We start from the raw sequence: 114,981 nt of genomic DNA on the forward strand, positions 1-114,981 counted from the left end.
CATGAAACCAAGGACACGGAGATGACCGGGATCACAACGAATCCTCCGGTCTAGCCGTGAGGGGCGGCCCCCAGGGACGGGGACCACCCCTCACGGTCAGTCAGGCAGTCGAACGGGCCGGAATTACTTCTTGGCCAGCTCGGCGGCGTTGCGCTCGAGGTCCTCGATGCCACCGCACATGAAGAACGCCTGCTCCGGCGTCGCGTCGTACTTGCCGTCCGCGATCGCGTTGAAGGCCTCGATGGTCTCCGACAGCGGCACGGTCGAACCGTCGACACCGGTGAACTGCTTCGCCACGTAGGTGTTCTGCGAGAGGAAGCGCTCGATCCGACGTGCGCGGTGCACGGTGATCTTGTCGTCCTCGGACAGCTCGTCGATACCGAGGATCGCGATGATGTCCTGGAGGTCCTTGTACTTCTGCAGGATCCCCTTGACGCGGATGGCCGTGTCGTAGTGGTCCTGCGCGATGTAGCGCGGGTCCAGGATGCGGGACGTGGAGTCCAGCGGGTCGACGGCCGGGTAGATGCCCTTCTCGGAGATCGGACGGGAGAGAACCGTCGTCGCGTCGAGGTGGGCGAAGGTGGTGGCCGGCGCCGGGTCGGTCAGGTCGTCCGCGGGGACGTAGATCGCCTGCATCGAGGTGATCGAGTGACCGCGGGTCGAGGTGATGCGCTCCTGCAGGAGGCCCATCTCGTCGGCCAGGTTCGGCTGGTAACCCACCGCGGAGGGCATCCGGCCGAGCAGGGTCGACACCTCGGAACCGGCCTGGGTGAACCGGAAGATGTTGTCGATGAAGAGGAGCACGTCCTGCTTCTCGACGTCACGGAAGTACTCCGCCATGGTCAGCGCGGAGAGCGCGACCCGCAGACGGGTGCCCGGCGGCTCGTCCATCTGGCCGAAGACCAGCGCGGTCTTGTCCAGAACGCCCGAGTCGACCATCTCGTGGATGAGGTCGTTGCCCTCACGGGTGCGCTCGCCGACACCGGCGAAGACCGACACACCACCGAAGTTCTCGGCGACGCGGTAGATCATCTCCTGGATGAGGACGGTCTTACCGACACCGGCACCACCGAACAGACCGATCTTGCCACCGGTCACGTACGGGGTGAGCAGGTCGATGACCTTGATGCCGGTCTCGAACATCTCGGTCTTCGACTCGAGCTCGGAGAAGTTCGGGGCCTTGCGGTGGATGGGCCACCGGACCTCGACCTGCTTCTCGAACTCGGCCTTGTCGACGTTCAGCACCTCACCGAGGGCGTTGAAGACCTTGCCCTTGGTGATCTGGCCGACCGGGACGGAGATCGCCGAACCGGTGTCGGTGACGGTCGCGCCACGGACCAGGCCATCGGTCGGCTGCATCGAGATGCCGCGGATCAGGCCGTCGCCGAGGTGCTGCGCAACCTCGAGGGTCAGGGTCTTGATGCCGGTGCCGTCGGGGTTGTCCACCTCGACGTGCAGGGCGTTGTACATGCCGGGAATCGCGTCGACGGGGAACTCCACGTCGACGACCGGGCCGATGACCCGCGCGACGCGGCCCGTCGCCGTGGTCGGCTCAACTGTGGTGGTCATTCTCATTCGCTCCCGCGGCTAGCGTCGGCGAGCGCGTTGGCACCGCCGACGATCTCGCTGATTTCCTGGGTGATCTCGGCCTGACGGGCCGAGTTGGCAAGCCGCGTGAGCGACTTGATGAGCTCTCCCGCATTGTCGGTCGCGGACTTCATCGCGCGCCGGCGAGCGGCGTGCTCCGAAGCGGCCGACTGCAGCAGCGCGTTGTAGATCCGGCTCTCGACGTACCGCGGCAGCAGGGCGTCGAGGACGCCCTCGGCCGACGGCTCGAAGTCGTACAGCGGGAAGATCTCGGCCTTCGCCGGCTTGTCGTCGCTGAGCTGGACCTCGTCCAGCTTCAGCGGCAGCAGCCGGACGTCCACGGCGGTCTGAGTCAGCATCGACTCGAACTTGGTGGACACCAGGTGGAGCTCGTCCACCCCACCGGTCTCGGCGGTGAACGCCTCGATCAGATCGGCCGCGACCCGCTTGGCGTCCCCGTAGGTCGGCTTGTCGGAGAAGCCCGTCCACGATCCCGCGACCTCAAGGTTGCGGAAGTTGTAGTACGAGACGCTCTTCCGACCGACCAGGTAGGTCACCACGTCCTTGCCCTCGGCACGGAGCTTGGCGCTGAGCGCCACGCCCTGCTTGATGGCGTTGGTCGAGTAACCACCGGCGAGACCACGGTCCGCCGCGATCACCAGCACCGCGGCGCGCGAGGCGTCGGGGTTCTCGGTGGTCAGCGGGTGCTTGGCGTTGGACCGGGTGGCCACCGCCGTCACCGCGCGGGTGAGCTCATCGGCGTACGGAGTGGAGGCGGCCACCGCGCGCTGCGCCTTGACGATGCGCGACGCGGAGATCATCTCCATCGCCTTGGTGATCTTCTTCGTCGCGGTGACAGAGCGGATCCGGCGCTTGTAGACCCGAAGCTGTGCTCCCATGGGTCGTTACGTCCTTTCCCTCGCTACCGGACTCAGGCCTGCTCGCCGAGGAGCTTGCCGTCGGCGGTGGTGAAACCGAGCTTGAACGCCGCGATCGCCTCGGTGAGCGCGTCGATCGTGCCGTCCTCGAGCTTGCTGGTCTCGACGATGCCCGCGAGCAGGTCCTTCTTCGAGGTCCGCAGGTGGTCGAGGAACTCGCGCTCGAAGCGGCGGATGTCGGCGACCGGGACGTCGTCCAGCTTGCCCGTGGTGCCGGCCCAGATCGAGACGACCTGCTCCTCGACCGGGAACGGCTGGTACTGACCCTGCTTCAGCAGCTCGATCATGCGCGCACCGCGCTCCAGCTGGGCCTTGGAGGCCGGGTCCAGGTCGGAACCGAAGGCGGCGAACGCCTCCAGCTCGCGGTACTGGGCCAGGTCCAGACGCAGACGGCCGGCGACCGACTTCATCGCCTTGATCTGGGCCGAGCCACCGACGCGGGAGACCGAGATACCGACGTTCACGGCCGGGCGGATGCCGGCGTTGAACAGGTCGGACTCCAGGAAGATCTGGCCGTCGGTGATCGAGATGACGTTGGTCGGGATGTACGCCGACACGTCGTTGGCCTTGGTCTCGATGATCGGCAGACCGGTCATCGAGCCCGCGCCCAGCGCGTCGCCGAGCTTCGCGCAACGCTCCAGCAGACGGGAGTGCAGGTAGAAGACGTCACCCGGGTAGGCCTCGCGGCCCGGCGGACGACGGAGCAGCAGCGACACGGAGCGGTACGCCTCGGCCTGCTTCGACAGGTCGTCGAAGATGATGAGGACGTGCTTGCCGTCGTACATCCACTCCTGGCCGATGGCCGAACCGGTGTACGGGGCGAGGTACTTGAAGCCGGCCGGGTCCGAGGCGGGAGCAGCCACGATGGTGGTGTACTCCAGCGCGCCGGCCTCCTCCAGGGCGCCACGGACGGACGCGATGGTGGAGCCCTTCTGGCCCACGGCGACGTAGATGCAGCGGACCTGCTTCTTCGGGTCGCCCGAGTTCCAGTTGTCACGCTGGTTGATGATCGTGTCGATCGCCACCGCGGTCTTGCCGGTCTGGCGGTCGCCGATGATCAGCTGGCGCTGGCCGCGGCCGATCGGGGTCATCGCGTCGATGGCCTTGATGCCGGTCTGCATCGGCTCGTGCACCGACTTGCGGACCATGACACCCGGAGCCTGCAGCTCCAGCGCACGACGGCCGGAGGAGGCGATGTCGCCCAGGCCGTCGATCGGGTTGCCCAGCGGGTCCACGACACGGCCGAGGTAGCCCTCGCCGACCGGAACGGAGAGGACCTCGCCGGTGCGGTGCACCGTCTGACCCTCTTCGATGCCGCTGAACTCGCCGAGGACGACGACACCGATCTCGCGGGTGTCGAGGTTCAGCGCGAGGCCGAGGGTGCCGTCCTCGAACTTCAGCAGCTCGTTGGCCATGACCGAGGGAAGGCCCTCGACCTTGGCAATACCGTCCATGGCCTCGGTGACCGTACCGACCTCTTCACGCGAGGCGGCGTCCGGCTGGTACGACTGGACAAAGTCGGCCAGCGCGTCCCGGATCTCCTCCGGACGGATCGTAAGCTCCGCCATCAGGCTTCCCTGCTCTCCTAGTTTGCGATCCTCGGCCCGCCATTGAGGGCCGCAAGTATTCGACTCTCGGCCGGGTCATCCGAACCGGCCGTACGATTTGCCGGCTCCTGGGAGCCGGTTGTGCCAACTCCCGGCAGAGCCGGTGCCCGACCGAGGGTCGGATGGTGCTGGTGGGTCGTCAGCCTTCGAGGGCCTGGCGAGCGCCTTCGAGGCGGCTCGACACGGTGCCGTCGATGATCTCGTCACCGATCTGCACCCGGACACCACCCTGGACCGTGGGGTCCACGTCGATGTTCAGGTGCACCTGGCGGCCGTAGAGCCGGCCCAGCGCACTGCCCAGGCGGTCCTTCTGACCGTCCGACAGCGGAACGGCGGAGGTGACCAGGGCCACCACGCGGCCGCGCCGGGCAGCGGCGAGCTTGGAGTAGGACTCCAGGCCGTGCTCCAGGCTACGTCCACGCGGGTTGGTGACCAGGGTGCTGACCAGGCGGACGGTGCCCGCGTTGGCGCGGCCACCGAGCAGCTTCTTGATCAGCTCCGCCTTGGCGGCGGGGCCGGCCTTCGGCTCGGTGAGAGCGCTGCGCAGCTCGTTCGAGCCGCTGACGATCCGTCCGAAACGGAACAGCTCGTCCTCGACGTCGTCCAGCTGACCGGCCTTCTCGGCCGCGATGATCTCGGCGTACGCGGCGAGTTCCTCGACCGAGTCCGCGAAGTCACGGCCACCCGACCAGCGGGACCGGACCAGGCCGGAGACCAGGTCCACCGTCTCGCCGGAGACCTGACCGGCCAGCAGCGTGCCGACGAACGTGGCCTTGTCCTGACCGGACCGCGAGGGGTCGGTCAGCACCCGGCGCAGCGAGACCTCGCGGTCCAGCAGCGCCGTCACGGCGGTGAGTTCCCGGGCGAGCTTGGCGACGTCCACCGAGGTGTTGTCGGTCAGGCTCTCGAGGTTCTCCCGGCCGGCGGCCAGGGCCTCACGGCTGGCGCCGATCACTTGGACGCACCCTGGGCCGCAGAGGCCTTGGCCTCCAGGTCGTCCAGGAAGCGGTCGATCACGCCGCTCTGCCGGGCGGAGTCCTCGAGGGACTCGCCGACAATGCGGGAGGCGAGCTGCGAGGCGAGCGAACCGACGTCCTGACGCAGGACGGCAGTCGCCTGCTTCTTGTCGGCCTCGATCTGCGCGTGACCGGCGGCGACGATGGCCTCGCGCTGACGCTGGCCCTCCTCGCGCATCTCGGCGATCAGGGCAGCGCCCTGCTCACGAGCCTGCTCGTTGATACGAGCGGCCTCGTGACGCGCCTCGGAGAGCTCGGCACGGTACTGCTCAAGCAGGGCCTGGGCCTCGGCCTGAGCGGCTTCCGCACGCTCCATGCCGCCCTCGATCGCGTCCCGGCGTTCCGCCAGCACGTTCTCGATGCTGGGCAGGAGCTTCTTGCCGAGGATGCCGAAGACGATGAAGAAGCAGAGCAGGCCGATGACGATCTCGGGCCACGCGGGCAGAAGGGGGTTCATCTTCTCCCCCTCCTCCGCGAGGAGGAGAGCCACGGAGGCGCTCATATCTGAACCTTTCGTCGAAAGGGGCTACGACAGGTAATTGCGGTGAATTACTTGCCGGTGCCGAAGACGAACGGCATGACGATGCCGATGAGGGCGAGCGCCTCAGTCAGCGCGAAGCCGATGAACATGTTGGAACGGATCAGGCCGGCAGCCTCGGGCTGGCGGGCCATGGCCTGGACACCGTTGCCGAAGATGAGACCAACACCGATGCCGGGGCCGATCGCGGCGAGACCGTAACCGACGGAGGCGATGGAACCGACGACCTCAGCGAGCTGTGCCATTTCAGCTTGTCCTTTTCAGGGGTGTGAACCGGCGGTGGTTGGCCACCGGGAGTACTGGGGGATCTGGCGGGTACTACAGCGGGTCAGTGCGCTTCTTCGAGCGCACCGGCGATGTAGCTGCTGGCCAGCATCACGAAGATGTAGGCCTGCAGGAACTGGACCAGCAGCTCGAAGGCGGTCAGGCCGAGGGTCACCACGAAGGAGACCGAGCCGTACAGCGCGCCGATGCTCGGGCTGAGCAGGTACCAGGAAGCGATGGAGAACATCACGATCAGCAGGTGGCCCGCGAACATGTTCGCGAAGGCTCGGACCGCGAGCGTGAACGGGCGCACGAAGATGTTCGAGAAGAACTCGATCGGCACCAGGATGAACATGACCCAGCCGGGGATGCCCGACGGCCAGCAGAGGTTCTTCAGACCACCGACGAAGCCGTGGTTCTTGAAGGTCAGGAACATGTAGGTGAACCAGACCACTGCCGCGAGGCCGGCCGGGAACGCGATCGCCGCCATCACAGGGAACTGTGCGAACGGAATGATCGACATGATGTTCATGATCCAGATGAAGAAGAACATCGAGACCAGCATCGGGACGTACTTCTCGCCCTTTTTGCCGATCGTCTCCAGCACGATGGACCGCTTGACGAAGTCGTAGCCGATCTCACCGACCAGCTGCAGCTTGCCGGGAAGCAGCTTCGGCTTCGAGAAGGCCGCCCAGAAGAAGGCCACCACCAGGAAGGCGCAGAGGAACGCCAGCAGCATCGGCTTGTTGAACTCGATGCTGCCGATGGTGAAGATCGGCTTGAACTCGAACTCGTTCAGGCCAGGGGCGGGGAAGCCGCAGCCGGAGGGGGACAGGTGGCACCCGGCCTCAGAGGCGAGCTGCGTTACGTCAGCACCCACCACAGACTCCTTCGTCATGACGCATGGTTACGGCAACCTCGGTGTGTCGGCGCGGCCTGCGGCCACGGTGCGGCACTGGAACTTGTTGGGTATCTCGCCGACCCTGCGCGGCGTCGTCCGACGCCGCGGGATCCTTGAAGACTCGGTGAGTGCGGGGGGCGATCCGTCCGCCGTGCGGAGAGACCTGGCCACGTCCCGTACTCGTTCGTCGCGACGGACGATAGCAGTCCGTCAGGACGGCATAAACACCGCCCCCCTCGTGCGAGGGACAGCCGGCGCCGGTCACGGCTTGCTGTCCTTCTGGTCCGAGGAGTCGTTCTGCACGTAGTACAGCTTGGCCTTCATGCCCGCGCGGACCTGGAATCCGGTCCAGATCAGAACGCAGCCGAGCAGCGTGAAGGCGAACGCCTTGGTGTTGAAGAGTGAGGTGTCCTTGAACACCGCGAGCACGATGCCCACCAGCAGGATCTGGGTGGTGTAGACCAGCAGTGCGCCGGCCATCAGCATGTGCGGGTTGTTCCTGGTCAGCCGGTCGAGCGCGATCTGACCGAAGATGAAGAAGGCCAGCACCAGCAGCGTCGCAGCGAGAGCACCGATCAGGCCCTTCGTCCCCACGACGGCGGTGGAGATCGCAGTGGCGACAACTCCGGCGACCGCAGTGGAGATTGCGGCGCCGCGGAACGGGATCCGGGCGTCGTGGGACGGCATGTCGGCAGCTCCGGCGGCATGTCGAGAAACGGGGGGACGGCGCTTGGGACGCGGTGATGGCACCGCACCGAGGACGTCCGCCGTGGGCAGGCCACTCGACGGCGAGCCCGTCGAGGGAGACCGACCGGGGACGGAAGTCCTCCACCTGTCAGGTCTTTCGGCGTGTTCTCGGTACTCGTGAACGGTATCACAAACTATTTGATTAGAGCTTTACCATCCAGGTGTGGCACCTGTCACACCGACGGCCCAACCGTGCCGCCGTACGGGTGAAGGGAGTTGACGGCCAGTCAGCCGCGCTGCTCGCCCCGGCCGCCGACCGCAGTGGCCCCGGTGCCGAGCCGGCCGAGCAGCTCCTTGTCGTCGGCCGAGAGCTCCGCCATCGCCGGTGCCCCGGCGGTCACCTCGACCGGAGCTGCGGTCTCCTTGCGGTAGCGCGGCGGCACGAAGGCCTGCACCGCACGGGGGGCGCGCGGGCGGAACCGCGGCATCATCAGCACCACGATGCCGAGCAGGCAGAGCCCGGCCAGGCCGAGCACCAGCGCCCGGCCCCGGCCCGGCACCGAGAAGGCCACCGTGCCGAAGGCGATCAGCGCGGCCCAGAAGTACATGATCAGCACGGCCCGGCTGTGCGAGTGCCCGACCTCCAACAGCCGGTGGTGCAGGTGCTGCTTGTCCGCCGCGAACGGCGACTTGCCCGCCCAGGTCCGGCGGACCACCGCGAGCAGCAGGTCGGCCAGCGGCAGCGCGATCACGGTCAGCGGCAGCAGCAGCGGGATGTAGATCGGCACCAACTCGTGCACGGTGGCGGTCTGCGACAGGGTCTGAGCGGTGATCAGGTCCGGGTCCACCCGGCCGGTGATCGAGATCGCGGAGACCGCGAGCATCAGACCGAGCATCATCGAGCCCGAGTCGCCCATGAAGATCCGGGCCGGGTGCAGGTTGTGCGGCAGGAAGCCCAGGCACATCCCGATCAGCACCGCGCTGAACAGCACGGCGGGGGCCGCGTCGTTGATGCCGTAGCCGTACCAGAGCCGGTACGAGTACAGGAAGAACGCCATCGCGGCGATGCAGACCATGCCGCCGGCCAGCCCGTCCAGGCCGTCGATGAAGTTCACCGCGTTGACCATGACGACCACCAGGGTGACCGAGATGACCATGCCCATGGTCGGGGTGACCGAGACCGGGCCGACGCCGGGCACCGGGATCGAGATCACCGTGACGCCCTGCCAGACCATCACACCGGCGGCGATCATCTGCCCGCCGAGTTTCACCAGGGCGTCCACGCCCCACTTGTCGTCCAGCACGCCGAGCAGCCACATGATCCCGGCCCCGGCCAGCAGGGCCCGGATGTCCGCGCTCTGGATGAACAGGTTGCCCAGGTGGGTCAGCTGCGAGGCGACCATCAGACCGGCGCACAGACCGCCGAACATCGCGATCCCACCCAGCCGGGGCGTCGGCTCCCGGTGCACGTCCCGGGCCCGGACCGGCGGCATCGCGCCGGCCACGATCGCGAACTTCCGGACCGGCCCGGTCAACAGGTAGGTGACCGCCGCCGTCACGAACAGGACCAGCAGATACTCACGCACCACTGACCTCCTGCGTGACGGTCCGACGGATGGGTACCGAAGGTACCCCCGTGATTGCCCGGGATTCGAGGTGCGTCGCCACGGAGCACACCTTATTGAGTCGGACGCGCCGCGTGTGCATCGCGGTTCGCCTTCCCGGGTGTTCCGGACCGTCAGTTTTCGCCGAGCGCGGCCGCCAGCTCCCTGACCCGGGCCCCGATCTCGGCCCCCGGACCCCCTCTGAGCAGGCGTCCGATCAGTTCACCGAGCTCCGCCATCCCCTCGACGGCCATCCCCTGGGCCGCCACCGCACCTGTGCCCAAACGGATACCCGAGGTCTCGGCGGGCGGGGCCGGATCGTACGGGAGTGCGCACTTGCCGAGCATCAGTCCGGCCGCCGCGCAGCGACGCTCGGCCTCGAGCCCGGTCAGCCCGAGCGCCCCGACGTCCGCCGTCACCAGTTGGGTGTCGGTGCCGCCGGTCAGCGGGGGCGCGCCCGCCCCGTCGAGCGCCCCGGCCAGGGAGCGTGCACCGTCCACCGCGCGCTGGAGGTACGCGCCGAACTCCGGCGTACCCGCCTGCGCGAACGCCACCGCCTTCCCCGCCACCTCGTTCATCGCCGCCCCGCCCTGGCTGAACGGGAACACCGCCCGGTCCACCCGCCCCGCCAGCTGCTCCGAACAGAGCAGCAGCCCGCCCCGCGGCCCGCGCAGCAGCTTGTGGGTGGCCGCCACCGTGACGTCCGCGTACGGCACCGGGCTCGGCGCCAGGCCCGCCGCGACCAGCCCGGTGGTCTGCGCCGTGTCCGCGATCAGATAGGCGTCCACCTCGTCGGCGATCTCCCGGAAGGCGGCCCAGTCCAGGTGCCTGGGGTAGGAGATCCCGCCCGCGACGATCGCCTTCGGCCGGTGCAGCCTGGCCAGTTCGCGGACCTGGTCGTAGTCGAGCAGGTGGTCCTGCTCGCGCACCCCGTAGCCGATGAAGTCGAACCACCGGCCGGAGAAGTTCGCCCGCGAGCCGCAGCTCAGGTGACCGCCGTGCTCCAGCGACATCGCCAGCACCAGGTCACCCGGCCGCAGCAGCGCCGCGTACGCCGCCAGCATCGCCGAAGTCCCGGACCGGGGCTGGACGTTGGCGTGTTCGGCGGCGAACAACCGCTTCGCCCGGTCGACCGCGAGCAGCTCGGCGGCATCCGCCAGGGCGCAGCCGCTGTGGTGCCGGTGCCCCGGGTAGCCCTCGGCGTACTTGTCCACCAGCGGGCCGCTCAGCGCGGCCAGCACCGCCGGGCTGGTGACGTTCTCCCCCGCCAGCAGCTGGAGGCTCTCGGCGCGGCGGCCGGCCTCGGCGGAGAGCAGGTCGGCGAGTTGCGGATCCGCCTCCCGCAGCACGGCGGGGGCGGTCCAGGAGAGCTGCACATCATGGGTGACGGTCATGGCAAAGCTCCCGGGCAGCGGACATTTCGGGCGGCATCACCCAGCGTAGGCCGCACCCTGCCCGACGGCCCGTCAACGCACACCACGTTGCCCCATCAGGGGGCTCGGGGCTCTAGTTACCGCCGCGCACACCCGTCAGGGCCGTCACCACGGGGTCGAGGGCGTCGAATATCTCCTCGCCGCAGTTGCGGAACATGCCGATCGGGGCGCCGTACGGGTCGTCCACCTCGTCGGACTCCGGGGTCGCGGCGAGCAGCCAGCCGCGCAGCGCGGCGGCCGCCCGGACCAGCGCGCGGGCCCGCTCGGTGACCTCGGCGCCGCCCCGCGGGTCGGGCAGGGTGGAGGGGTCGATCCGCCGGACCAGCCGGGTGAACTCCTTGAGCGTGAAGGTCCGCAGGCCGGCCGCGTGGCCCATCGAGATGACCTGCGCCCGGTGGTCGAGCGTCGCGGTGAGCACCAGGTCGGCGTCGATCACGTGCTCGTCGAGCAGCTCGCGCCCGGCGAAGCCGTCCGCGCCGACGCCGTACTCACCGAGCACGGTGGCCGCGTGCGCCTCCATCGGGGCGCCCTCGTGGCCCCAGGTGCCGGCGCTCTCCACCACGATCCGGCCGGCGAAGTCCGCCAGCCGGGTGTCCAGCTCGTGCCGGGTCAGCCGCTCCGCGATCGGCGACCGGCAGACGTTGCCGGTGCAGACGAAGAGGATGCGGAACGAGTCGAGCGGCCGGGGCGAGACCGTGACGTACCCAGGTATGCCGAGGCCGGAGGAGGCGCCGTGCAGCGAGGCCGCTGTCAACTGCCGGCCTCCAGGTCCGGTACGACCTCCCTCAGCTGCTCGGCGCTGATCGCGCCGGCCCGCAGCAGGACCGGGACCTTGCCCGTGACGTCGACGATGGACGAGGCCATCCCGAAGTCGGCGTTGCCGCCGTCCAGGTAGACCGAGACCGAGTCGCCGAGCTGGGAGAAGGCGTCGTCGCAGGTGGACGGCGAGGGCCCGCCGGTGCGGTTGGCGCTGGAGACCGCCATCGGGCCGACGTTGTTGAGCAGTTCGAGCGCGACGGGGTGCAGCGGCATCCGGACCGCGACGGTGCCCCGAGTGTCGCCGAGGTCCCAGCGCAGCGACGGCTGGTGCTTGGCGACCAGGGTCAGCCCGCCCGGCCAGAACGCGTCCACCAGCTCCCAGGCCTGCTCGGAGAAGTCGGTGACCAGCCCGTGCAGCGTGGTGGGCGAGCCGACCAGCACCGGGGAGGGCATGTTGCGGCCACGGCCCTTGGCGTCCAGCAGGGCGCCGACCGCCTCGGGGCTGAACGCGTCCGCACCGATCCCGTACAGGGTGTCGGTCGGCAGTACGACCAGCTCGCCCCGGCGGATCGCCGAGGCGGCCTCGCGCAGCCCGGTCTCACGGTCGCCTGCGTCGGCGCAGTCGTAGCGGCGGCTCATCGGTGCGGTCCCCTCTCGCAAAACTGACTGGTCATCACGGACGCGTTCACAGCGAAGCCTTCCGCGCGGTGGTGCTGTGCTTGACGTTCACAACGACGCCCTTCGGGCTGTTGTGAAGCGCGGCCGGTTGTTCAGGTCCCGGTGGTCGGCGGCGTCCGTCCAGCCGCTCTCCTCGCGGAACACCCACGGCACCTGCCCGCCCTGGGTGTCGGCGTGCTCGATCACGACCACTCCCCCGGGCCGGAGCAGCCGGGCGGCGACCCGCTCGATGCCGCGGATCGCGTCCAGGCCGTCCTCGCCGGAGAACAGCGACATCTGCGGGTCGTGGTCGCGGGCCTCGGGTGCGACGTACTCCCACTCGGTGAGCGGGATGTACGGCGGGTTGCTGATCACCAGGTCGAAGCGGCCGTCCCAGGAGCGGTCGTCCTCGAAGGCCCGGGTGGCGTCGCCCGCGTGCAGGGTGACCCGGGCCCGGTCGGTGCTGGCGGCGATGTTGCGCCGGGTGTACTTCATCGCGCCCTCGTCCAGCTCGAAGGCGTGCACGGTGGACCGCGGCAGCTCCTGGGCCAGCGCCAGCGCGATCGCGCCGGAGCCGGTGCACAGGTCGACCACCAGCGGCTCGGCGACGTCCATGTCCCGGACGGCGTCTATGGCCCACTCGACCACCGACTCGGTCTCCGGGCGGGGCACGAAGACGCCCGGGCCGACCTCCAGCTCCAGATAGCGGAAGAAGGCCCGGCCGGTGATGTGCTGCAGTGGCTCGCGCGCCTCGCGCCGGGAGATGGCCTCCCAGTACCGGGCGTCGAAGTCGCTGTCCTTCACCGTGTGCAGCTGGCTGCGCTTGACGTTGTGGACGTGTGCGGCGAGTTCCTCCGCGTCGAAGCGCGGCGACGGCACCCCGGCCGCGGCCAACCGCTGGGTGGCCTGGGCCACCTCGGCGAGCAGCAGGTTCATCCGTACACCCCTTGTCCGGGTCAGTTCTCCTGGGCGGCGGCGGCCAGCTTGGCCGCCGCGTCGGCGTCCACGCAGGACTGGATCACCGCGTTGAGCTCGCCGTCCAGCACCTGGTCCAGGTTGTACGACTTGAACCCGGTGCGGTGGTCCGAGATGCGGTTCTCCGGGAAGTTGTACGTCCGGATGCGCTCGGAGCGGTCCACGGTGCGGACCTGGCTGCGCCGGGCGTCCGAGGCCTCCAGGTCGGCCGCCTCCTGCGCGGCGGCGAGCAGCCGCGAACGCAGGATGCGCATCGCCTGCTCCTTGTTCTGGAGCTGGCTCTTCTCGTTCTGGCAGGACGCCACGATACCGGTCGGCAGGTGGGTGATCCGGACCGCCGAGTCGGTGGTGTTGACGGACTGCCCGCCCGGGCCCGAGGAGCGGTAGACGTCGATCCGCAGCTCGTTGGCGACGATCTCGACCTCGACCTCCTCGGCCTCCGGCGTGACCAGCACGCCGGCCGCCGAGGTGTGGATCCGGCCCTGCGACTCGGTCGCCGGGACGCGCTGCACGCGGTGCACGCCGCCCTCGTACTTGAGCCGGGCCCAGACGCCGAGGCCGGGCTCGGGGGTGCCCTTGGTCTTCACGGCGACCGAGACGTCCTTGTAGCCGCCGAGGTCGGACTCGTTGGCGTCGATGATCTCGGTCTTCCAGCCCACCCGCTCGGCGAAGCGCAGGTACATCCGGAGCAGGTCACCGGCGAACAGGGCCGACTCCTCGCCGCCCTCACCCGCCTTGACCTCCAGGATGACGTCCTTCTCGTCGTTGGGGTCACGCGGCACCAGCAGGATCCGCAGCTCCTCGGTCAGCTCGTCGCGACGGGCCTCCGAGGACTTCATCTCGGCGATGAAGTCCGAGTCCTCGAGCGCGAGTTCACGAGCCGCCTCGATGTCCTCACCGGCCTGCTTCCAGGCCCGGTAGGTACGGGTGATCGGGGTCAGCTCGGCATAGCGCTTGGAGAGCTTGCGAGCGTTCGCCTGGTCGGCGTGGACCGAGGGGTCGGCCAGCCTCGTCTCGAGGGCGGCGTGCTCGGTGAGGAGCTCTTCGACTGCCTCGAACATCGGGTGGGCCTACTTCCGCTGAGAAGAACTGAGTGGGGGGAGACGCGAACGGCGCCGGTCCGTACGCACCCACGAGTACATGGGTACGCCCGAACCGGCGCCGTACGGACGCTAGTCCTGCTTCGCGGAGAGCTTCTTGCCGAAGCGGGCCTCGAAGCGGGCGACGCGGCCACCGGTGTCCAGGATCTTCTGCTTGCCGGTGTAGAACGGGTGGCACTGCGAGCAGACCTCGGCGCGAATGACGCCACTGGTCTCGGTCGAGCGAGTCTGGAACTCGGCGCCGCAGGTGCAGGTCACGTTGGTGACCACGTACTCGGGGTGAACGTTGGGCTTCAAGGGGTTCTCCTAGTGATCGGGAGGGCACCGGGTCGGCAGCTGACAGCCGCACGTGAACCGGGACCGACGGACCAGTCTGCCAGGACTGACCGCTTCTTCCCAAACCGAGCGCGACCCCCAGGTATTCCGGCTACCGGTGGGTGGCCCCCGCCGCCCCGCTCCTGGTGGATCCCGCCTTCGCCGACGGCGTCGCCTCGGCCGGATTGGCGGGCTGGCTGCTGAGCACCGACTCGGGCACCGCCCGGTCGGCGGCCAGCGCCTGCCACAGCTCGGCGGCCCGGGGTTCGGCCGGGATCACCCGGTTCGGGTCGCTCGGGGCGGTGACCACCGGCAGGGTGACCATGTCGAGGTTCTCCGGGCCGATCGGCTTGAGGGTGTCGGCGAGCCCGGCCAGGGCGCTCACCGAGGCCAGCTCGGAGTCGGTGGTGACGCTCTTGGTCAGCTTGTCCGCCACCGACCAGAGCTTGGCCGGGTTGGAGGTCAGCCCCATGCCCTTGATCTGCGTCAGGATCGACTTGACCATCTGCTTCTGCAGCTCGATCCGGCCCAGGTCGCTGCCGTCGCCGACGCCGTGCCTGGTCCGGACGAAGGCCAGCGCCTGGTCGCCGTTCAACTGGTGCGTGCCGGCTGCCAGGTGGAGCCCGCTGTCCTTGTCGTCGATGGCCACCGTGGTGGTCACGGTGACCCCGCCGATGGAGTTCACCAGGTCCGCGAAGCCGGCGAAGTCGATCTCGACGTAGTGGTCCATCCGCAGCCCGGTGAGCTGCTCGGTGGTCTTCACCGCACAGGCCGGGCCGCCGACCTCGTACGCGGTGTTGAACATCACGCTCTTCGCGGCGGGCACCGCCTTGCCGGTGCCTACGGCGCTGCAGGCGGGCCGGGCGACCAGGGTGTCCCGGGGTATCGAGACCACGTCGGCCCGGGTGTGGGCCTGGTTGACGTGCACCACCATCGCGGTGTCCGAGCGGGCCGTGCCGTCGGTCTCGCCGCCCGCCAGGTCGCCGTTCTTGCCGTTGCGCGAGTCCGAGCCGAGCACCAGCACGTTGAACGAGCCGTTGGTCGAGGCGGGCGGCCTGGCGGTGCCCAGCTGGGCGTTGATGTCGACGCTCTTGATGTTCCCGTTGAGCTTCCAGTACGCGTACCCGGCCGCGCCGCCGCCGATCACCAGCAGCCCGGCCACCGTGCACGCGATGGTCCTGCGCAGGCGGACCCGCCGGCTCAGGGTCTTGCGTCGGTGTTCGGCCATAGCGTCTCGTCCTCAGCTCTCTGGGGGCTTGGTCGGTATGACCTTCATTCTGAGCATAAGGGAATCAGATACCGATAAGTCCGTTTCTTAAGTCGTGCTTGGAAGACGCGAAAGCCCCGGACCGCGGTTGCGGTCCGGGGCTTCGAGTCCTGCCGGGAGGTCAGTCCTGGCCGGGGGTGTTCTTGGCGATCACCATCAGGAACTCGGCGTTGCTCTTGGTCTGCTTCATCTTGTCCAGCAGCAGCTCGATCGCCTGCTGCGAGTCGAGCGCGTGCAGCACCCGGCGGAGCTTCCAGGTGATGGCCAACTCCTCGCTGCCCAGCAGGATCTCCTCCTTGCGGGTGCTCGAGGCGTCGACGTCGACGGCCGGGAAGATCCGCTTGTCGGAGAGCTTGCGGTCGAGCTTGAGCTCCATGTTGCCGGTGCCCTTGAACTCCTCGAAGACCACCTCGTCGGCCCGCGAGCCGGTCTCCACCAGCGCGGTGGCGAGGATGGTCAGCGAGCCGCCGTTCTCGATGTTGCGCGCGGCGCCGAAGAACTTCTTCGGCGGGTAGAGCGCGGTCGAGTCGACACCACCGGACAGGATGCGGCCGGAGGCCGGCGCCGCCAGGTTGTAGGCGCGGCCCAGGCGGGTGATCGAGTCCAGCAGGATGACCACGTCGTGGCCCAGCTCGACCAGGCGCTTGGCGCGCTCGATGGCCAGCTCGGCGACGACCGTGTGGTCCTCGGCCGGGCGGTCGAAGGTCGAGGAGATGACCTCGCCCTTGACCGACCGCTGCATGTCGGTGACCTCTTCCGGACGCTCGTCGACCAGGACGACCATCAGGTGGCACTCGGGGTTGTTGTGGGTGATCGCGTTGGCGATCGCCTGCATGATCATCGTCTTGCCGGTCTTCGGCGGGGCGACGATCAGACCACGCTGACCCTTACCGATCGGCGACACCAGGTCGATGATGCGGGTGGTCAGGATGCCCGGGTCGGTCTCGAGCCGCAGACGCTCCTGCGGGTAGAGCGGGGTCAGCTTGCCGAACTCGGGGCGGTTGCGGCCGCTCTCCGGGTCCATGCCGTTGACGGAGTCCAGCCGCACCATGGCGTTGAACTTCTCGCGGCGCTCGCCGTCCTTGGGCTGGCGCACCGCACCGGTGATCGCGTCACCCTTGCGCAGGCCGTTCTTGCGGACCTGGGCCAGCGAGACGTAGACGTCGTTCGAACCCGGCAGGTAGCCGGAGGTCCGGACGAAGGCGTAGTTGTCGAGGATGTCCAGGATGCCCGCGACCGGGATCAGCACATCGTCGTCGTTGACCTGCACCTCGGCGGGGCCGGCCTCGAAGCGCTCGCCCCGGGTGCCACGGCCCCGGCGGTCGCGGTAGCGACCCCGACGGCCACGGCGGCCGTCGCCGAACTCGTCGTCGTCGTAGCCGCCGACCGGCTGCTGCTGCTGGCCGCCGCTCTGCTGACGGTTCTGCTGCGGGGCGCTCTCCTGCTGGGTCTGCTGACCCTGCTGGCGCTCGCCGCGCTCCGGACGGTCGGTGCGGTCGCGGCGGTTGCGACGGTCCCGGCGGGACTCGCGGCTGTCGCCGTCCTGCCCGGCCTGGCTCTCGGTGGTCTCGGTGCGCTCGCCGCCCTCGCGGCGGTCGCGCCGGTCCCGGCGGTCCCGGCGGGTCTCGGTCCGGCCGTCGGCGTCCAGCGTGCGGGCGTCGGCACGGGCCTCGGCGACCACGGTGCCGGTCGACTCGGCGGCGGCCGCGGCAGCGGCCTCGGCGGTCGGCGCACCGGCGGCCGAGGTGGCCCGCCGGCGGGTGCGCTCGGCACGGGCCGGGGCGGCGGTCTCGGCGGCGGCCTGGACCGGGATCTCGATCTGGGCCTGCGGCTCGGCGGCCGGGGCGGCCGCGGTGGCGGCGGCCTTGGTCCGGCGGGCAGCCCGCGGCGGAGCCGCATCGTGTCCCTGCTCTTCGGCCACGGGAGCCGCGGGGGCCTCGGCGGCGGCCGGAGCCGCGGCCTTGGTGGCCCGCTTGGCGGGAGCGGCCGGGGCGGCGGCGCCGGCCAGCAGCGGGTCACCGCCGCTCTTCTCCTTGATGGCGTCAATCAGCTGGCTCTTGCGAAGGCGTCCGGTACCGCTGATCCCGAGGGTCGAGGCGAGCTTCTGCAGCTCGGCCAGGACCAGGCCGTCGAGGCCGGCGGCAGCGGTACGGCGGCGCTTGGCCGGAGCCGCCGGGGCGGCGGTGTCTGACGCGTCGGCGTCGGGGCGCGCGCCCATCAGATCGGTGGAGTCGCTCACTAAGGGTCCTTCCCTGGAGCGGACGTCGGCCTGTCTGGCTCGGCGACCGGTTGTGCTGTCCTGACCAACGCTTGACTGCGTCGGTCCGAGGCGGTGATCCCCCGAATGGCGCTGCCAGTCGGGGAAGAGCTGCGATGTGCACGGTGGTGCGATGTGGCGCGGATCGGTCTCGTGCCGACCCCGCTGCCTGCGATACCCGGGCCCCCGTCGCGTGACGGTGACCGGGCCCCATCCGGGCGTGCCTCTATGTGGGAGGCCGCGGGAGGGAGTCAGGTGCCGTCACGGCTTCGGGAAACGGCCGCCTTTGCGCAGGCAGGCTGCGTACGCGCTGCGGAGGGCTCCCGGAGAATCGTGGTCCCGTTCGTCCACGGCTCCACTCGTGCGGACTCGCCGCAACAGTGGAGGCTCGGGATCGGGACGTGGCGCACCGCACCCCGGAGGGCACCTGGTGCAGCAATGAGGTTAACACTACCGACCCCCTGAGACATTCCCCGGCCCCGTTCTCGTCAATCGTGTCCGTGCGACCGCTTTGGTCAGCCGTCCAGCGGCAGCACCGAGGCCCCGGTGCCGTCGAGCCGGAGCCGGTGCGCGGCGAAGCCCTGACCTGCGAAGGTGAGCAGCTTCTCGGCGTTCGCCTCGTCCGCGAGGGCCAGCACGGTGGGGCCCGCGCCGGAGATGACGGCCGGGATGCCCTCGGCCCGCAGGGCGCCCACCAGACCGGCGCTCTCGGGCATCGCGGAGGCGCGGTAGTCCTGGTGCAGTCGGTCCTCGGTGGCGGCCAGCAGCAGTTCGGGGCGGTTGGTCAGGGCCTCCACCAGCAGGGCGGCCCGACCGGCGTTGACGGCGGCGTCGGAGAGCGGCACGGTCTTCGGCAGCAGGCCGCGGGCGGTCTCGGTGAGCACCTCGGTGGACGGGATGAACACCACCGGGACGACCTGCTCGGACGGCTCGAGCCGGACCGCCTTGGCGGAGTCCTCGTCCGTCCAGGCGATGGTGAACCCGCCGCGCAGACAGGCGGCGACGTTGTCGGGGTGGCCCTCCAGCTCGGAGGCGAGGGCCAGCAGGGCGGCGTCGTCCAGCGCGCTCGGGCCGCCGATGGTGACGGCGCGGGCGGCGACGATGCCGGCGCAGATCGCGGCGGAGGAGGAGCCCAGGCCCCGGCCGTGCGGTATCCGGTTGGCGCAGACCACCTCCAGGCCGCGCGGCTGACCGCCGAGGCGGTCGAAGGCGGCCCGCATCGAACGGATCATCAGATGCCGTTCGTCGCGCGGCAGGGTGGCCGCCCCCTCGCCGGCGATGTCCACCGACAGACCGGAGTCGGCGACCCGGACCACCACGTCGTCGTACAGGCCCAGGGCGAGTCCGAAGGCGTCGAAGCCGGGGCCGAGGTTGGCACTGGTCGCGGGGACCCGGACCCGGACGGCGGCAGCACGGAACGCGGGACCAGCCATGGTGGTGGGACTCTCCTGGGAGGTGACGGCCCGGTTGGGGTCGGGCCTGCGGTGGTACGTGTGCGGGGTTTTCGCGACAGCTCCCCGGCGGGGTGGGTGCGGCGCACGGCGCGGCCCACTGCGGTCCAGACTATCGAAGAGAGGTTCCACAGCGGTACACCCCGCACCCCTCCGATCTGCCGTGTTGCCGATTCTGGCCGGAAATTGCGCGGAAGCGGGCACGGAATCCGCCCGGAAGTCGGCGCGGACGGGCAGAAATGAGTGCCCTCGCAAACAAGTCGGGCCGACCCCCGAAAGAGTCGGCCCGCTTGTTGACAGCTCGTCAGTCCGGCGGCTTCGTCAGTCCAGCAGCCCGAGGCGGCGGGCGGCCGCCTCCGGGTCGATCGGCACGATCTGCGGCTGCGGCGCACCGGCCACCGCCCAGTCCGGGTCCTTGAGGCCGTTGCCGGTCACGGTGCAGACGATCCGCTGGCCCGGGTCGACCAGACCGGCCTCCGCCTTGGCCAGCAGGCCGGCCACCGAGGCGGCCGAGGCGGGCTCCACGAAGACGCCCTCCTGCGCGGCCAGCAGGCGGTAGGCGGACAGGATCTGACGGTCCGTCACCTTGTCGATGAGGCCGCCCGACTCGTCCCGCGCGGCGATCGCGTAGTCCCAGGAGGCCGGGTTGCCGATCCGGATCGCGGTGGCGATGGTCTGCGGCTTGAGCACCGGGGCGCCGTCCACGATCGGGGCCGATCCGGAGGCCTGGAAGCCCCACATCCGCGGGGTGCGGTCGGCCAGACCGTCCTTCGCGTACTCGGTGTAGCCCTTCCAGTAGGCGGTGATGTTGCCCGCGTTGCCGACCGGGAGGACGTGGATGTCGGGGGCGTCGCCGAGCATGTCGACGATCTCGAAGGCGGCGGTCTTCTGGCCCTCGATCCGGACCGGGTTCACCGAGTTGACCAGCGCCACCGGGTACTTCTCGGAGAGTTCACGCGCAAGGGTGAGGCAGTCGTCGAAGTTCCCGTCCACCTGGAGGATCTTCGCGCCGTGCACCAGCGCCTGGCCCATCTTGCCGAGCGCGATCTTGCCCTGCGGGACCAGCACGGCGGAGACCATCCCGGCCCGCACCGCGTACGCCGCGGCGGAGGCCGAGGTGTTGCCGGTGGAGGCGCAGATGACGGCCTGGGCGCCGTCCTCCTTGGCCTTGGAGATCGCCATCGTCATACCGCGGTCCTTGAAGGACCCGGTCGGGTTGGCGCCCTCGACCTTGAGGTAGACCTCGCAGCCGAGCCGCTCGGAGAGCACCTGGGCCGGGACGAGCGGCGTGCCGCCCTCGAGCAGGGTGACCACGGGGGTGGAGGCGGAGACCGGCAGACGGTCGCGGTACTCCTCGATGAGGCCGCGCCACTGGTGGGTACGACCGCTCTGGGTAACGGCGTTCATGGTGCTTCCTACTCCCCTTCAACCCGCATGATGCTGGCCACGTCCCGCACGCTGTCCAGCGCACGGAGCTTGTCGACCGTCGCCGACAGCGCGGCGTCGGTGGCGCGGTGGGTGACCACGACGAGCGAGGCGTCGCCGTCGCGGCCCTGCTGGCGCACGGTGTCGATGGACACGCCGTGCTCGGCGAAGACGGAGGCCACCTGGGCCAGCACGCCCGCGCGGTCGTCCACGTCCAGGCTGACGTGGTACCGGGTGATCACCTGGTCCATCGGCTTGGCCGGGAGCTGGGTGTACACCGAATCGCCGGGCCCGGTGGTGCCGTTGACCTTGTTGCGGCAGACCGCGACCAGGTCGCCGAGCACCGCGGAGGCGGTCGGCGCGCCACCGGCGCCGGGGCCGTAGAACATCAGCCGGCCGGCTGCCTCGGCCTCCACGAAGACCGCGTTGTACGCCTCGCGGACCGAGGCCAGCGGGTGGGTCAGCGGCAGCATCGCGGGGTGCACCCGGGCGGTGACCGACTCGCCGTCGGCCGCGCGCTCGCAGATCGCCAGCAGCTTGACCACGCAGCCCATCTCCTTGGCGGAGGCGATGTCGGCGGCGGTCACCTCGGTGATGCCCTCGCGGTAGACGTCCGCGGCGGTGACCTTGGTGTGGAAGGCGATGCCGGCCAGGATGGCGGCCTTGGCGGCGGCGTCGAAGCCCTCCACGTCGGCGGTCGGGTCGGCCTCGGCGTAGCCCAGCGCGGTGGCCTCCTCCAGTGCCTCGGAGTACCCGGCACCGGTGGAGTCCATCTTGTCCATGATGAAGTTGGTGGTGCCGTTGACGATGCCGAGCACCCGGTTCACCTTGTCGCCCGCGAGCGACTCGCGAAGCGGGCGGAGCAGCGGGATGGCACCGGCGACGGCGGCCTCGTAGTAGAGGTCCACGCCCGCCTTGGCGGCGGCGGCGTGCAGCTCGGCACCGTCCTTGGCCAGCAGCGCCTTGTTGGCGGAGACCACCGAGGCGCCGTTCGCGAAGGCGCTCAGGATGAGGTGCTTGGACGGCTCGATGCCGCCGACGACCTCGATCACCACGTCGATGTCGCCGCGGTTCACCAGCGCCTCGGCGTCGGTGGTGATCAGGTGCTCGGGCACTCCGGCGCGGGCCCGGCCGGCCCGGCGGACCGCGACGCCGACGAGCTCGACCGGAGCGCCGATCCGCGCGGCGAGGTCGGCGGCGTCCGTCGTCATGATGCGCGCCACCTCGGAGCCCACCACACCACAGCCCAGCAACGCCACCTTCAGCGGGCGCGTACGCATCATCCGACTCCGCTCTGCTTTCTCGGGTTTTCCGGCGGGCTATTGGTTGGCGGTATTCGCCGCCCGCAGGGTATTCGGTCCGTACCAGTCTCCGGGACCAGCCGCGTGAATCTACGGCTGGTCCATCATCTGAGACGAGAATTTCCTCATCCGATATCGAGCCGCAGGAGATCCTCCTCCGTCTCGCGGCGGACGATCACCCGGGCCGCACCGTCCAGGACGGCGAGCACGGGGGGCTTGAGGGCGTGGTTGTAGTTGCTCGCCATCGAGCGGCAGTACGCCCCGGTCGCGGGGACCGCGATCAGGTCGCCCGGCGTCAGGTCGGCGGGCAGGAACGCGTCCCGGACCACGATGTCGCCAGACTCGCAGTGCTTGCCGACCACCCGGACCAGCATCGGCTCGGCCTCGCTGGTGCGCGAGACGAGGGCGACTGAGTACTCGGCGTCGTAGAGCGCGGTGCGGATGTTGTCCGACATACCGCCGTCCACGCTGACATAGGTGCGCAGTCCGTCGAGTGGCTTGATCGTACCGACCTCGTACAGCGTGAACGCGGTCGGGCCGACGATCGCCCGGCCCGGCTCGACGCTCAGGCGCGGCGCGTTCAGGCTGGCGGCGGCGCACTCCCGGCGGACGATCTCGGCCAGCGAGGCGGCGATCTCGGCGGGGGTGCGCGGGTCGTCCTCGCTGGTGTACGCGATGCCCAGACCGCCGCCGAGGTCGATCTCCGGCAGCTCGACCCCGTGCTCGTCCCTGACCTGCACCAGCAGGTTCACCACCCGGCGGGCGGCCACCTCGAAGCCGGCCGTGTCGAAGATCTGCGAGCCGATGTGCGAGTGGATGCCGCGCAGCTCCAGGCTCGGGTGGGCCAGCGTGCGGCGGACCGCCTCGGCCGCCCGGCCGCCGCTCAGCGACAGGCCGAACTTCTGGTCCTCGTGCGCCGTCGCGATGAACTCGTGGGTGTGCGCCTCGACGCCCACCGTCACCCGGATCAGGACCGGCTGCCTGACCCCCTGGGCCGCCGCGATCGCGGCCAGCCGGTCGATCTCCTGGTACGAGTCGACCACGATGTGCCCGACGCCCGCCTTGACCGCCTGCTCCAGCTCGTCCGGCGACTTGTTGTTGCCGTGCAGCGCGATCCGCTCCCCCGGCATCCCGGCCGCCAGCGCGACCCCCAACTCGCCCGCGCTGCACACGTCGAGGTTCAGCCCCTCCTCGTGCAGCCAGCGGACGATCGCCTTGGAGAGGAACGCCTTGCCCGCGTAGTAGACGTCGGCACCCTCGCCGAACGCGTCCCGCCAGGCCCGGGCGCGGGCCCGGAAGTCGGCCTCGTCCATGACGTACGCCGGGGTGCCGAACTCGGCGGCCAGCGCCTTGACGTCGATGCCGCCGACGGTGGCGACGCCCTCGGCGTCGCGGGCGACGGTGCTCGACCAGACCTTGGGATCGAGCGCGTTCAGGTCGCTCGGCGGGGCCAGGTAGTGGCCCTCGGGCAGCACGTCACCGTGGCGGGGGCCTGCGGGGTGGGCGGAGCGGCTCATCGTGGTGTCCTTACGAGTAGGGGCGGTGACGTGTCCTGACGGACCGTCACCGCCCCCGGGGCGCTTGGGGGTTGGCGACTACATCCGCTCGGGCGTGGATACGCCCAGGAGCGTGAGCCCGTTGGCGATGACCGTGCGCGTGGCGTCGGCCAGCCAGAGGCGGGCGTGCGTCAGGTCGGTGACGGGCTCGTCGCCCTTGGGCAGGATCTGGCACTTGTCGTAGAACTGGTGGTACTTGCGTGCCACCCGCTCCAGGTAGTGCGCGACGTGGTGCGGCTCGCGGTGCTCGCCGGCCTTCGCCAGGACCCGGGGGAACTCGCCCAGCTCGCCGAGCAGCGCGGACTCCCACTCGGTGCTCAGCAGCTCCGGCTTGAAGTCCTCGGACTTGGTGATGCCCAGCTCGGCCGCCTTGCGCTGCACGCCGCACATCCGGGTGTGCGCGTACTGCACGTAGAAGACCGGGTTCTCGTTGGTCTGGCTGGTCAGCACGTTGATGTCGAGCGTGATGGTGGAGTCGGTCGAGGACCGGGCCAGGGTGTACCGGGCCGCGTCCACGCCGATCCAGTCGACCACGTCGTCGATCGTGATGATGTTGCCGGCCCGCTTCGACAGCCGGACCTCCTCGCCGTCGCGAAGCATCTTCACGAACTGGCCGATCTTGACCTCGATATTGCGGTCCATGTCGTCGCCCGCGCAGGCCGCAATGGCCTTCAGCCGGTTGACGTAACCGTGGTGGTCCGCGCCGAGCATGTAGACCGAGACCTCGCTGCCCCGGTCCCGCTTGCTCAGGTAGTACGCGGCGTCGGCGGCGAAGTAGGTGGTCTCGCCGTCGGCCTTGATCAGGACGCGGTCCTTGTCGTCACCGAAGTCGGTGGTGCGCAGCCAGATCGCACCGTCCTGGTCGAAGACGTGGCCCTGCTCGCGCAGCCGCTCGATCGCCTTCTCGACGGCGCCCGAGTCGTGCAGCGTCTTCTCCGAGAACCAGACGTCGAAGTGGGTGCCGAACTCGTCCATCGACCGCTGGATCTCGGCGACCATCAGCTTGAGGCCCTCGGTGCGGAACACCTGGAGCTGCTCGTCCTCGGGCAGGTCGAGCACGCCGGGGACGCCGGCCACCAGCGCCTTGGCGATGTCGACGATGTACTCGCCCACGTAACCGTCGGCAGGCGCGGGCCGGCCGTTCGCGGCGGCCTGCAGCGAGGCGGCGAACTTGCCGATCTGCACGCCGGCGTCGTTCAGGTAGTACTCGGTGGTGACCTCGGCGCCCGAGGCCCGGAGCACCCGGGCGAGCGAGTCGCCGACGGCCGCCCAGCGGACGCCGCCGATGTGGATCGGTCCGGTCGGGTTGGCCGAGACGAACTCGAGGTTGATCCTCAGATCCTTGAGTTCCTCGTTCCGGCCGTACGCCTGGCCGGCCTTCACGATGGCGCGGGCCAGCTCACCCTGAGCTGCCGTGTCCAGCGTGATGTTGAGGAAGCCCGGACCGGCGATGTCCACCTTCGACACTCCGGCGATCTCTCGCAGGCGCGCGGCCAGGCTCTCCGCGACGGCTCGCGGCGGCTTGCCGGCCGCCTTCGCGAGCTGGAGGGCCACGTTGGTGGCGTAGTCGCCGTGGTCCCTGTTCTTGGGCCGCTCGATCGTCACGTGCTCGGGCACGGCGACGGTCAGCTCGCCCGCCTCTACGGCGGCGCTCACTGCGGCCTGGACTGCCTGGGAAAGCTCTGCGGGTGTCACGGGCCCAAGCCTAGGCGAGAGGCGGTACGCGGCCGCACCTGGTTTACCCGTTGAGACGGGCGTGCCGCGGCTTTCCGGTGGCAATGTTCGCTCTGGGCGAACGTCAGCCGCTCTCCCCCAGCTCCGAACCCAGCCCCTTGCCGTACCCGGAGCCGTACCCGCTGCCGTACCCACCGCCGCCGAAGCCGTAGACGAAACGCTGCCGCGGGGCGTCCCGCTCGCCGAGCAGCATCAGCCGCCGGACCAGCGCCACCAGATCCGCCGGGTCGAAGGGCTTCCCGAGGTAACCGTCCACGCCCACCGACTCGCCCTGCCGCAGCTCGGCCGGCGCGCACGCGCTCACGATCGCGATCGGCAGCCGCCTGGTCGCCGGGGCCGCCCGCAGCCGGGCCGCCGTCCGCAGCCCGTCCAGCCGGGGCATCCGCACGTCCAGCGTCACCACGTCGGGTGCCACCCGGCGGACCACCTCCAGGCACTCCGCGCCATCGGCAGCCGTCACCACCTCGAAGCCCTCGAGCTCCAGGTTGACTCTGATCAGCTGGCGGATCACCTCGCTGTCGTCCACCACGAGGACCCGCCCGGGCGCTCCGGACACCTCACCGAGGGTAGCCGCGCACCCACCCACCCGTCCGGCCTTTCCCGACTTCCGTCCGCACCGCCCCGAACCACCCCCGAAACCCGTGCACGGACCACTCCCCCGGCCTGGTAATGTTCTCCACGTCGCCGCCACGGGACACCACGCAGGCCCCCGTAGCTCAGGGGATAGAGCACCGCCCTCCGGAGGCGGGTGCGCAGGTTCGAATCCTGCCGGGGGCACTTCGCAAGAAGTGCCGCAAAGGCCCAAGTTGACCACTGGTCAGCTTGGGCCTTCGTCATGTCCGGCCCGGGGCCGGGGTGTTCAGCCGGTGGTCACGTCCGCGAAGAGGGCGGCGAGGGTGTCGTCGAGGTGGGCGGCGTACGAGATGTCCTCGGTGTCGCCGCCTTCCTCGAAGCCGCCGATCACGCCGATCAGGCTGCCGGTGGTGGTGTCGATGAAGGGGCCGCCGCTGGTGCCGCCCGGGTAGCCGGGGCAGTCGATCCGGCGTTGGGTCGGGGACTGGGCGGTGGTGGCGTTGGTGCAGAGCAGGGGGGCGTCGGTGCGGCTGGGGTAGCCGTACAGGCGGGCGGTGGCGGTGAGGGAGGCGTCGTAGGCGATCGGGGTGCCGCCGACCACGGACTGGACGGTGCGGCCGGCGGCGTCGGGGGCGGTCTCCAGCAGGGCGTAGTCCTCGTCCTGGTCCCGGTCGTCCTGCCAGGCCTCCGTGGTGTGGACTGCGGTGACCTTCCAACTTCCGTATGGGGAAGCCCCGTTGCGGTAGCCGGGGACGAAGGTGACCCCGTCGGCCGAGGACAGGCAGTGGGCGGCGGTGAGCAGCAGGGTGCCGCCGGGGCTGTCGACCACGCTCGCGCTGCAGAAGTGGTCACCGCCGGAGAAGAGCGCGCCGACCCGGGCCGACTCCTCGGTGACCGGGGCGGTGGCGGTGGTGCCGAGACCGGTCGGCGGCGGAGCCGTCCGGGCGGCGGCCGGGGTGATCGCGACCAGGATGCTGAGCAGGGCGCCCAACAGGATGCGGTGCCAGGTCGTCAAGGGTTCGGCTCCTGCTCACAGAGGGGGACGGAGGTGATTCCGACTATGAGCGGACGATCTGGGGATCAGGTGACCATCGCCTGGGAAGCCGCTGAGAATCCCTCCTCCGGCGGCGTCCCGGCGATCGGCGGGGGCATGGTAGCCGGGCCCGACCGGTCCCGGGGGCGCTTCCGGGAAAGACTTGTTCGAGCTGACGGAGGCACTGAGAGTGGGGTCAGTCGAGTATCTGTACGGATGCAGGAGGACCCCGGACCATGGGGCTGTGGGAGGCGTGCCTGTGCGGCACGGGCGGTGCGGCGCTGGTGGAAGCGGCCGGCCTGTACCTGGCGATCCACCGGGTCGGTGGGTATCCGTGGCAGGAGAACGGGCAGCTCCGGATCGGCCCCTACCTGCTGGCGGTGGCGATCCGCCTGGGGCTCGGCTGCGGTCTGGCCCTGCTGTTGACCACCACGGGGGCCGGGACACCGCTGCGGGCGGCCGTCGCCGGCATGGCATCGCCGGTCGCGGTCATCGCCCTCGCGCGGCGGGGGTCGGCCCTTCCCGAGGTGGCCGGGCCGACCAGGGCGGCCGGGGTGGGCCCGGAGTCCGCCCTGCCGCCGGCCGAATGGCGGTCCTCCGAGGTGGCCCGCCCGGGCGAGGAGGCCGGTGGCGATGTTCTCTGAGCTCGTGTCAGGACTGTTCGGGACCGGCGAAGGTGACAGCTCGGTACGGCCGACCGGGCGCGACGGGTCCGGGCTCGGCTTCCTGGGCTGGCTGCGGCTCGGGCTGGCGCTCCAGCCGGCCGTCTTCGTGCGGCACGCGCAGGATCTGGCGGGCGCCCGGTTGGCCGGGACCGACCTGCGGAACCACCATCTCGCCGACGCCGACCTGACCGAGGCGGACCTCGCGAACGCCGACCTGACCCGCTCCGACCTACGGGGGGCCGATCTGGTCCGGGCCGTGCTGTGCGCGTCCAACCTGCGCGGGACGGACCTGCGCGGCGCGGACCTGCGCGGCGCGGACCTCGCGGACGCGTTCCTGCGCGACGCCGACCTCACCGGGGCCGACCTGACCGAGGCCGACCTGACCGGGGCTCATCTGACCGGCGCCCGGCTGACCAGGGCGCGCCTGGGTCGCGCCCGGTTCGCCGGTGCCCACCTCGACGCCTCCGACCTGGCCGGAGCGGATCTGACCCGCGCCGTGCTGGTCGGCACCCAACTGCGCGGTGCCGACCTCAAGGGCGCGACGCTGGCGCACGCCGACCTGGCGCACGCCGACCTGCGGTACGCCGATCTGACCGGCGTCGACCTGCGGCACGCCCAACTCGGCTCCGCCCGGCTGACCGAGGCCCGGCTGAGCGGGGCCCACTGGTCGGTCGGGACCGCCTGGCCGGACGACCTGGCGGTGCAGATCCTGGTCCGTTCCGAGGAGGTCCTCCCCGGGATCTTCCTCGTCCAGGAGCGGCAGGAACTGCAGTACTGCTGACCGTCCGTCAGTCCACGATCTGCCCGTCGTGCAGCGAGACGACCCGGTCGGCCTGGGCCATCAGAGTCGGGTCGTGGGTGGCGACCAGGGCGGTGACGCCCTGCGAGTGGACCACGGCGCGGAGCAGTTCCATCACGGCGAGGCCGGTCTCGGAGTCGAGCTGGCCGGTGGGTTCGTCCGCGATGATCAGGGCGGGGTCGTTGGCCAGGGCGCGGGCGATCGCGACCCGCTGCTGCTGGCCGCCGGAGAGTTCGGCGGGCCGCTGGTCGGCGTGCTCGGCCAGGCCGACCAGGGCGAGCAGGGTGCGGACCCGCTCCTCGCGTTCGGCGGCGGGGAGCTTGCGCAGCCGCATCGGGACGCCGACGTTCTCGGCGGCGGTGAGCACCGGCAGCAGGCCGAAGGACTGGAAGACGAAGCCGATCCGGTCCCGGCGCAGGGCGAGCCGCCCGTCCTCGTCGAGCTCGGAGAGGTCGGTGCCGTCGAGCGAGATCCGGCCGCTGGTGGGTGCGTCGAGGCCGCCGACCAGGTTGAGCAGGGTGGTCTTGCCGGAGCCGGACCGGCCCTTGAGGGCGGTGAGTTCACCCCGGGCCGCCGTGAAGGAGACGCCGCGCAGGGCGTGCACCACGCGCGGTTCGGTGCCGAAGCTGCGCCGGAGATCCTCGACCACGACCATGGGCGAAGGTGTTTCGGTCATCAGGCTGTCCCCCGTGAACTGTCCGTTGAAGATGCTCGATTCTGCGCAGCTCGGACATGGTTCGCGCAAGGCCCTTCCACTTCCTGTTCGAATCTGACAGAGTCGTCCGCTATCCGGTACAGGGCGGCCGGAACGGGGGGAAATTCACATGCTCGGCTTTGTCCTGCGACGACTGCGCGGCCGGCTGCCACTGGCGGCTGCGGTGCTGTTCACCGTGCTGATCACCACCACCGTGCTGACCACCCTGGTGGCCTTCAACCGCACCGTGGCCGAGGCCGGGCTACGGCGAAATCTGGACGGCGGCAGCCGAGTCGACCTCCTGCTGAGCGCCGACCACGCGCTGGACACCCGGGCCGCGGACGACGCCGGGGTCACCGCCCTCGGCGCGCAGCTGTTCGCCGGACTGCCGGTCACCACGCAGAGTCTCGCCCGCAGCCGCTCGTACGGTCTGCCGGGTGCGCCGGGCCCCACCCGCGAGGTGGACCTGACCGTACTGGCCGCGCTGGACCGGAGCCGGCTGAAGCTGACGGCCGGTCAGTGGCCGGTCGCCGACGGGACGGTCCAGACCGCCGTACCGGCGAGCGCGCTGGCCCGGCTCGGCCTGACCGAGAACGCGCTGCCCGCCCAGGTCACCCTCTCCGACCGGTACGGCGGCCGCCCGCTCACCGTCCGGGTCACCGGTGTCTACCGGGCCGCCGACCGGGACGCGCCCTACTGGCGGCTGGACCCGCTCGGTGGCCGCGAGATCCAGGTCAGGGGCTTCACCACGTACGGGCCGATGCTGGTGGACGACGGCGTCTTCACCTCCGGCCTGCTGCCGCAGGGCAGTCGGGGCTCGCTGCTGACCGCCGACTTCGGCGCCGCCGATCCGGAACGGGTCGAGCAGCTCAGGGCCCGGACCGCCCAGTTGCCCGAACTGGTCAAGCAGCACCTCCCCGGCACCCAGTTGCAGACCGAACTGCCCGCCCTGCTGGCCGAGTTGCACTCGGCGACGCTGGTCACCAAGTCCACCCTGCTGATCGGGGCGCTCCAGCTGGCGGTGCTGGCCGGGGCCGCCCTGCTGCTGGTGGTGCACCTGGTGGCGGAGCGTCAGACCCGGGAGAACGCCCTGCTCACCGCCCGGGGCGCGACCCGGCGGAGGCTGTCGGCCTGGACGGCCGTCGAGGCGCTGCTGCTCGCGCTGCCGGCCGCCCTGCTCGCCCCGCTGCTGACCGGGCCGCTGCTGCGACTGCTGACCAGCTACGGCCCGCTGACCGGGATGGCTCTGGAGCACGCCGACACCGCCATCCGGTGGCCGGTGGCCGGGGCCTGCGCGCTGGCCTGTGTCGCGCTCACCGCGCTGCCCGCGATGCTCCGGGGCGACGGCGGCCGGGTGGTGTCCCGCCGACAGGCCGTGGTCAGCACCGTCGCCCGCTCCGGCGCCGACCTGGCGCTGGTCGCCCTGGCCGTGGTCGCGTACCAGCAGCTCGGCGCCCGCACCGGCGGCCTGTCGGTGGCCGCCGACGGGGAGTTGGGCATCGACCCGGTGCTGGTCGCGGCGCCCACCCTGGCGCTCTGTGCCGGGACCCTGCTGGTGCTCCGGCTGCTGCCGTTCGCGGCCCGGCTCGGGGCCCGGCTGGCCGCCCGGGGCCGTGGCCTCGGCCCGGCGTTGGGTGGCTGGCAGCTGGCCCGCCGCCCGGGCCGGGCGAACGGTCCGGTGCTGCTGCTGGTGCTCGCGGTCGCCACCGGCGTACTGGCCCTCGGCCAGCACGCCGCCTGGCGCGACTCGCAGCACGACCAGGCCGACTTCGCCACGGCGGGCGGTCTGCGGATCTGGGGCTCGGCGCTGCCCACGCTGGGCCAGGGCGGCCGGTACGCGGCGTTGCCCGGCGGCGACCGGCTGCTGCCGGTGGCCCGGATCGACCAGTCCCTGCCGGGCGACCTGCCCGGCCGGGTGCTGCTGACCGACACCGCCCGCGCGGCCACCGGACTGACCGTCAGGCCCGACCTGCTCGACGGCCGGTCGGCCGGGGAGCTGTTCGCGCCGCTGTCCGAACCGCAGCCGGCCGGACTCCGGCTGCCCGGGCGGCCGGCCCGGATCGACCTGACCGTGGCGGTCCACGTCGCCGACCACGCCGGCTTGGACTGGAACCGGTTCTTCCCCGACGCGCCGCCGGAGCCGTTGCAGGCGCCCGACCTCTGGCTCCGGCTGCGGGACGGCTTCGGGGCGTCCCACCGCATCCTGGTTTCGCAGCTGCCGCCGCGGAGCGAGCTGACCGTCTCGGTGGACCTGGGCGCGCTGACCGCCGCGCCGCTCGGCTCGGTCGCCGCGCCGCTCACCCTGACCGGCTTCGAGCTGACCCACCCCACCGGTTCACGGGAGGGCGGCGGCGAGCTGACGGTCCGTCGCCTCGCCGTCTCCGACACCGCGACCGGACCTGCCACCACCGTCCCGGCGCCCGTCGGCACCTGGACCGCGACGACCGAGGCCGGCACCCCGGCGGACGTGCGGAGCGGCGCCGCGGCGGACTCGATGCTGACCATCGCTTACCTCCAGTCCACCAGCCACCGCAGCACGGTGCTCGCTCCCGGCAGCACCCAGTCGGGCCCGGACGTCAACGGCCTGGCCACCCGCGCCTATCTGACGGCCGTCGGCGCCAAGGTCGGCGACCTGATCAGGGTTCAGGTCGGCAGCGCCAACCTGCCGGTCCGGATCACCGGCGCGGTCGAGGCGCTGCCGGTGTACGGCACCACCGCCCTGCTGCTCGACCTGCCCCGCGCCGACCGGTGGCTGAGCGACCGGGGCGCCGACACCCCGGCCGTCAACGAGTGGTGGCTGCCCGCCGCCGGCCCCGGTGACCGGACCCCGGCCGAGGCTGCCGCCGCCCTGCGGGCCGGGCCGACCGCCCAGCAGCTGACGCTCCGTGAGGAGGACGCCGCCGCCCGGATCGGTGACCCGCTGAGCGCCGCCCCGCAGAGTGCGCTGGCCGCGCTGGCGCTGGCCGCCGCCGTGCTGGCCGCCATCGGCTTCACCGCCGCCTCGGCCGCCTCGGCGAGCGAGCGGGCCGGCGAGTCGGCCGTACTGCTCGCGCTCGGCGCGTCCCGACGGCTGCTGAACCGGACCGCCGCCGCCGAGCAGGTGGTGCTGGTCACGATCGGCACCGCGGTCGGGCTGCTGCTCGGAGCCGTACTGGTCCACCTGGTGGTGCCCCTGCTGGTGCTCACCCCGGCGGCCCGTCCGCCGGTTCCCGAGGTCCTGGTCGGGCTGCCGCTCGGTCAGGTGCTGGCCCTGGCGGCCGGGACCGCCGCCCTGCCGTTGCTGTCCGCCTTCCTGGTCGGCGGCCGCCGCCGGGACGTGGCCGCCCGGCTCCGGTTCGTGGAGGAGAAATGAGCACCCCGGCCCCCTGGGTCCGTACCCGGCTGCGCACCGCGCCGCTGGCCGCCCTGCTCACCGCCGCCCTGGCCCTGGCCATGGTCTTCCTGGCCGCCGCCCTGCCCCGGGCGCTGGACCGGGGTGCGAACGACGCGCTGCACAGCTTCCTGGGCTCGTACGGTCCGCTCGCCACCAGCGTGCGGGCCGCCTCGAGCACGACCTCGGGCGGCGACCCGGCGGAGCAGCTGGACGCCACCCTGGCCGAACTCACCGGCGGCGTCAGCGCGGTGCTCCCGCTCGACCCGAGCGGTCCGGTGTACGGACGGCGGGCCAGCAGGCCGCGGGTACTGCCGGATCCCAAACTGGACCGCCCGGAGGGCATCCCGCCCGAGCTCGCCCTGCTGTACCTGCACGGGGCGCGGGACCACGTCCGGCTGACGGCCGGTCAGTGGCCGGGCGACGCCGCGGCCGGGGAGCCGGTCCAGATCGCGCTGGCGGCGGGCGCCGCCGAGGCGATCGGGATCAAGGTCGGCTCGGTGCTCGACGGCACCGCCCTGGGCGTGGGCCCGCAGCGGGCCCGGGTGGCCGGCCTGTACACGGCCGGAGACCCGTCCGACCCGTTCTGGGCCGGCGAGGGGTGCGCCCTCAAGGCCTGCAAGAACCAGAAGTTCATGGGCCCGTGGGAGCCCCCGCTGGCGTACTGGTACACCATCGCGCTGACCGGCCCCGAGGCGATGACCCGGATGGCCGAATGGGGCAACGGGGCCGAGGACTTCTGGCGGCTGCCGGTGCAGGTGGACGCGCTGCGGGCGGACCGGCTCAAGGAGACCTCCTTCGACCTCGCGGCGGTCACCGCGGGACCGATCGCCGCCCGGGTGACCACCGGAACCGGCCGGATCGGCCTGCGGATCAACTCCGACCTGCGGAACCTGATCGACACCGCCCGGATGAGGCAGTCCGCGATCAACTCGCTGACCGCGGTCGGCCCGGCCGGCGCCGCCGGGGTGGCCGCCGTGGTGCTCTGCCTGGCGGCGGCGCTGACCGCCGAACGGCGGACGGCGGAGCTGCGGCTGCTCCGGGCCCGTGGTGCCGGCAGCGCCGGGATCTGCCGACGGCTGCTCGGCGAGGGGGCGTTGACCGTGCTGCCCGCCGCCGGGCTCGGCGCGCTGCTCGCCTTCACCCTGCTGCCCACCGCGCGCTGGCTGACCGCCGCCGTCGCGGCAGGCTCGGTCACCCTGCTCGCCCTGCTGGCCTTCCCGGTCCGGACCGCCCTGCTGCTCCGCGACCCGGCCGGCGGAGCCCGGGCCGGACGCCGCCGCCTGATGGCCGAACTCGCCGTCCTGGCCGCCACGGTGACGGCCGCCACCCAGGTGGTCCGACGCGGGGTGGCCCCGCTCGGCGAAGGGGTGGACCCGCTGCTGGTCGCCGCCCCGCTGCTGCTCGCGCTGACCGGCGCGCTGCTGCTGGCCCGGCTCCAGCCCGCCCTGATCGGGCTGCTGGCCCGCTGGGCCAGGCCCCGGCCCGGCGCGATCGCCTTCCTCGGCCTGGCCAGGGCCGCCCGGGGCAGCGGCCCGCGCTCGCGGCCCTCGGTGCTGCCGCTGCTCGCCCTGGTGCTCGCGGTGACCTGCGGCGCGGTCGGCGCCACCGTGCTGAGCTCGGTCGCCGCCAACCGGACCGCGGTGGCCAGGTACACCATCGGCGGCGACGCCATGGTCAACGCCCAGCTGAACGGCTCGCTGCCGGAGGGCTTCGTCACGGCCGCCGGCCGGCTGCCCGGGGTGGAGACCGCACTGCCGGTCTGGATCGAGGAGGACGTCACCATGACGACCGGCACCGGCGGTTCGGTCCGGGTCAACGTGGTGCTGGCCGACCCGGTCGGGTACGCCAGGCTGGCCGAGGTCGCCGGGCGGGGCCGGTTCGACCCGGCCCTGCTCACCGCGGTACCGGGCCGGCCGCTGCCCGCGCTGGTCAGCAGTGACCTGCCGGAGGGCGAGTACAGCCTCCGGCTGGCGGGCGGCGAGGCGGTCCCGATCCGAAGCGTCGCCGTCGTCGACGGCACCCCCGCCCTGCACGGGACGGCCGCCACCAACGTGGTGCTGCCGATCGGCCCGGCCACCGAACTGCTGCCTCGACTCGGCGGCCCGGACCGGTGGCTGGCCGACGGGCGCCTCGACGACGCCGAACTACGCGCGCTGGCCGAGAAGTTCCTCGGACCCCCGACCGCCGGCGAGCGGCCGGGCCACCTGGTGCGGACCAGCTCCGGGGCGGTCGCGGAGCTCGGCAGGGACCCGCTGCAGAACTCGGCCGAGCGGCTGTTCTGGGTCACGGTCGGCGCCACCGCGCTGTTCGCCCTGCTCTCCGTCCTGCTGACGCTGCTCCGGGCCGGGCCCGAGCGGGCCGCGATGCTGGCCCGGCTGCGCACCATGGGCCTGCGGCCCCGGCAGGGGCTGGCGCTGATCCTGGCCGAGGCACTGCCGCAGGCGCTGTTCGCCGCCCTCGGCGGGGCGCTGACGGCGGTCGGCTGCGTCCTGCTGCTCGGCCCCGCCGTCGACCTCTCCCCCCTGGTCGGCGCCGAGGTCCCCACCGGGCTTCGGCTCACCGCCGCACCGATCGTCGAACAGACCGTCGGGCTGGCGCTGCTGGCCTGCCTCGCGGTGTTGGCCGAGGCTGCCGTCACCGCCCGTCGGCAGATCACCACCGAGCTACGAGCGGGAGACACCCGATGAGCACTCCGCCCCCGAGCCTGGCCGAGCTCCAGCGCAAGGCGCTGGCCGCCGCCGCACCCCGGACCGTCCGGGCCGACGTGGCGATCAGCTGTGAACGGCTGGTCCGGATCTTCAGTACGGACGGGATCGAGGTCCAGGCGCTCCAGGGGCTCGACCTGACGGTGGACCAGGGCGACCTGGTGGCCCTGGTCGGCGCCTCCGGCAGCGGCAAGTCCACCCTGCTGAACGTGCTGGCCGGGCTGGACACCCCGACCGCGGGCACCGCCACCGTGGCGGGCTGCGACCTGCTGGCCATGACCGCCAAGGACCGGCTGCGCTACCGGCGCGAGGTGGTCGGCTTCATCTGGCAGCAGACCGCGCGCAACCTGCTGCCGTTCCTGACGGCCGCTCAGAACGTCGCGCTGCCGATGCAGCTGCGCTCGGGCCACCGGGCCGCCACCCGGCAGCGCGCCCGGGTGACCGAGCTCCTGGAGGCCCTGGACATCGGCGAGTTGGGCCACCGCCGCCCCGCCGAGCTGTCCGGCGGCCAGCAGCAGCGGGTGGCGATCGCGGTCGCGCTGGCCAACGACCCGGCGGTGCTGCTGGCCGACGAACCCACCGGCGAGCTGGACTCGGAGACCGCCACCGGCATCTTCGAAGCCTTCCGCACCGTCAACCGCGAGCTCGGCACCACCGTGGTGGTGGTCACCCACGACCCGATGGTGGCCGGCGAGGTCCGCCGTACGGTGGCGATCCGGGACGGCCGCACCAGCAGCGAGGTGCTCCGCCGCACCGTGACCGACGAGCACGGCCAGGAGACGGTCAGCGAGCGCGAGTACGTGATGCTGGACCGCACCGGCCGGGTCCAGCTGCCCGCCAAGTTCCTGGCCGCGCTGGGCATGCAGCACCGGGTGGCGGCCGATCTGGCGGCCGATCACATCGCGCTGCACCCGGACGACACCGACTGATCAGCCCAGGGCGGCGGCCAGCTGCTCCCGGGAGACGAAGTCGGTGTGGGTGCCCGCCGAGGTGCAGGCGTACGCCCCGGCGACCGCCCCGGCCCGGGCGCAGTCCAGCGCGGGCCGCCCGGCCAGCCGGCCGTACAGGAAGCCGGTCACGTAGGCGTCGCCCGCGCCGTTGGTGTCCACGACCGGCCGCCCCGGGTCCACCGCCGGCAGGTGGTGGACGGTGTCGGGCCGGTCCCGGGTGAGCAGGTAGCTGCCGTTGGCACCGTCGGTGGCGGAGACCAGGGCGGCCCGGCCCTCGGCGAGGATCTGCCGCATCACCTGCTCGTGCCGGCCCCGGCAGCCCGCCACCGACAGGAAGACCAGGTCGGAGTTGACCGCGTAGTGCCGGTGGTGCGGGTTGACGCCGTCCCAGTCGTGCAGGTCGGTGGAGCTGGTCAGGCCGAGCCGCCGGATGTCGGCGTACATGTCCCGGTTCACGCCGGTGATGGAGAGGTGCACGTGGCGGCTGCGCTCCAGGTACGGCAGGTAGCTCGCGGCGGGCAGCCGGAGCTCGGCCGGGTGGCGGCCGTCGTAGAAGGAGAACCGGCGGCCCTGCGCGTCCACCAGGTTGACCGAGCGCGGGGTGCCGGCCGGTGAGACCAGGTGGCTGAACGGCAGGCCCCGGCGCCGGTACTCGGCCAGGATCAGCTCGGCCTGCGGGTCCTCGCCGAGGAAGTCCAGGAAGTGGGTGCGCAGCCCGAGCAGGTGCGCGCCGAGCGCCACCCCGTTGCCGGTGTGCGCCACGTAGTCGCGGATCGGCGGGACGGACTGGGAGTCGGCGTCCGGCAGTTCGATGCGGTCCAGCCGGACGATGGTGTCCACGCCGGCGCCGCCGACCACCAGCAGGTCATAGTCGGTCATGGGCCGGAGTCAATCAGGGTGCCGGAACATGGGCAATCCCTTGCGGAAAGATTCCGCAAGGGATTGCAGTCCGATTCAGGCCAGCGCGTGCGCCGTCGACTCGCTGGACTCCGCCTCCCCCGGCTTCGGCTTGTGATCGATCATCAGGAAGGCGATCACCGCCGCCGCCAGCAGAATGCCCATCGCCACCACGGTCGCCACCACGTAGCCGTGCACCGCCCCGACCGACTGGACCGCCGGGCTGCCGGCGTCCCGGGTCACCAGGTAGCTGGCCGTGGCGCTGGCCGCGATGGTGTTCAGCAGCGCGGTACCGATCGAACCACCCACCTGCTGCGCGGTGTTGATGATGGCGGAGGCCGCGCCGGTCTCGTACGGCGGCACCCCGAGGGTGGCCAGGCTCATGGTCGGCATGAAGACCAGGCCCATGCCGAGGCCGAGCAGGATCTCACTGGGCAGCACCACGGTCGCGTAGGAGCTGTCCACCTTCATCTGGATCAGCCAGGCCATCCCGCCGGCCGCCAGCAGCAGGCCGGGAACCACCAGGTTGCGGGACGGCAGCCTGGTCATCAGCCGGGCCGCGATGCCGGTCGCGCTGAAGATGATCGCGGCCGTCATCGGCAGGAAGGCGATGCCCGCCATCACCGGTGAGTAGCCCTTGATCGCCTGCAGGTAGTAGGTGAGGAACAGGAACAGGCCGTACATCCCGATCATCGCCATGCCGACCGCGATCGCGGCGCCGCCCCGGTTCCGGTCGCCGACGATGTGCATCGGCAGCAGCGGGTGGGTGGTCCGGCGCTCGAACAGGGCGAAGGCCGCCAGCAGGGCCACCCCGAGCAGCAGACAGCCGATCACCAGCCAGTCGCCCCAGCCCCGGCCGGTCGCCTGCGAGGTGCCGTACACGATGGCGAGCAGGCCGCCGCAGCCGAGCAGCGCACCCGGCAGGTCCAGCCTGACCCGGTGGCCCTTCTCGATGTGGTCGCGCTTGAGCAGGTAGAACGCGCCGGTCGCGGCGCCGAGGGCGATCGGGATGTTGACGAACAGGCACCAGCGCCAGTTCAGGTACTCGGTGAGCAGCCCGCCGGAGATCAGCCCGATCGCGGCACCGCCGCCCGCGATGGCGCCGAAGATGCCGAAGGCGGTGGCCCGCTCCTTGGCGTCGGTGAAGGTGTTGGAGAGCAGCGACAGGGCCGAGGGGGCGAGCACCGCGCCGAACGCGCCCTGGAGCGCGCGGGCCGCGAACAGCATCCAGCCCTCGGTGGCGAACCCGCCGATCGCGGAGGCGACCGCGAAGCCGAGCAGGCCGACGGTGAAGGTGCGCTTGCGGCCGAACAGGTCGCCGATCCGGCCGCCGAGCAGCAGCAGGCCGCCGAAGGCCAGCAGGTAGGCGGTGATCACCCACTGCCGGTTGGCGTCCGAGATCCCCAGGTCCTTCTGGGCGGACGGGAGGGCGATGTTCACGATGGTGGCGTCCAGCACGATCATCAGCTGGGCGATGGCGATCACGGCCAGCGCCCACCAACGCCGTGGATCCACCGTCTGGTCTGCGGGAACAGCTTGCTGGGACACCGTTTTGCCGCCTTCCGAGAGATCTCCGGGAGAGCCGTTTGGGGCAACACTCTCTCCAGGAGATCCCTCGGAAGGGCGACAAGCAAGACGATTTAAGGGTTTATGTCCAGATTTGGACGAATCAGAGCGCGGCCAGCACCTCGACCAGGTCGTCCAGGCCCAGCGACCCCTGCGAGAGCGCCGCCATGTGCCACGCCTTCTGGTCGAACGCCTCGCCCCTGGCCTCGGCTGCCGCCCGGGCCGCCGCCCGGCCGCGCAGCCAGGCCCGCTCGCCGAGCTTGTAGCCGATCGCCTGGCCGGGCAGCCCGAGGTAGCGGATCAGCTCGCTGTCCAGGAAGTCGACCGAGAGCCCGCAGTACCGGCCGAAGAACTCCCGGGCGTCGTCCGGCCGCATCGCCTCGCCGGGCTTGTACGGGGAGTCGGCCGGGAACTCCAGGCCGACGTGCATGCCGATGTCCACGATCACCCGCAGCGCCCGCATCATCTGGGCGTTCAGGTAGCCGAGCCGGTGCCCGGGGTCGGTCAGGTAGCCCAGCTCGTCCATCAGGCGCTCGGCGTACAGCGCCCAGCCCTCCAGGTTGGCGCTGACCCCGCCGAGGGTGACCTGGTAGGTGGAGAGCTTGTCCGCCACGTACGTCCACTGCGCCAGCTGGAGGTGGTGGCCGGGGACGCCCTCGTGGTACCAGGTGGAGACCAGGTCCCAGACCGGGAAGCTGTCCCGGCCGAGCAGCGGCAGCCAGGTCCGGCCCGGGCGGGAGAAGTCCAGCGAGGGGGCGGTGTAGTAGGGGGCCGCGGCGCTGCCGCTCGGGGCGATCCTGGACTCCACCCGGAGCAGCGGCTCGGCCAGGTCGAAGTGCACGCCCTGCAGGTCGGCCATCGCGGTGTCCATCAGGCCCTGCAGATAGGTGCGGACGTTCTCCTCACCCTTGATCGCCGGGCCGTCGCTCTCCAGCCAGGCCATCGCCGCCATCGGCGTGCTGCCCGGGAGCACCTTCTCGGCCTCGGCCCGCATCTGCGCGTCCAGCTCGTGGAACTGCTCCCACGCCCACCCGTACGCCTCGTCCAGGTCCAGGTCGGAGCCGGTCCAGTAGCGCACCCAGCGGGCGTACCGCTCCCGGCCGGTGGTGTCGGGGCGGCCGGCGGCGGCCGCCCCGTAGACGTCCCGCAGCCAGTCCCGCAGCTCGGCGAAGGACTCGGCCGCCGTGACCGCGATCGCGGTCAGCTCGGCGCGCTGCTCCACCGGCGCGTCCTGGACGAACTCGCCGAACCAGCCCCCCGGCTGATCGCCCGTCAGCCACTCCTCGATCTGGCCGACCACGGTGACCACCTGGCGCGGGCCCGAGAGCAGGCCGCGCTCGACGCCCTCGGTGAGCAGCTCGCGGTACTGGGCCACCGCGACCGGCAGCCGGCCCATCCGGCGGCCGATCAGGGCCCAGTGCTCCGGCGTCTCGGTGGGCAGCATGGTGAAGACCTCGCGCACACCGTGCAGCGGCGAGCCGAGGTTGCGGACCGCCCGGAAGTTCTCGCCCGCGTCGTGCACGGCGAGTTCGGCGGTCAGCCGCTCGCGGAGCAGCCGGGCGCAGCGGCGCTCGGCGTCGTCCGTCACGCCCCCGGCGGCCTCCACCGCGTCCAGCTCCGCCAGGGTGCGGCGGGCCAGCTCGGCCACCGCCTCCTGGCCGGCCGGCGAGAGGTCGGGCAGGCGGTCGTCGTCCTCGGGACCGAGGCCCAGGTAGACCGCGGTCAGCGGGTCGAGCTCGGCCAGCGAGTGGACGTACGCGTCGGCGATACGGCGGGGGGTGGTGCCGTCGGCAGGGGAGTTGATCAGTGCTTCAACCATTCGGCCATCCTTCCGCAGGTGGCCGGGTTTGCAAGCCCCTTTGCCTAGGCTTGTGCCGATGTACCGTCAGCCGACGCGCTCAGCCGGCGCACTCAGCCGGCGCGCCGCCACGGCCTGCTCCGCCAGGCGGCCAGCGGGTCCCAGGTCGGACGCCCCCGGGCGAAGCGGTAGAAGCTCAGGCCGATCAGCACCGAGCAGAAGTGCCCGAGGTCGGTGAAGGTGTGCGAGGTGATCAGCGGCAGCAGGTAGAAGAACAGCAGCCCGCCGCCGTAGAGCCAGCGCCAGCGCCCGGCGAACCGGTAGGTCAGCACCCCCTCGACCCCGGCCAGCGCGTAGCTGACGCCGACGTCCACGGTGTTCGCCAGGTTCTCCGGCAGCCGCCCCGCGTCCACTCCCCAGGCGACGATGCCCTCGCTGACGAAGGTGGCCAGCACGTGGGCGGTGAGCGCGACCGTGAGCCAGCGCCAGGTGCCCAGCCAGCGTTCGACCGGGACGTGGAAGATGTTGAAGATCACGAAGTAGAACAGGAACGCCGACTGCTCGGTCCAGATCGCGCTGGCCAGCAGCGCGTGCACGGGGTGCTCCCGGAGCTGGTCGATGTTGGTGCTGCGCTTGGCCAGGAACCAGTCCAGGTTGGCCGGGTCGATCCTGGCCACCACGAAGCTGGTGAAGGCCAGCAACAGCAGCCAGCAGTACGTGCCCGGCGCCGCCCGTACGTAGTCCCGGACCGCGCGCCACGCCCTGACCGCCGGGCTCGGGCCGGCCGGCTCCTGCACGGTCTCCTGCATCTGCGCTCCCGGGTGCCTGCTGACATCTGGTCACATGATGGTCCGATATGTCCGTTTCAATGGGCGGACCCGCCGAGCACGGCGGCAATCGGCGACCGGACGGCTACCCTGGCCGCCATGGCAGTCAGCGCAACGACCTCGTCCGAACCGGCCGCCCGGCGCCCCGGCTACCGGCGGCTTCCGGTGCAACAGCGGCGCGAGCAGCTGATCGCCGTCGCCCTGGAGCTATTCGCCTCCCGCCCGCCGGAGGAGGTGAGCCTGGACGACGTGGCCGAGGCGGCCGGCGCCTCCCGCCCGCTGGTCTACCGCTACTTCGCCGGCAAGCAGCAGCTGTACGAGGCCGCCCTGCGCAGCGCCGCCGAGGAGCTCGCCGGCCGGTTCACCGTCCCGCCGGACGGCACCCCCACCGAACAGCTCTCGGCCGTCCTGGACCGCTACTTCGACTTCGTCTCCGAGCACCACACCGGCTACGGCGCACTGCTCCGCGGCGGCTCGGTGGTCGAGACCGCCCGGACCGGCGCGATCGTGGACGAGGTCCGGCGGGCCGCGCTCCGCCGGACGGTCCGTCACCTCGGCGTCCGGGAGGCCGCCGGGCCCCGACTGACGCTGCTGGTCCGGTCCTGGATCTCGGTGGTCGAGGCCTCCGCCCTCAGCTGGCTCGACGAGGGCCGGCAGATCCCGCCCGAGTCGCTGCGCGACTGGCTGCTCGACGAGTTCGTGGTGATGACCGCCGCCACCGCCCTGCACGACCCCCAGACGGCGGAGGTCCTCACCCGCCTGCTCCGGCAGGAGGGGCCCGACGGGCGGGCCGCCGCGCTGGCGGCGCGGCTCCAGGGACTGCTGACGCAGTAGCGGAAGCACCACCAGGGGCTCGGGGAACGGCGACGGTTCGTGGCTGGCGGGTATCACTGCGAAAGTGCCTGACCAGCTACGTACGGATCATCTTTTACGAGGTCGGCGTCGCCGTTCCCCGAGCCCCTGGTGACTGATGCCCGGAGGTGAGGTCAGGCCTTGCCGAGGACCTGCCGCTGGCGGCCGAGCCCCTCGACCTCGAGTTCGACCACGTCGTTGGGTCGCAGGAAGGGGGTGCCCGGGCGGCCGAGGGTGACGCCGGCGGGGGTGCCGGTGACGATCACGTCGCCCGGTTCGAGGACCATGAACTGGCTGAGGTAGCGGACCACTTCGTACACCGGGAAGATCATCTCCGCGGTGTGCCCGTCCTGCCGGAGTTCGCCGTTGACCCAGAGCCGGAGCTCCAGCCGCTGCGGGTCGCCCGCCTCGTCCGGGGTCACCAGCCAGGGCCCGAGCGGGGTGAAGGTCTCCGCGGACTTGCCCTTGTCCCACTGCCCGCCGCGCTCGAACTGGAACGCCCGCTCGGTCACGTCGTTGACCGTGGCGTACCCGGCGATCACCGCCACCGCCTCGGCCTCGCTCTCCAGGTAGCGGGCGGTCCGCCCGATCACGATGGCCAGCTCGACCTCGTAGTCGGTCTTCTCACCGCCGCGCGGGATCAGCACCTCGTCGTACGGGCCGACCACGGTGTTGCTCGGCTTCAGGAAGACCACCGGCTCGGCCGGGATCGCGGCGCCCGCCTCCTCGGCGTGGTCCCGGTAGTTGAGACCGATCCCGACCACCTTGCCCGGTCGCACCACCGGCGCGCCGATCCGCTCCCCGGCGATGTCGGTCACCGGGAGTTCACCGGCCGCCACCGCCCGGGCCAGCTCGGCCGGGTCGAGCCCGGCCAGGAAGGCCCCGTCGATGTCCGGGGTCCGGCCGGAGAGGTCGAAAGCGGTGCCGTCCTGACCCAGCACCACGGGGCGTTCGGCGCCCTGAGGGCCGACACGGAGGAGCTTCACTGCCCATCACCACCTGGTTCGTCGCATGCCATCGAGGAGGCCGCACACCTCTCCCGTCCTATGCATCCGAGGTATATCAACGGCTCGGGCCTGCCAACCAGGGGTTACCGCTCGGCCAGTTCCTATCAATTCATCCAAGTCACCGGAGGCCCGAATCAGCGTCCCGCACTGTTGACACCCCGGCTGTCAGCTGTTGTCGGGTCGGACTGATAGACAGATCGCCATGGCGATCAGCGAGCACATCGAGGAATTCCACGGTCTTCCCGTCTTCGACTTCCCGGGCGCGGAGGGCACCGAGCTGCCCGCGCCGGAGTCGGTGGCCTGGCGGGTGCAGGTCGAGTACGACGGCGGCAGCGACTTCGCCGCAGTCTGGGCGTCGTTCCTGGCGGCCGTGCCGGTCGAGCGGGTCCGGGCGCTGGTGATCGGGCCGTGGTGGGAGGACGAGTACGAGCTGGTCGAGCCCGTCATCGCCGCGCTGACCGGCAGTGCCGACCGGCTCGGCGGGCTGCGGGCGCTGTTCCTCGGTGAGGTCACCTTCGAGGAGTGCGAGATCTCCTGGCTCCAGCTCGCCGACGTGACCCCCTTGCTGGAGTCCTTCCCCGCGCTGGAGGAGCTGGTGGTGCGCGGTGCCTCCGCCGACTACGACGGCAAGGGCGGGCTCGCCCTGCGGGCCCTGCGCCACGAGAACCTGCGCGCACTGCGGTTCGAGGCCGGCGGCCTGCCGGTCGCGGTGGTCCGGGCCGTCGGCGAGTCCGACTTCCCGGCGCTGGAGAGCCTGGAGCTGTGGCTCGGCGTGGACGAGTACGGCGGCGACGCCGGGGTGGCCGACCTGGCGCCTGTACTGAGCGGCGAGCGGCTGCCCGCGCTGCGCCGGCTCGGCCTGGAGAACAGCGCGCTGCAGGACGAGCTGGCCGCCGCGGTGGCCGGATCAGCCGTGGTCAGGCAGCTGGAGAGCGTCAGCCTGGCCCTCGGCACCCTCACCGACACCGGGGCGGAGGCCCTGCTCGGCCTGACCCACCTGCGCCGACTCGACCTGCACCACCACTACCTCACCGAGGGGATGCAGCAGCGCCTGCGCGACACCCTGGGCGCGGCCGGGGTCGAGCTGGACCTCTCGGACCAGGAGAAGCCCGACGACGACTGGCGTTACGTGGCGAACGGCGAGTGATCGCCGTCGTCGGCCACCCGGGCCACCGCCGGGTCGAGCTGTTCGCGGCGGCGGTCCGGTCGTTCGGGCTGCCGTCGCCCGCCGTACTGCCCTGGGTGGACGTCCTGCGCGGCGAGGTCACCGTCCCGGCCGGTGCCCTGGTCCGGGTGGACTCCCCCGGCGAGGACCCGGCCGTGGACGCGATGCTGCGCGGGCCCGGCTGCCTGCCGACCCGGGTGGAGGGCTCGGCCGCCTGGTACGCCGGGCTGCTCGGCGGGCTGGCCACCCTGACGGCGGCGGCCGAACGGGCCCCCGGCGCCCGGCTGTTGGCCGATCCGGCGGAGACCGCGGTGCTGTTCGACAAACGCCGGACCCACGCCCGGCTGGCCGCCGCCGGTCTCCCCGTACCGCGGGCGCTCGGCCAACCGGTGGGCGACTGGGCGGAGTTGCGGGCACAGCTGGCCGGGGCCGGGCTCCGGCGGGTGTTCGTGAAGCCCGCCCACGCCTCCTCCGCCGCCGGGGTGCTGGCGCTGGAGTTCGGCCCGGGCGGCAGGCTCAGGGCGACCACGTCGGTCGAGCTGACCCCCACCGGCCTGCACAACTCGCTCCGGGTCCGCAGCTACACCACCGAGCCGGAGATCGCCGCCGTCGTGGACGCGCTGGCCCCCGACGGGCTGCACGTCGAGCAGTGGATACCGAAGGCGTCCCAGCGCGGCCGGTCGGCCGACCTGCGGGTGGTCGCGGTGCACGGCCGGGTCACCCACGCGGTGGTCCGGACCAGCGCCGGGCCGCTGACCAATCTTCACCTCGGAGGCGCCAGAGGCGAGTTGGCCCTGGTCAGGGCGGCGGCCGGCCCGCACTGGGCCGGGCTGCTGGAGCTGGGCGAGCGGGTCGCCGCCTGCTTCCCCGGCTCCCCGATGGTGGGCATCGACGTGCTGCCCGGTGCCAACTGGCGCCGCTGGTACGTGGGCGAGGTGAACGCCTTCGGCGACCTGCTCCCCAACCTCCCCGGCCTGCCCGAGGGCCCGGCCGCCGGCCTGGACACCTACGGCGCACAGGTCCAAGCCCTGCTCGGAACGGAACGATGACCGCGATCCCCGACATGCGTCAGATAGTCGGCAGCCACGACCTGCTGCTGGTCACCCTGGACACCCTCCGCTTCGACGTGGCCGAGGAGTTGGCGGCAGCCGGGCGGCTGCCCAACCTCGCCGCCGTCCTGCCGGGCGGCCGATGGGAGCGCCGGCACTCCCCCGGCAGCTTCACGTACGCCGCTCACCAGGCGATCCTGGCCGGGTTCCTGCCCACCCCGGCCACGCCGGACGGGCCGCACCCGAGGCTGTTCGCGGCCCGGTTCGGCGGCTCGGAGACCACCGAGGCGCGGACCTGGGTCTTCGACACCCCCGATCTGCCCTCCGCCCTGGCGGCGGCCGGGTACCGGACGGTCTGCGTCGGCGGGGTGGGGTTCTTCAACAAGCAGGGCCCGCTCGGCTCGGTGCTGCCCGGGATGTTCCAGCAGAGCTACTGGGAGCCGGAGTTCGGCGTCCCCTCGCCGACCTCCTTCGAGGCGCAGGTGGCCTGCGTCGAGCAGGTGACGGCCGAACAGCCGCCCGGGCAGCCGCTGTTCCTGCTGCTGAACGTCTCCGCGCTGCACCAGCCGAACTGGTTCCACCTGCCGGGCGCCACCCGGGCCGACGGGGACACCCGGGCCAGTCACGCCGCCGCGCTGGAGTACGTGGACGCGCACATCGGGCGGCTGTTCGCGGCGATGAGCCGCCGTCGGCCCTGCTTCGCGATCGTCTGCTCCGACCACGGCACCGCCTACGGCGAGGACGGCTACACCGGGCACCGGATCGGCCACGAGGTGGTCTGGACGGTCCCGTACGCGCACTTCACCCTGCCGACCGGCAGCCACCAGAGCCATCGGAGCCCCGCATGAGGCCCTATCAGTCCTACGTCTACGCCTACCCGCACAAGACCGCGTACCGGCCGCTGGCACCCCGGCCGCCGCTGCGCGAGCTCTGGGCGGGCGAGCCGCAGGACGCGCTCTCGCTCTATCTGCACATCCCGTTCTGCGAGGTGCGCTGCGGTTTCTGCAACCTGTTCACCCGGATCGGCAGCCCGGACGGGCTGACCACCGCCTACCTGGACGCGCTGGAGCGGCAGGCCGTCGCCGTCCGGGCGGCGCTGGACGAGGGGGCCAGGTTCGCGGTGGCGGCGTTCGGCGGTGGCACGCCGACCTATCTGACGGCGCGGGAGCTGGAGCGGCTCTGCGATCTGACGGAGCAGCGGATGGGGGTGGACCTGCGGGCCGTGCCGCTCTCGGTCGAGGCCTCCCCGGACACCGCCACCGCCGACCGGCTCGAGGTGCTGGCGGACCGGGGCACCACCCGGCTCAGCCTCGGGGTGCAGTCCTTCCTGGACGAGGAGGCCAAGTCGGCTGTCCGCCCGCAGAAGCGGGGGGCGGTGGAGGCGGCGCTCGGCCGGATCAGGGCGGCCGGGTTCCCGGTGCTGAACATCGACCTGATCTACGGCATCGACGGGCAGACCGGGGTCAGCTGGCTGCGCTCGCTCGACGCGGCGCTCGCCTGGCGGCCCGAGGAGCTCTACCTCTACCCGCTCTACGTCCGGCCGTTGACCGGGCTGGCCCGCCGGTCCACACCCCAGGACTGGGACGCCCAGCGGCTGGCGCTGTACCGCTCGGGTCGGGACCACCTGCTGGCGAACGGGTACCGGCAGGTGTCGATGCGGATGTTCCGCCGGGCCGACGCGACCGCCGAGGTGGCGGGCGAGTACAGCTGCCAGACCGACGGCATGGTCGGCCTGGGCTGCGGCGCCCGCTCGTACACCGCCGGGCTGCACTACTCCTTCGACTACGCGGTGAACGCCACCGAGGTGCGCGGCATCATCGACGACTACGTGGCCACCACCGACTTCGGGCATGCCGAGCGGGGCTGGCCGATGGACCGGGACGAGGCCCGCCGACGGCACCTGCTGCAGTCCCTGCTCCAGGCCGACGGGCTCGAACTCGCCGACTACCGGCGCCGGTTCGACTCCACTCCGGCCGAGGACTTCCCCGCCGAGCTGACCGGCTTCGCCGAGCGCGGCTGGCTGGCCGACGACCCCGGCAGGCTGGCGCTGTCGGCCGAGGGGCTGGCGTGGTCGGACGCGGTCGGCCCGGCACTGTTCTCCGCCGCCGTGCGGGACCGGATGGCCGGACACCAGGCCCGATGAGCACCTTCCTCGGCCTCCCCGGCGCCGGAGCCCCGGAGTTGACCGTCCTCTACCGGGGTCCGCTGGCCTCCTGCGACTACGACTGCCCGTACTGCCCGTTCGCCAAGCGCCGGGACAGCCCGGCCACCCTGCGGGAGGACCGCGCCGCGCTGGAGCGGTTCTGCGACTGGGTGGCCGAACAGCCCGCCGTCTCGGTGCTGTTCACGCCCTGGGGCGAGGGGCTGGTGCGGTCCTGGTACCGCCGGGCGATGGTGCGCCTCAGCCTGCTGCCGAACGTCCGCCGGGTGGCGATCCAGACCAACCTGAGCTGCCGCACCGGCTGGCTGGCCGAGGGCGACCCGGCGAGCCTGGCGCTCTGGGTGACCTACCACCCGGGCCAGGTCGCCCAGGACCGGCTGCTGACCAAGTGCCGGGAGCTGGACGCGCTCGGCGTCCGGTACAGCGTCGGCGTGGTCGGGCAGCCCGAACACCTGGCGGCGGCACGGGAGTTCCGCGCCGCGCTGCGCCCCGAGGTCTACCTCTGGATCAACGCCGCCGAGGGCCGCAGCTACACCGACGCCGAGGCCGCCGACTGGACGGCGCTGGACCCGCTGTTCGGCTGGAGCCGCGAGCCGCACCCGAGCGAGGGCCGCCGCTGCCGGACGGGCTCCTCGGTGATCTCGGTCTTCGGCGACGGCTCGGTCCAGCGCTGCCACTTCGTCCGGGCCCCGCTCGGCAACATCTACGACGGCTCCTACCGAGCCGGGCTGGCCGAGCGGCCCTGTCCGCTGCCGGTCTGCGACTGCCACATCGGGTACGTGCACCTGGAGACGCTGCCGCTGTACGAGGTCTTCACGGACGGCGTGCTGGAGCGCATCCCGTACGGACTGGACGGCATCAGCCGACCAGCAGCGCCAGCTGGCCGGTGACCGGGGCGGTCCTGGGCGGCAGCTGCGCGGTCAGCCGGGCCAGGTCACGGGCGGCGTCCTCGGCCTGCCGGCCGCCGAGGCCGGTGGCGAGCAGCTCACCGAGCAGGCCGACCGCCTCGGGCACCCGTCCGTCGGCGGCGAACCAGAGCGCCAGGTCGTGGCAGGTCCGCAGGGTGCGCGGGTCGTCGGGGCCGCACTCGCGGGCGAACTCGCCGATCAGCGACCAGAGTCGGCGGGCCGCCTCGGCGGGTGAGCCGGCCGCGCCGAGGGCCCAGGCGTTGTCGGCCAGGGCCCGGAGTTCGGCGGCCCGGCCGGGCCGGACCTCGGCCAGCCGACGGGCCACCTCGAGCCCGTCGGCGGGGCGGTCGGCCGGGTCCTTGGCGAGCAGGTCGAGGATCAGCCGCTCCAGCAGCAGCGGCAGCTCCGGGGCGAGCTGACGGGGTCTCGGGGGTTCGACGTCGACGTGCTGGCGCATCAGGCCGACCACCGTCCCGGCGTTGAACGGCCGCTGCCCGACGGCCAGTTCGTACAGCATGCAGCCGACCGCGTACAGGTCGACCCGGCCGTCCAGCGGCCCGTCCGCCCAGCGCTCGGGTGCCAGGTAGATCGGGCTGCCGATCACCGTCCCGATGGTGGTCAGGCCGCCCGGGCGGCCGTCCAGCCGGGCGATGCCGAAGTCCAGCACCTTGGCGCTGCCGGTGTCGGTGATCATGATGTTCTCGGGCTTGATGTCCCGGTGCACCACGTCGGCCCGGTGGGCGGCGGCCAGCGCCACGCAGACCTGGCCCATCCAGTCCAGCACCTGCGGCAGTCCGGGCCTGGCCTGCTTGACCACGGCCGCCAGCGAGCGGCCCTGCACCAGCTCCATCACCAGGTACGGGCTGCCGGTCGCGGTCTCGCCGATGTCGTGCAGGGTGACGATGTGCGGGTGGTTCAGCTTGGCCACCGCGCGCGCCTCGTGTCTGAACCGGGCGATGTCCCCGGCGCCGAGCTCGGCCGAGTCGGAGATCACCTTGACCGCGATCTCCCGGCCGAGCCGGGTGTCGACGGATCGCCAGACCACCCCGAAGCCACCCCGGCCGATCTCCGCGACCAACTCGTACTTGCCGTCCAGTATGTCCCCGGCCCGCATCCGCCCCGCTCCCCCCAAGTCGCCCCGTGTCGGTGAGAGTTCACCACACGGCGGCGACCTGGAGGGGAACGGCGGGCTACGCCTTGGGCTTCGGCAGGCCGGGCGGGTTCAGCTCGGAGGTCTGGACGGCCTCGTTCTCCAGCCCCCAGCGCTTGAGCACCTGACCGTACGTCCCGTTCTTGACGATCGTGTTGAGCGCCTCGTTCAGCGCCTTGACCAGGCCGTTGTCCTTCTTGGTGGTGGCCGCGATCTTGCCGAGCACCTCCGCGCCGGCGCCCGAGTAGGTGCCGATGATCTCGGTCTCGCCGGTCTGCGCGGCGTGGAAGGCGGCGGTCGGGTTGGGGCCGAGGTGGGCGTCGATCCGGCCCGAGCCGAGCGCCAGGTAGTAGTCCGAGGAGTTCTGGAAGTACTTGATGTCGACCGGCTTCAGACCGTTCTTCAGGTTCTCCTCGTTCCAGGCGATCAGCAGCTTCTCCTGGTTGGTGCCGGAGGCGACCGAGATGGTGTGCCCGGCCACGTCCTTGGGTCCGGCGACCTTCCAGCTGCCGCCCTTCTTCGCCTCGAAGCCGAGGATGTCCAGCCGGTAGGTGGCGAAGTCGTACTTCTCCTTGCGGGCCTCGGTCACGGTGATGTTGGAGAACCCCACGTCGTACTTGCCGGCGTCGAGACCGACGAAGATGTTCTCCCAGGAGACCGGGTTGAGCTCGACCTTGAGGCCGAGCACGTCGCCGACCAGGTAGGCGATGTCCGGCTCGGCGCCGATGATCGTCCTGTTGTCGTCGGCGTAGAAGTCCAGCGGCGGGACGGTGCCGAGCGAGTCGACCACCCGCAGCGTGCCGCGCTTGCGGACCTCCTCCGGGACCAGGGCGGCGAGCGCGTCCACCTTGGCGGTGGTCACCCGCTTCTGATCGGGCGTCAGGTTCACCTTGGTCCCGTCCGGCGCGGTGTTGCCCTTCCCCGCGCTCAGGTCGGCGGCGGCCTCCCCGCCGCAGGCGGTGAGCAGCAGGGTGGCGGTCAGACCGGCAGCGGCGGCGACCAGGGCACGACGGGGTAGGGACATGGCGTTGCTCCAGTGGTGAGGAGGGTCAGAGAACTTTGGAGAGGAAGGCGCGGGTGCGCTCGTGCCGCGGCGCGTCCAGCACGGCGTTCGGCGGCCCCTGTTCGACCACCACGCCGTCGTCCATGAAGACCACCGTGTCGGCCACCTCGCGGGCGAAGCCGATCTCGTGGGTGACCACGATCATCGTGGTGCCGGAGCGGGCCAGGTCCTTGATGACGTCCAGGACCTCGCCGACCAGCTCCGGGTCGAGCGCCGAGGTCGGCTCGTCGAACAGCAGCACCTTGGGCTCCAGCGCCAGCGCCCGGGCGATCGCCACCCGCTGCTGCTGGCCGCCGGAGAGCTGCCTCGGGTAGACCTCCGCCTTGTCCGCCAGGCCGACCCTGGCCAGCAGGTCCAGTGCCTGCGCCCTGGCCTGCGCCTTCGGGCGGCGCAGGGCGCTGATCGGCGCCTCGGTGACGTTCTCCAGCACGGTCAGGTGCGGGAACAGGTTGAAGTTCTGGAAGACGAAGCCGATGTGGGTGCGCTGGCGCAGCACCTCACGCTCCTTCAGCTCGTACAGCTTGCCGCCGGAGCGGCGGTAGCCGATCAGCTCGCCGTCGATCGAGACGTAGCCCCGGTCGAGCTTCTCCAGGTGGTTGATGGCCCGCAGCAGGGTGGACTTGCCGGAGCCGGACGGGCCGAGCACCACCGTCACCGAGCCGGCGGCGACTTGGAGGTCCACTCCGCGCAGCACCTCCAGCTTGCCGAAGCTCTTGTGCAGACCCCGGACGTCCACCATCGTCGTGCCGGTCAACTGGTGCCTCCTGTGGGCGCGGTGAGTCGGGTGTCCTGGATCTGCCGGACGAAGGCGCGGGCCCGCTGCAACGGGGTCGGCGGCGGGGTGCGCTGCGAGCCGCGGGCGAAGTACCGCTCCAGGTAGTACTGGCCGAACGAGAGCAGCGTGGTCAGCACCACGTACCAGACGGTGGCCACCATGAGCAGCGGCACCACCCGGCCGGTCCGGCCGTAGATCACTTGGACCTGGTAGAAGAGTTCGCCGATCGCCATCACGTAGACGATCGAGGAGCCCTTGAACAGCGAGATCACCTCGTTGCCCGCGTTCGGCAGGATCGAGCGCATCGCCTGCGGCAGCACGATCCGGCGGATCTGCCGCAGCCGGGGGATGCCGAGCGCGGCGGCGGCCTCCAGCTGACCGGCGTCCACCGAGATCACCCCGGCCCGGATGATCTCGGCGGCGTACGCGGCCTGGTGCAGCGCCAGCCCGATCACGGCGGCGCCGAGCGCGCCGAGCAGGTCCATGGTCTCGAAGCTCAGCACCGTCGGACCGAACGGGATGCCGATGCCGAAGCGCTTGTAGAGGTAGGACAGGTTGAACCAGAAGACCAGCTGGACGATCAGCGGGATCGACCGGAAGGCCCAGACGTAGACCCAGGCGATGGTCTGCAGGATCGGGCTCCTGGAGAGCCGCAGGAAGGCCACCACCGCACCGACCGCGAAGCCCAGCACCGTTCCGTACAGCGTGAGTTGGAGGGTGACCCCGACCGAGCGCAGGATGGTCTCGGTGGTCAGGAAGGCCCGGAAGGTGGCCCAGTCCCAGCCCGGGTTGGTGGCCAGCCCGTGCACGAACTGGGCGACCACCACGACCGCGGCCGCCCCGGCCAGCCAGCGCCAGGGGTGCCGGGCCGGGACCACCGGCAGCGTGGACGGGTCCGGCTCGGTGACTGTGGGTCTCTCGGTGGCGAGGGTAGTCATGGCGGACCTCACGGACGCTCGGGCGGGCTGATCTCGGAGGTGCTGATGGCGGACTGCTCGGTGCCCCACTTCTGCAGGATCTTCCGGTAAGTGCCGTCCTGGATCAGCTGGTTGACCGCCGCCTGGAACGCCGGGGCGAGCGGTGAGCCCTTCTTGAACGCGAAGCCCACGTCGAGCCGGCGGAACTCGCTCAGGAAGCGGGTGCCGGAGGCCGGCTGGGACTCCTGGTACCGCAGGCCGTTGATGGTGGACATCACCAGGTCGACCTTGCCCTGCTGAAGGCTGGTCAGGGTGGCACCGGTGTCGGAGAAGGCCCGCACCTCGTACGCCTTCTTCCCGGCGTCGGTGCAGACGTTCTTCTTGGAGTTCAGGGTGGTCTCGAAGGTGGTGCCGACGCCGGTGCCGATGGTCAGGCCGCAGAGCTGGCCGATCTCCTTGACCGGCTGCTGGGCGGTGTTGTCCTTCTTCACCGAGAAGCCCTGGCCGTCGTTGATGTAGGTGACGAAGTCGATGGTCTTCAACCGGGCCGTGGTGACGCCGAAGTTGCCGGTGCCGAGGTCGTACTTCCCACTGCCCAGCGCGGGCAGGATGGTCTCGAAGGCGGCCTCCTCGCGCTCGATGGTGAGGCCGAGCACCTTGGCCACCGCGTCGGTGAAGTCCACGTCGATCCCGGCCGCCTTCTTCACCGCCGGGTCCGGGTAGAACGCGGACGGCGGGGTGCCGGAGGAGCCGCCGAGCTTGAGCTTGCCGGCCTTCCGGGTCTCCTCGGGCAGCAGCGCGGCCGCCTTCTCCGACTTCGGCACGGTCGAGACCACGTCCTGGGCCGCCGCCGCGAGCGCGGAACTCCCGGCGGGGGCAGGAGACTTGCCGACGCCGGAGCCGCATGCGGCGAGCAGCAGCAGGGCAGCGGCGGCGGTCAGCGTTGCGGGTGCGCGTCTCACGGGGTCGGGGCCTTTCGGGGGAGCTGACGGAGCGGGAGGTGCTTCTCGAACGGAAGGGGCGCGAAGACCGTCGGGTCACGGTCCAGGTCGAACAGCGGGGTGTAGCCGGTCGCCAGGTAGAGGCCCTTCGCCTCGGGCTGGCGCGGTCCGGTGGTGAGGAAGATCCGCCGGTAGCCGGCCGCCTCGGCGGCGAGCTCCAGCTCGGCCAGCACCCGGCGGGCCAGGCCGCGCCGACGGTGGGCCGAGTGCGTCCACATCCGCTTGAGCTCGGCGGTCCGCTCGTCGTAGCGGCGGTACGCACCGCCCGCCACCGGTTCGCCGTCCGCCAGCAGGAGCAGCAGCACCCCGTCGGGAGCCTCGAACTCGCTGTCCGGGAACCGGCTCATCTCCTGGTGGCCGCCCGGGCCGTAGCGGGTGACGTACTCGTGCGTGAGCTCCCGGACCAGCGGCCCGGTGAGCGGGTCGGCCAGGGTGACCCGGCGGACCTCCAGCAGCGCGCTCATGCCTGGAGCGCGATGAGCTGGTGCCGGTCCCGCTCCCGGGCGGCGGCCTTGGCGGCGTCCCGCTTGGCGACCTCCTCGCGGACGATCGGGATCACGTAGCGCCCGAAGTCGATGGCGTCGTCCAGCAGGTGGTAGCCCCGGGCGGAGAGGATGTCCACGCCGAGGTCGTAGTAGTCCAGCAGTGCCTGGGCCACCGTCTCCGGCGTCCCGACCAGCGCGTTGGAGTTTCCCGCGCCGCCGGTCGCGGCGGCGGTCGGGGTCCACAGCGCGCGGTCGTAGCGCTCACCGGCGGCGGCGATCTCCAGCAGCCGCTGCGAGCCGGTGTTCTGCGGCGCCCAGCCGCCGTCCGCGCCCTTCGCCCGGGGCAGCAGCTCGCCGCCCCCGATCCGGGCCTTGATCAGGTCGACGGTGCGGTGCGCCTTCTCCCAGGCCAGCTCCTCGGTCGGCGCGATGATCGGCCGGAACGCCACCTGGATCCGCGGGGTGTCGGTCCGCCCGGCGTCCTTGGCCGCCTGCCGGACCCGCTCGATCTGCTCGGCGGTCCTGGCCAGCGGCTCGCCCCAGAGGCAGTAGATGTCCGCCTCGGCCCCGCCGGCCGCGTAGGCGGCGTCCGAGGAGCCGCCGAACGAGACGTCGGGGCGCGGCTGCTGGACCGGGAAGACGTCCGAGACGAAGTCCTGGAAGCGGTAGTACTCGCCCTCGTGGTCGAACCGCTCCCGCGTCGTCCAGATCTTCTTCACCAGCGCGATGTACTCCCGGGTACGGGCGTAGCGCTGGTCCTTGGTCAGGAAGTCGCCCTCCCGGCCCTGCTCCTGGTCGCTGCCGCCGGTGATGAAGTGCACGGTCAGCCGGCCGTCGCTGATCTGGTCCAGGGTGGCGAAGGTCTTGGCGGCGAAGGTCGGGTAGGACACGTTCGGCCGGTGCGCCAGCAGGATCTGCAGCGTGTCGAGCTTGCTCGCGAGGAAGGCGGCGGCGGGGGCCGGGTCGGGCGAGCCGGAGCCGTACGCGAACAGCACCCGGTCCCAGCCGTGTTCCTCGTGGGCGCGGGCCAGCCGCAGGGTGTAGTCGCGGTCGAAGGCGGCGGTGGTCCGGGGGCTGGTCTCCGAGCCGTCACCGGTGGCGGCGATACCGAGGAACTCGACGGGCATGGCGAAGGTCCTTCTCTCGTGCGGATGTGCAGGGGGTGGCGGCACCCGGGCACGCCGGGGTACGGCGGCGGGGCGCAGGGGTGAAGGGTGTGCGCGAGGGGCGCTGGGCGCGTGACGGCGCGAAGGGGGAGGAACAGCAGGACGGGGGCCGGTCGAACGGCCGCGACTACCGGGTCAGGCGCAACACGCCGCCGACCACACCCGACCGAAGTCGATGTGGCCGCGCGTCACCAGGCGCTGCTGCTCGGGGTCCATGGAGGAAGTTGAACAGTGGATCAGACGGGACGTCAACCTTCCCGGGATTCCTTCATGTTCTGTTATCAGTAGGAACGGACCGCCCTTGACAGGCCCTGTTCGTCCACGCCTACGATCGGGGGCCGGGTGCGTTGAGGGGCGCCGCCCGGCGTGACGGCCCAGCCATGTCTGGAGCCCGGCCGATGGCCACTGCCCTGTCCGCCCCCGTACTCCCCCAGGCCGACGAAGCACCGATCGTGGCCCGCCGCCGGCCCGGCCGGGTGGTCGCCTCGGTGCTCGCCCTGCTGGTCCTGGCGCTGGTGTTCAACTCCGTCCTGCGCAACCGGGCCTTCGAGTGGGACGTGGTCGCCCAGTACTTCACCACCACCGCGATCGTGCAGGGCCTGCTGCTCACGCTCTGGCTGACCGCCGCCGTGATGGTGCTCGGCTTCGCGCTCGGCACGGCCTTCGCGGTGTGCCGGCTCTCCGACAACCCGGTGCTGCGGAGCATCAGTTGGGGTTTCGTCTGGATCTTCCGGTCCACCCCGCTGCTGGTCCAGCTGCTGTTCTGGTTCAACATCGGCGCGCTCTACCCGACCCTCGGTCTGGGCCTCCCGTTCGGCCCGGAGTTCCTCACCGTCAAGACGGTCGACCTGTTCGGGCCGACCCTGACCGCCGTGATCGGCCTCACCCTGCACGAGGCCGCGTACGCCGCCGAGGTGGTGCGCGGCGGCATCCTCTCGGTGGACCACGGCCAGCTGGAGGCGGCCCAGTCGCTCGGCCTCGGCCGGGCCAGGGTGCTGCGCCGGATCGTGGTCCCGCAGGCGATGCGCTCGATCGTGCCGACCGCCGGGAACATGCTGATCGGCACCCTCAAGGGCACCAGCATCGTCAGCGTGCTGGCCGTCCAGGACCTGCTCTACTCGGCCCAGTTGATCTACAACCAGACCTACCAGGTGATCCCGCTGCTGCTGGTCGCCACCGTCTGGTACATCGCGGTGACCAGCGTGCTCTCGGTCGGCCAGTACTACCTGGAGCGGCACTACGCCCGCGGCACCACCCGGGGCGATCTGCCGCCCACCCCGCTGCAGCGCGCCCGGGCCTTCTTCTCCCGGACGGAGGTGGCGAGTTGAGCACCCTGGCGATCATCGGAGCGGGGCCGCGCGGCACCGGACTGCTGGAGCGGATCGCCGCCAACGCGGCCGAACTGCTTCCCCCCGACCGACCCTTGGAGATCCACCTGGTCGACCCGTACCCGCCCGGCGCCGGCCGGATCTGGCGGCACGACCAGTCACCCCTGCTGCGGATGAACTCGATGGCGGAGGACGTGACGATGTTCACCGACGCCTCCAGCACCATCGAGGGCCCGGTCCGCCCCGGCCCCTCACTCGCCGAATGGGCCGCCCGGGCCGAGGAGTTCGCCCCGTACCAGCCGGTCGCCGATCCCGCCGTCCGGGCCGAGCTGCGCTCGCTGGCGCCGACCGACTTCCCCACCCGCCGGGCCCAGAGCGCCTACCTGGACTGGGTGTTCCGCCGAGCGGTGGCCGAGCTGCCGCCGCACGTCACGGTCACCGTGCACCGGGACACCGCCCAGTCGGTCGGCGGCCCGCCGGACGGGGCGCAGCTGGTCCAGCTCTCCGACGGCGTGCTGATCGCCGATCAGGTGGTGCTGACCCTCGGTCACCTCGGCTCCTCCCCCGACCCCGGGCAGCGCGAACTGGCCGGCTTCGCCGCCCGGCACGGCCGGTTCCACCTACCGCCCGCCTTCTCCTCGGACGCCGATCTCTCCGGCGTCGCCCCGGGGGAACACCTGATCCTGCGCGGCTTCGGGCTGGCCTTCGTCGACCTGCTCGCGATGCTCACCGAGGGGCGGGGCGGCCGGTTCGTCCCGGCACCGGACGGGCTCGCCTACCTGCCGTCCGGCCGCGAACCGGTGATCCACGTCGGCTCCCGCCGGGGCGTGCCGTACCACTCGAAGACCGGCTACCGCCTCCAGGGGCCGCCCGCCCCACTGCCCCGGTACTTCGACGCCGCCGCCGTCGACCGGGTGCTGGCCCGCCCCGGGCCGCTCGAACTGCGCCGGGACTTCTGGCCGTTGATGGCCAAGGAGATCGGCTTCGGGCATTACCACGAACTGTTCCACGCGCACCGCGAGCGGGTCCGACTGCCCTGGACGGACTTCCTGGACCGGTACGACCGGCTGGACTGGTACGCACCAGAGCTGACCGCCCTGGTGGAGCAGGCCGTCCCCGACCCGGCCGACCGGCTCGACTTCGAAGCGCTCGACCACCCGCTGACCGGCCTCCGGCTCACCCCCGACGGTCTCCAGCAGCACCTGCGCGACCACATCAGGACCGACGCCGACCGCCGCGCCGACCCGGCGCACAGCGCCGACCTGGGCGCCTTCCTCGCCCTGCTCTCGCTCTTCGGCCAGCTCCCCCGGATCATGGCCGCCGACCGGCTCACCGCCCGCTCGGCCGCCACCGAACTCGACGGCTGGTGGTCCGGGTTCTTCAACTTCCTCGCCTCAGGCCCGCCCGGCTTCCGGCTCCGCCAGCTGCTCGCCCTCTCCGAGGCGGGGATCGTGCGGTTCCTCGGCGCCGACCTGCGGGTCGCCCCGGACGAGCGCACCGGCACCTTCGTCGCCACCAGCCCCACCACCCCCGGCCACCCGGTGCACGCCACCGCCCTGATCGAGGGCTACCTCCCCAAACACGTGCTCTCCCGGACCGAGAACCCCGTCCTGCGCACCCTCGCCCTCGGCGGCGAGCTCCTGGAGGAGGCCGGCCTGCTGACGGTCTCGCTGCCCGACGGCCGACTGCTCGACCCGACCCTGGACAACACCCCACACCCCCGCCGCACCGCCCTCGGCCCGCACACCAACGGCCGCGCCTACACCGCCTTCGCCCGGCCCCGCACCAACGCACCGGGCTTCCGCCAGAACGACGCAGCGGCCCGCAGCCTGCTCACCGAGCTCGCGCTCACCACAGGGGCTCGGGGAACTGCGACGCCGACCTCGGAAAAGGTGATCCGTACGTAGCTGGTCAGGCACTTTCGTATGTGACCCCGGCGCCAGATCTCCTCGCAGTTCCCCGAGCCCCTGGACCGTAGACAGTCGACCCCCTGCGTAAGGTGAAGCGTGTCACCCGTACAAGGAAGTAGGGCTGTCATGCCGAAGCAGGCGCCGAAAACCGACCCCGCACAGGACCGGGCGAAGGTCACCGATCCGCAGCACGCGGCGGCCGGCCTCCCGGCCGTGGCCCACAGCCTGCGGATGGCGAACGACCAGATGAGCCCCGGCCGGACCCTGGCCACCCTGCGGAAGGTGAACCAGCCCGACGGCTTCGACTGCCCCGGCTGCGCCTGGCCCGAGCCGGGCAAGACGCACACCGCCGAGTTCTGCGAGAACGGCGCCAAGGCGGTCGCCGAGGAGGCCACCGAACGGCGGATCACCACCGCGTTCTTCGCCGAGCACCCGGTCGCCGAACTGGCCGAGCGGTCCGGCTACTGGCTGGGCCAGCAGGGCCGCCTCACCGAGCCGATGCTGCTCGAAGAGGGCGCCACCCACTACACCCCGGTCTCCTGGGAGCGCGCCTTCGCGATCGTCGCCGAGGAGCTGAAGCAGCTCCCCTCCCCCGACGCCGCCGCCTTCTACACCTCGGGCCGGACCAGCAACGAGGCGGCCTTCGCCTACCAGTTGTTCGCCCGTCAGCTCGGCACCAACAACCTGCCGGACTGCTCCAACATGTGCCACGAGTCCTCCGGTTCGGCGCTGGTGGAGACCCTCGGGGTGGGCAAGGGCAGCGTCAGCCTGAAGGACCTGTACCAGGCCGACCTGATCATCGTGGCCGGGCAGAACCCGGGCACCAACCACCCCCGGATGCTCTCCGCGCTGGAGCGGGCCAAGCGGGCGGGCGCGAAGATCGTCAGCGTCAACCCGCTGCCCGAGGCCGGTCTCGAACGCTTCAAGAACCCGCAGAACGCGCGCGGCCTGGCCGGTGCCGGCACCAAGCTGACCGACCTGTTCCTGCAGATCCGGCTCGGTGGCGACCTCGCGCTGTTCCGGGCGCTGAACCAGCTGATCCTGAAGGCCGAGAACGGCGTCGACCACGCCTTCGTCGCCGAACACTGCCTGGGCTTCGAGGAGTTCGCCGCCGAGGCGGCCGCCACCGACCGGGACGAGGTGCTCGCCGCCACCGGTCTGCCCTGGGAGCAGATCGAGCAGCTGGCCGAGCTCACCCTCAACTCGCAGAAGGTGATCGTCTGCTGGGCGATGGGCCTGACCCAGCACAAGCACTCGGTACCGACCATCCGCGAGGTGGTCAACTTCCTGCTGCTGCGCGGCAACGTCGGCCGCCCGGGTGCCGGCGTCTGCCCGGTGCGCGGGCACAGCAACGTGCAGGGCGACCGCACGATGGGCATCTTCGAACGCCCCGCCCCGGCCTTCCTGGACGCGCTGGGCAAGGAGTTCGGCTTCGAACCGCCGCGCGACCACGGTCTGGACTCGGTCGACACCATCCGGGCGATGCGCGACGGCAAGGTGAAGGTCTTCTTCGCGATGGGCGGCAACTTCGTCGCGGCCACCCCGGACACCGAGGTGACCGAGGCCGCGATGCGCCGCTGCGCGCTGACCGTGCACGTCTCCACCAAGCTCAACCGCTCGCACGTGATCACCGGCGCCCGGGCCCTGATCCTGCCCACCCTCGGCCGGACCGACCGGGACTGGACCGCCGCCGGCGCCCAGTTCGTCAGCGTCGAGGACTCGATGGGCATGGTGCACTCCTCGCGCGGCGGCCTCCAGCCCCCGTCCGAGCAGCTGCTCTCCGAGGTGGCCATCGTCTGCCGGCTGGCCCGCGCCGCCCTCGGCGAGGCGAACGACGTGCCGTGGGAGCAGTTCGCCGAGTCGTACGACACCATCCGCGACCGGATCTCCCGGGTGGTGCCGGGCTTCGACGACTTCAACACCAAGGTCCGCCGCCCCGGCGGCTTCGCCCTCCCGCACGGCCCGCGCGACAGCCGGACCTTCCCGACCACCACCGGCAAGGCCAACTTCACGGTCAACCCGCTGACCGCCCCCGAGGTCCCCGCCGGGCGGCTGCTACTCCAGACCCTGCGCTCGCACGACCAGTACAACACCACCATCTACGGCCTCGACGACCGCTACCGCGGCATCACCGGCGGCCGCCGGGTGGTCATGGTCAACCCCGCCGACGCCGCCGAACTCGGCCTGACCGAGGGCGGCTACGTCGACCTGGTCAGCGAGTGGGTGGACGGCACCGAACGCCGCGCCCCGCACTTCCAGGTGGTGCACTACCCCGTCGCCCAGGGCGGGGCGGCCGCGTACTACCCGGAGACCAACGTGCTGGTGCCGCTGGACTCCACCGCCGAGATCAGCAACACCCCGACCTCCAAGGCGGTAGTGATCCGGTTCGAGCCGGACAGCACCGACTGATCGTCGGATCCTGACAGAACCTCCCCGGGCACGGCACAATGCCGATAAGTGCCATGCAATCAGGGGGAGTTGAATCATGGTCATCCGCAAGTTCACCGGACTGGCGGCCGTCGGCGCCGTCATCCTGGGGCTGCTGCTGCCGACCTCGGCGGCAGCAGCCGACTACCGGCCCGGGGCGTTCGAACCACTGAGCACCCGAGTGCTCGACACCCGCTCCGAGGAGGCACTCGCCCCGGGCGACGTGCTGAACGGAACCGTCTGGCTCGGCCACTCGGTGCCGGCCCGGCCGGTCGCCGCGGTGCTCAACATCACCGCCGTCGGGGCGACCGGCTCAGGCTTCCTGACCGCCGGGGCCGGCGATTCACCGCAGCCGGCCACCTCCAACCTCAACTACAAGGGGCCCGGGGCGGTGTCCAACCTGACCACCGTCCGGGTGAACACGGCCGGCTGGTTCCGGATCTGGAACGCGGCCGGCGGCACACCGGTGCACGTGGTGGTGGACCTGGTCGGCTACTACGACGAACACTCGGGCCGGCGGTACGCGGCGATCGACCCGCTCCGGGTGCTCGACACCCGTTCCACGCCCGGCGGCCCGCCCGCGGCGGGCTGCGCGACCAAGGTGCCCGTCCCGCACGGCTGGGTGCCGTCGGACGCCACCCACCTGGCGCTCAACGTCACCGCGACCGCGCCCCGAGGCCCCGGCTACCTGACCGTGGACACCGGCCTGCGGACCTCCAACCTCAACTTCACCACCGGGCAGACCATCGCCAACCAGGTGATCGCCCCGATCGGTGCCGACGGGATGGTGACCATCTGCAACAGCACTCCGGTGCACGTGGTGGCCGACCTGGTGGGCTACTACGGGCGCTACGCCGGCAGCCTGCTGTACCCGCAGGATCCCACCCGGCTGTACGACACCCGGACCGCCGGCAACGGTCCGATCGCCGCCGGCGGCACGCTGTCCCTCGGCCCGGCCGCCCCGGCCGGGGCCACCGCGGCGCTGCTCAACGTGACCGCCGTCCAGCCCACCGCCACCGGGTACCTGACGGTCTGGGGGCACACCTACCAGCGCCCGGGCACCAGCACCCTGAACTTCACGCCGGGCGCGGTGGTGCCGAACCACGTGCAAACGCCGGTCGACTCCGCCCGGACCGTCTTCGTCTACAACTCCGGCGGGTCGACCCACGTCGTGGTGGATTCGTTCGGCTACTTCGCCCCGACCCCGGCGGACTGGCCACCGGCCGACTGACGGACCGACACTCCGAGGTCCGGATGACCAATATGTCTGATTTGCCACTAATCTGACAGAAGCTCACCCGGACCTCGGAGGTACCTCGCATGGCCGACGCCACCCCCCAGGACACCGCCGAACCGGGTGACCTCACCTCGGGACCGCCCACACCCGCCACCCGGCTGATCCCGCTGATCGCTCCGGCGATCCTCACCGGGATCGGCGCCAGCCTCACCCTGATCGCGATCAGCTCGGTGGCCGGACGGCTGGAGAACCTGCTCTGGGAGATCATCCCGGACGGCCTGGACATCGACGGGTTCAACCCCTGGTGGATCCTGCTGATCCTCACCGTCACCGGCGTCGCCGTCGGTCTGACGGTGTGGCAGGCGCCCGGCCACGCCGGGCCCGACCCGGCCACCACCGGCCTGGTCGACCCGCCGGTGTCGCCGTACGTGCTGCCCGGGCTGATCGTGGCCACCGTCCTGGCCCTGGCCGGGGGCGTCAGCCTGGGTCCGGAGAACCCGATCACGATGATCAACATCGCGCTGGCGTACTGGATCGGCCGGCGTTTCCTGCCCTCGACCGGCCCGGTGCTCTGGGTCGGACTGGCCGCCGCCGGCACCATCGGTGCCCTCTTCGGCACCCCACTCGCCGCGGCGCTGATCCTCTCCGAGATGCCCGGGCCCGGGGCGCTCTGGGACCGGCTGTTCGCCCCGCTGATCTCCGCCGTCACCGGCTCGGTCACCACGCTGCTGCTGGTCGGCAACGACTTCGTGATCAAGGTGCCGGGCTACCCGGGCACCCGGACGGTCGACCTGTTCTGGGCCCTGCTGGTCGGTGCGGTCGGCGCCACGATCGGGCTGGCGGCGGTGTACCTCTTCCCCCTGGTGTACCGGGCGTTCCAGCAGATCCCGCACCCGGTCACGATGCTCACCGTCGGCGGCCTGACGCTCGGTGCGCTGGGCGCCCTGGGCGGCGAGCTCACCCTGTTCAAGGGCCTGGACCAGGTCAAGGAACTGGCCCTGGACTACTCGCACTACGGCTTCTGGCAGCTGCTCGGGATGGCGGTGCTGAAGCTGGTCGCGCTGGTGATCGCGTCCTGCGCCGGCTTCCGCGGCGGCCGGATCTTCCCGGCCGTCTTCGCCGCGGCCGCCCTCGGCTTCGCGGTCAGCGCGCTGATCCCCTCGGTGCCGCCGGCGCTCTCGGTGTCCTGCGCCGTCCTCGGCGTGCTGCTCGCGGTCACCCGGCAGGGCTGGCTCAGCCTGTTCACCGCCGCGGTCATCGTGCCCGACCTGACGCTGCTTCCGCTGCTCTGCGTCGCGGCCCTGCCGGCCTGGCTGATCGTCACCGGCCGCCCCGAGATGCTGATCGAACGCGCCGAGCCCGAGGCCGCACCGGCGTAACGGACGGTCAGCCCGCCGTGCTCGGCGAGGCCGCGGAGTCCTTCTTCGACCCGGCCACGGATGCGGACGCGGAGGAGGAAGTGGAGGCGGACGCCGAGGCCGACTCCGAGCCGGTCGGCGTCCCGGTCGGCGAGGTGGAGCCCGAGGGCGAGCCCGTCCCCGTGCTCGGCGAGGACGTGCCGGTCGGCGAGTCGGTGGGCGTGGCGGAGACCGGCGGCGTGGTCGGCGCAGTCGGCGAGGTGGTGACCGGCGGCGTGGTCGGCGCAGTCGGAGTGGTCGGCGGGGCGGTGACCGGTGGCGTCGGCAGGTTCTCCGGCTTGGCCGGCTGAATCGGCGTCACCGCGTCCGCCCCCTTGGGCAGCTCGGGCACCTTCCAGCTGCCGCCGGGCTCGTCCGACACCGACTGCGGGTCGGGACGGACCGCGCCGAGGATCGGCATCGCGCCGATCGGCGAGACCTTGATCACCGCACCGGTGCGCGGCGCCTGCACCACCAGGCCGCCGCCGATGTACATCGCGATGTGGGTCGCGCCGCCGTAGTAGACCACCAGGTCACCGGGGCGGATCTGGTTCAGCGGCACCTTGGTCAGCTCGGACCACTGGTCCTGGCTGACCCGCGGGATGTTCACGCCGGCAGCCAGCCAGGCCTGCGAGGTGAGCCCGGAGCAGTCGAACTTGTCCGGCCCGGTGCCGCCCCAGAGGTAGTCCTTGCCGAGCTGAGCCAGCGCGAAGGCGACCGCCTTGCGCCCGGCCTGCGAGGGCGTGCGCTCTCCCTTGCCCAGCGCGCCCGAGGCGAGGAAGGCGAGCTGCGCCTCGTCCGCCCGGGTCTTCTCCAGCTGCTCGAGCTCGCTGCGCTGGGCCCCGGTGAGCGAGCTGACCATCTGCTCGACCTCGGCCAGCCGCCGCGCCACGTCGGCCTTGCCGGCCTCCTGCTGGACGGCCAGCGCCTGGGCCTGGGCGAGGGTCGCCTCGGCGAGCTGCTGAAGCACCGTCAGGGTGGCCCGGTCGCCCTTCAGCCGGTCCAGGAACTCGGTCTGCGAACGCCCGGCGGCGTTCAGCAGCTCCGCCACCACCACCGCCTCGTACGGGGAGTCGGTGAGCAGCAGCTCGGCGAGGTCGGACGAGTTGCCGTTCCGGTACTGGGCGGCGGCCAGCTGGGAGGCCAGGTCGCTGCCGGCGTCCACGGCGGCTTGCTGGTGCTCCAGCCGGACCTTCAGGTCGGCGACGGTGGCCTGCTGGGTGGCGAGCTTGGCGACCGTCCCGTTGTACTGCTCGGTGGCCGCCTCGGCCTCCCGGTACAGCTCGTGCAGGCGGTCCAGCATCGGGCCGAGGGTGGCCTTGGCCTGGGCCAGCGGGTCCGCCCCGGGGGCGACCGAGACGGGCGGCGTGGGCGCGGCGAACGCCGTCCCGGCTGTGCCGAACGCGAGCGAGGCCAGTGCCAGCACCGCACCGCAGCGCAGGGCGGCTCGCACCCAGGGCCGCACGCCGTTCTCCGTCGTCCGAACCCCAGCGCGCATCAGCTCGCCCCTCCCCGTAGTCCCCGACCCTGACCAGGCCGTCCCGCCTGGCAATTCGCCCTCGATCCTGCCATGCGCCCCCCGGATCCAGACAGGGGGTTACCGGGCAGTCGGATGAATTCTCAGCTCAGCTTCAGGTTGGATGTGAGACAGCTCTCAACAAACCATCACCAAACCGGACCTTGCCCACCAAAACGCCTGGCCAGCAGCCCTGCCTCCACGATTCGGAAGCGTTCCGGCAACCTCGGCGACACTCTCGGAACCACAGCTCCCGCCTCAGTTCACCTTCCGTTCACCAACCCTCCCTACCGTCGCCGGTGACATCAGCGTCAGTCCGACAACTACGACGATTGTTTGGGTCCATGGAACACATCACGTTCCTGGTGGCCGTTGTGATCATCACAGCGCTCGCCTTCGACTTCACCAACGGCTTCCACGACACCGCCAACGCGATGGCCACCTCCATCGCCACGGGAGCCCTCCGCCCGAAGGTCGCGGTCACCATCGCTGCGGTCCTCAACTTCGCCGGCGCCTTCCTCTCGGTGAAGGTCGCCACCACGATCTCGGGCGGCATCGTCAGCGAGAAGGCCGGCATCCAGCCGGCCATCATCTTCGCCGCCCTGGTCGGCGCGATCCTGTGGAACCTGCTGACCTGGCTGAAGGGCCTGCCCTCCAGCTCCTCGCACGCGCTGTACGGCGGCCTGATCGGCGCCACCGTGGTCGGGGTCGGGCTGAACGGCGTGAACTTCGGCGTCGTCGTCTCCAAGATCCTGATCCCCGCCGTGGCCTCCCCGATCGTGGCCGGGCTGGCCTCCTGGGGCGCCACCAAGCTGGCGTACCGGATCACCCGGAACGGCCGCGAGGCCAGTACCAACAAGGGCTTCAAGACCGGCCAGGTCTTCTCCGCCTCGCTGATCTCGCTCGCCCACGGCACCAACGACGCCCAGAAGACGATGGGCATCATCACCCTGACCCTGGTCTCGGTCGGCGCCCTGCCGAAGGGCGCGCTGCCGCCCACCTGGGTCATCGTCAGCGCCGGTGCGGCGATCGCGATCGGCACCTACATGGGTGGCTGGCGGATCATCCGCTCGATGGGCAAGGGCCTCGCCGACATCCAGCCCCCGCAGGGATTCTCCTCCGAGGCCGCGGCTGCCACCGTGATCCTCACCTCCTCGCACATGGGCTACGGCCTCTCCACCACCCAGGTCTGCTCGGGCGGCGTCATGGGCGCCGGTCTCGGCGGCCCGAAGGCCCAGGTGCACTGGAGCATGGCCCGCCGGATGCTCTACACCTGGGGCCTGACGCTGCCCGCCGCCGCCACCGTGGCCGGTCTGGCCGCCTTCGTCGCGGACAAGGGCACCTGGGGCGTGCTGCTGGTCGGCGCCGCGCTGGTGATCGGCTCCGGTGCGATGTGGGTGCTCTCCCGCCGCCAGCCGGTGCACGCCGACAACGTCAACGACACCGACGTCACCCCGGTCGAGGTCCCGCAGGCCCCGGTCCCCACCCCCGCCACGACCACCGTCGCGGCCTGAGCCCGGAAGGCTTCCTCTCATGAGCATGAGCATCAAGTGGGCCGCCCTGGCCGAGACCGCCGGCGTCAGCTTCGTGGTCACCGTCGCCACCGTCGCCGTCTTCGCCCTCGGCATCATGGCCCTGTCCCGCCGCGAGACGGCCCAGGAGACCGGGAACGGGTCGGGCACCGCCAACCTGGCGCTGGCCGGAGCCTCGGTCTGCTTCGCCGCCTGCGCCTCGGTGGTCGGCTACGGCCTCTACCTGATCGCCGGCTAGCACCGCCACGTACGTACGCCGCTGCCCTCCTCGTCCGCAAACGAGGAGGGCAGCGGCGTATCCGTCCCTAGTCCAGCGCGAGTTCGCGCGGCCGGTCGGCCGGGGCCTCGTCCTGGGTGGTGCGCAGCGGCACCTCGCGGATCAGCAGCACCACCAGGAAGGCCAGCAGGGCGAGCGGCGCGGCGATCAGGAAGACCGTGGCGATGCCGTGCCCGAAGGCGTCGGTGACCAGCGGGACCACCGGGGCGGGCAGCGTCCCGAGGTCCGGGATGCCGCCACCGGCGGCTGCGGTCGGCAGGTGGGCGGCGGCCAGACTGTCCGTCAGGTGCCGGGTGACCTGGTGCGAGAGCAGCGCGCCGAGCGCGGAGACGCCCATCGCGCCGCCCATGGTCCGGAAGAAGGTGACCGTCGAGCTGGCGGTGCCGAGTTCGTGCCGGGGCACGGTGTTCTGCACGGCCAGCACCAGGTTCTGCATGGTCAGCCCGAGGCCGACGCCGGTGATCGCCATGGCGACCGCCAGCAGCGCGTACGGGGTGTCGTCCCGGACCGTGCCGAGCAGCGCGAAGCCGACCGCGAGCAGGCCCGTACCGGCCACCAGGTACGCCTTCCAGCGGCCGTACCGGGTGATCAGCTTGCCCGCGACGGTCGAGGAGACCGCGAGGCCGAGGATCATCGGCAGGGTGAGCAGCCCGGCCATGGTCGGCGACTCCCGCCTGGCCAGCTGGAAGTACTGGCTGAGGAAGGTGGTCGCGCCGTACATCCCGACCCCGACCAGCACACTGGCGATCGCGGCCAGCGTGACCGTGCGGTGGCGGAACAGGTCGAGCGGGATGATCGGCTCGGCGGCCCGGCGCTCTGCCAGTACGAACAGCGCGGCCAGCGCGAGCCCGCCGCCGACCATCGCCGCCGTCTGCCAGGAGAGCCAGGGGTAGCTGTCACCGGCCAGCGAGATCCAGATCATCAGCAGGCTGACCGAGGCGGTGATCAGCGTCGCGCCGAGGTAGTCGATCTTCGCCTTGCGGCGGACCACCGGCAGCCGCAGGGTCCGCTGCAGCACCACGATGGCGACCAGCGAGAACGGGATGCCCAGGTAGAAGCACCACCGCCAGCCGAGCCAGCTGGTGTCCACCACCACCCCGCCGATCAGCGGCCCGCCGATGGTGGCCAGCGCGAAGACCGCGCCGAAGTAGCCGCTGTACCTGCCGCGTTCGCGGGGCGGCACCATGGCGGCCAGGCAGATCTGGGCCAGCGCGGTGACGCCGCCCGCCCCGATGCCCTGGAGCACCCGGCAGGCGATCAGCTGGCCGGTGTTCTGGGACAGCCCGGCCAGCGCGGAGGAGACGATGTAGATCACCAGCGCGATCTGCACCAGCAGCTTCCGGCTGACCAGGTCGGAGAGCTTGCCCCAGATCGGGGTGGCGGCGGTGAGCGAGAGCAGCGCGGCGGTGACCACCCAGGTGTACGCGGTCTGGCCGCCGTGCAGGTCGGTCAGGATGTGCGGCAGCGCGTTGGCGACGACGGTCGAGGAGAGCACCGCCACGAAGAGGCCGAGGAGGAGCCCGGAGAGGGCTTCGAGGACCTGACGGTGGGTCATCGGGGCTGGGTCTGAAGTTGTGGTCATGCGGGTCCTTCGGCCTGGATTTTTGTTGCCTTTGGCAACCATAAGACGAGATGGTTGACATAGGCAACAATCAGGGAAGGGCCCTCAGCCGAGCTTGGGCTCGCCGATCGCGTCGTTGAACCGCTGGAGAAGATCGGCGAGTTGGGCCACGTCAGCGCTCTCCCAGTCGCCCAGCATGTCCCGGAACCGGCCCAGCCGGCCGCTCCGGGCCGCCAGATAACGGGCCTCGCCGTCCGGGGTGAGCGAGACCAGTGAGGAGCGCCGGTCCAGTGGATCGGTCTCCCGGGTGACCAGCTCCAGCTCCTCCAGCACCTTGACCTGCCGGCTGATGGTGGCCTTGCCCACACCGAAGTGCAGCCCGATGTCGGTCAGCCTGACCTGCCCGCGCTCCTGAATGAAGCCGAGCATGCTGTACGCCACGCCCTCCAGCGCCGGGTGCACCTGCCGGGACATCTCGGCCGCCCTCGCCCTGCCCCGCCGGAACAGCACGGCGACCTCGCGCTCCACGGCGATCAGCGCCTGCTCGGCGCTCCGGTGGTCAGCTGCCCGCTCAGTCATGGCGCCAGTATCCCGCAGTCGAGCCTCCGTTGATCGACAACTGTTTCATGATATGAAGTATCCGTTTTGCCCTTGCTTGCGTTCTAAGGAGAGGTTCGATGGCCGACCCGGGCCGCCAGGGATTCCTCGCGGAACTCAAGGACGCGGTCACCCCGCGCGCCGCCCTGCTGGTGATCGCGGTGCTGCTGCTGCAGCTCGGGTTCATCACCTCGTACGTCGGGGCCCTGCACCACCCGACCCCGCACGAGCTGTCGATCGCGGTGGTCGCCCCGCCGCAGGTCAGCCCGAAGCTGGTCGGCGCGCTGGAGTCGGTGCCGGACAGCGCGGTCCGCGCCACCACCGCGACCGACCGGGACGACGCCGTCGCCCGGATCAAGGACCAGAAGATCTACGCCGCCTGGCTCTTCGACCCGACGACCACGCAGGACACCCTGCTGGTCGCCGACGCCCGCGGCCCGGCCGCCGCCACGGCCGCCGAGACCATCGTCACCGCCGTCGACAAGAGCCAGGGCCGGACGGTCGTGGTGGAGGACGTCCTGCCGCTCGCCAAGGGCGACGCGGAGGGCCTGTCCTCGTTCTACCTGGTGGTCGGCTGGTGCGTCGGCGGCTACCTGGTCGCCTCCATCCTCGGCATCAGCGCGGGCTCCCGGCCCGCCAACCCGAGCCGCGCCGTGATCCGGCTCGGCGCGCTGGCGCTGTACTCCGTCGCGGCCGGCATCGGCGGGGCGGTCATCATCGGGCCCGCCCTGAACGCCCTGCCCGGCTCCAGCTGGGGGCTGATCGGGCTCGGCAGCCTGGTGGTGTTCGCGGTCGGGGCGATCACCATGGCACTGGAGTGCCTGTTCGACGTGGTCGGCATCGGGCTGGCGGTGCTGATCTTCGTGGTGCTCGGCAACCCGAGTGCGGGTGGGGTGTTCCCGCCGCCGATGATGCCCGCGTTCTGGCGGGCGATCGGCGCCTGGATCCCGAACGGGGCCGGCACCGACGTGGCCCGCTCGATCGCGTACTTCGGGGGGACCAACATCCTCGTACCGCTGCTGGTCCTGGTCGCCTGGGCGGTGGTCGGCGTCGGCGTCACCATGGCGGCGGTGATCCGGCGGCCGCGGTACGGGCGGGAGCACATTTCTACGCACGGTTGAGTTGCACTGCCCAGGGGCTCGGGGAACTGCGACGGTTCGTGGCTGGCGGGTATCACTGCGAAAGTGCCTGACCGCCTACGCACGATCACCTTTTACGAGGTCGGCGTCGCAGTTCCCCGAGCCCCTGGTGGTGCAACCTTGCGCGGCGTCATGGGCCCGCGTATGCGCCGGGGTTGGCGATGATGTTGCGGACGACGCCGACCGCGGCGCCGAGGAGGGGGCCGCGGCGGCCGAGGGGGGAGACGGAGAGCCAGGTCTCGTTCCAGGGGCGGACGGTGACCCGGGCGGTGAGTTCGGCCCGCATGGTGGGGAGCAGCCAGTCGCCCAGCTCGGCGTAGCCGCCGCCGAGCACGACGGCCTGCGGGTCGAGCAGGTTCACCGCCCCGGCCGCCGCGATGCCGAGGGCCGTTCCGGCGCCCGCGAGGGCGGTCAGCACCGCCGGGTCGCCGGCGGCGGCCCGGGCGGCGAGCAGGGCGACCCAGTCGCCGCCGACGCCCTCCAGGCCCGCCGCCCGCAGGACGGCGGTCTCCCCGGCGTACTGCTCCAGGCAGCCGCGGGCACCGCAGGCGCAGGGCGGGCCGTCCGGCCAGACCGTCAGGTGGCCCAGTTCGCCCGCGAAGCCCCGGGCGCCGCGCAGCAGTTGACCGCCGATCACGATCGCCGAGCCGATCCCGGCCTCGGCCGAGAGGTGGCAGAAGTCGTCGGGGCGGCCGGCCAGCCAGAGTTCGGCCAGGCCGCCCAGGTTGGCCTCGTTGTCGACCTCGATCGGCAGGGCGGCCAGGTCGGTGGCCCCGGCGGCCCGGAGGGCGGAGCGCAGTTCGGCGGCGGCGGGCACATCGCTCCACCCCAGGTTGGCCGCACCCGCGATCACCCCGCTCGCCGCGCCGACCAGGCCGGGCACGGCCAGGGTCAGCCCGGCGGGCCGGAGTCCGGCCTCGGCGGCGGCCCGGTGGAGCAGTTCGGCCAGGTCGGCCAGGACGGCGGCCGGGGTGCGGCCCCGGTTGCCGATCTCCAGCCGGTGCCAACTCCGCACCTCGCCCCGGAGATCGACCACGCAGGCGGCCAGGTGCTCGACCCCGATCTCGCCGCCGAGCCCGGCCGGCCCGTCCGGACTGAGCGCCAGCTCGCTGCCGGGCCGCCCGACCCGGCCGCTCGGCGCGGTCGGCCCGGCCTCGGTCAGCAGCCCGGCGGCCATCAGCTCCTCGACCAGCGAGGAGACCGCCGCCCTGGTCAGCCCGGTCGCCCCGGCCACCGCCGCGCGCGAGCACGGCCGGGCCGCGATCTCCCCGAGCACCAGGGCCAGGTTGGCCCACCGCATCCCCTGCTGACTCGCCGGTCCGGCCCGCACCGGCTCACCCCCTGTTTCGTCCTGGCGCCGCGCCAGTCGGTGCAGCGTAACGGCCCGTGCGGTCACACCCCGAGCAACCCCCCGGCGGCCGCCAGGGTGGCACCGATCCGGTCCAGTGCGGCCTTGTCGCGGGGGACGGGGTCGAGCACCGGACCGGCCGAGGTCTGCCAGCGGCGGGCCACGGCGGCCGGGGCCTCGCCGGTCAGCAGCGCGGCGGCCTGGGCGGCAGCGCCGAGGGCCACCAGTTCGGTGGCGGTGGGGAGTTGGACCGGGCGGCCGGAGAGGCGGAGTACGGTCTGCTGCCAGGCCCGACCCTTGGCCCCGCCGCCGATCAGCAGCAGGGGCGCGTCGGACTCCGGTTCGGCACCGGCCGCCAGGACCTGGTCGAGTGCGGTCAGCAGGGCGTACGCGGCGCCGTCGTACCCGGCCTGGAGCAGTTGCCCCCCGGTGGTCTCGTGACGCAGGCCGTGCAGCAGGCCGGAGGCGTACGGCAGGTCCGGCGTGCGCTCACCGTCCAGGAACGGCAGCACGACGGCGCTGCCGCCGGGCTCGACGGCCTCCCGGTCCCGGCCGAGCAGGGCGGCCAGGCGGTCCACGGCGAGGGTGCAGTTGAGCGTGCAGGCGAGCGGGAGCCAGTGGACGCCGTCAGCCGCCGCAAAACCCGCCACCACGCCGGTCGGATCAGCCGGCCGCCCCCGCGTGAGCGCATACGCGGTCCCGGACGTCCCGAGCGACACCACCGCCTGCCCGGGCATCAGCCCGAGCCCCAGCGCCGCCGCGGCGTTATCCCCCGCCCCGGCCGCTACCAACACACCCTCAGCCATCAGGGGCTCGGGGAGCTGCGACGCCGACCCTTGGAGCGTTGCACCTGCGTAAATGGCGGGGGACTTTGCATTTGGTGCACCCGAGCCAGGCGCCTCAGCCGAAGGCGGAAGCAACTCGACCGGCAGCCCCACGAGTTCAAGAATCTCCGCGTCGTACCCCCCAGGCCCCCACCACCCCGTCCCGGAAGCGTCGGAGGGCTCCGCGACCACCTGCCCGGTGAGCCGTTCGGTCAGGTACTCGTGCGGCAGCCGCACCGCGGCCACCCCCGAGGTCAGCCCCTGCGCCCGCAGCCAGGCCCACTTGCTGACCGTGAACGACGCGCCGGGCACACTGCCGACCCGCCGCGCCCACTCCTCCCGCCCCAACTCCCGTACCAGCGCGGCCGCTTCGGGCGCCGACCGGGTGTCGTTCCAGAGCAGAGCGGGATGCACCGCAACCCCCGCCGCGTCCAGCGCGACCAGCCCGTGCTGCTGGCCCGCCACCGAGACGGCGGCGGCCCGGTCGGCGTGACCGGTGGCGGCCACGGCCGTGCACAGGGCCTGCCACCACTGCTCCGGGTCGCTCTCCCGGGCGCCGCCGGTGCCCCGGACGGTGTGCGGGGCCCGCCCCTCCCCCAGCACCTCGCCGGTCGCGACGTCCACGGCCAGTGCCTTGGTCGCCTGGGTGGAACTGTCGATCCCGATCACGATCTGCCGTGCCGCCACATCGCCCGCCCTTCTCCGCCATCCGCCACGTTTTCGTCCGCCGCCTCTTCCCGGGGACGCGTCCGGATACTAGTTTGTTTTCTGCCATGACGAATAGAGGAGAGGCGCCCGTGAGCACTCTGACCCCCACCCCCTCGGACAAGTTCACCTTCGGTCTGTGGACCGTCGGCTGGCAGGGCCGCGACCCGTTCGGCGACGCCACCCGCCCGGCCCTGGACCCGGTGGAGACGGTCACCCGGCTGGCGGAGCTGGGCGCGCACGGCGTGACCTTCCACGACGACGACCTGATCCCGTTCGGCGCGGGCGAGGGCGAGCGCGACCAGGCCGTGAAGCGGTTCCGGCAGGCGCTGGACGCCACCGGCCTGCAGGTCCCGATGGCCACCACCAACCTGTTCTCGCACCCGGTCTTCAAGGACGGCGCGTTCACCGCCAACGACCGCGACGTACGCCGGTACGCGCTGCGCAAGACCATCCGCAACATCGACCTCGCGGCCGAACTGGGCGCCACCACGTACGTCGCCTGGGGCGGCCGGGAGGGCGCCGAGCACGGTGCGTCCAAGGACGTCCGAGTGGCGCTGGACCGGCTGAAGGAGGCGTTCGACCTGCTCGGCGAGTACGTCACCGAGCAGGGCTACGACCTGCGGTTCGCGATCGAGCCCAAGCCGAACGAGCCGCGCGGCGACATCCTGCTGCCGACCATCGGCCACGCCCTCGCCTTCATCAACCAGCTGGAGCGGCCCGAGCTGGTCGGCCTCAACCCGGAGGTCGGCCACGAGCAGATGGCGGGCCTGAACTTCGCGCACGGCATCGCGCAGACGCTCTGGGCGGGCAAGCTCTTCCACATCGACCTGAACGGCCAGTCCGGGCCGAAGTACGACCAGGACCTGCGGTTCGGCGCGGGTGACCTGCGCGGCGCGTTCTGGCTGGTCGACCTGCTGGAGAGCGCGGGTTACGACGGCCCCCGGCACTTCGACTTCAAGCCCTCCCGGACGGAGGACCTGGACGGCGTCTGGGTCTCGGCCGCCGCCTGCATGCGCAACTACCTGGCGCTCAAGCAGAAGGCGCTGGCCTTCCGGGCCGACCCCGCCGTCCAGGCCGCCCTGACGGCGGCCCGGCTGGACCAGCTGGCCCGGCCGACCGCCGAGGACGGCCTGACCGCACTGCTCGCCGACCGGACCGCCTTCGAGGACTTCGACCCGGCCGCGGCCGGCGCCCGGGGCATGGGCTTCGAACTGCTCGACCAGCTCGCCATGGACCACCTGCTCGGCCTCTGACCGACCGTCACCGTCGACCGGCCGTCACCGCTGTCCGCCCGTCACCGGCCGGCCCCCGCCCGGGGCCGGTCGGCGGGCAGCGGATCGGCCCGGCGGGTGAAGACCCACCGCTGCATCGCCCAGTACCGGAACAGCATCGCCAGGAACGTCCCGACGATCATCCCGCTGAGGAAGTCGGCGGCCTCCTCGGCGAACGCGGTGACATGCGGCTCCCGCAGGTCCAGCAGGTACCGGGAGACCACCAGCGGCGCGTCGTTCACCAGCACCGCCAGCCCGCTGACCACCAGGTACAGCACCGCCTCGCGCTGCCGCCCGTGCGCCCGGAACGACCACTGCCGGTTCAGCACGTAGGAGACGACCGTCGCGACCACGGTCGCGACGGTCAGCGCGACCACCGGCTTCTCCTCGAACACGGTGTGCCGCAGCCCGAAGTTCAGCACCATCGTGAGCAGGAAGCAGCTCCCGCCCACCAGCAGGAACTTCACCAGCCTGCGGTGCCGGACCAGGAACGGCCGGAGCCGAAGCGGGACTCGGGACAGCACCCGTTGAGTAGGTGACGGCATTTCGGCAGTTTCGCACGGGTCTGTCCCGTTCGACGGCCGAACGACACGTCCTAGCCGGCCGTGATCCGCAGCACGCCCGTGGTGGTGCCCTGCAACACCACCCGGCCGGGCGCGATGCTGCCCACCATCTGCAGCGTGTCGAAGATGAAGCCCGCCCCGAGGTAGGCCGTCCGCACCGTCCGCCCGGTGGCCGGGTCGATCTCGGCGTACGAGTACGGGTCCACCGCCGAGGTCGCGTCGGTGCCCGGGATCACCGGGTTGCGCAGCACCGTACGGAGCAGCCCGTCCGCGGTGGACAGCCTCGGCACCGCGGCCGACCTGGTCCGGTTGTCCCAGGTCAGGTCGCAGCCGGAGCCGTCGGCCCGGACGTCCACCCGGCTCAGCCCGCCCCGGAAGGCGGCCGAGGAGGGCACGCTCGGCCCCGCGTCCTCCGGCAGCTTCGGGTACGGGTAGCCGTACGTGCTGGCCACGAAGACCGCGTTGCCGACCGCCACCGGCGAGTTCTCGCTGCCGCTGCCGCCCGCCTTGAGCACCGGCACCGAGCAGACCTGCTCACCGCTGCCGGCCCGGTAGACCAGCAGGTTCACCGTGGGCGCGGCGTTGTCCACCACGGTCAGGTAGTCGGTGCCGGTGCCCGGCCCGAAGAAGGTCGGGGTGGAACCGGTCCCCCAGCTCAGCTGCCCCGGCTTCCGCCCCGGGCCCCGGTCGTACGGCTGACGCCAGCTCACCTGCGGGGTGCCGTCGGCGGACGCGGTCAGCAGGTAGGTGGCGTGCGTGGTGGCCACCGCCGTCCCGGCCGGGGCGGTGGAGATCGAGTTGGCCACCCGCTCACCGGCCGGCAGCGCGAGGGTGCGGACCACGCCGGTCCGGTCGTCGGCGGTGCCGACCACCCCGGCGCCGGTGACGAACCAGACCCGCCCCTGCCAGTCCGGCGAGAGCCCGGTGACGGCGTCCCCGTCCGGGACCGCCCCCGCGAGCGGCAGCCGGGAGTCGACGTACAGCTCCCAGCCGCCGGCCGCCGTACGGCGGTGCCCGATCCGCAGCAGCTCCCGGTTGCCGTCCACCGCGACCAGCCGGTCCCGGTGGTCCAGATAGGCGTATACCCCGCCGAGCAACGAGCCCTTGGCCAGGGTCAGTTCGGCCACCGACCCACCGGTCGCCGGGTCGAGCAGATGAACGGTCGGCGCCAGCCCGAAGATCTCCGTGCAGAGCGCGACCGGATAGCCGTCGGCCCCGACCAGCACGGTCGGGCAGGCGGACTGCAACGCCGTCCGGTGCGAACGGACACTGCCCGCCCCCGGCCCCGGCAGCGGGGTCGCGTCGGAGGAACCGGTGTCCCTGTGCATGGTGGCCGTGCCGGCCGGGCCCGCGAACGGGTTGGCCGGCGGCAGCGGGCCGTACGGGTCGGCAGCGTGCGCCGGGGTCTGACTGGTCAGCAGGAGGGCGGCCGTGGCGAGCACGGCGGCGCGAGTGCGCAGACGCATGGAAGTCCCGTCGAAGGAGTGTGGACACAGAGGTGCACTCCGCCCGGCAGGACGAGAAACAGCCCGGCGAACACCCGGGCAGGAGGCACCGCGCTCAGCAGGCGCGGCAACAGATCGCCGAACACGCACGGGCCAGGTCGACATCAAGCCGACGGCTCAGGTGTGCGTGACGGGTCATGGCCCCATGCTCCCGTGCTGACACACCGTCACACAACCACCGTCTCACGGTACGGAAGGTAGGGGCTCGGGGCTCTGCTGATGTGCGGCTCCGCCGCGTGGGCGACGCCGACCTTTTGGCAGGTGCTCAACCGTCTACGGCCAGGGGCTCGGGGAACTGCGACGCCAACCTCGTAAAAGGTGATCCGTCCGTAAATGGTCAGGCACTTTCGCAGTGATACCCGCCAGCCACGAACCGTCGCCGTTCCCCGAGCCCCTACCTTCCGAACCACCTGCCTAGGCGGCAGCCACGAGCACCTCCGCCGGCTCCAGCGCCAGCCGCAGCACCTCCCGGACGTCCGCGACGGGGTGCACGGTGAGCCGCTCCAGCACCTCCGCCGGCACGTCGTCCAGGTCGGGTTCGTTGCGCTTGGGGATGATCACCGTGGTGACCCCGGCCCGGTCGGCCGCGAGCAGCTTCTGCTTCACGCCACCGATCGGCAGCACCCGCCCGGTCAACGACACCTCACCGGTCATCGCGACGTCCGTCCGCACCTTGCGGCCGGAGAGCAGCGAGGCCAGTGCGGTGGTCATCGTGATGCCCGCGCTCGGCCCGTCCTTGGGGACGGCCCCGGCCGGGACGTGCAGGTGGATGCCGCGCTCGCGCAGCCCGGTCACCGGCAGCTCCAGCTCGGCGCCGCGCGACCGCAGGTAGGAGAGCGCGATGTGCGCGGACTCCTTCATCACGTCACCCAGCTGCCCGGTCAGCGTCAGCCCGGTGGAACCGGTCTCCGCGTCCGCCAGCGAGGCCTCGATGTAGAGCACGTCACCACCGGCACCCGTGACGGCCAGCCCGGTCGCCACACCCGGCACCGCGGTGCGCCGCTCCGCCGGCTCCTGCGCGGCCTCGGGCGTGTGGTGCGGGCGCCCGATCAGCGCGCGCAGCTCGTCCGGGCCGATCGCCGAAGGAAGCTCGCGCTCCCCGAGCTCGCTCTGCGCCGCCACCTTCCGCAGCACCCGGGCGATCGAACGCTCCAGGTTCCGGACGCCGGCCTCCCTGGTGTACTCCCCGGCCAGCTTCCGCAGCGCGGCCTCGTCGACCGTCACCTCACCGGTCGTCAGCCCGGCCCGCTCCAGCTGACGGGGCAGCAGGTGGTCCCGGGCGATGACGACCTTCTCGTCCTCGGTGTAGCCGTCCAGCCGGACCAGCTCCATCCGGTCGAGCAGCGGCTCGGGGATGGACTCCAGCACGTTGGCGGTGGCGAGGAAGACCACGTCGGAGAGGTCGAGCTCGACCTCCAGGTAGTGGTCCCGGAAGGTGTGGTTCTGCGCCGGGTCGAGCACCTCGAGCAGGGCGGCCGCCGGGTCGCCCCGGTAGTCGGAGCCGACCTTGTCGATCTCGTCCAGCAGCACCACCGGGTTCATCGAACCGGCTTCCTTGATCGCCCGCACGATGCGCCCGGGGAGCGCGCCGACGTACGTGCGCCGGTGCCCGCGGATCTCCGCCTCGTCCCGTACGCCGCCGAGCGCCACCCGGACGAACTCGCGCCCCATCGCCCGCGCCACCGACTCGCCCAGCGAGGTCTTGCCCACCCCGGGCGGACCGACCAGCGCCAGCACCGCGCCGCCACGGCGCCCGCCGACCGAGCCGAGCCCCTGGTCGGCCCGGCGCTTGCGGACCGCCAGGTACTCGACGATCCGGTCCTTCACATCGCCCAGCCCCGCGTGGTCGGCGTCCAGCACCGCCCGCGCGCCCGCGATGTCGTACGCGTCCTCGGTCCGCTCGTTCCACGGCAGCTCGAGCACGGTGTCCAGCCAGGTGCGGATCCAGGAGCCCTCGGGCGACTGGTCGGAGGACCGCTCCAGCTTGTCGACCTCCTTGAGCGCCGCCTCGCGGACCTTCTCGGGCAGCTCGGCCGCCTCGACCCGGGCCCGGTAGTCGCCCTCCTCGTCGGCCGGGTCGCCGTTCAGCTCGGCCAGCTCCTTGCGGACGGCGTCCAGCTGACGGCGCAGCAGGAACTCCTTCTGCTGCTTGGCCACGCCCTCCTCGACGTCCTTGCGGATGGTGTCGTTGACCTCCTCCTCGGCGAGGTGGTCGCGGAGCAGGGTGAGTGCGTACTCGAGCCGGGCCAGCTGGTCGGCCTCCAGCAGCACCTTGAGCTTCTGCTCGGCGGTGGCGAACGGGGCGTAGCCGATGTTGTCGGCCAGCTCGCCGACTCCCTCGATCTGGGCCACCCGGTCGACGATCTGCCAGGCGCCACGCTTGCGCAGCCACTGGGTGGACAGCGCCTTGTACTCCTTCACCAGCTCCGCGGCCCGCCCGGCCACCGGCAGCCCGGGGTCGGACTCGCGGAACGGTCCGGTCTCCACCCAGAGCGCCGCACCGGGACCGGTCGTCCCGGCGCCGATCCGCACCCGGCGGACGGCCCGGACCAGCGCGGCCGGGTCGCCGTCGGCCAGCCGGCCGACCTGTTCGACGGTGGCCAGCGTGCCGACGGCGGCGTACGAGCCGTCCAGCCTCGGCACCAGCAGGACCTGGGGCTTCGCCCCGCCGCCGACACCGGCCCGGGCTGCCTCGACGGCGGCTCGCACCTCCGTGTCCGACAGGTCCAGCGGGACCACCATGCCGGGCAGGACCACCTCGTCGTCGAGCGGCAGCACGGGCAGAGTGAGCGGTGTGGACGTCGATGCCATGATCTCTCCCCAGTCAGTGAAGTTGAGTTGACCTGACTAAGGTTTGGCGGACGCCGATTGTTCCCCGGCCGCTGTTCGCCCTGAGCGATCACCTGCGAGGCCGGTGGGGCCAGGGCTCTGACCTGCGATCAGGCCCGCGAGGGGACCAGCCTGCGGACCAGGCGCCGCACCGGCAGCCCCCGCTCGGAGCCCCCGCGCAGCCAGTGGCCGACGGCCACCCCGATCAGCAGCGCGGACGGGTGGCCGACCCGGCTGACGAGCTCGGACTCGGAGAGGAACTGATAGCCCGTCATGGTGACCGCGCCGACCAGCAGAACCGGCCGCCCGCGCCCCGGGAGCAGCGCCGCCAGCGCGCCCAAACTGGCCAGTACGCCGTAGCTGACACCGATGTCCACGCTGTCCAGCGCGTCGGGGGCGAGCCGTCCGGCGGAGACCGCGAGCCCGACCGCCGCCTGCGAGAGCAGGGTGGCCAGCACGTGCCCGGCGGCCAGCACGCCGACCGTGCGCGCGGCGCCGATCCGGCGCTCCAGCGGCGCGACGGTGAGGGCGAAGGCCCAGAAGTACGGCATCCAGACCGGCCCGGCCACCCAGAGCCCGCTCAGCACCAGCGCCCGGACGGGATGGTCGAGCAGGTTGTGGCCGTCCGAACTGGAGAACGCCTGGAGGCGGTCGACCAACTCGGCGTCGCCGAACCGGGCGAACAGGGTGGTGGCCAGCAGCACGGCGAGATACCCGAGTGCGAGGGGGTTGCGGCGGGGCGTGGGCACGAACCTCCGCAACCGCGACCGGAGATCAGCCATTCCACCCACCACCCGATTCGTGCCACCATGTGACTTGTCGTGCTCACGGTACTTCTCGGTCCTGGGAGCGCGCTGTGAATCCGCTGTGAACATGGTTCGAGCCAGCACACCCGTTGGTCCGGACCATCCCTTTGTTTACGGACAAGTAGCCGCTGTCCTGAGGAGTCTGCCATCCCTTCGACGGCATACGCACCGTTACGGGCGATATTTTCGCCGGGTAAGGTATCGCCCCGTGCCTCAACCCCGGCAGGGTCGGCACCGGCCCACAGGCCGGTTGTGTCCGGTTCACCTGCCGGGATGCTCGCGGTGTCCGTACGCTGCGAACAGTGCCGAGCGGTGCGCGGACCACACCCGCGCACCCCTTCGCAGCCCGAGACCTCGGCGGACGGTCCGGGTGACCTTGACGGGCCTGACACAGGTCTGTCACGACGGAAACAAGACGACTACGAGCGGACCCCGCTGTCCCCACAGGCAGCCGGGCCGCAGCCCTGGGGGCGGTGGCGTGACCGTGACTGAAATTCAGCAAGAGACCATCAACAGCAGCACTGCGGTGAGCACTCAGCGACGAGTGCTCGTCGTCGAGGACGAACCCACCATCGCGGAGTCCATCGCGGCCCGGCTCGGTGCCGAGGGATTCAAGGTCGCGGTGGCGCACGACGGCCCCGGCGCGGTCGACGGCTTCCACACCTGGCAGCCCGACCTGGTGGTGCTGGACGTGATGCTGCCCGGCTTCGACGGCCTGGAGGTCTGTCGCCGGATCCAGGCCCAGCGCCCGGTGCCGGTGCTGATGCTGACGGCCCGCGACGACGAGACCGACCTGCTGGTCGGCCTCGGGGTCGGCGCCGACGACTACATGACCAAGCCGTTCTCGATGCGCGAGCTCGCGGCGAGAGTGAACGTACTGCTGCGCCGGGTCGAGCGGGCCCAGCAGGCCGCCCGTACGCCCGCCCTGGGCAGCCTGCGGTTCGGCGAGCTGGAGATCGACCACGTGCAGCGCCGGGTCCGGATCGGCAGTGGCGACGTCCACCTGACGCCGACCGAGTTCGACCTGCTCGCCTGCCTGGCCGCCCAGCCGCGCGCGGTGCTCACCCGTGAGCAGCTGCTCGCCGAGGTCTGGGACTGGACCGACGCCTCGGGCACCCGCACGGTGGACAGCCACGTGAAGGCGCTGCGCCGGAAGATCGGCGCCAGCTGGATCCGCACCGTCCACGGCGTCGGGTACGCCCTGGAAGCACCGCTCTCCTAGTAGGGCACGGAGCCGGGCCACCGGGGGGCCCACGCTTCGTCAGCTCGACCGGCGAGTCTCGCGGGGGGACGACGCAGAGGCGACATGACCTTTCCACAGCAACGCAACGGTGCACCGCGCGGTGCGGGCGATCCGGCCCGCCGCGGCCTGGCCAGCCGGGCCGCCAGTCGGCTCTGGGCCGACGTCAGACCGCTGGACCCGGTCCGGTCGATCAAGGGCAAGCTGACCCTGCTGGTGATCGTCTCGGTCTTCCTGGCCAGCCTGATGGTGGTGGTCGCGATCCGGTCCGAGACCCAGATCCGGATCATCATGATCTTCTCGATGATCGCCTCCCTGCTCTTCATGCAGTTCCTCGCCCACGGCCTGACCGCGCCCCTGCGCGACATGACCGCCGCCGCCAGGGCGATGGCCGAGGGCGACTACAGCAGCCGGGTGGAGGTCAACTCCCGGGACGAGATCGGCGAGCTGGCCGCCACCTTCAACAAGATGGCCGGCGACCTGGAGGCCGCCGACCGGCACCGCCGGGAGCTGATCGCCAACGTCTCGCACGAACTGCGGACGCCGATCGCCGCGCTGCGCGCCGTCCTGGAGAACGTGGTGGACGGGGTGGTCCAGCCCAATCCGAAGACCCTCGGCGCCGCGCTGGAGCAGACCGAGCGGCTCGGCCGCCTGGTCAGCCACCTGCTCGACCTGTCCAAGCTGGACGACGGCGTGGTGCCGCTGGACGCCCGCCGGTTCGAGGTCAGGCCGTTCCTGGACGGCGTGCTGCGCGGGCTCACCGTGGACGGCGCGACGGCCGGCGGCGCGTACGGCCGGCGGGAGGACGTCCGACTGGCGCTGGAGGTCCGCCCGCCCGCGCTGGCCGCGGTGGCCGACCCCGAGCGGCTGCACCAGGTGGTGGCCAATCTGGTCGACAACGCCTGCAAGCACTCCCCCACCGGCGGCACGGTGACCGTCCGGGCGACGGCGGGCGAGGGCCCGGGCGCCCTGCTGCTCGAGGTCGAGGACGAGGGCCCCGGCATCCCCGAGCAGGACCGCGGCCGGGTCTTCGAGCGGTTCGGCCGCAGCGGCACCGCCACCGCGCTGGGCCCGGGCAGCGACGGCGGCACCGGCCTGGGGCTGGCCATCGCCCGCTGGGCGGTGGATCTGCACGGCGGCCGGATCGGGGTGGCCGAGACCGCCCGGGGCTGCCGGATCGTGGTCGCGCTCCCCGGCGGGGTACCGTCCGACCAGGAGTTGTCACCGAACTGGGACATTCCCGCGGCGGGGACTCCAGCAGATCCGGCGCGCCTGCACTGACCTGCGCTAATGTCCTTTTATGAGGGGATTTCCACCGTCTTGGGAGGCGATCGCTTCCCCGCCGTTGGAACTTTCTAACGCACAGTTTCGGCCAAATTACGGGTCGGCACTGTGATCTGGGTGACGCCTGGCCCAGGGGGACTGCGCGATCAGTGATCGTAGGCGTAGCCTTAATCCCCGCTGTCCACCATCCCAAAAGGAAGCGGAAGAGGGCGGTTGCCCCGTGTCGCCACACCCTGAAACCCCCGTCAGCTCGGCAAGCTCCACTGGCTTCGGCCCCAACGAGTGGCTCGTCGACGAGATCTACCAGCAGTACCTCCAGGATCCGAACTCGGTTGACCGAGCCTGGTGGGACTTTTTCGCCGACTACAAGCCCGGTACCGAGGTGACTCCAGTGACCCAGGCCGCGACCCAGGTCGGCCCCACGCCGACCGCCGTTGCCGCCCCTGCCCCTGCTGCTGTTCAGGCGGCGCCCGCCCCCGCTGCACCGGCCGCTGCCCCTGTGGCCGCGCCGGTCCAGCCGGCGCCTGCGCCACTGGCCGCAGCTCCGGCCGCGCCGCCCGCGCCGAAGGCGGCCCCCGCGGCCGCTGCCGCGCCGGCCGCGGGTTCGGGCCCCGAGCTGATCCCGCTGCGTGGCCCCTCCAAGGCCGTGGCGACCAACATGGACGCCTCGCTGGAGGTGCCGACCGCGACGTCGGTGCGTGCCGTGCCGGCCAAGCTGTTGATCGACAACCGCATCGTCATCAACAACCACCTGCAGCGCGCCCGTGGCGGCAAGGTCTCCTTCACCCACCTGATCGGTTACGCCCTGGTCCAGGCCATCAAGGCCAGCCCGGGCATGAACCACAGCTACAAGGTGGAGGACGGCAAGTCCTACCTGGTCAAGCCCGAGCACGTGAACCTCGGCCTCGCCATCGACCTGGTGAAGCCGAACGGCGACCGCCAGCTGGTCGTCGCGGCCATCAAGAAGGCCGAGACGCTCGACTTCCTCGGTTTCTGGCAGGCCTACGAGGACATCGTCCGCCGGGCCCGCGCCAACAAGCTGACGATGGACGACTTCACCGGCGTCACCGTCTCGCTGACCAACCCGGGCGGCATCGGCACCGTGCACTCCGTGCCGCGCCTGATGCAGAACCAGGGCACCATCGTCGGCGTCGGCGCGATGGAGTACCCGGCCGAGTTCCAGGGCTCGTCCCCGGACACCCTGGCCAAGCTGGGCATCTCCAAGATCATGACCCTGACCTCGACCTATGACCACCGGGTCATCCAGGGCGCGGCCTCGGGCGAGTTCCTGCGGACGATCCACCAGCTGCTGCTCGGCGAGCACAACTTCTACGACGACGTCTTCGAGTCGCTGCGGATCCCGTACGAGCCGGTCCGCTGGGCCACCGACGTCGCCACCACCCACGACGACGAGGTCAACAAGACCGCGCGCGTCATGGAGCTGATCCACTCCTACCGGGTCCGCGGTCACCTGATGGCCGACACCGACCCGCTGGAGTACAAGCAGCGCAAGCACCCCGACCTGGACGTGGTCCAGCACGGGCTGACGCTGTGGGACCTGGAGCGCGAGTTCGCGGTCGGCGGCTTCGGCGGCCAGAAGATGATGAAGCTCCGCGACATCCTCGGCCTGCTGCGCAACACGTACTGCCGCACCGTCGGCATCGAGTACATGCACATCCAGGACCCGAAGCAGCGCAAGTGGCTGCAGGAGCGCCTGGAGAAGCCGTACACCAAGCCGGAGCGCGAGGAGCAGCTGCGCATCCTGCGCCGGCTGAACTCGGCCGAGGCCTTCGAGACCTTCCTGCAGACCAAGTACGTCGGGCAGAAGCGCTTCTCGCTGGAGGGCGGCGAGTCGCTCATCCCGCTGCTGGACGCCACCATCGACGCGGCGGCCGAGCACCGTCTCGACGAGGCCGTCATCGGCATGGCCCACCGCGGCCGGCTGAACGTGCTGGCGAACATCGTCGGCAAGCCGTACGGCAAGATCTTCGGCGAGTTCGAGGGCAACCTCGACCCGAAGTCGATGCACGGCTCCGGCGACGTGAAGTACCACCTGGGCTCCGAGGGCACCTTCACCGGTCTGGACGGGGAGACCATCAAGGTCTCGCTGGCCGCCAACCCCTCGCACCTGGAGGCCGTCGACCCGGTGGTCGAGGGCATCGTCCGCGCCAAGCAGGACGTGCTGGACCAGGGCGGCACCACCTTCCCGGTGCTGCCGATCCAGATCCACGGTGACGCGGCCTTCGCCGGCCAGGGTGTCGTCGCGGAGACCCTGAACATGTCGCAGCTGCGCGGCTACCGCACCGGTGGCACCATCCACCTGGTGGTCAACAACCAGGTCGGCTTCACCGCCGCCCCGGCCAGCAGCCGCTCGTCGATGTACTGCACCGACGTGGCGCGGATGATCGAGGCGCCGATCTTCCACGTGAACGGCGACGACCCGGAGGCCGTGGTCCGCGTCGCGCGGCTGGCCTTCGAGTTCCGTCAGGAGTTCCACAAGGACGTCGTGATCGACCTCATCTGCTACCGCCGTCGCGGTCACAACGAGGCCGACAACCCGTCGTTCACCCAGCCGCTGATGTACGACCTGATCGACAAGAAGCGCTCGGTGCGCAAGCTCTACACCGAGGGTCTGATCGGTCGCGGCGACATCACCATGGAAGAGGCGGAGCAGGCGCTCCAGGACTTCCAGGGTCAGCTGGAGAAGGTCTTCTCCGAGGTCCGCGACGCGGCCTCGGCGCAGGCCCCGGCCGCCAACGGCAAGCCGCAGGCCGACTTCCCGGTCAACATCCAGACCGGCATCTCCGCCGAGATGGTCAAGCGGATCGCCGCCTCGCAGAGCAACCTGCCGGAGTGGCTGACGGTGCACCCGCGCCTGCTGCCGCAGCTGCAGCGCCGCACCGCCTCGGTCGAGGACAACACCATCGACTGGGCGATGGGCGAGACGCTCGCCATCGGCTCGCTGCTGATGGAGGGTCACCCGGTCCGGCTGGCCGGCCAGGACAGCCGTCGTGGCACCTTCGGCCAGCGCCACGCGGTGCTGATCGACCGGGTCACCGGCGAGGACTACACCCCGCTGCTGTACCTGACCGAGGACCAGGCCCGCTACACCGTCTACGACTCGCTGCTCAGCGAGTACGCGGCGATGGGCTTCGAGTACGGCTACTCGCTGACCCGCCCGAACGCGCTGGTCATGTGGGAGGCGCAGTTCGGCGACTTCGTCAACGGCGCGCAGACCATGGTGGACGAGTACATCGCCTCCGCCGAGCAGAAGTGGGGCCAGCACTCCGGCGTCACCCTGCTGCTGCCGCACGGCTACGAGGGCCAGGGCCCGGACCACTCGTCCGCGCGTCCGGAGCGTTTCCTGCAGATGTGCGCGCAGGACAACATGACGGTCGCGATGCCGACCCTGCCGTCGAACTACTTCCACCTGCTGCGCTGGCAGGCGCACAACCCGCACCACAAGCCGCTGATCGTCTTCACCCCGAAGTCGATGCTGCGTCTGAAGGCGGCGGCGAGTGCGGCGGCGGAGTTCACCTCGGGCTCGTTCCGTCCGGTCATCGGTGACACCACCGTCGACCCGGCGAACGTGCGCAAGGTGGTCATCACCGCGGGCAAGTTCTACTACGACGTCGAGGCGGCCCGTACCGAGCGCGGGGTCACCGACACCGCGATCGTCCGGGTCGAGCGGCTCTACCCGCTGCCGGTGGCCGAGCTCCAGGAGGAGCTGGCCAAGTACGGCGACAACGTCCAGTTCGTCTGGGCGCAGGAGGAGCCGGCCAACCAGGGTGCCTGGCCGTTCATCGCGATGAACCTGGTGGACCACCTCCAGGTCGTGATCGGCCGCAGCGCCAACGGCGGCGCCCGGCTCCGTCGGGTCGCCCGCAACGCCTCGTCCGCCCCGGCGGTCGGCTCGGCCAAGCGGCACGCCGCCGAGCAGCAGGGCCTGCTCGAGGAGATCTTCACCATCTGACGCTCCGTCGGTGGCCGTGGGCCCCGTCCTCCGCTTCGGCGGCGGGCGGGGCCCATGGTCGTTCCGGTCCCAAGTCGCCTTCTGCTGCCGTATGTTCGTCCCACTGCTGAGCGATTCTTCGGGGGAGCCTTCGGATGACCACGGATTCGGTGTTCCAGCCGCTCTCCGCGGACGACCCGCACGAGGTCGGCGGGTACCGGCTGGCGGCCCGGCTCGGGGCCGGCGGGATGGGGCGGGTCTACCTGTCGTACACGCCGGGCGGGCGGCCGGTGGCGGTGAAGGTGGTCCGGCGGAAGTTCGCCGCCGACCCGGAGTTCCGCCGTCGGTTCCGGCACGAGGTGGCCAACGCCCGGCGGATCCACGGCCTGTACACCGCGCTGGTGATCGACGCGGGCCCGGACGACCCGACGCCCTGGCTGGCCACCGCGTACGTACCGGGGCCCTCGCTCCAGCAGGTGGTGCGGGAGTACGGGCCGCTGCCGGTGCGCACCGTGCTGCTGCTGATCGGCGGGATCGCCGAGGCGCTGCAGGCGATCCACGGGGTCGAGGTGGTGCACCGGGACCTCAAGCCGGCCAATGTGCTGATGGCCGCGGACGGGCCCCGGGTGATCGACTTCGGGATCGCCAGGGCCGCCGACTCCACCGTGCTGACCGACTCCGGCTCGATGATCGGCTCGCCGCCGTTCATGGCCCCGGAGCAGGTCCGCGGCCTGCCGGTGACGCCCGCCACCGACGTCTTCGCGCTGGGCGCGCTGGCCGCGTACGTGCTGACCGGCGCGCTGCCGTTCGGCGACGGTCCGGACACCGCGGTGCTCTACCGGGTGGTGCACGAGGAGCCCGAGCTCGGCCAACTGCCGGACACCCTGCGGCCGTTGCTGGCCGCCTGCCTGGCCAAGCGGCCGGACGACCGGCCCCGGCCGGCCGAGCTGATCCGGGCTGCCCGTGAACACCCGCTGATGGGCGGGGAGTTGAGGTTCACCGAGAACTGGCTGCCGGACCCGGTGACGCTGGAGATCGCCCGGCGGTCCGCGCTGCTGAAGCCCCCGCCGCCGACCGCCCCGCCCCGGCCGCAGGCCCCGCCGCCCGTGGCCGTGGCCGTGGCCGTGGCCGCCCCGGCGCCGACCGCTCCGGCCACGGCACCCGTCGCCGCCCCGCCGAGGCCGCTCGCGCCCCCGCCGCCGGGCGGGTACGGCCCGCCGCCCGCACCGCCTGCCGCCCGGCGGTGGAACCGGCCGCTGCTGACCGGCGGCCTGGCGCTGGCCGCCCTGGTCACGGCCGGCGTGGCGCTCTGGCCGGAGTCGACGGACGACGGCCCGTACGCCGCGGTCTACCGCGACCGGCAGCTGACCATCCCGCCCGCCGGGGACTACGAGTTCGACCTGGACGACGGCAAAGTGGTGCCGAGCGGCGAGTCCTCCTGGAACGTCACCACGCTGGGGCCCGAGTTCCGGGTGCACGGCGAATCGGACGTCTTCGTCGGCAACGGCACCGACCGGCTCGGCCCGCAGACCTGTGCGGTCGGGGTGGAGAGCGAGCCCGCCTCCGGCTCGATCAAGTTCGACCGGGTGCCGCCCGGGCGGTCGTTCTGCGTACGGTCCCGGGCGACCGGCTCGGTGGCGGTGCTGCGCGTGGTGAAGCTCGGCGACAGCGACGGCCGGGCAACCTGCTCGCTGAGCTACTACCGCTACCAGGGCTGATCACCGGGCCGGACTATCCTGGGCCGGTCACACCCCAACCGACCGGAGCACACCGTGTACTTCACCGACCGCGGCATCGAGGAGCTGGCGAGCCGGCGCGGCGACGAGGAGGTCACCTTCGAGTGGCTGGCCGAGCGCCTGCGCGAGTTCGTCGACCTGAACCCGGACTTCGAGATCCCGGTCGAGCGGCTGGCCACCTGGCTGGCCAGGCTCGACGACGAGGACGAGGACTGATTCACTCGGTTCCTGAGGGCCCGACGGCAGCTGCCGTCGGGCCCTCACGTTTCCCTGAGCCGACCCTGACGTTCCCCCGAGGGCGCCTTGACTTCGCCGTCACGCGATATATCGTGTTGTTCAGGGAGACGCGATACATCGCGATCCGACAACGGGAGGCGGACACAATCATGGGCAAGTGGACGGTCAACGAGCCGGACCGGATCATCCTGGACGAGCCGGTCGAGACCTTGCACGTACGGGTGGTCGCGGGTGCGGTGAACGTGGTCGCCACCGACGGCCCCGCCCGGCTGGAGGTCACCGAGCTGGAGGGCGAGCCGCTGCAGGTCACCCTGGAGAACGGCGTCCTGACGGTCACCTACCAGGACCTCGCCTGGAGCGAGCTGGCCGACTCGGTCAAGTCCGTGGAGACCGTGAAGAGCTTCTTCGGCGGGCTGCGCCGCAAGCGCCGCGCCGTGGTCTCGCTCTCCGTCCCGGCGGGCTCCGAGGTGCGGGTCGGCTCGGTCTCCGCCGACGCCACCGTCTCGGGCATCACCGGCAAGGTCGCGGTGCACGGCGCCAGCGGCGAGACCACCCTGGCCGGCCTGACCGGCCGTACCGACGTCAACACGGTGACCGGCGACGTGAACGCCGAGTCGGTGGCCGGCGAGCTCCGGGTCAACACCGTCTCCGGTCACCTCACCGTGGTCGCCGGGACGGCGGACCGCCTGCTCGCCAAGTCGGTCAGCGGCTCGGTCACCCTGGACGTGGACACCGCCACCCCGACCGACCTGCACGTCACCACGGTCAGCGGCGCGGTCGCCGTCCGGCTGCCCTCGCAGGCCGACACCAAGGTCGAGGCGGGCAGCACCGGCGGCGAACTCTCCAGCACCTTCGAGGAGTTGAAGGTCGGCGGCAGCTGGGGCACCAAGAAGCTCAGCGGCCAGCTCGGCTCCGGTACCGGCCGGCTCCAGGTCACCACCGTCTCCGGCGCCGTGACGGTGCTCCGCCGCCCGGACGCGGAGCCCGAGCACATCGACCTGGTCAAGGAACTCCCGGCCGCCGCCCCCACCGACACCACCTCCCAGGAGAGCTGACATGACCCCCGTCTTCGGCCACGGCCGACTCCGCCTGTACCTGCTCAAGCTGCTGGACGAGTCCCCGCGGCACGGCTACGAGGTGATCCGCCTGCTGGAGGAGCGGTTCGAGGGCCTGTACGCCCCGTCGGCCGGCACCGTGTACCCCCGGCTGGCCAAGCTGGAGCAGGAGGGCCTGGTCGCGCACAGCACCGAGGGCGGACGCAAGGTCTACCGGCTCACCGACGCCGGCCGCACCGAACTGGCGGCCCGTCAGAGCGAGTTGGCCGAGCTCGAGGTGGAGATCCGGGAGTCGGTGGCGCAGCTCGCCGGGGCGATCCGGGAGGACGTCCGGGACAGCGCCAAGGACCTGCGGGCCGAGCTCTGGGGCGCCGCCAAGGACGCCCCGCGCCCCAAGTCCGAGGACGGCGGCGACCCGTGGGCCGGGCCGTGGGGCGACAAGGAGTCCTGGCAGCGCGCCAAGGACGAGTTCGTCCAGTTCAAGGCGCAGGCCAAGGAGCAGGCCAAGCGGGCCAAGGAGCAGGAGCGGGCGGCCAAGCAGAAGGCCAAGGCCGCCGAGGACGAGGCCCGCCGGCTGCGCGCGGAGGCCAAGGCCTCCCGGACCGCCGCCCAGCAGGAGGCGCTGCGGATCAAGCGCCGGATCGAGCAGCAGATCAAGGACGCCGCGGCCGGCGGCGACTGGTCCGCCGGGCTCGCCGAGGGCATCTCCGAACTCACCCGCTCGCTGGCCGGCCTGGCCGACGCCGCCAAGTGGGGCCACAGCACGGACGCCCCGGCCGAGGAGATCACGCTCGACCGGATCGACCTCGACAAGATCGACCTGGACCGGATCGACTTCGACAAGCCCGCCGACCTCCCCGCCTGGGCCGCCGTCGACCCCGCCGCCGATCCGGCCCGCGAGCTGGAGCGGCTGCTCGACCGGCTCCGCGACCAGGCCCGCGACACCGCCCGGGACACCGGCGTGACGCCCGGTCAACTCGCCGCAGCCCAGCGGGTGCTGGCCGCGGCGGCCGAGCAGCTCGGCCGCGCGCTGGGCCGCTGACCGACCGAGGAGGGGCGGTACCGGAAGACCGGTACCGCCCCTCTTCGCGTGCGCCGATTTCCCGTTGTGACAAGTGAGGATCGTGTGAAAAGATCACGCGCGGATCGGGCGTGGTCGCACTTCTTGCGCCGCCCTCCCTCTCCTTCTCCTGCCCAGGGGGGCATCATCAAGACGCGTAGCGCGGCACTGGTTGCCGCCATCCTGCTCGGCGCACTGGCGGCCCCGGTCACCGCGACCGCCGCGCCGGCCCACCTCTATGTCGACAACAACGCCGGGGCGCACTGCACCGACGCGGGCACCGGCCTGCAGTCGGCGCCGTACTGCACCGTGCAGGCCGCTGCCGACCACGTGGTGGCCGGCCAGACCGTGCACATCGCGGAGGGCCACTACCCGGAGCAGGTCACCCTGACCCGCTCCGGCACCGCCGAGGCGCCGATCACCTTCCTCGGCGGCGAGGACCGACTCAGCCCGGACTGGAGCTTCGCCACCCTCGGCGGGACCCACGACAACGACACGCCGCACGCCATGGTGATCACCGGCGCCAGCCACCTGGTGCTGAACGGCCTGAACTTCCAGGGCAGTTCCGGTGAGAGCCTGCTGATCGACGGCGCCAGCGACGTCACGATCACCCGCAGCACGGCCGAGCGGTCCCGGCCGCGCACCCGCGCCATCCTGCTGACCAACGCGTCCGAGCAGATCACCTTCGCCCGTTCGCTGCTGGGCAGCCTGGTGCTCAACGGCGGCACCAGGAACACCACCGTGACCGGCAGCGAGATCAACTCGCTGGAGGCGTACGAGTCGCCGGGCACCGTCGTGGTCAACACGAACGTGAACAGCAGCTGCAACGAGGGCATCTCGCTGACCGGTGACTCCCGTGGGGCCACGATCAAGAACACCGTGATCGACACCGGCGACCACTGGTCCAACGAGGCGTGCTCCCCGTTCGCACCCACCACCGGTATCCGGGTGGTGCAGAACTCGACCTACGGCACCACCATCGACTACAACGTGATCAAGCCGGTCAACGGCGCGGGCACCGCGTACTACTGGGGCGAGGAGCGCTACCTCACCCAGCTCGCCCTGACCGACGGGACCGGCCAGGGCGCCCACGACTTCGTCGCCGACCCGGCCATCGGTGGCAGCTGGAGCGGCCCGCAGCTCAGCCCGGTGGTCGACTCGGCCGACGAGACCGCCCTCGGCATCCTCCCGGTGGACCGCGGCGGCCGCCCGGCCGGGGACGACCCGGTGATCCCGAACACCGGTACCGGCAGCGGCTTCCGTGACCGTGGTGCCTGGGAGTTCGCGGACTTCGGCAGCCTCTACACCCCGACCGGTCCGACCCGGATCCTGGACACCCGGGAAGGCATCGGCGGCCCGACCGCGACGGTGAAGCCGGGCACCAGCATCGACCTCCAGGTCGCCGGCGTCGCCGGGGTGCCCGCCCAGGGCGTCACCGCCGTCACCCTGAACGTCACCGTCGACCGGACCACCTCCGGCGGATATCTGACGGTCTATCCGCACGGCCAGAGCCGGCCGAGCTCGTCCAACCTCAACTGGACCGCCGGGACCACCATCCCGAACCTGGTCACCGTCCCGGTCATCGACGGCAAGGTCTCCTTCTACTCCGGCAGTGGCGGACCGATCGACGTGATCGCCGACCTGGCCGGCTACTACAGCAGCAAGGGCAGCGTCTTCACCCCGGCCGGCCCGACCCGGATGCTCGACACCCGGGAAGGCGTCGGCGGCCCCACCGCCCCGGTGAAGCCCGGCACCAGCGTCGACCTCCAGGTCGCCGGTGTCGCGGGCGTGCCCGCCAAGGGCGTCACCGCCGTGACCCTGAACGTCACCGTCGACCGCACCGCCGGCGGCGGCTACCTGACGGTCTTCCCGCACGGCAACGACCGCCCCACCGCCTCCAACCTCAACTGGACCGCCGGGACCACCATCCCGAACCTGGTCACCGTCCCGGTCATCGACGGCAAGATCTCGTTCTACTCCGGCAGCGGCGGGCAGATCGACGTGATCGCCGACCTCGCGGGCTACTACAGCGCCGAGGGCTACACCACCTACCGGCCGACCGGCCCGTGGCGCCTGCGGGACACCCGCCAGACGACCGAGACCGAGAGCGGTCCGATCCCGGCCGGCGCGGTGCCGCCGGGCGGCGAGATCACGGTCGACCTGGGCAGCTTCCCCGCTCCCCGGGGCGTCACGCTGAACGTGACGGTCACCGCGCCGACCGCCGGTGGGTACCTGACGGTCTATCCGTCCGGCGCCACCCGCCCGCTCGCCTCCAACCTCAACTGGGTGGCCGGCCAGACCATCGCCAACCAGGTCGTCGTACCGGTCCTGGAGGACCACAAGGTCCGCTTCTACAACGGCAGCGCGGGCACCGTCCACCTGGTGGTCGACGCCTTCGGCTACCAGTCCTGGTAACCCGGTCCTGACACGCTGAAGGGGCGGTACCCGCGCTGGGTACCGCCCCTTCGACGTGTCACGGCGTCAGGACCAGCTTGCCGAAGACGTCCCCCTTGGCCAGCCGGGCGAACGCGTCCCGGGCCTCGGTGAGCGGCTGGACGGTGTCGACCACCGGGCGGATCCCGGAGTTGGCGCAGAGCGCGAGCAGCGCGGCCAGCTCCTCCTTGGTGCCCATGGTGGAGCCCTGGACGTTGAGTTCGAGGAAGAAGATCCGGTTCAGCTCGGCCGCCTTCGGGCTCGGGCCCGAGGTGGCGCCGGAGATCACGATGGTGCCGCCGGGCTTCAGTGCCTTCACCGAGTGCGACCAGGTGGCGGCGCCGACCGTCTCCATGACCGCGTCGACCCGCTCGGGCAGCCGGGCGCCGCTCTCGAAGGCGGCGTCGGCGCCGAGCCCGAGGGCCCGGGCCCGCTTGGCCTCGTCCCGGCCGGTGACCCAGACCCGCAGGCCGGCCGCCTTGCCGAGGACGATCAGCGCGGTCGCCACACCGCCGCCCGCGCCCTGGATCAGGACGGTCTGCCCCGGCCGGGCGGCCGCCTTGGTGAACAGCATCCGATAGGCCGTCAGCCACGCGGTGGGCAGGCAGGCCGCTTCGGCGAAGGAGAGTTCGGCGGGCTTGGGCAGCAGGTTCCAGGTCGGGACGGCGACCCGCTCGGCGAAGGTCCCCTGGTAACGCTCGGTCAGGATCGACCGCGGCTCGTCCGGGCCGACCCCGTGCCCGCTCTGCCCGATCACCGAGTGGATGACCACCTCGTTGCCGTGCTCGTCGATGCCGGCCGCGTCGCAGCCCAGGATCATCGGCAGCCGCTCGGCGGGCAGCCCGACCCCGCGCAGTGACCACAGGTCATGGTGGTTGAGCGTGGCGGCCTTCACCGTCACCACGCTCCACCCGGGCCTGGCCTCCGGCTCGGGCAGCTCGCCCAACTCCAGTGCGCTGAGCGGGTCATCGGCGTCGATACGTGCTGCATAGGCGGCGAACATGCCCCGGACGATAGCGGTGAACGCCTACTAACCGGAACGGGACACGGGTGTGACGGCGGTAACCAACCCACCGTCACACCCGCGTCCCGAAGAGTCCGGGGTCCGAAGAAGCCCGCGAGGACTAGAGCCGCGCGACACCCTCACGGCGCGCCGCCTCCGCGACCGCCTTGGTGACCGCCGGCGCGACCCGCTCGTCGAACGGCGAGGGAATCACCTTCTGCGGCGTCAGTTCGTCGGCGACCACGGCGGCCAGCGCCTTCGCGGCGGCCAGCTTCATGCCCTCGGTGATCCGGGTGGCCCGGACCTGGAGCGCGCCCGCGAAGATCCCCGGGAAGGCCAGCACGTTGTTGATCTGGTTCGGGAAGTCGGAGCGCCCGGTGGCGACGACCGCGGCGTAGCGGTGCGCGACCTCGGGGTGGATCTCCGGGTTGGGGTTGGCCATCGCGAAGATGAAGCAGCCCTCGGCCATGGTGGCGACGACGTCCTCGGGGACGGTGCCGCCGGAGACGCCGATGAAGACGTCCGCCCCGGCCAGCGCGTCGGCCAGCGAGCCCTTGATCCCGGTCTTGTTGGTGACGGCGGCGATCTCGGCCTTGACGTCGGTCAGGTCGCCCCGGCCCTCGTACACCACGCCGCGGCGGTCACAGACGGCCACGTCGCCGATGCCGGCCGCGACCAGCATCTTGGCGATCGCGATGCCGGCCGCGCCCGCGCCGGAGATGACGGCCCGCAGCGAGCCGATCTCGCGGCCGGTCACCTTGGCGGCGTTCCACAGCGCGGCGGTGGAGACGATCGCGGTGCCGTGCTGGTCGTCGTGGAAGATCGGGATGTCCAGGGCTTCCTGGAGCCGACGCTCGATCTCGAAGCAGCGCGGGGCGGAGATGTCCTCCAGGTTGACGCCACCGAAGGAGGGCGCCAGCCGGACCACGGTCTCGACGATCTCGTCGACCCCGGTGCAGGCCAGCGCGATCGGCACCGCGTCCACGCCGCCGAACTGCTTGAACAGGATCGCCTTGCCCTCCATGACGGGCAGCGAGGCCTCCGGGCCGATGTCGCCGAGTCCGAGCACCGCGGTGCCGTCGGTGACGACCGCGACCACGTTGGACTTCCAGGTGTAGTCGTTGACCAGCTCGGGCTGCTCGGCGATGGCCGTGCAGACCTTGGCGACACCGGGGGTGTAGGCGAGGGACAGGTCGTCCGCATCGCGCACCGGCACCGTCGCCCGGATCTCCATCTTGCCGCCGCGGTGGAGCGCGAAAACGGCGTCGACCGGGTCGTCAGTGTCTTGAGTGCTGGTGTGGATGATCTCCGCTGCCACGATGACCTCTTCGTCATGATCAGCGAGAGCGTGTACCAACGGACGACCGACCCGCTCGGGGATGCCGAAAATCCCGGGACCCGCCGAAGCGGACCCGGAACGGGGTCGGGGCACTGCCGTCGGGCAACGCCCTCGATTGAGGGTTTTTGGGTGTCTCTGCGCTGTGCTTCCGGTCTGCCGAGGCGTCGTCCGGTCGGTACCGGATCATGAGCCTAGGTCGGACTCAGGCATCGCACCTATGCCTTCTTGTCCTTTTAACGCGCATGTCACTCGCCATTAGGGGCAGTTGACGACCCCTGAATTCGGAAGATCCGGGGCCCTGCACCGGCAACGGCGATCATGCACGCACACCCGCAGGAGTGAACACCAGACACGGAGGGGAGCTGGCGCCTCGAATCCGGAGTCGGCGTCTTCGACTTCCGGTTCTGCGCGCCCCAGGCCTGTCGCGACCTGGCGGTCTGAGTTCTGATCGGGGGTCACCCGATACCCGATTCTGACACACCTGAGACCCGATCCGGCAGGGCGGGATGGCAGGATCCCAGTTCCGGCCACCGACCAGGACCGTCCGCGCGCCACGTGAACGCGGTCCCTCCGGTCCGTCGCAGACCCGCGCTCGGCTCGGTGGTCCGGGCACCACCCTCTCCCACAGGAGGAGCTTCACCATGCAGCGAACCACCCTCATACCTCGTCAGATCGGCCGTTGCGGAGCGGCTGTGGCGGCGGGGGCGCTCCTGTTGACCGCGTGCGGCACCGAGCAGCAGAAGCACTCCGCCGACGACCTGCGCTCGCAGGTCCCGGCCGAGCTGAAGGCCGCCGGCGTGCTCCGGATCGGCTCCGACCTGAACTACGCGCCGGTCGAGTTCAAGGGCCCGGACCAGCAGGCGGTCGGCATCGACCCGGAGATCGCCGAGGCGGTCGGCCGGGAGCTCGGTCTGCGGGTCGAGTTCATCGACACCTCCTTCGAGAAGCTGATCCCCGGCCTGCACGCCAAGCAGTACGACGTGGTGATGTCCGCGCTGAGCGACAACCGCCAGCGCCGTGAGGGCACCGACGACTCGGGCGGCCCGGCCGGTCCCGGGCTGGACTTCGCGGACTACTTCATCGCCGGGACCTCGATCCTGGTCCGGGCCGGCAACCCGAAGAAGATCGGCAGCCTGGACGACCTGTGCGGGTACACCGTCGCCCTGCAGCGCGGCACCACCCAGGCGACCGTCATCGAGAGACAGACCGTCGCCTGCACCAAGGCCGGCAAGCCGCTCAAGGTGAAGCTCTTCGAGAACGACGACCTGGCCCTGGCCGAGCTGGCCGCCGGGCGGGCGGACGCGGACCTGAACGACTTCCCGGTGGCCGCGTACGTGGCGCAGCAGCGGGACGGCGGCAAGACCTTCCAGATCGCCGGCGCCCAGCTGCAGCCGGGCCCGTACGGGATCGCGCTGACCAAGGAGAGCACCGCGCTGCGGGAGGTCCTGCTGAAGGCGCTGAACCGGGTGATCCGCAGCGGCGAGTACGACAAGATCCTGGCGAAGTGGAACGTCACGGGGGGTGCGGTGCAGAACGCGGTCGCCAACGGCGGGTTCTGACCGGGTTCGGCCCTGCGGTCTGCATACTTATACGCGGAGTGACAGGGACGCGGAATTGGTCCGGATAGCGGACAGTCTGACCCCTCGTTATCCGATTTTGATCTGAATAGTGACCCGATCCCTGACCCCTGATGGCAGGATTCCCACCAACTCGGATCGCTTCAGCCCACCTCGGCGGAGGGTGGCGACAAGCCCCGGCACCCGTACGCCGCCCCCGCGGCGCGCTCCGCCCAGCCTCTCCCACAGGAGGAACCTCCCCCCATGACCGTCCGTAACCCGCGCACCCGCCTCTTCGCCGCCGGTGCCGTCCTCGCGACCGGTTCGCTGCTGCTCACCGCCTGCGGCAGCAGCGGCAGCTCCTCGCCGAGCGGCGCCGCGAGCCCGAGCGGATCCGTCCAGGCCGTCACCGCCGACGCCTCGCTGGCCGCGCTCGTCCCGGCCGACGTGAAGTCCTCCGGCAAGCTGGTGGTCGCGGTCGACGCGTCCTACGCGCCGAACGAGTTCAAGGACGACAAGGGCAACATCGTCGGCATGGACGTCGACCTGGCCAACGCCGTCGCGAAGAAGCTGGGCCTGACCGCCGACGTCCAGAACTCGCCGTTCACCGCGATCATCCCGGGCATCTCCGCGAAGAAGTTCCAGCTCGGCATGAGCTCCTTCACGGACACCAAGGAGCGCGAGCAGACCGTCGACATGGTCACCTACTTCACCGCGGGCACCTCGTCCGCCGTGAAGAAGGGCAACCCGGAGAAGGTCAGCGCCGACGACCTGTGCGGCAAGAAGATCGCCGTGCAGACCGGCACCACGCAGGCCGACGCGATCAAGGACACCATCAACCCGGCCTGCGCCAAGGCGGGCAAGGCCACCGTCCCGAACGACGGTGACAAGTTCGACCTGCAGACCGACGTGACCACCGCGCTGGTCTCCGGCCGCGACCAGGTCATGATGGCCGACTCGCCGGTCATCGACTACGCGATCAAGCAGACCAACGGCCAGCTGGAGAAGCTCGGCGGCACCACCGACAGCGCGCCGTACGGCGTCGTGGTGGCGAAGGGCTCCGACCTGACCAAGGCGGTGCAGGGTGCGATCCAGGCGCTGATCGCGGACGGCACCTACAAGTCGATCCTGTCGAAGTGGGGCGTCGAGGCCGGTGCGGTCGACAAGTCCGTGATCAACGGCGCCACCAGCTGACCCGTCGTCAGACCCCACCCACCGAAGGTCCCCTGTGAATTCTCCCGACCAAGGGGTGGCGAAGCAGCCGGCACGGCCCGAGAACGTCAAGGCCGTGCCGGTCCGTCACCCCGGACGCTGGGCCGGAGCAGTCGTCATCCTGGTACTCCTGGCGATGCTGCTCCACGCCCTGTTCTACAACAAGGCATTCCAATGGGATGTCGTCGGCAAGTACCTCTTCGACTCCAGCATCACGCACGGCCTGGTCGTGACGCTGGAGCTGACCGCGCTCTCCATGGTGATGGGCCTGGTCGGCGGGGTTCTGCTGGCCGTCATGCGGCTCTCGCCGAACCCGCTGCTCTCCGGCACCGCCTGGCTCTACATCTGGATCTTCCGGGGCACCCCGGTGCTGGTCCAGCTGGTGTTCTGGAACTTCCTCGGCGCGCTCTGGCCGACGCTGTCGATCGGCATCCCGTTCGGCCCGGAGTTCTGGTCCGAGTCGACCAACACGCTGATCCCGGTCTTCACCGCCGCCCTGCTCGGGCTCGGTCTGAACGAGGCCGCCTACATGGCGGAGATCGTCCGCGGCGGCATCCAGTCGGTGGACGAGGGCCAGTCCGAGGCCTCGCACGCGCTGGGCATGAGCCGGTTCACCACCATGCGCCGGATCGTGCTCCCGCAGGCGATGCGGGTGATCATCCCGCCCACCGGCAACGAGACCATCTCGATGCTCAAGACCACCTCGCTGGTCTCGGTGATCGCCCTGGAGGAGCTCTTCCGGGCCGGCCAGAACATCTACTCCCGGACCTTCGAGACCATCCCGCTGCTGATCACCGTCAGCCTCTGGTACCTCTTCCTGACCTCGGTGCTGACCGTCGGTCAGTACTACGTCGAGCGGTACTACGCGCGGGGCAGCAACCGAGCGCTGCCGCCCACCCCGCTGCAGCGGATAAGGGCGCTCGTCCAGGGTCGGCACACCCCGCCGGCCCCACCGGTGGTCAACTCCGGGGTGCACGGCGGAGGTAACTTCTCATGACCGAGCTGACCAAGCAGCAGGACCGGCCCGAGCACCCGATGGTCAAGGCCGAGGGCGTGCGGAAGTCGTACGGGCAGGTCGAGGTGCTCAAGGGCATCGACCTGGAGGTCCGGCAGGGCGAGGTGTTCTGCCTGATCGGTCCGTCCGGTTCGGGCAAGTCCACCTTCCTGCGCTGCATCAACCACCTGGAGAAGATCAACGGTGGCTTCCTGTCGGTGGACGGCGAACTCGTCGGCTACCGCCAGAAGGGCGACCGGCTCTACGAGCTGAAGGACCGTGAGGTCGCGGTCAAGCGCCGGGACATCGGCATGGTGTTCCAGCGCTTCAACCTCTTCCCGCACATGACCGCGCTGCAGAACATCATCGAGGCGCCGGTCCAGGTCAAGGGCGAGAGCCGGAACGAGGCGAAGCAGCGGGCGATGGCCCTGCTGGAGCGGGTGGGCCTGGCCGACAAGGCCGCCAACTACCCGTCGCAGCTCTCCGGCGGCCAGCAGCAGCGGGTGGCGATCGCCCGGGCGCTCGCCATGAAGCCCAAGCTGATGCTCTTCGACGAGCCCACCTCGGCGCTCGACCCGGAGCTGGTCGGCGACGTCCTCGACGTCATGCGCGACCTGGCCCGGGAGGGCATGACGATGATCGTGGTCACCCACGAGATGGGCTTCGCCCGCGAGGTCGGCGACGCGCTGGTCTTCATGGACGGCGGCGTGGTGGTCGAGTCCGGCCACCCGCGCGAGGTGCTCACCAACCCGCAGCACGAACGGACCAGGGCCTTCCTCTCCAAGGTGCTCTGACCCGGCGCGCAGGCGCCCGTACGATCCCCGGATCGCACGGGCGCCTGCCGCGTTTCCGCCGGAAGTAATACCCTGGGGGCAGCTCGCCCGTTACCGGCCCTGGAAGGACCCCCGTGGAGCTCGCCGCGTACGCCAACTTCGCCGTTCGGCTGGTGAACAGCGAGGAGCCCGAGCGGGGCACCGACTCGCTCACCTCGGTCGAGGCGGTACGGGCACTGTTCGGCCCCTCGGGCCGGGCCGCCGGGCTGGCCGACGAGGCCGACCTGCCCCGGCTGCGGGCGGTCAGGACCAGGCTGCGCGGGGTGTTCGAGGCGGCCGCCGAGGGCGACGAGGTCCGCGGGGTGGACCTGCTGAACAGCCTGATGATCGAGTACCCGGTCAGCCCGCTGGTCTCCGGCCACGACTACCTGGACGACGCCGGGCGGCCGCGCTGGCACCTGCACCTGGCCGACAACGCCCCCACCGCCGCCGCCAACTTCACCGCGGTGGCCTGCATGGGCCTGGCCATCCACCTCACCGAGCTCGGCGCCGACCGGCTCGGCATCTGCCAGGCCGCCCCCTGCCGGAACGCCTACCTGGACACCTCCACCAACCGCTCCCGCCGCTACTGCTCCGACCGCTGCGCCACCCGCGCCAACGTCGCGGCCTACCGCGCCCGCAAGCGCGAGGAGGCCCGCCGGGCCGCCCCGGCGGCCTGACCGACCGTCACAGCTCGAGATCGACCGGCCGGTACGGGCCGAGCCGCCCCGGCCGGGGCCACAGCCGCCCCACAACCCGACCGAGCACCAACTCCTCGGCCACCGGCCCGTACTCGCGGCTGTCGCTGCGCACGCCCTGGTTGTCGGAGAGCATCCACCACCCGTCCGGCCGCCGCTCGGCCGCCCGCTTGAGCACCAGCAGCTCCGGCCGGCGGGGGTGCCGGAACAGCGCCACCGCCCCCGGACGCACCCGCGCCCCGTAGCGGACCAGCACCAGGTCGCCGTCGCGCAGCCGGGGCCGCATCGAGGGCCCGGCCACCGTGACCACCCCGAACGGCAGTAGCGCACCGCCCTGCTGTCGCCCCGTCACCCCGACTCCCCCCTCCGCACACCCAAACCAATCCTCTGAGGGTAATCTCAGGCGCGGGAAGACGATCTAAGGAAGGACTCCCAATGCGTCTGTTTGCTTCGCGCGTCACCGCGCACGCTCACTGCGACCTGCCCTGCGGCGTGTACGACCCGGCCCAGGCCCGCATCGAGGCCGAGTCGGTGAAGGCCACTCAGGAGAAGTACCAGGCCAACGAGGACCCGGTCTTCCGGGCCCGGGCCATCGTCATCAAGGAGGAGCGGGCCGAGCTGGTCAAGCACCACCTCTCGGTGCTGCACACCGACTACTTCAAGGCCCCGCACTTCGAGAAGTACCCGCAGCTGCACGAGCTGTTCAACAACGCGGGCAAGGCGGCCTCGGCCGCCAAGGCGTCCACCGACCCGGCCTCCGGCCAGGCCCTGCTGGACCTGATCGCCGAGATCGACTCGATCTTCTGGGAGACCAAGAAGGCCGCCGCCTGATCCCGGAGCCCACGCTCCTGTGCCCGGCCGCTCACCGAGCGGCCGGGCACGCGTGCGTCCGGGCCCGCCCCGAAAACGTCTTTCCGGACCGTCCGGGGTCCCGAGTAGGCTCGCTCGTATGATCCGCACCGCCGTAGCCACCGACGTCCCCCTGATCCTCGACCTGATCCGCGAGCTGGCCGACTACGAGAAGGCCCCGCAGGAGGCCGTCGCCACCCAGGAACAGTTGACCGAGGCGCTGTTCGGGGCGAACCCGGCCATCTTCGGCCTGATCGCCGAGGACGACGAGAGCGGCGAGGCGGTCGGCTTCGCGCTCTGGTTCCGGAACTTCTCCACCTGGCGCGGCACCCACGGGGTGTACCTGGAGGACCTGTACGTCCGCCCGAGCGCGCGCGGCGGCGGCCACGGCAAGGCCCTGCTGACCGAGCTGGCCAGGATCTGCGTGCGCAACGGCTACTCCCGGATGGAGTGGTCGGTGCTGGACTGGAACGAGCCCTCGATCGGTTTCTACCGGTCGCTCGGCGCCGTCCCGATGGACGGCTGGTCGGTCTTCCGGCTGACCGACACGGCCCTGACCGCGCTCGGCGCGGAGTAGCGCACCCCCCACCGGAGTTCGAACAGGTTAGCTCGTTCCCGTGACGACGGTCCTGGATCGCGACAAGCGTCGGTCGATAGCGGTAACGTCACGGGCGGATGCGCGGCGTTCCGACCTCTCCGGTATGGGTATGACCGGTACGTACCGCACCACCCCTCTGGACAGTTGGGGCGAAGCAGTTGAACCGAGCAACAGGAAGTGCCGCGGCTCCCGAGCCGCAAGCACCTTGCGTCACCCAGGAGGTGAGGGTGTCCCAGATCGACGGCGATCCCGGAGTGAAGGACTTCGTCGAAGTCCGGCTGCCCGCGGCAGGGGCGTACCTCTCGGTACTGCGAACGGCGACCGCCGGTCTCGCGGCCCGGTTGGACTTCACCCTGGACGAGATCGAGGACCTGCGGATCGCGGTGGACGAGGCCTGCGCCATCCTGCTCCAGCAGGCGGTCCCGGGCTCCGTGCTGAGCTGCGAATTCCGGCTGGTGGGCGACTCGCTGCGGGTCACCGTCGCGGCCCCCACCACGGACGGCCGGGCCCCCGAGCGGGACACCTTCGCCTGGACGGTGCTCTCCGCGCTGGCCGGCGAGGTGGAGTCCTCGGTGGGTGCCGACAACACGGTGACCATCAGTCTGCACAAGAAGCGCGGCGGAGCACCGGCACCGGTGTGACAGCCGCCGCTGTGAGCCCCACTCGCGCAGCCGTACGCCCGGCACCCCAGGTGCCGCGCGTACGGCTCCCCCGTACCGCACCGCGGTACACCCCATGTGAAGTGCTCCCGGAACGGAACGGGTGACCGCCGTGAGTGATCTCGACCGCACAGGCGTTGCCGGAAGCCCGGCCGCCACCGCCGACCTGACGCTGCCGCCCCCCTTGAGTGGCGTCCCCCCGCAGCCTGCCCGACCCGACACCGCCGACGTGCACCCGAAGGACACCCATCGGATGAGCCAGCCGACCGATCCGCCGAACGATCCGTCGCCGACGCCGGAGCAGCCGCCGGCTGCGGCCGGTGCCGAGGAGGTGCGCCCCGTGGTTCCCGTCCAGGCGCACCGCTCCGGTGCGCCGGACCGGGAGGCCGCGCGGGCGCTGTTCGTCAAACTGGCCGGGCTGCCCGAGGGTTCACCGGAGCGGGTCGAGCTGCGCAACCAGCTGGTCCGGATGCACATCCCGCTGGTCGAGCACCTGGCCCGGCGGTTCCGCAACCGTGGTGAGCCGCTGGACGACCTGACCCAGGTCGCCACCATCGGCCTGATCAAGTCGGTGGACCGCTTCGACCACGAGCGCGGGGTCGAGTTCTCCACCTACGCGACCCCGACCATCGTCGGTGAGATCAAGCGGCACTTCCGCGACAAGGGCTGGGCGGTCCGGGTGCCCCGCCGCCTGCAGGAGCTGCGGCTCTCGCTCACCACGGCGACCAGTGAGCTCTCCCAGCGGCACGGCCGCTCCCCCACCGTGCACGAGCTGGCCGAGCACCTCGGCATCTCCGAGGAGGACGTGCTGGAGGGTCTGGAGTCGGCCAACGCCTACTCCACCCTGTCGCTGGACGTCCCGGACAGCGACGACGAGTCGCCCGCCGTCGCGGACACCCTGGGCGCCACCGACGAGGCGCTGGAGGGCGTCGAGTACCGGGAGTCGCTGAAGCCGCTGCTGGCCCAACTGCCGCCCCGGGAGCAGAAGATCCTGGTGCTCCGGTTCTTCCGGAACATGACCCAGTCGCAGATCGCGGCCGAGGTCGGCATCTCCCAGATGCACGTCTCCCGGCTGCTGGCCCGGACGCTGGCCCAGCTCCGGGAGAAGCTGCTGGTCGAGGAGTAGGAACGACCACGGCCCGGTCCGGCCCCCGTTTCGGCGGGGTGTCCGGACCGGGCCGTGCTGTGTTCTGCCGGGAGCTAGTCGGCGGCCGGCGCGTAGAGCACCTCGGTCACCTTCGGGTTCAGCAGCGAGCCGATCCCGACCAGGCCGAGCAGGCCGACGGCCACCCCGGCGGCCTGCATCGCGCCGCCGTTCTGCCACATGTAGTAGGCCACCGGCAGGCAGATCGAGTTGGTCAGGACGGCCGGGCTGCGCCCCCACCGGCGCGCCTTGAGCAGCGCGCGCCCCGCCAGCATCGGAAGCGCCCCCATCAGCAACAGGATCACGCCGCCGAGCTCGCTGCGGCCCTGCGCCGGGGCGTCCCAGAGGAAGCCGGCCACGATGTCGTAGAGACCCCAGCCGGCCAGCGCCGCGCCCTGCAGCGCGGTGATCGCGGCGCCGACGAGCAGCGCGGTGGGCCGGGCGGGGCTTGGGGTGATGGATTCAGCGGTCACTCCAGCAGGGTAGCCGCCGTGCTTGGATCATCGACCCGTAGGCTGAGCGCCATGCGCGCTCTCCTGGTCGTGAACCCGAAGGCGACCACCACGAGTGGACGCACCCGCGACGTGCTGACCCACGCCCTGCGCAGCGACCTGGCGCTGGAGGTCGCGCACACCGAGTACCGCGGGCACGCCCGTGACCTGGCCCGGGACGCCGCCGAGCGCGGGCTCGACCTGGTGGTCTCGCTCGGCGGCGACGGCACGGTGAACGAGATCGTCAACGGACTGCTCACGCACGGCCCGTCCGATCGGGTACCCCGGCTGGCCATCGTCCCGGGCGGCTCGACCAACGTGTTCGCCCGCACCCTCGGCCTGCCGAACGACCCGGTGGAGGCGACCGGCGCACTCCTGGACGCCTTGGAGCACCGGCGCGAGCGGGCGGTCAGCCTGGGCAAGGCGATGACCGAGGGCCTGCCGGACCGCTGGTTCACCTTCACGGCCGGCCTGGGCTTCGACGCGGGCGTGGTGGGCCGGGTGGAGGCCCAGCGGAAGGCCGGGCGGAAGTCCACCCACGGGCTCTACGTGAGCCAGGCGCTCCGGCACTACGTGACGGAGCGTGAGCACCGCAGAAACGGCCCCATCACGCTGGAGCTGAACGGCCAGGAATCCGTGCCGGGACTGGTGCTGGCAATAATCTCCAACACCTCGCCGTGGACCTTTCTGGGCAACCGGCCGGTCTTCCCGTCCCCCTCGGCGTCCTTCGACAGCGACCTCGACATCTTCGGCATCACTCGAATGACCGCGTTCGGCACGGCTCGAACGGTCCGTCAGATTCTGCGTTCGCACACGCCTGCGGACGGCGCCACAGGGCCGGTCGGCCCAACCGGGAAGCACCTCGTCTCCTATCACGACGTCCGGCACTTCACCTTGGTTTCACAGGAACCGGCCCCGTTTCAGGTCGACGGGGACCACCTTGGAGACAGGAGTCGCGTCAGTTTCACAGGCGTTCGGCGGGCACTGCGTGTGATTGTGTGACCAGAAGGGCCCCCCGCCCTTCTTCTCGAACGCACAAGCCCCCTTCACCCCATAGAAGTACGGGCTGTGAGCTAGGCGACACCGAAGAATCAAAAATTCCTCGCCGAAGGGGGTTGTATCCGAGCCTGAGGTTTGCGAACCTCTACATGGCGATCGGGACACGTCGCAGCGGGACATACCGCGACAGTTCCCTTGATCCGCCCGAACCCCACTTCTGCACAGACCACCCGGGCCCCATGGGCCTTTGGTCCCTTTTGCTGTTGTGGGATTCGTGAAAGCGTTCACATTCACAAGCCACCACGATTGCGTCGACCGGGCCACAGCCCGCCGACCGGAGGAGTTGGACGAACATGGACTGGCGCCACCGCGCTGTCTGTCGCGAAGAGGACCCGGAGCTGTTCTTCCCGATCGGGAACACCGGTCCTGCTCTGCTGCAGATCGAGGAAGCCAAGGCCGTGTGCCGCCGCTGCCCCGTCATGGAGCAGTGCCTGCAGTGGGCACTGGAGACCGGCCAGGACGCCGGCGTCTGGGGCGGCATGAGCGAGGACGAGCGTCGTGCGATGAAGCGCCGCGCCGCCCGCAACCGGGCCCGCACCGCCTGACGTTCCGTCAGCACCGCCTGATCAACACATGATCAAGGGCTTGGCCGCAGTTTCGGCCGAGCCTTCCACGGCACGGACACTTGCTAGTGTTCACTGAGAGCAATATCGTGGAGCTGTGACGCTCACCGTGTGCAAGCACGTGAGGCGAGCGTCCGAGCGACACCACAGAGCCCCCGTTCCGGCCGACTCCCCCCGACGGCCGGAACGGGTTGAGAGGCCCTGTCGACCCACCCCCCCGGTCGACAGGGCCTCGTTGCTTTCTCCCGCCGCCGCCCCCTACGGGACGGGGATCTCCAGGACCACCTTGGTGCCGCCCTCCGGGTTGGCCACCATGTCGAAGCTGCCACCGAGCTCGTTGGTGGCCAGGGTCCGGACGATCTGCAGCCCGAGGTTTCCCGCCGTCTGCGGGTCGAACCCCTCCGGCATGCCCTTGCCGTCGTCCTGCACCGTGATCAGCAGGTACTCCTCCGGCTTGGCCCCGCCGTTCCAGCTCTCCGACCAGCCGGTCCCGGTGGCGGGTGCCCGCCCGCGCAGGGCGCTGACCTCGACGCTTCCGCCGTCCTTCGGGTCGAAGGCATGCTCCAGCGCGTTCTGCAGCACCTCCGTCAGCACCATCGCCAGCGGGGTGGCCACCTCGGCCGACAGGATGCCGAAGCTGCCGGTCCGCCGAGTGGCGACCTTGCCGTCCTGGGACAGCTCCATCACCATCGCCAGCACCCGGTCGGCGATCTCGTCGAAGGCGACCTGCTCGTCCAGGGTCTGCGAGAGCGTCTCGTGCACGATCGCGATCGAGCCGACCCGGCGGACCGCCTCGTCCAGCGCCGCCCGGCCGGCCGCCGAGTCCATCCGGCGGGCCTGCAGCCGGAGCAGCGCGGCCACCGTCTGCAGATTGTTCTTCACCCGGTGGTGGATCTCCCGGATGGTCGCGTCCTTGGTCATCAACTCACGGTCACGACGGCGCAGTTCGGTGACGTCCCGGGCCAGCACCAGCGAACCGGTCAGGGTGCCCTTGGGCTTCAGCGGGATTGCCCGCAGGGTCACCACCCCGCCCTGCGCCTCCACCTCGGTCTGCCGGGGCGCCCAGCCGCTGGCCAGCTTGACCAGCCCCTCGTGCACCGCGGCCCGGGCCGGCGGCGCCAACTCGGCCGTGGTGCGCCCGAGGTGACTGCCCACCAGGTCGGTGGTCAGGCCGATCCGGTGGTACGCGGACAGCGCGTTCGGGCTGGCGTAGGTGACCACACCGTCCGCGTCCAGCCTGATCAGGCCGTCGCCGACCCGGGGAGCGGCGTCCATGTCGGTCTGCTCGACCCCGTGGTAGGGGAACGTTCCCGCAGCGATCATCTGGGCCAGGTCGGAGGCGCTCTGCAGGTACGTGAGCTCCAGCCGGCTCGGGGTCCGCACGGTGAGCAGGTTGGTGTTCCTGGCGATCACCCCGAGCACCTTGCCCTCGCGCCGGACCGGGATCGACTCGACCCGGACCGGCACCTCCTCCCGCCACTCCGGATCGCCCTCCCGGACGATCCGCCCCTCGTCGTAGGCCGCGTCCAACAGCGGCCGGCGGCCACGCGGCACCAGGTGGCCGACCATGTCGTCCTGGTACGACGTGGGCCCCGTATTGGGCCGCATCTGGGCCACCGAGACGTACCTGATGCCGTCCCAGGTGGGGATCCACAGCACCAGGTCGGCGAAGGACAGGTCGGAGAGCAGCTGCCATTCCGAGACCAGCATGTGCAGCCACTCCACATCGGCACCGGTCAGGGTGGTGTGGCGGCGGACGAGTTCGTTCAGCGAGGGCACAGGGCGAGCGTATCCGCAGCAGGCCCCGGACGGCTTCTCCACTGTGGACCAGACCAATCTCGGGAGCTCTCTGGACAACCCGGATTGGTCTAGTCCACAATGAAAGAGCACCAAGGAGCCGCCCCCCGCGCAACTGCCCTGACCGCGCGAGGCAGCTCCTCGGTCGGACGCCCCACACCCCGTCTGCCCCGCACAGCCGACGGCCGGTAGAGGCGCCCGACGACAGCTCCGGGCTGCGGTGCCGCACAGGTTGAGGGTCCTGTGTCGGCGCCGTGGCCCGTAGTGCTTTTCCGCACTCTGCGCAGATGCCCAGCCGGCTACGGTCCAGGGGCTCGGGGAACTGCGAGGAGATCTGGCGTTCGGGTCACTGCGAAAGTGCCTGACCACCTACGCGCGATCACCTTTCCGAGGTCGGCGCCGCCGTTCCCCGGGCCCCTGACGGTGCACCGTGTGCCTAGTGCGTCTCGGTGATCTTGGCGAGGGCGCGGGGGGCGTCGGGGTCCTGGCCGCGGGCGATGGCCACCTCGTAGGCGAGTTGCTGGAGCGGCAGGATCTCCAGGACGGGCTGGATCTCCTCGGGGACCCCGGGCGGGAGGGCGAAGCCCGCGGAGGCGGTGTCCACCTGGTCCTGCTGCCCGATCACCACCAGGTCCGCACCCCGGCCGCGCAGCCGGTCCAGCACCGGCTGCAGCGCTTCGCCGCCCTTGCCGTCCGGCACCACCGCGATCACCGGTGAGACGTTGTCGACCATCGCCAGCGGCCCGTGCAGCAGGTCCGCGCCGGAGAACGGGGAGGCGGGGATGTAGGTGGTCTCCATCAGCTTGAGCGCGCCCTCCCGCGCGGTCGGGTAGCCGTAGCCGCGCGAGGTGAGCACCAGCCGCTGGGCGAACCGGTACCGCTCCGCCAGCGCCTTGACCTCGGCCTGCCGTTCGAGCACCTGCCCGGCCAGCTCGGGCAGCACCTCGGCGGCCGCACCGTCCCCGCCGCGCAGGCCCTCGACCAGCAGGTAGAGGGCGAGCAGCTCGGCGGTGTAGGTCTTGGTGGCGGGCAGTGCCTTCTCCGGACCGGCCAGCAGGTCGATGTGGAACTCGGAGACGTCGGCCAGCGGCGAGTCGGCGTTGTTGGTGACCGCCAGGGTGATCGCGCCGGCCTCCCGGGCAGCCTTGGTGGAGGCCACCAGGTCGGGCGAGCCGCCGGACTGACTGATCGTGACCACCAGCACGTCGGTCAGGTCGGGCCTGGCCCCGTACGCGGTGGTGGTGGACATCGAGGTGAGGCCGGCCGGCTTGCCGAGCAGGATCTCGACCAGGTACTTGGCGTAGAGCGCCGCGTTGTCCGAGGTGCCGCGGGCGGTCAGCAGCACGAAGCGCGGCTTGCGGGCGGCGATCTCCGCCGCGATCTCGCGGATCTTCGGGCCGCCCTGGTCGAGGATCCGCCGCAGGACGGCGGGCTGCTCGGCCATCTCCGTCGCCATGATCCGGCCGGGTGCGGGCGGGTTCTGCGGGTCGGTCATCTGACGGTGCCTCCGCTCGGGACGGTCGCTCTCCAAGCGTGATGCTACGAGCGCGGCCGCCCCCGGGCACCCCGCGGTGCGCCGTCCGGGCAGGACGGGCGGCGCACCGGCGGGCGGCGGGCAGCGGGTCAGGACGGGTTGTTGATCAACTCGTCGATCTTCGCGTCCGCCTCCTGGGTGGCCTGGTCGACCGACTTGCCCTTGAGGATGTCGTTCAGCATGTTCACCAGGACGTTCTGCTTCTCGATCGCGCCCCAGCCGGGGGCGATCGGGGTGAACCAGGCGTCCGGCACCGCGTTGGCGGCGGCGGCGGTGGCGGGCTTGGACTTCAGCGGGCCGAGCTGGGTCAGGTTGTTCGGCAGGGTGTCCTTGTCGACCAGCACCTGCTGCGACTTGGCGCTGGTGAACATCCGGATCCAGTCCTTGGCCGCCTCCGGGGCCTGCGACTTGGCGGTCACCGCGAGGTCGGAGCCGCCGATGAAGGAGGGCAGCGGCTTGCCGTTCGGGCCCGGCATGCCGACCACCTTGAGGGCGTCCTTGAGCTTGGGTTCGCCGCCGACCGGCGCGGTCGCGGTGCCGATCTCCCAGCCGTTGCCGTAGAGCATCGCGGTCTTCGAACGGCCCAGCACGGCGGCCTGGTTGAGCTCGTTCACCGCCAGGTCGCCCTTGTTGTACGTCTTCACCAGCTCGACGAAGTGCTGGACGCCCTGCTGGGACTTGGCGTCGTGCAGCGTGCCGTGCCACTTGCCGGTGCTGTCGAACCGGGCGATGCTGCCGCCGTAGGCGGTCACGTAGGACATCGCGGCGTACCAGTACGGGCCGGGGAGGTAGAGCGCGGAGTAGCCCTTGTCGCCCTTGTGCTTGGCCGCCACCTTGTCGAGCGCGGCCCGGAGCTGCTCCTCGGTCTGCGGGAACTCGGCGCTGCCGGTGGCCTCCTGGAAGGCCGCGGCGTTGTAGATGCCGACCCGGGCGCCCGCGTAGTACGGCACGCAGTAGAGCTTCTCCTGGTACGTGCAGGTGTTGACCAGGCCCTGGATCCAGGTGTCGGAGTTCTCGAAGCTGGCTTTGTCGACCGGCGCCAGCGAACCGTTCAGGATGTACTTCATGGTCTCGGTGTTGCCGAGTTCGACCACGTCGGGTGCCGTGCCGGCGGTCAGCGCCGAATCCAGCTTGGCGATCTTGTCGGCCCAGGTCTGGTAGCTGAGCTTGAGATCGACCTTCGGGTACTTAGCGGCGAACTCGTCGTTGACCTGCTGGACCAGTTCGGGCCAGTTCGCCTGCGCCTCGTTCATCAGCCAGATGGTGACCGAGCCGGTGACCGTCTTGGGGTCGGTGCTGCTCGGGCCGCCGTTGGCTCCGGAACCGGCGCTGCCCCCGCAGGCCGCTGTGCTGGCGAGCAGTGCCGCGACGCCGAACGTCGCCATGAGCCGACGGTTCACGCCATCCTCCCGGTTGCTTGGTCCGGTCCAACTGTGGTTTAGACCGGATTGCCTGGAGACTGGCCTAGACCACAGCTGGTGTCAACGATTCGCGAAGCTCAAGTGTCGGACGTTGCAGACCTGTTGTGCATTGTGTGCACCCTGTGGCCATCCCGACACTAAGGGTTTCATTAAGGCTCCCTTAAGCTCCTCTTGAGGGAACATCGTCATTTCGGCCCGGCATTCTTCCGGCTCCGGAAAATGCGCCCGGAAACCCGAAAACCCGGAAACCCACCTACCGGCGTAGGTGGGTTTCCGGGTGGCTTTCCAGTACGGCCTACTGGCCGGTGAGCACCTCGACGGCGGCGAGCCCGAGGACCCGTGCGGCCCCGTGGGTGGCGATGTACAGGGCTCCGGCGGGCGCGGCCTGCGGGACCCCCATCTCGACCACGGCGCCGTCCGGACGGGCCGTCAGGACCCGCTCCAGCACTGCCGTCATCCACTCGTAGCGGTGCGCGTCGCGGACCACCAGGACCAGGCTGCGGCCCTCGGCCCCGGCCAGCAGCCGGGCCACCGTGGCGTCCAGCAGCTCGGGCGTCGCGTCCGCCGAGTCGACCTTGGCCGTCCGGGTGCCCGGGAAGCGGGCCGCCAGCAGGCCGGAGAGGCCCCAGGGGGTGTCGTCGCCGACCGCGAAGTTGGGCTGGTCGGAGAGCGAGACCACGTACGGGCGCTCGGTCACCGGCGGGAAGGCCCGGCCCGGGGCGCGGACCACGCGCAGCGCGCGGCGGGCGGCCCGCAGGCCGATCGCCAGGTCCGGCTCGCCCAGCTGGGCCTGCGACTCGATCCGGGCCCAGCTGCCGAGGGTGCGGACCCGCTGGGCCGCGTCGGCCAGCCGCTCCGCCGGGAGCGCGCCGGAGCGGACGCCCTCGACGATCGCGTCCCGGAGCTCCAGGACGGTCTCCTCCTCGGTGGAGCCGCCGCCGACGCAGATCGCGTCGGCCCCGGCGGCCAGCGCCATCACGGTGCCCGGGCCCATGCCGTAGGTGTCCGCGATGGCGCCCATCTCGATGCCGTCGGTGACGATCAGGCCCTGGTAGCCCAGCTGACCCCGGAGCAGGTCGGTGAGCACCGCGCGGCTGAGCGTCGCGGGCAGCTTCGGGTCCAGCGCCGGGACCATGATGTGAGCGGTCATCACGGCCTTGGCGCCAGCCTCGATCGCCGCCAGGAACGGCACCAGGTCGCGCGAGCGGAGCAGGTCCACGTCGACGTCCACCATCGGCAGGCCGAGGTGCGAGTCGACCGCGGTGTCGCCGTGGCCGGGGAAGTGCTTGGCGCAGGCGGCCACGCCGACCTGCTGCAGGCCCTCCACCCAGGCGGCGGTGTGCCGGGCGCACAGCTCGGGGTCGGCGCCGAACGAGCGGACGCCGATCACCGGGTTGCGCGGGTTGGAGTTGACGTCCGCCGCCGGCGCCCAGTTGTAGTTGATACCGCAGGTGGCCAGCGCCCGGCCGAGCTCGCGGGCCACGTCCCGGGTGAGCCCGGTGTCGTCCACCGCGCCGAGCGCCAGGTTGCCCGGCCAGGAGGAGCCGGAGCCGACCTCCAGGCGGGTGACGTCGCCGCCCTCCTCGTCGATCGCGATCAGCAGGTCCGGGTTCTCCGAACGCAGCTCGGCGGTGAGCGCCGCGAGCTGCTCCGGGTTCACCACGTTGCGGGCGAACAGGGCGACCGACCCGAGCCCGGCGGCCAGGTGACGGCGGACCCACTCCGGCATGGTGGTGCCGACGAACCCGGGCTGAAGGACCGTCAGCGCGTCGCGGTGCAGCTGGTCGCTGTCGGTCACGGCGGGGGTGAGGATGCTCATGATCGGGTCATCCCTTCACGGCACCGGCGGTGAGACCGGAGGCGATACGGCGCTGGACGAGCAGGAAGAAGATCACCACGGGGATGGCCATCATGGTCGAGCCGGCCATCATCGGCGCGTACTCGGTGCCGCGGGTGGTGGTGAAGTTGCCGAGCCACACGGTCGCGGTGGTGTTGGTCTGGCTGAGCAGCTGCAGCGCGTACAGGTACTCGTTCCAGGCCTGGATGAAGCCGTAGATCGCGGTGGCCACCATGCCGGGCGCGAGCAGCGGGAAGACCACCCGGACGAACGCCCCGGTCCTGGTGCAGCCGTCGACCATGGCCGACTCCTCGAGCTCCTTCGGGATGTTCACGATGAAGCCGCGCAGGGTCCACACCGTGAACGGCAGCACGAAGGTGAGGTAGGTCAGGATGATGCCGGAGAGCTTGTTGTACTGGCCCAGGTCGTTCAGCAGCAGGAAGACCGGGATGATCATCGCGACCAGCGGGACCATCTGCACCGCCAGGATGCCGACGATGACCACCTTGCGGCCGCGGAACGCGAACCGGGAGATCGCCAGCGCGGCCAGCAGGCCGACCACCAGGCCGATCGCCACCGTGGTGCTCGCGATGATCAGGCTGCGGAAGACCGGGCCCCAGAAGTCGGAGATCTCCAGCGCGCGCTTGAAGTTGTCCAGCGTGACCGGGAACGGCAGGAACTTCGGGTCGGTCGAGATCGCGTCCTTGTCGGACTTCAGCGCGGTGTTGACCATCCAGTACACCGGGAAGCCGAGGATCGTCGCGACCGCGACACCGATCAGGTTGTAGAGGCTGCGGCCCTTGGGGCGCGGCGCCTTCGTCCTGATCTTCGGAGCGGGGGCGGCCGGCGCGGGCGGTTCGGTCACGGCGGTCTCGCGAGGTGCGGCCGAGTCGGTCATCGTCACTCCACCTCTCCAATCTTCAGCATCTGGCGCATGTAGACGGCGATCACGCCGAGCAGCAGCAGAACGGTCAGCAGGGCGATGGCCGAACCCATGGAGTAGTCGTTCACCACGAACGCCTTGTCGTACGAGTACGTGGTGAGCAGCTGGTACTCGGGCTCGGGGTGGCCGCCGCGCATCAGGAAGACCTGGGCGAAGACACCCATGTCCCAGATCACGGAGAGGGTGGCCAGCATGACGATGATCGGCTTCAGCACCGGGATGGTGACGTAGCGGAAGACCTTGAAGGCGCCGGCGCCGTCCATCCGGGCCGCCTCCTCCAGCTCCTTCGGGACCTGGGTGAGACCGGCGTGCAGGGTGATCGCCACGAACGGGACCGCGCCCCAGACCACCAGCGCCATGATGATGGTGAAGCCCTGGGTGGAGTCGATGAACCAGTTGTGCCGGTCGAAGTCCAGACCGACCTTGGTCAGCAGCCAGTTGACGACGCCGTAGTCGGTGTCGAACATCCACTTGAAGACGGTGACGGCGACCACGATCGGCATCGCCCAGCTCGCCACCAGGGCGATGTTCATCAGCGTCTTCACCCAGCCGGAGACCCGGATCAGCAGCATCGCGATCAGCAGGCCGAACACCATGGTGAAGCCCACGGCGCCGACGGTGAAGACGATGGTGCGGACCACCACGTCCCAGAAGACGCTGTCGCTCAGCACCGTGGAGAAGTTGTCGAAGCCGAGCCACTCGGTGGGCTGGAAACCCCACAGCTGGGACTGGCCGAAGTTCTGGAACGACAGGACGGCCAGGCGGACCAGTGGGTAGCCGAGCACCACGGCCAGCACGGCCATGGTCGGCGCCAGCAGCAGCCACGGGGTGGCGGCACCGGAGAAGCGGCTGCCCAGCGAACGGGGCGCTCTCCCGGGGGCGGGGGCTGCCGCGGGTGATGAGGGCCGCTGCGGCGGCACCTTCGCGGTGGATGTGTCGGCACTCATCACGTGCTCCTCAGCTACGCCTGGCGCTTGCATACGTCAGTGGCCTCACGACCGGGGCCCGCCGGCCCCCTCTCACTGCGAGGGGGCCGGCGGGCTGACGGTGGATCAGGCCTTGTTGATCAGGCCGTCGATGGCGGTGTCGGCGTCCTTCGCGGCAGCCTCGACCGTCTTCTTGCCCTGGGCGATGTCCTGCAGGGCGTTCTGCAGGACGTTCGCCTTCTCGACCTGCAGCCAGCCCGGCGCGGTCGGGACGAACCAGCTGATCTCGGCCGCGGTCGCGGTGGGCGCGGTCTTCGGGTCCGCCTTGAGCGGGGCCAGCTGGGTCTTGTTGTTCGGCAGGTTGCCCGCCTTGATCAGGACCTCCTGCGCCTTGCTGTTGGTGAAGGCGTTGATCCACTCGGAGGCGGCGGTCTTGGCCTTCGACTTCACCGGCACGGCGAGGTCCGAGCCACCGAGGAAGGTGGAGAGGTTCTTGCCGGACGGGCCGGGCATCACGAAGGAGACGATGTTCTCCTTGAGCTTGCCACCGGTCTTGTCGAACTTCGGGTCGGCGGCGGAGCCACCCTCCCAGCCCGAGCCGTAGATCATGTTGGAGCTGCCCAGGCCGTAGACGATGTAGCGGTCCGCGTCGTCCTTGGTCAGGTCACCCTTCATGTACTTGCCGAGGGCGTCCTTCCAGGCGGTGAGGCCCTTGACGGACTCCGGGCTGGACAGGGTGGCCTTCCACTTGTCGCCGTCCTGCTTGGCGATCGAGCCGCCCGCGTCGGTGACGAAGGACATCGCGGTGTACCAGTCACGCGAC

General features: G+C 71.4%; 96 protein-coding genes and 1 tRNA gene (1 of these 97 only partly in view). 40 read left to right on the forward strand and 57 right to left on the reverse strand.

Features of this window, described 5'->3' with window-relative positions:
* Positions 1–123 precede the first annotated feature (123 nt).
* From atpD to F4556_RS12385, 23 genes are all read right to left on the reverse strand, one after another.
* A complete protein-coding gene (gene atpD / locus F4556_RS12275) occupies positions 124–1,569 on the reverse strand; it encodes a F0F1 ATP synthase subunit beta (RefSeq protein WP_184914259.1) in 1,446 nt (481 codons plus the stop codon).
* Positions 1,570–1,571: 2 nt separating this feature from the next.
* A complete protein-coding gene (locus F4556_RS12280; protein ID WP_184914261.1) occupies positions 1,572–2,486 on the reverse strand; it encodes a F0F1 ATP synthase subunit gamma in 915 nt (304 codons plus the stop codon).
* 32 nt (positions 2,487–2,518) lie between these two features.
* Positions 2,519–4,093, reverse strand: a complete 1,575-nt coding sequence (gene atpA, locus F4556_RS12285; RefSeq protein ID WP_184914263.1) for a F0F1 ATP synthase subunit alpha — start codon at positions 4,091–4,093, stop codon at positions 2,519–2,521.
* A gap of 178 nt (positions 4,094–4,271) precedes the next feature.
* Positions 4,272–5,087, reverse strand: a complete 816-nt coding sequence (locus F4556_RS12290) for a F0F1 ATP synthase subunit delta (protein ID WP_184914265.1) — start codon at positions 5,085–5,087, stop codon at positions 4,272–4,274.
* The gene (locus F4556_RS12295; protein ID WP_184914267.1) at positions 5,084–5,650 is read right to left on the reverse strand and encodes a F0F1 ATP synthase subunit B; all 567 of its coding nucleotides are present in this window, start codon (positions 5,648–5,650) and stop codon (positions 5,084–5,086) included. The genes F4556_RS12290 and F4556_RS12295 overlap by 4 nt, the downstream gene beginning before the upstream one ends.
* A gap of 47 nt (positions 5,651–5,697) precedes the next feature.
* Complete coding sequence (atpE, locus tag F4556_RS12300; RefSeq protein ID WP_184914269.1) at positions 5,698–5,931, reverse strand: ATP synthase F0 subunit C; 234 nt, start codon at positions 5,929–5,931, stop codon at positions 5,698–5,700.
* Positions 5,932–6,014: 83 nt separating this feature from the next.
* The gene (atpB, locus tag F4556_RS12305; protein ID WP_184914270.1) at positions 6,015–6,848 is read right to left on the reverse strand and encodes a F0F1 ATP synthase subunit A; all 834 of its coding nucleotides are present in this window, start codon (positions 6,846–6,848) and stop codon (positions 6,015–6,017) included.
* Between the two features lie 264 nt (positions 6,849–7,112).
* Positions 7,113–7,538, reverse strand: coding sequence for a Cg1360 family ATP-synthase-associated protein (locus F4556_RS12310; RefSeq protein WP_184914272.1), 426 nt, complete (start codon positions 7,536–7,538; stop codon positions 7,113–7,115).
* Between the two features lie 287 nt (positions 7,539–7,825).
* Complete coding sequence (locus F4556_RS12315; RefSeq protein ID WP_184914274.1) at positions 7,826–9,124, reverse strand: MraY family glycosyltransferase; 1,299 nt, start codon at positions 9,122–9,124, stop codon at positions 7,826–7,828.
* A 152-nt stretch (positions 9,125–9,276) separates the two neighbouring features.
* Positions 9,277–10,536, reverse strand: a complete 1,260-nt coding sequence (gene glyA, locus F4556_RS12320) for a serine hydroxymethyltransferase (RefSeq protein ID WP_184914276.1) — start codon at positions 10,534–10,536, stop codon at positions 9,277–9,279.
* A 112-nt stretch (positions 10,537–10,648) separates the two neighbouring features.
* A complete protein-coding gene (locus F4556_RS12325) occupies positions 10,649–11,287 on the reverse strand; it encodes an arsenate reductase/protein-tyrosine-phosphatase family protein (protein ID WP_184924532.1) in 639 nt (212 codons plus the stop codon).
* Between the two features lie 38 nt (positions 11,288–11,325).
* Positions 11,326–11,973 carry an L-threonylcarbamoyladenylate synthase gene (locus tag F4556_RS12330; RefSeq protein WP_184914278.1) on the reverse strand — a complete coding sequence of 216 codons (648 nt, stop codon included), beginning with the start codon at positions 11,971–11,973 and terminating at the stop codon, positions 11,326–11,328.
* A gap of 87 nt (positions 11,974–12,060) precedes the next feature.
* Complete coding sequence (gene prmC, locus F4556_RS12335; protein ID WP_184914280.1) at positions 12,061–12,927, reverse strand: peptide chain release factor N(5)-glutamine methyltransferase; 867 nt, start codon at positions 12,925–12,927, stop codon at positions 12,061–12,063.
* Positions 12,928–12,947: 20 nt separating this feature from the next.
* Complete coding sequence (gene prfA, locus F4556_RS12340) at positions 12,948–14,027, reverse strand: peptide chain release factor 1 (RefSeq protein WP_184914282.1); 1,080 nt, start codon at positions 14,025–14,027, stop codon at positions 12,948–12,950.
* Between the two features lie 111 nt (positions 14,028–14,138).
* The gene (rpmE, locus tag F4556_RS12345; RefSeq protein ID WP_057226879.1) at positions 14,139–14,363 is read right to left on the reverse strand and encodes a 50S ribosomal protein L31; all 225 of its coding nucleotides are present in this window, start codon (positions 14,361–14,363) and stop codon (positions 14,139–14,141) included.
* 130 nt (positions 14,364–14,493) lie between these two features.
* Complete coding sequence (locus tag F4556_RS12350) at positions 14,494–15,609, reverse strand: LCP family protein (RefSeq protein ID WP_184914284.1); 1,116 nt, start codon at positions 15,607–15,609, stop codon at positions 14,494–14,496.
* Between the two features lie 160 nt (positions 15,610–15,769).
* The gene (gene rho, locus F4556_RS12355) at positions 15,770–17,887 is read right to left on the reverse strand and encodes a transcription termination factor Rho (RefSeq protein WP_184914286.1); all 2,118 of its coding nucleotides are present in this window, start codon (positions 17,885–17,887) and stop codon (positions 15,770–15,772) included.
* Positions 17,888–18,420: 533 nt separating this feature from the next.
* Positions 18,421–19,338, reverse strand: coding sequence for a homoserine kinase (thrB, locus tag F4556_RS12360; RefSeq protein ID WP_184914289.1), 918 nt, complete (start codon positions 19,336–19,338; stop codon positions 18,421–18,423).
* 339 nt (positions 19,339–19,677) lie between these two features.
* Positions 19,678–20,763: a threonine synthase gene (thrC, locus tag F4556_RS12365; RefSeq protein ID WP_184914291.1), complete on the reverse strand. Its 1,086-nt coding sequence runs from the start codon at positions 20,761–20,763 to the stop codon at positions 19,678–19,680.
* Positions 20,764–20,771: 8 nt separating this feature from the next.
* Positions 20,772–22,064, reverse strand: a complete 1,293-nt coding sequence (locus F4556_RS12370; RefSeq protein WP_184914293.1) for a homoserine dehydrogenase — start codon at positions 22,062–22,064, stop codon at positions 20,772–20,774.
* 143 nt (positions 22,065–22,207) lie between these two features.
* A complete protein-coding gene (lysA, locus tag F4556_RS12375; RefSeq protein ID WP_184914295.1) occupies positions 22,208–23,599 on the reverse strand; it encodes a diaminopimelate decarboxylase in 1,392 nt (463 codons plus the stop codon).
* A 78-nt stretch (positions 23,600–23,677) separates the two neighbouring features.
* Positions 23,678–25,333: an arginine--tRNA ligase gene (gene argS / locus F4556_RS12380; protein WP_184914297.1), complete on the reverse strand. Its 1,656-nt coding sequence runs from the start codon at positions 25,331–25,333 to the stop codon at positions 23,678–23,680.
* A gap of 103 nt (positions 25,334–25,436) precedes the next feature.
* Positions 25,437–25,928 carry a response regulator gene (locus F4556_RS12385; RefSeq protein ID WP_184914299.1) on the reverse strand — a complete coding sequence of 164 codons (492 nt, stop codon included), beginning with the start codon at positions 25,926–25,928 and terminating at the stop codon, positions 25,437–25,439.
* Positions 25,929–26,077: 149 nt separating this feature from the next.
* On the opposite strand from F4556_RS12385, the gene F4556_RS12390 reads away from it, so the two are divergent.
* A tRNA-Arg gene (locus F4556_RS12390) sits at positions 26,078–26,149 on the forward strand.
* Between the two features lie 82 nt (positions 26,150–26,231).
* On the opposite strand, the gene F4556_RS12395 is transcribed toward F4556_RS12390, so the two are convergent.
* Complete coding sequence (locus tag F4556_RS12395) at positions 26,232–26,960, reverse strand: trypsin-like serine peptidase (protein WP_184914301.1); 729 nt, start codon at positions 26,958–26,960, stop codon at positions 26,232–26,234.
* Positions 26,961–27,214: 254 nt separating this feature from the next.
* Here F4556_RS12395 and F4556_RS12400 point away from each other — a divergent pair, with 254 nt between their 5' ends.
* Entirely contained in the window at positions 27,215–27,622 is a 408-nt protein-coding gene (locus F4556_RS12400; RefSeq protein ID WP_184914303.1) for a hypothetical protein, read from the forward strand.
* Positions 27,612–28,424: a pentapeptide repeat-containing protein gene (locus F4556_RS12405; RefSeq protein WP_184914305.1), complete on the forward strand. Its 813-nt coding sequence runs from the start codon at positions 27,612–27,614 to the stop codon at positions 28,422–28,424. The genes F4556_RS12400 and F4556_RS12405 overlap by 11 nt, the downstream gene beginning before the upstream one ends.
* Before the next feature lie 7 nt (positions 28,425–28,431).
* Here F4556_RS12405 and F4556_RS12410 read toward each other — a convergent pair whose 3' ends face one another.
* Entirely contained in the window at positions 28,432–29,118 is a 687-nt protein-coding gene (locus F4556_RS12410) for an ABC transporter ATP-binding protein (protein WP_184914307.1), read from the reverse strand.
* A 148-nt stretch (positions 29,119–29,266) separates the two neighbouring features.
* On the opposite strand from F4556_RS12410, the gene F4556_RS12415 reads away from it, so the two are divergent.
* From F4556_RS12415 to F4556_RS12425, 3 genes are read left to right on the forward strand one after another with little or no spacing between them, the layout of a single operon-like run.
* A complete protein-coding gene (locus F4556_RS12415; RefSeq protein ID WP_184914309.1) occupies positions 29,267–32,488 on the forward strand; it encodes an FtsX-like permease family protein in 3,222 nt (1,073 codons plus the stop codon).
* Positions 32,485–35,196, forward strand: coding sequence for a hypothetical protein (locus tag F4556_RS12420; protein ID WP_184914310.1), 2,712 nt, complete (start codon positions 32,485–32,487; stop codon positions 35,194–35,196). The genes F4556_RS12415 and F4556_RS12420 overlap by 4 nt, the downstream gene beginning before the upstream one ends.
* The gene (locus F4556_RS12425; RefSeq protein ID WP_184914312.1) at positions 35,193–36,143 is read left to right on the forward strand and encodes an ABC transporter ATP-binding protein; all 951 of its coding nucleotides are present in this window, start codon (positions 35,193–35,195) and stop codon (positions 36,141–36,143) included. The genes F4556_RS12420 and F4556_RS12425 overlap by 4 nt, the downstream gene beginning before the upstream one ends.
* Here the strand turns inward: F4556_RS12425 and F4556_RS12430 are convergent, their stop codons facing one another.
* The 4 genes from F4556_RS12430 to F4556_RS12445 form a co-directional block, all read right to left on the reverse strand.
* Complete coding sequence (locus tag F4556_RS12430; RefSeq protein WP_184914314.1) at positions 36,144–37,043, reverse strand: carbohydrate kinase family protein; 900 nt, start codon at positions 37,041–37,043, stop codon at positions 36,144–36,146.
* 75 nt (positions 37,044–37,118) lie between these two features.
* On the reverse strand, positions 37,119–38,609 hold the full coding sequence (locus tag F4556_RS12435; protein ID WP_313068280.1) for an MFS transporter: 1,491 nt from the start codon (positions 38,607–38,609) through the stop codon (positions 37,119–37,121).
* A 121-nt stretch (positions 38,610–38,730) separates the two neighbouring features.
* A complete protein-coding gene (locus F4556_RS12440; protein WP_184914315.1) occupies positions 38,731–40,446 on the reverse strand; it encodes a DUF885 domain-containing protein in 1,716 nt (571 codons plus the stop codon).
* Positions 40,447–40,538: 92 nt separating this feature from the next.
* Positions 40,539–41,234, reverse strand: coding sequence for a rhomboid-like protein (locus tag F4556_RS12445; protein ID WP_184914317.1), 696 nt, complete (start codon positions 41,232–41,234; stop codon positions 40,539–40,541).
* A 117-nt stretch (positions 41,235–41,351) separates the two neighbouring features.
* On the opposite strand from F4556_RS12445, the gene F4556_RS12450 reads away from it, so the two are divergent.
* Positions 41,352–42,086 (forward strand): TetR/AcrR family transcriptional regulator, encoded by a 735-nt coding sequence (locus F4556_RS12450; RefSeq protein ID WP_184914319.1) that lies wholly within the window; start codon positions 41,352–41,354, stop codon positions 42,084–42,086.
* 152 nt (positions 42,087–42,238) lie between these two features.
* Here F4556_RS12450 and F4556_RS12455 read toward each other — a convergent pair whose 3' ends face one another.
* Entirely contained in the window at positions 42,239–43,090 is an 852-nt protein-coding gene (locus tag F4556_RS12455; RefSeq protein ID WP_184914321.1) for a fumarylacetoacetate hydrolase family protein, read from the reverse strand.
* Positions 43,091–43,313: 223 nt separating this feature from the next.
* Here F4556_RS12455 and F4556_RS38130 point away from each other — a divergent pair, with 223 nt between their 5' ends.
* The 5 genes from F4556_RS38130 to F4556_RS12475 are packed head-to-tail and all read left to right on the forward strand — an operon-like array spanning position 43,314 to position 48,376.
* A complete protein-coding gene (locus tag F4556_RS38130) occupies positions 43,314–44,258 on the forward strand; it encodes an STM4015 family protein (RefSeq protein WP_246511005.1) in 945 nt (314 codons plus the stop codon).
* Positions 44,255–45,325, forward strand: coding sequence for an STM4014 family protein (locus tag F4556_RS12460; protein ID WP_313068281.1), 1,071 nt, complete (start codon positions 44,255–44,257; stop codon positions 45,323–45,325). Before F4556_RS38130 ends, F4556_RS12460 begins: the two co-directional genes overlap by 4 nt.
* Positions 45,326–45,339: 14 nt before the next feature.
* Complete coding sequence (locus F4556_RS12465) at positions 45,340–46,173, forward strand: STM4013/SEN3800 family hydrolase (RefSeq protein WP_184924536.1); 834 nt, start codon at positions 45,340–45,342, stop codon at positions 46,171–46,173.
* On the forward strand, positions 46,170–47,468 hold the full coding sequence (locus tag F4556_RS12470) for an STM4012 family radical SAM protein (protein WP_184914323.1): 1,299 nt from the start codon (positions 46,170–46,172) through the stop codon (positions 47,466–47,468). The genes F4556_RS12465 and F4556_RS12470 overlap by 4 nt, the downstream gene beginning before the upstream one ends.
* Positions 47,465–48,376 (forward strand): STM4011 family radical SAM protein, encoded by a 912-nt coding sequence (locus tag F4556_RS12475; protein WP_184914325.1) that lies wholly within the window; start codon positions 47,465–47,467, stop codon positions 48,374–48,376. The genes F4556_RS12470 and F4556_RS12475 overlap by 4 nt, the downstream gene beginning before the upstream one ends.
* Here F4556_RS12475 and F4556_RS12480 read toward each other — a convergent pair.
* The 7 genes from F4556_RS12480 to F4556_RS12510 all read right to left on the reverse strand — a co-directional run bounded on the left by F4556_RS12480 (position 48,345) and on the right by F4556_RS12510 (position 54,912).
* The gene (locus F4556_RS12480; RefSeq protein ID WP_184914327.1) at positions 48,345–49,508 is read right to left on the reverse strand and encodes a serine/threonine-protein kinase; all 1,164 of its coding nucleotides are present in this window, start codon (positions 49,506–49,508) and stop codon (positions 48,345–48,347) included. The two genes, F4556_RS12475 and F4556_RS12480, sit on opposite strands and share 32 nt — an antisense overlap.
* A gap of 76 nt (positions 49,509–49,584) precedes the next feature.
* The gene (locus F4556_RS12485; protein WP_184914329.1) at positions 49,585–50,568 is read right to left on the reverse strand and encodes an ABC transporter substrate-binding protein; all 984 of its coding nucleotides are present in this window, start codon (positions 50,566–50,568) and stop codon (positions 49,585–49,587) included.
* 25 nt (positions 50,569–50,593) lie between these two features.
* The gene (locus F4556_RS12490; protein ID WP_184924538.1) at positions 50,594–51,346 is read right to left on the reverse strand and encodes an amino acid ABC transporter ATP-binding protein; all 753 of its coding nucleotides are present in this window, start codon (positions 51,344–51,346) and stop codon (positions 50,594–50,596) included.
* Positions 51,347–51,357: 11 nt separating this feature from the next.
* Positions 51,358–52,320: an amino acid ABC transporter permease gene (locus F4556_RS12495; protein WP_184914330.1), complete on the reverse strand. Its 963-nt coding sequence runs from the start codon at positions 52,318–52,320 to the stop codon at positions 51,358–51,360.
* Between the two features lie 8 nt (positions 52,321–52,328).
* Complete coding sequence (locus tag F4556_RS12500) at positions 52,329–53,261, reverse strand: ABC transporter substrate-binding protein (protein WP_184914332.1); 933 nt, start codon at positions 53,259–53,261, stop codon at positions 52,329–52,331.
* Positions 53,258–53,764: a GNAT family N-acetyltransferase gene (locus F4556_RS12505; protein ID WP_184914334.1), complete on the reverse strand. Its 507-nt coding sequence runs from the start codon at positions 53,762–53,764 to the stop codon at positions 53,258–53,260. Before F4556_RS12505 ends, F4556_RS12500 begins: the two co-directional genes overlap by 4 nt.
* Positions 53,761–54,912 carry an LLM class flavin-dependent oxidoreductase gene (locus F4556_RS12510; RefSeq protein ID WP_184914337.1) on the reverse strand — a complete coding sequence of 384 codons (1,152 nt, stop codon included), beginning with the start codon at positions 54,910–54,912 and terminating at the stop codon, positions 53,761–53,763. Before F4556_RS12510 ends, F4556_RS12505 begins: the two co-directional genes overlap by 4 nt.
* 437 nt (positions 54,913–55,349) lie before the next feature.
* Here F4556_RS12510 and F4556_RS12515 point away from each other — a divergent pair, with 437 nt between their 5' ends.
* From F4556_RS12515 to F4556_RS12535, 5 genes are all read left to right on the forward strand, one after another.
* Positions 55,350–56,279 carry an amino acid ABC transporter permease gene (locus F4556_RS12515; RefSeq protein ID WP_246511006.1) on the forward strand — a complete coding sequence of 310 codons (930 nt, stop codon included), beginning with the start codon at positions 55,350–55,352 and terminating at the stop codon, positions 56,277–56,279.
* Positions 56,276–58,186 carry an FAD/NAD(P)-binding protein gene (locus F4556_RS12520; RefSeq protein ID WP_184914341.1) on the forward strand — a complete coding sequence of 637 codons (1,911 nt, stop codon included), beginning with the start codon at positions 56,276–56,278 and terminating at the stop codon, positions 58,184–58,186. Before F4556_RS12515 ends, F4556_RS12520 begins: the two co-directional genes overlap by 4 nt.
* A 129-nt stretch (positions 58,187–58,315) precedes the next feature.
* Positions 58,316–60,598 (forward strand): FdhF/YdeP family oxidoreductase, encoded by a 2,283-nt coding sequence (locus F4556_RS12525; RefSeq protein ID WP_184914343.1) that lies wholly within the window; start codon positions 58,316–58,318, stop codon positions 60,596–60,598.
* 76 nt (positions 60,599–60,674) lie between these two features.
* Complete coding sequence (locus tag F4556_RS12530; RefSeq protein ID WP_184914345.1) at positions 60,675–61,847, forward strand: hypothetical protein; 1,173 nt, start codon at positions 60,675–60,677, stop codon at positions 61,845–61,847.
* A gap of 89 nt (positions 61,848–61,936) precedes the next feature.
* Complete coding sequence (locus tag F4556_RS12535; protein ID WP_184914347.1) at positions 61,937–63,232, forward strand: ion channel protein; 1,296 nt, start codon at positions 61,937–61,939, stop codon at positions 63,230–63,232.
* 7 nt (positions 63,233–63,239) lie between these two features.
* Here F4556_RS12535 and F4556_RS12540 read toward each other — a convergent pair whose 3' ends face one another.
* Positions 63,240–64,748: a C40 family peptidase gene (locus tag F4556_RS12540; RefSeq protein ID WP_184914349.1), complete on the reverse strand. Its 1,509-nt coding sequence runs from the start codon at positions 64,746–64,748 to the stop codon at positions 63,240–63,242.
* A gap of 362 nt (positions 64,749–65,110) precedes the next feature.
* On the opposite strand from F4556_RS12540, the gene F4556_RS12545 reads away from it, so the two are divergent.
* On the forward strand, positions 65,111–66,280 hold the full coding sequence (locus F4556_RS12545) for an inorganic phosphate transporter (RefSeq protein ID WP_184914351.1): 1,170 nt from the start codon (positions 65,111–65,113) through the stop codon (positions 66,278–66,280).
* Positions 66,281–66,299: 19 nt separating this feature from the next.
* On the forward strand, positions 66,300–66,536 hold the full coding sequence (locus F4556_RS12550; protein ID WP_376775685.1) for a hypothetical protein: 237 nt from the start codon (positions 66,300–66,302) through the stop codon (positions 66,534–66,536).
* A gap of 67 nt (positions 66,537–66,603) precedes the next feature.
* Here F4556_RS12550 and F4556_RS12555 read toward each other — a convergent pair whose 3' ends face one another.
* Positions 66,604–68,130, reverse strand: coding sequence for an MDR family MFS transporter (locus F4556_RS12555; protein ID WP_184914352.1), 1,527 nt, complete (start codon positions 68,128–68,130; stop codon positions 66,604–66,606).
* A gap of 111 nt (positions 68,131–68,241) precedes the next feature.
* Entirely contained in the window at positions 68,242–68,715 is a 474-nt protein-coding gene (locus tag F4556_RS12560; protein ID WP_184914354.1) for a MarR family winged helix-turn-helix transcriptional regulator, read from the reverse strand.
* 98 nt (positions 68,716–68,813) lie between these two features.
* On the opposite strand from F4556_RS12560, the gene F4556_RS12565 reads away from it, so the two are divergent.
* Positions 68,814–69,854, forward strand: a complete 1,041-nt coding sequence (locus F4556_RS12565) for a DUF3533 domain-containing protein (RefSeq protein WP_184914356.1) — start codon at positions 68,814–68,816, stop codon at positions 69,852–69,854.
* A gap of 148 nt (positions 69,855–70,002) precedes the next feature.
* Here the strand turns inward: F4556_RS12565 and F4556_RS12570 are convergent, their stop codons facing one another.
* The gene (locus F4556_RS12570; RefSeq protein ID WP_184924542.1) at positions 70,003–71,172 is read right to left on the reverse strand and encodes an ROK family transcriptional regulator; all 1,170 of its coding nucleotides are present in this window, start codon (positions 71,170–71,172) and stop codon (positions 70,003–70,005) included.
* A 92-nt stretch (positions 71,173–71,264) separates the two neighbouring features.
* Entirely contained in the window at positions 71,265–72,731 is a 1,467-nt protein-coding gene (gene xylB / locus F4556_RS12575) for a xylulokinase (RefSeq protein ID WP_184914358.1), read from the reverse strand.
* A gap of 119 nt (positions 72,732–72,850) precedes the next feature.
* Here xylB and xylA point away from each other — a divergent pair, with 119 nt between their 5' ends.
* Positions 72,851–74,005, forward strand: coding sequence for a xylose isomerase (gene xylA / locus F4556_RS12580; RefSeq protein ID WP_246511486.1), 1,155 nt, complete (start codon positions 72,851–72,853; stop codon positions 74,003–74,005).
* 41 nt (positions 74,006–74,046) lie between these two features.
* Here the strand turns inward: xylA and F4556_RS12585 are convergent, their stop codons facing one another.
* The 4 genes from F4556_RS12585 to F4556_RS12600 form a co-directional block, all read right to left on the reverse strand.
* Positions 74,047–74,568 (reverse strand): GtrA family protein, encoded by a 522-nt coding sequence (locus F4556_RS12585; protein ID WP_184914362.1) that lies wholly within the window; start codon positions 74,566–74,568, stop codon positions 74,047–74,049.
* 50 nt (positions 74,569–74,618) lie between these two features.
* The gene (locus F4556_RS12590) at positions 74,619–76,052 is read right to left on the reverse strand and encodes a hypothetical protein (RefSeq protein WP_184914364.1); all 1,434 of its coding nucleotides are present in this window, start codon (positions 76,050–76,052) and stop codon (positions 74,619–74,621) included.
* 453 nt (positions 76,053–76,505) lie between these two features.
* The gene (gene lon, locus F4556_RS12595; RefSeq protein WP_184914366.1) at positions 76,506–78,902 is read right to left on the reverse strand and encodes an endopeptidase La; all 2,397 of its coding nucleotides are present in this window, start codon (positions 78,900–78,902) and stop codon (positions 76,506–76,508) included.
* Positions 78,903–79,030: 128 nt separating this feature from the next.
* Positions 79,031–79,669 (reverse strand): rhomboid-like protein, encoded by a 639-nt coding sequence (locus tag F4556_RS12600; RefSeq protein WP_184914368.1) that lies wholly within the window; start codon positions 79,667–79,669, stop codon positions 79,031–79,033.
* A 541-nt stretch (positions 79,670–80,210) separates the two neighbouring features.
* Between F4556_RS12600 and F4556_RS12605 the strand changes: the two genes are divergently transcribed.
* From F4556_RS12605 to F4556_RS12640, 8 genes are all read left to right on the forward strand, one after another.
* On the forward strand, positions 80,211–80,948 hold the full coding sequence (locus tag F4556_RS12605; protein WP_184914369.1) for a response regulator transcription factor: 738 nt from the start codon (positions 80,211–80,213) through the stop codon (positions 80,946–80,948).
* Positions 80,949–81,032: 84 nt separating this feature from the next.
* The gene (locus tag F4556_RS12610; RefSeq protein WP_184914371.1) at positions 81,033–82,247 is read left to right on the forward strand and encodes a sensor histidine kinase; all 1,215 of its coding nucleotides are present in this window, start codon (positions 81,033–81,035) and stop codon (positions 82,245–82,247) included.
* Positions 82,248–82,470: 223 nt separating this feature from the next.
* Positions 82,471–86,223: a multifunctional oxoglutarate decarboxylase/oxoglutarate dehydrogenase thiamine pyrophosphate-binding subunit/dihydrolipoyllysine-residue succinyltransferase subunit gene (locus F4556_RS12615; RefSeq protein WP_184914373.1), complete on the forward strand. Its 3,753-nt coding sequence runs from the start codon at positions 82,471–82,473 to the stop codon at positions 86,221–86,223.
* A gap of 134 nt (positions 86,224–86,357) precedes the next feature.
* A complete protein-coding gene (locus F4556_RS12620; protein ID WP_184914374.1) occupies positions 86,358–87,920 on the forward strand; it encodes a serine/threonine-protein kinase in 1,563 nt (520 codons plus the stop codon).
* A gap of 54 nt (positions 87,921–87,974) precedes the next feature.
* Positions 87,975–88,154, forward strand: a complete 180-nt coding sequence (locus F4556_RS12625; protein ID WP_057226968.1) for a DUF6104 family protein — start codon at positions 87,975–87,977, stop codon at positions 88,152–88,154.
* Positions 88,155–88,324: 170 nt separating this feature from the next.
* Positions 88,325–89,230 (forward strand): DUF4097 family beta strand repeat-containing protein, encoded by a 906-nt coding sequence (locus F4556_RS12630; RefSeq protein WP_184914375.1) that lies wholly within the window; start codon positions 88,325–88,327, stop codon positions 89,228–89,230.
* A 1-nt stretch (position 89,231) separates the two neighbouring features.
* Positions 89,232–90,272 (forward strand): PadR family transcriptional regulator, encoded by a 1,041-nt coding sequence (locus F4556_RS12635; protein WP_184914376.1) that lies wholly within the window; start codon positions 89,232–89,234, stop codon positions 90,270–90,272.
* A 123-nt stretch (positions 90,273–90,395) separates the two neighbouring features.
* Entirely contained in the window at positions 90,396–92,705 is a 2,310-nt protein-coding gene (locus F4556_RS12640) for a right-handed parallel beta-helix repeat-containing protein (RefSeq protein WP_184914377.1), read from the forward strand.
* A gap of 58 nt (positions 92,706–92,763) precedes the next feature.
* Here F4556_RS12640 and F4556_RS12645 read toward each other — a convergent pair whose 3' ends face one another.
* The gene (locus tag F4556_RS12645) at positions 92,764–93,726 is read right to left on the reverse strand and encodes a zinc-binding dehydrogenase (protein WP_184914378.1); all 963 of its coding nucleotides are present in this window, start codon (positions 93,724–93,726) and stop codon (positions 92,764–92,766) included.
* Between the two features lie 121 nt (positions 93,727–93,847).
* Positions 93,848–95,044 (reverse strand): NAD(P)-dependent malic enzyme, encoded by a 1,197-nt coding sequence (locus F4556_RS12650; protein ID WP_184914379.1) that lies wholly within the window; start codon positions 95,042–95,044, stop codon positions 93,848–93,850.
* A gap of 662 nt (positions 95,045–95,706) precedes the next feature.
* On the opposite strand from F4556_RS12650, the gene F4556_RS12655 reads away from it, so the two are divergent.
* The 5 genes from F4556_RS12655 to F4556_RS12675 all read left to right on the forward strand — a co-directional run bounded on the left by F4556_RS12655 (position 95,707) and on the right by F4556_RS12675 (position 100,319).
* A complete protein-coding gene (locus F4556_RS12655; RefSeq protein WP_184914381.1) occupies positions 95,707–96,624 on the forward strand; it encodes an ABC transporter substrate-binding protein in 918 nt (305 codons plus the stop codon).
* Between the two features lie 261 nt (positions 96,625–96,885).
* Complete coding sequence (locus tag F4556_RS12660; protein WP_184914383.1) at positions 96,886–97,815, forward strand: ABC transporter substrate-binding protein; 930 nt, start codon at positions 96,886–96,888, stop codon at positions 97,813–97,815.
* A 55-nt stretch (positions 97,816–97,870) separates the two neighbouring features.
* Complete coding sequence (locus F4556_RS12665; protein WP_313068282.1) at positions 97,871–98,830, forward strand: amino acid ABC transporter permease; 960 nt, start codon at positions 97,871–97,873, stop codon at positions 98,828–98,830.
* The gene (locus F4556_RS12670) at positions 98,827–99,621 is read left to right on the forward strand and encodes an amino acid ABC transporter ATP-binding protein (protein ID WP_281403647.1); all 795 of its coding nucleotides are present in this window, start codon (positions 98,827–98,829) and stop codon (positions 99,619–99,621) included. Before F4556_RS12665 ends, F4556_RS12670 begins: the two co-directional genes overlap by 4 nt.
* A gap of 113 nt (positions 99,622–99,734) precedes the next feature.
* Entirely contained in the window at positions 99,735–100,319 is a 585-nt protein-coding gene (locus tag F4556_RS12675) for a CGNR zinc finger domain-containing protein (protein ID WP_184914385.1), read from the forward strand.
* 7 nt (positions 100,320–100,326) lie between these two features.
* On the opposite strand, the gene sodX is transcribed toward F4556_RS12675, so the two are convergent.
* On the reverse strand, positions 100,327–100,689 hold the full coding sequence (gene sodX, locus F4556_RS12680) for a nickel-type superoxide dismutase maturation protease (protein ID WP_313068283.1): 363 nt from the start codon (positions 100,687–100,689) through the stop codon (positions 100,327–100,329).
* Between the two features lie 83 nt (positions 100,690–100,772).
* Between sodX and sodN the strand changes: the two genes are divergently transcribed.
* The 4 genes from sodN to F4556_RS12700 all read left to right on the forward strand — a co-directional run bounded on the left by sodN (position 100,773) and on the right by F4556_RS12700 (position 103,569).
* Positions 100,773–101,168, forward strand: coding sequence for a superoxide dismutase, Ni (gene sodN / locus F4556_RS12685; RefSeq protein WP_184914387.1), 396 nt, complete (start codon positions 100,773–100,775; stop codon positions 101,166–101,168).
* A 118-nt stretch (positions 101,169–101,286) separates the two neighbouring features.
* A complete protein-coding gene (locus F4556_RS12690; protein WP_184914389.1) occupies positions 101,287–101,763 on the forward strand; it encodes a GNAT family N-acetyltransferase in 477 nt (158 codons plus the stop codon).
* A 248-nt stretch (positions 101,764–102,011) separates the two neighbouring features.
* Complete coding sequence (locus F4556_RS12695) at positions 102,012–102,425, forward strand: ATP-binding protein (RefSeq protein ID WP_184914391.1); 414 nt, start codon at positions 102,012–102,014, stop codon at positions 102,423–102,425.
* A gap of 271 nt (positions 102,426–102,696) precedes the next feature.
* A complete protein-coding gene (locus tag F4556_RS12700; protein ID WP_246511007.1) occupies positions 102,697–103,569 on the forward strand; it encodes an RNA polymerase sigma factor SigF in 873 nt (290 codons plus the stop codon).
* 74 nt (positions 103,570–103,643) lie between these two features.
* Here the strand turns inward: F4556_RS12700 and F4556_RS12705 are convergent, their stop codons facing one another.
* The gene (locus F4556_RS12705) at positions 103,644–104,060 is read right to left on the reverse strand and encodes a hypothetical protein (protein ID WP_184914392.1); all 417 of its coding nucleotides are present in this window, start codon (positions 104,058–104,060) and stop codon (positions 103,644–103,646) included.
* 51 nt (positions 104,061–104,111) lie between these two features.
* Between F4556_RS12705 and F4556_RS12710 the strand changes: the two genes are divergently transcribed.
* Together F4556_RS12710 and F4556_RS12715 are read left to right on the forward strand one after the other, a co-directional pair.
* Positions 104,112–105,080 carry a diacylglycerol/lipid kinase family protein gene (locus F4556_RS12710; RefSeq protein ID WP_184914394.1) on the forward strand — a complete coding sequence of 323 codons (969 nt, stop codon included), beginning with the start codon at positions 104,112–104,114 and terminating at the stop codon, positions 105,078–105,080.
* 350 nt (positions 105,081–105,430) lie between these two features.
* Positions 105,431–105,682 carry a WhiB family transcriptional regulator gene (locus F4556_RS12715; protein ID WP_014138019.1) on the forward strand — a complete coding sequence of 84 codons (252 nt, stop codon included), beginning with the start codon at positions 105,431–105,433 and terminating at the stop codon, positions 105,680–105,682.
* Between the two features lie 276 nt (positions 105,683–105,958).
* On the opposite strand, the gene F4556_RS12720 is transcribed toward F4556_RS12715, so the two are convergent.
* The 7 genes from F4556_RS12720 to F4556_RS12750 form a co-directional block, all read right to left on the reverse strand.
* A complete protein-coding gene (locus tag F4556_RS12720) occupies positions 105,959–107,470 on the reverse strand; it encodes a sensor histidine kinase (protein WP_184924551.1) in 1,512 nt (503 codons plus the stop codon).
* Positions 107,471–107,933: 463 nt separating this feature from the next.
* Entirely contained in the window at positions 107,934–108,992 is a 1,059-nt protein-coding gene (locus F4556_RS12725; RefSeq protein ID WP_184914396.1) for an SIS domain-containing protein, read from the reverse strand.
* A 128-nt stretch (positions 108,993–109,120) separates the two neighbouring features.
* On the reverse strand, positions 109,121–110,431 hold the full coding sequence (locus tag F4556_RS12730; RefSeq protein ID WP_184914399.1) for an extracellular solute-binding protein: 1,311 nt from the start codon (positions 110,429–110,431) through the stop codon (positions 109,121–109,123).
* Between the two features lie 316 nt (positions 110,432–110,747).
* Entirely contained in the window at positions 110,748–112,271 is a 1,524-nt protein-coding gene (locus F4556_RS12735) for a glycoside hydrolase family 3 protein (RefSeq protein ID WP_184914401.1), read from the reverse strand.
* 7 nt (positions 112,272–112,278) lie between these two features.
* Positions 112,279–113,187 carry a carbohydrate ABC transporter permease gene (locus tag F4556_RS12740; protein WP_184914403.1) on the reverse strand — a complete coding sequence of 303 codons (909 nt, stop codon included), beginning with the start codon at positions 113,185–113,187 and terminating at the stop codon, positions 112,279–112,281.
* A 2-nt stretch (positions 113,188–113,189) separates the two neighbouring features.
* A complete protein-coding gene (locus F4556_RS12745) occupies positions 113,190–114,182 on the reverse strand; it encodes a carbohydrate ABC transporter permease (RefSeq protein ID WP_184914404.1) in 993 nt (330 codons plus the stop codon).
* Between the two features lie 102 nt (positions 114,183–114,284).
* Positions 114,285–114,981 carry the 3' portion of an extracellular solute-binding protein gene (locus F4556_RS12750; protein ID WP_184914406.1) on the reverse strand. 590 nt of this gene lie beyond the right edge of the window, so the window shows 697 of its 1,287 coding nt (coding positions 591–1,287); the start codon falls outside the window, past its right edge; the stop codon is at positions 114,285–114,287.

This window comes from Kitasatospora gansuensis (assembly GCF_014203705.1).
Classification (GTDB): Bacteria; Actinomycetota; Actinomycetes; order Streptomycetales; family Streptomycetaceae; genus Kitasatospora; species Kitasatospora gansuensis.

What these genes read in the sequence shown, in the direction of transcription:
- F4556_RS12635 (WP_184914376.1), top strand. Translation starts at nt 89,232, where the DNA reads ATGACCCCCGTCTTCGGCCACGGCCGACTCCGCCTGTACCTGCTCAAG.
- prmC (WP_184914280.1), bottom strand. Translation starts at nt 12,927, where the DNA reads ATGAACCTGCTGCTCGCCGAGGTGGCCCAGGCCACCCAGCGGTTGGCC.
- F4556_RS12450 (WP_184914319.1), top strand. Translation starts at nt 41,352, where the DNA reads ATGGCAGTCAGCGCAACGACCTCGTCCGAACCGGCCGCCCGGCGCCCC.
- F4556_RS12410 (WP_184914307.1), bottom strand. Translation starts at nt 29,118, where the DNA reads ATGACCGAAACACCTTCGCCCATGGTCGTGGTCGAGGATCTCCGGCGC.
- F4556_RS38130 (WP_246511005.1), top strand. Translation starts at nt 43,314, where the DNA reads ATGGCGATCAGCGAGCACATCGAGGAATTCCACGGTCTTCCCGTCTTC.
- F4556_RS12495 (WP_184914330.1), bottom strand. Translation starts at nt 52,320, where the DNA reads ATGACTACCCTCGCCACCGAGAGACCCACAGTCACCGAGCCGGACCCG.
- F4556_RS12570 (WP_184924542.1), bottom strand. Translation starts at nt 71,172, where the DNA reads ATGCGGTGGGCCAACCTGGCCCTGGTGCTCGGGGAGATCGCGGCCCGG.
- F4556_RS12560 (WP_184914354.1), bottom strand. Translation starts at nt 68,715, where the DNA reads ATGACTGAGCGGGCAGCTGACCACCGGAGCGCCGAGCAGGCGCTGATC.
- F4556_RS12740 (WP_184914403.1), bottom strand. Translation starts at nt 113,187, where the DNA reads ATGACCGACTCGGCCGCACCTCGCGAGACCGCCGTGACCGAACCGCCC.
- F4556_RS12415 (WP_184914309.1), top strand. Translation starts at nt 29,267, where the DNA reads ATGCTCGGCTTTGTCCTGCGACGACTGCGCGGCCGGCTGCCACTGGCG.
- F4556_RS12485 (WP_184914329.1), bottom strand. Translation starts at nt 50,568, where the DNA reads ATGTCCCTACCCCGTCGTGCCCTGGTCGCCGCCGCTGCCGGTCTGACC.
- F4556_RS12630 (WP_184914375.1), top strand. Translation starts at nt 88,325, where the DNA reads ATGGGCAAGTGGACGGTCAACGAGCCGGACCGGATCATCCTGGACGAG.
- F4556_RS12310 (WP_184914272.1), bottom strand. Translation starts at nt 7,538, where the DNA reads ATGCCGTCCCACGACGCCCGGATCCCGTTCCGCGGCGCCGCAATCTCC.
- F4556_RS12715 (WP_014138019.1), top strand. Translation starts at nt 105,431, where the DNA reads ATGGACTGGCGCCACCGCGCTGTCTGTCGCGAAGAGGACCCGGAGCTG.
- sodN (WP_184914387.1), top strand. Translation starts at nt 100,773, where the DNA reads ATGCGTCTGTTTGCTTCGCGCGTCACCGCGCACGCTCACTGCGACCTG.
- F4556_RS12425 (WP_184914312.1), top strand. Translation starts at nt 35,193, where the DNA reads ATGAGCACTCCGCCCCCGAGCCTGGCCGAGCTCCAGCGCAAGGCGCTG.
- prfA (WP_184914282.1), bottom strand. Translation starts at nt 14,027, where the DNA reads ATGTTCGAGGCAGTCGAAGAGCTCCTCACCGAGCACGCCGCCCTCGAG.
- thrB (WP_184914289.1), bottom strand. Translation starts at nt 19,338, where the DNA reads ATGGCTGGTCCCGCGTTCCGTGCTGCCGCCGTCCGGGTCCGGGTCCCC.
- F4556_RS12350 (WP_184914284.1), bottom strand. Translation starts at nt 15,609, where the DNA reads ATGGCCGAACACCGACGCAAGACCCTGAGCCGGCGGGTCCGCCTGCGC.
- glyA (WP_184914276.1), bottom strand. Translation starts at nt 10,536, where the DNA reads ATGACCGTCACCCATGATGTGCAGCTCTCCTGGACCGCCCCCGCCGTG.
- F4556_RS12655 (WP_184914381.1), top strand. Translation starts at nt 95,707, where the DNA reads ATGCAGCGAACCACCCTCATACCTCGTCAGATCGGCCGTTGCGGAGCG.
- F4556_RS12490 (WP_184924538.1), bottom strand. Translation starts at nt 51,346, where the DNA reads ATGGTGGACGTCCGGGGTCTGCACAAGAGCTTCGGCAAGCTGGAGGTG.
- F4556_RS12510 (WP_184914337.1), bottom strand. Translation starts at nt 54,912, where the DNA reads ATGCCCGTCGAGTTCCTCGGTATCGCCGCCACCGGTGACGGCTCGGAG.
- F4556_RS12585 (WP_184914362.1), bottom strand. Translation starts at nt 74,568, where the DNA reads ATGCCGTCACCTACTCAACGGGTGCTGTCCCGAGTCCCGCTTCGGCTC.
- F4556_RS12700 (WP_246511007.1), top strand. Translation starts at nt 102,697, where the DNA reads ATGAGCCAGCCGACCGATCCGCCGAACGATCCGTCGCCGACGCCGGAG.
- lysA (WP_184914295.1), bottom strand. Translation starts at nt 23,599, where the DNA reads ATGAGCCGCTCCGCCCACCCCGCAGGCCCCCGCCACGGTGACGTGCTG.
- F4556_RS12420 (WP_184914310.1), top strand. Translation starts at nt 32,485, where the DNA reads ATGAGCACCCCGGCCCCCTGGGTCCGTACCCGGCTGCGCACCGCGCCG.
- F4556_RS12735 (WP_184914401.1), bottom strand. Translation starts at nt 112,271, where the DNA reads ATGAGCATCCTCACCCCCGCCGTGACCGACAGCGACCAGCTGCACCGC.
- F4556_RS12690 (WP_184914389.1), top strand. Translation starts at nt 101,287, where the DNA reads ATGATCCGCACCGCCGTAGCCACCGACGTCCCCCTGATCCTCGACCTG.
- thrC (WP_184914291.1), bottom strand. Translation starts at nt 20,763, where the DNA reads ATGAACGCCGTTACCCAGAGCGGTCGTACCCACCAGTGGCGCGGCCTC.
- F4556_RS12400 (WP_184914303.1), top strand. Translation starts at nt 27,215, where the DNA reads ATGGGGCTGTGGGAGGCGTGCCTGTGCGGCACGGGCGGTGCGGCGCTG.
- F4556_RS12670 (WP_281403647.1), top strand. Translation starts at nt 98,827, where the DNA reads ATGACCGAGCTGACCAAGCAGCAGGACCGGCCCGAGCACCCGATGGTC.
- F4556_RS12480 (WP_184914327.1), bottom strand. Translation starts at nt 49,508, where the DNA reads ATGCGGGCCGGGGACATACTGGACGGCAAGTACGAGTTGGTCGCGGAG.
- F4556_RS12535 (WP_184914347.1), top strand. Translation starts at nt 61,937, where the DNA reads ATGGCCGACGCCACCCCCCAGGACACCGCCGAACCGGGTGACCTCACC.
- F4556_RS12440 (WP_184914315.1), bottom strand. Translation starts at nt 40,446, where the DNA reads ATGGTTGAAGCACTGATCAACTCCCCTGCCGACGGCACCACCCCCCGC.
- atpA (WP_184914263.1), bottom strand. Translation starts at nt 4,093, where the DNA reads ATGGCGGAGCTTACGATCCGTCCGGAGGAGATCCGGGACGCGCTGGCC.
- lon (WP_184914366.1), bottom strand. Translation starts at nt 78,902, where the DNA reads ATGGCATCGACGTCCACACCGCTCACTCTGCCCGTGCTGCCGCTCGAC.
- F4556_RS12725 (WP_184914396.1), bottom strand. Translation starts at nt 108,992, where the DNA reads ATGACCGACCCGCAGAACCCGCCCGCACCCGGCCGGATCATGGCGACG.
- F4556_RS12405 (WP_184914305.1), top strand. Translation starts at nt 27,612, where the DNA reads ATGTTCTCTGAGCTCGTGTCAGGACTGTTCGGGACCGGCGAAGGTGAC.
- F4556_RS12620 (WP_184914374.1), top strand. Translation starts at nt 86,358, where the DNA reads ATGACCACGGATTCGGTGTTCCAGCCGCTCTCCGCGGACGACCCGCAC.
- atpE (WP_184914269.1), bottom strand. Translation starts at nt 5,931, where the DNA reads ATGGCACAGCTCGCTGAGGTCGTCGGTTCCATCGCCTCCGTCGGTTAC.
- F4556_RS12475 (WP_184914325.1), top strand. Translation starts at nt 47,465, where the DNA reads ATGAGCACCTTCCTCGGCCTCCCCGGCGCCGGAGCCCCGGAGTTGACC.
- F4556_RS12295 (WP_184914267.1), bottom strand. Translation starts at nt 5,650, where the DNA reads ATGAGCGCCTCCGTGGCTCTCCTCCTCGCGGAGGAGGGGGAGAAGATG.
- F4556_RS12465 (WP_184924536.1), top strand. Translation starts at nt 45,340, where the DNA reads ATGCGTCAGATAGTCGGCAGCCACGACCTGCTGCTGGTCACCCTGGAC.
- F4556_RS12280 (WP_184914261.1), bottom strand. Translation starts at nt 2,486, where the DNA reads ATGGGAGCACAGCTTCGGGTCTACAAGCGCCGGATCCGCTCTGTCACC.
- F4556_RS12430 (WP_184914314.1), bottom strand. Translation starts at nt 37,043, where the DNA reads ATGACCGACTATGACCTGCTGGTGGTCGGCGGCGCCGGCGTGGACACC.
- atpB (WP_184914270.1), bottom strand. Translation starts at nt 6,848, where the DNA reads ATGACGAAGGAGTCTGTGGTGGGTGCTGACGTAACGCAGCTCGCCTCT.
- F4556_RS12710 (WP_184914394.1), top strand. Translation starts at nt 104,112, where the DNA reads ATGCGCGCTCTCCTGGTCGTGAACCCGAAGGCGACCACCACGAGTGGA.
- F4556_RS12645 (WP_184914378.1), bottom strand. Translation starts at nt 93,726, where the DNA reads ATGTTCGCCGCCTATGCAGCACGTATCGACGCCGATGACCCGCTCAGC.
- F4556_RS12515 (WP_246511006.1), top strand. Translation starts at nt 55,350, where the DNA reads ATGGCCACTGCCCTGTCCGCCCCCGTACTCCCCCAGGCCGACGAAGCA.
- F4556_RS12525 (WP_184914343.1), top strand. Translation starts at nt 58,316, where the DNA reads ATGCCGAAGCAGGCGCCGAAAACCGACCCCGCACAGGACCGGGCGAAG.
- F4556_RS12505 (WP_184914334.1), bottom strand. Translation starts at nt 53,764, where the DNA reads ATGAGCGCGCTGCTGGAGGTCCGCCGGGTCACCCTGGCCGACCCGCTC.
- F4556_RS12470 (WP_184914323.1), top strand. Translation starts at nt 46,170, where the DNA reads ATGAGGCCCTATCAGTCCTACGTCTACGCCTACCCGCACAAGACCGCG.
- F4556_RS12540 (WP_184914349.1), bottom strand. Translation starts at nt 64,748, where the DNA reads ATGCGCGCTGGGGTTCGGACGACGGAGAACGGCGTGCGGCCCTGGGTG.
- F4556_RS12610 (WP_184914371.1), top strand. Translation starts at nt 81,033, where the DNA reads ATGACCTTTCCACAGCAACGCAACGGTGCACCGCGCGGTGCGGGCGAT.
- F4556_RS12545 (WP_184914351.1), top strand. Translation starts at nt 65,111, where the DNA reads ATGGAACACATCACGTTCCTGGTGGCCGTTGTGATCATCACAGCGCTC.
- F4556_RS12530 (WP_184914345.1), top strand. Translation starts at nt 60,675, where the DNA reads ATGGTCATCCGCAAGTTCACCGGACTGGCGGCCGTCGGCGCCGTCATC.
- F4556_RS12330 (WP_184914278.1), bottom strand. Translation starts at nt 11,973, where the DNA reads ATGAGCCGCCGCTACGACTGCGCCGACGCAGGCGACCGTGAGACCGGG.
- F4556_RS12660 (WP_184914383.1), top strand. Translation starts at nt 96,886, where the DNA reads ATGACCGTCCGTAACCCGCGCACCCGCCTCTTCGCCGCCGGTGCCGTC.
- F4556_RS12565 (WP_184914356.1), top strand. Translation starts at nt 68,814, where the DNA reads ATGGCCGACCCGGGCCGCCAGGGATTCCTCGCGGAACTCAAGGACGCG.
- atpD (WP_184914259.1), bottom strand. Translation starts at nt 1,569, where the DNA reads ATGACCACCACAGTTGAGCCGACCACGGCGACGGGCCGCGTCGCGCGG.
- F4556_RS12370 (WP_184914293.1), bottom strand. Translation starts at nt 22,064, where the DNA reads ATGATGCGTACGCGCCCGCTGAAGGTGGCGTTGCTGGGCTGTGGTGTG.
- F4556_RS12555 (WP_184914352.1), bottom strand. Translation starts at nt 68,130, where the DNA reads ATGACCCACCGTCAGGTCCTCGAAGCCCTCTCCGGGCTCCTCCTCGGC.
- F4556_RS12550 (WP_376775685.1), top strand. Translation starts at nt 66,300, where the DNA reads ATGAGCATGAGCATCAAGTGGGCCGCCCTGGCCGAGACCGCCGGCGTC.
- F4556_RS12590 (WP_184914364.1), bottom strand. Translation starts at nt 76,052, where the DNA reads ATGCGTCTGCGCACTCGCGCCGCCGTGCTCGCCACGGCCGCCCTCCTG.
- F4556_RS12445 (WP_184914317.1), bottom strand. Translation starts at nt 41,234, where the DNA reads ATGCAGGAGACCGTGCAGGAGCCGGCCGGCCCGAGCCCGGCGGTCAGG.